Raw genomic sequence first — 115343 nt, 5'->3', positions numbered from 1 at the left:
GGCCATGCCCGAGCTGCACGTCGTCGGGGAGGCCGCCACCGGCGAGGAGGCCGTACGCCTCGCGGAGGCGACGCGTCCCGATGTGATCTTGATGGACATCAGGATGCCCGGCATGAGCGGGGTCGTCGCCACCGAGCGCATCCTGGCCGCCGCCGGCGACCACCGGCCACGGGTGGTGATCCTGACCACCTTCGACCTCGACGACTACGTCTACAACGCCCTGCGGGCGGGCGCGTCGGGCTTCCTGCTCAAGGACACCCCGCCCGAGCGCCTGCTCACCGCGATCCACACCATCGCGGCGGGCGAGATGCTGTTCGCGCCCAGCGTCACCAGGCGCCTGATCGAGACGTACACGCGCCGCCCGGATCTGACCGCCCAATCCTCGTGTGACCTGGACATCTTGACCGCGCGCGAGGTCGAGGTGCTCGAACTGGTGGGGCATGCGCTGTCCAACGGCCAGATCGCCGGTCGGTTGTGCGTCAGCGAGGCGACCGTGAAGACCCACCTCAACCGCACCATGACCAAGCTCGGCCTGTCCAGCCGCGCGCAGGCGGTGGCGCTCGCTTACGAGACGGGTCTGGTGACGCCGCGCCGGAGCAGCGAGGCGCCCGCCTGACTCCTCTTTCTCGATGAGCGCTTCACGCGCGGCTGGAGGTCAAGGCCGGAAGTGGCCATCCGTGCGATCGTGGGGGCGGATTCCTCCATTGTTTTCTTGGAGAGAGAGCCCCGGATGGCCGTGCATGGGCCCTTTCTACGGCTGCCGGTCCACGTCCTGACAGCTCTGGATTGGGGCTGTGAACTGGGATGATGTCATCTGTTGGTGGCTATCGGGGAATGTCTGCATTCTGGGTGGCAGCAAGCGGTCAAGGGCGTGCAACTTGCTGCCGTCCATTCGTCTGGTTTGTGGGTTGTGATTCCCGCAGAGTTGTTTGTGCGAGGACAAATACACAGCCACAAAGAAAGAGACGAAACAATGACGAACTCGAAGTTCTCCCCGGTTAGTAACAACACCGCCAAGCGCTCCGCCGGCACCACGTGGGACTCCTACTCCCGCACCGCCGGAACCACGTGGGACAGCTACTCCCGCACCCCCGGCACCACCTGGGACTAACAAACAAACACACCCGACAAACTCAGAAAATCAACAATCTCTCCACATATCCGACCCCGACGAAGAATGCAAACTTCCCGCATATCCCACTAGACGAAAACGGTAAGCACCCGCACATCCGACCAGACGAAGAACCGCAACCTCCCGCACATCCCGATCAGACCAAAAGATCACCGTTCCACAGCAGGTGAACAGCCTCGATCAGCCGAACAGCACCATCGTGATCCGCATCCGAACCGATGGCATCGGCCCAGCATCGAGAATCCCCGGCCCCCTTGAAACGGCCGGACCCCCGTCAGCCGCCCTTCCCGCCACCGGAACGTATGCCGAGGCGGAAGGCCTCCCACGCGGCCGGGGTCACACAAAGCCAAGGCCCTTCAGGATCCTCGTGGTCCCACATGACAACGAGCCGATCTGCTCCCGGATGACTTCCGTCCGCCCACCGGCCGGTGTCGCACCGCCTCCTCGATGAAGGTGAAGAGGGAAAGCGCCGCAGGTACGCCAATATGGCCGGACCGGCCCGCGGGACTTCCCGGGACTGCACGCCGCCCGGCTCAGGCCGAGGCGGTTCCCAGGAGCAGGAGCGCGACGAAGGCGAGGGTCAATACGGCTGGGCTCCCGGCCCCCTTGGTGTCCTTGACACGTAGATGGAAGATCACGGCGCCGAGGAAGTAGAGCACCAGGCCGATCGCGGCCGCGATGCCCAAGGGGCGCCAGAAGATGCCGATGAGCAGGCCGAGGGCGCCGGCGAACTTCAGCGCCGCCAGTGGCGCGTACATGCTCTTGGGCACTTGAACGGTGTTGAGCGTCTCCACGATTCGGGGGTTGGGATCGCGGGTGACGAAGAGGTAGGCGGAGAAGGTCAGCCCGATGGCGAGCAGGATCGAGACCACCGTGTAGGCAACGAACATGAATGGGCTCCTCATCGATTCGCAGGGCGCACGAAGACGGCAATGATGATCGCGAGCGCGAAGTCCCTACTACGACGACACAGCACCTCCGAATGTGAGGTGACGGGTCGGCCTCACATTCGGAGGTGCTGTGTCGTCGATCTGGTGAGGGCAGACGCGGCAGAAGGAAAGCCGGCGACACCATGACCACCCGATATGAGCCAGGAGATGGTCGGCTCGATCCGAGCCTGAACGCGATCATGAGCGAGCGGCGTCAGCTGATCAACCTCGCGTACCGGCTCCTCGGCTCCCTGGCCGATGCCGAGGATGTCGTACAAGAGACGTACGCCCGCTGGTACGCCATGTCCCGACAGCAACGGCAGGCCATCGAATCCCCCGGCGGCTGGCTGACGAAGGTCGCCAGTCGCATCTGCCTCGACCTGCTCGGCTCGGCACGGGCCCGGCGCGAGAGCTACGTGGGCGAATGGATCCCGGAGCCGCTGCCCGACCGTACGATCAACGGGCGGTTGGGCGGCAGCTCGGTCGACCCGGCCGACCGGGTCACCCTCGACGAGTCGATCAACATGGCCTTCCTCGTCATGCTCGAATCGATGACCCCGGCCGAGCGCGTCGCGTTCATCCTTCACGATGTCTTCCGCTACTCCTTCGCCGAAGTGGCCGAGATCGTCGGCCGTACGCCGGCGGCATGTCGCCAGCTCGCCTCGTCGGCCCGCCGTCGCATTCGCGCGTCGCAGGCTCCCGCGACTCCCGCAGCCCAGCGCGTCGACATCGTCAGAGACTTCAAGAAGGCATGGGAAGCCAAGGACATCGACGCCCTCATCGGCCTCCTCGCCCCCGACGCCACGGGGATCGCCGACGGCGGCGGCCTCGCCAGCGCGGTGCTCCGCCCGATCGAAGGCGGCGAGCAGATCGCGCGCGTCTTGGTCGATATCTTCGGCCAGGCGCCCAACCTGGCGATCCTGGAGCGTACGGTCAACGGTCAGCCCGGTCTGGTGGCTCAGCAAGATGGCGTCATCGTGGTGGTGATGGCGTTCGAGGTCGTAGGCGACCGGATCAAGCATCTCTGGGCAGTACGGAACCCCGAGAAGCTCCGGCCGTGGACGACGGGCTGACGCGCGCCGGTCACCCGGATGGCGCCTGGCGATACGGCCGTCTGGCAGGGTCACGTCTTCCTGTCCGACCGTCAAGATCGCGGGTACGAGGTGGACCGCTCGGCCAACACCCTGGCCGAAGACCTTCCCGGCCATCCCATCGCCCTCTTCGACCGCTACGCGATCTTCCAGGAAGAATCCTCAGACCAGCAGCGATACTCCGTCCACCGGCGCGGCGAGGGCATTGCTCACCTGGTGCTCGCCTATGAGGTTGAGCTCGACCCGAGCGCGGCCGGAGGGCGTCACCAGCTCGAACGCGGTTCGCGCGCGGTCGGCCATCCGCACATCTTCGGCTCGCACCTGCGCCTGCGCCGACCCGCCGTACAACAGGATCCGGGCCCTGGTGCGGCCGGCCATGCCCAGGACGTACGGGTCGTCGGCGTTGAGCAGGGCGAACCCGTCCGCCGGAAGTGCCTCGACCAGCTCGCCTTTGGCCTCGGCCACGTCGGCCGGCCCGCTGCCCATACGATCCACATGGGCGGTGCCGACATTGAGCACCAGCCCGACCTGGGGCGGTGCGAGCCCGGTCAGGTACGTCAGGTCGCCCTTCCGGCCCGCGCCCATTTCCAGCACCAGGTATCGGGTGGTGGCATCGGCACGCAGCACGGTGAGCGGCAGCCCGATCTCGTTGTTGAACGACCTGTCGGTGGCGACCGCCGAGGGCGCCGTCACCAGCGCCTGCGGGTCGCGCACGTCATACAGGCTTGCGCCGACGACCTGCGCGATCCTGTTCAGCGTCATGGGGATCACGAGCCGCTCCTGGCGAACGCGAGGTCGATGAGGCGGCGCGGCAGGTCCGGGTACGGGACACCGCTTGCGGCCCAGGCCCTGGCGTAGACGGAACGGGAGGTGAAGCCGGGCATGGTGTTGATCTCCAGCACGTACAGGCGTCCCGTGTCCTCCTCATAGAGGAAGTCGACACGGGACAGGCCGTAGCCACCGATCGCCCGGAAGGCGCGCAGAGCCAGCTCGCGCACGTCCTCGGCCACCCGTTCTGGCAGCACGGCAGGGATGCCGGCGATCTCGGCCTGGCTGAGGTATTTGGCCTCATAGTCGAGCCAGTCGCCGGGCACGATGAGCTCGCCGGGCACCGAAGCATCCGGAGTGTCGTAGCCGCCGAGCACGCCGCAGATGACCTCGCGCGCGGTCACCTCCTGCTCGACGATGACCATCCGGTCGTAGGCCAGCGCCAGATCTACGCCCGCGCGCAGCTCCTCCATGGAGGTGACACGTGAGATGCCGATGGAGGAGCCCATGTTGGCCGGTTTGACGTACATCGGCCAGTCGAGCGACTTCACCAGACCCCAGGAGTCGGTGGTGGTGCGCCACTCGTGCTCGGTGAACCACACATGTGGGGTGACCGGAATGTCCTCCGCCAGAAACGTGCGCCGCATCGCGACCTTGTTCATGGCCACGGCAGAGGCCATGACGCCGCAGCCCACGTACGGGATGCCCAGCGTCTCCAGGTGACCCTGGACGACGCCGTCCTCGCCGAACGGCCCGTGCAGCACGGGGAAGACCACGTCCGCCAGATCGCGTCGCAGTTCCACCGGCCACCTGCCCTGCCGGTCGATGATGACGGCGACGGGCTCGTACAGCTCCCTCGGCAGCTCATCGAGCACAGCCTGCGCCGACCGCAGCGACACCTCATGCTCGGCGGATGGCCCACCCGCCAGCACAGCCACGCGTACGCGTTCAGTCACGATCGATCAGCCTTCCTCAGTGGCACGGAGACAGCCGGACCCACCGCTGGGGAACAGGCGCAGGTCAACGCCATTCACTGTCGGCCGACCGTGTCCCCGCCTCGTCAGCGCCGTGTCATGGTTGTGTCACAGTCGCGCCGACCGCCGTCATCTCAACACGATGACCGAGCTACGGCACCTGCTCGACCTGCTCGCGCGGTGCTCGCGTTCGGCGCGCAGATGGATGGTCGAGAGGTCTATTAGCCGCGTGAAAGACCCCGCCCGGCGTGCCGGACGGGGTCGTGGCGTGCAGTGAGCCTTCAGATGATTTTGCTGGTTAGCGGTGTCGCCGGTACTGCAGATAGATGATCCCGTTGCTGGACGCGGTGCTGGAGACCAGGTCGAGCGGGTAGGACTTGGGGACGCCGTCGAACAGCCGGGTGCCCTCGCCCGCGACGTAGGGGAACGTGCTCAGCTGGATCTCGTCGATCAGGTCGAGCCGCATGAGTGACCGCCAGAGGCTGACGCCGCCCCAGACCACGATGTGGCCGTCGCCGCCCAGCCTGAGCTGTCGATCTCTTCTGTCGTGTCACCGGCGGCGATGGTGGTGTTGGCCCAGTCGGCCGTCTTCAGGGTCCGGGAGAAGACGACCTTGCGCGCGGCGTTCAGGATGTCGGCGAACGGGTGGTCGGTGGCGGTTGTCATGGCCTCGGAGATGGACTCGTAGGAGGTGCGGCCCATGACGTGCGCGTAGGCGCTCTGGAGCCAGTCGAGGTGCGCCGGGTCGTCGCGCTGACGATTTTCGGGCAGGTCGAAGCAGAACTTCCAGAATTCGGTGCCCTCGTCGGCGAGAAGGCCATCGAGGGAGTAGTTGAACACCGTCGCTATCAGCTTCCCCATGATCAGAACTCCGTGGTCTCGGGTCGTCTGGGGACCGTGCTTGCTAGGGGACGTGCGTGTCTCGGGCCGCAGTGCTCGCGTGGCCGCGGTGGCTGTGGCCTGTCGCTAACGCCTTAGACTTCACTGCCGTCCGAAAGTCATCGGTGCCCGGTCAACTGACCGGTTGCAGTCAGGTCCCGGGGCATCTACTCGCGCCGCTGATCCATAGGATGGCGCCTCGCAGATGGAGCCCAGCGAGGTGGCTTTCCGGGGTCTTGTCGAAGCGGAAGGCCGGCCCACGCCACTCTTTGATCCGGTTGATGCAGCGCTCGGCCGTGTGGTGATCGACGCCTGGCGTCCCGCCGCGCCAGAGATCGGCGCGGGGAGGCCGTCTCAACGCCGGCCGTCGCGGCCGTGGATCAGGGCGGTACGGCGCAGCTTGCTGGCCGGCGAGAACGGGCGGATGACCGCGGCCGAGCTAGCGGAATGGCTGCACGCCAGCACCGGCGGGGTCTCGGGCGCCGTCCGCTATCTGGTCCAGCTCCGCCTCATCCGCACAGAACGGGACCCGGGAACGCGCCGCCACACCTACGTCGTGGACGGCTCGTGGTACGAGTCCACGTTCCTCGCCAACCCGTTCCTCGAAAGAGGCGAGGCCGACCTGCGAGAAGGCGTCGCCATCCTGGGTGACTCACCAGCGGCCGACCGGCTGAACGAGACGCTCGAACTCATCCAGTGCGATCGTCACGTCCTTGATCTCGCCGGGGGCGACCGGCGAGCAGTGCCTCGCCCAGCGGGCTCAGCGTGTGCAGGATCTTGGTGGCGGTCCGCCGGCTGACGATCAGGCCCGCGTCCCGCAGGATGGCGGTGTGGTGGCTGATCGTGGGTAGTGACACCCCGATGCGCCGGGCCAGCTCGCTGGTCGTGCTGCCGCAGGCCACGGCGCGGAGCGTCGCGGCCCGGGTGTCGCCGAGCAGCCGGTCCAGCACGGCGTCGTGCCGCGTGGGAGCCGGGTTGGGGTGGTGTTCGGCCGGGTAGGCGATGGCCTGCGGGAGTTCGGGGTCGAAGATGGTGAGCGGATGTATGTGGGTGAAATAGGAGGGGATCAGCCGCAGCCCGCGCCCGTTCAGGTGGATGTCCCGTCCGGAGGGATGGGCGGGGATCTCCAGCACCGGGGGTTTCCAGCGCATCATCGGGCGGAAGCTGTCGAGCAGGGCGTGCACGCCGCCCTCGCGCAGCACCTGGCAGCGCCGGGCGAGGTCGCTGTTGACGCAGGCGCGCACGGCCGGCCAATGCGGCTCCACCGAGAGCCGGTGGTAGGCGCGCATGGTGGCGCCGAGTTCGGCCAGCGCAGCCGTCCTGGCCGCGCGCAAGTCGTCCAGCCAGGCGCCCTGGCCGGGTCCGCCGCCGAGGCGGCCGATCTCCGTGCCTAATCGGCGCCTCGGCGTGCTCAGGATCGTGTCCAGGGCCTCGTCCAGGCCGAGCGCGCCCTCCACGGGAGTGAGCAGGTCAGGGTAGTAGGCGGCGTGGGGCGCGACCGGGAAGAGCTGGTCGCGCACCGGCCGCGCCAGTCCCGCGTGATGCAGGTCGTGGCGTGCCTGCCGGCGCCACTGCCCGAACACCTTCTTCCCGTAGCCGGTCTGCAGCGCCTGCAGACTGCCGACCACCTCCCACATGACGTCGGGCCCGCTCGCCACATCGGTGCGTGCCAGGTCAGCGCGCGTGAAATGAATGCGCATCCGCTTCAGCTCCCCGTTTCCATGCGTGTCCGGCGCTCGTGCCGTGCCGCTCTCCCCAGAAAGACGACGTACCCCTGTCGTTCTGTACGGACCTTCCCGGACAGGTTTCTGATACCTGAACGCCCTGCATAGACCGGCTCCTTTGAACGACGTCGAACAATGTGGCCCATTTAACAGCCATTCTGCTACTCCTGATGAGGTCGTCGAAACCGAGGAGAAACGCGTGCGCAAAAGACGATTACTGACGGCCGCTCTCGTCCTGACAATGACGATGAGCGTGCCGGCGCTGGACACGGACCCGGCGATCGCCGACGCGAACGGGAACAGCGCCACCCACAACAACAAGAGCGGCGCCGACACCAAACCCGTTCTCGTCGCGCGATCTTGGTGCGCGAGCGACAACCTCAACCGCATCGTCAGCAACGATCCCCCGTACTATCCAGGGTGCAAGAACACGACCGATCGCAATGACACGCGGCTGCTCACGCACGCCGGCCCCAACACACCCTCCGGCGAGGACTGGGACGCGTTCAGAGTGGATTCGGGCTGCAAGGTGTGGTGGCAGCTCAAAGTGCTGTTCGGCCTGCTCACCATCGACCAGGATCCCATCGACCGCCGGGGCAGCTGGGTGGGTGTCTGGGTTCGGGTGCACGGCGACCAGACCGCGCTGATCATCCGCGAGGAATGCGGCCCCGTGGATGACGGCGTGTCCAACTCGCCCCAGCCGCAGAACCCGCCGTGGGAGCCGCCGCCGACCCAGGCGCCCGTTCCGCCCTCGCCACCGGCCAGCATCGCGGTGAAGGGAAACGACTACAACCGCGACGGCGTCAGCGACCTCGTAGGCGTGCGTACCTCGGACGGCTGCATCGCCCGGTGGAAGGGCAACGGCGGCGGGCTCGACTACATCGGCGACTACGGCTGCGGCTGGGAGAACTACACCGAACTCACCGCTGTCGGCGACATCACCCGCGACGGCATCGGCGATCTGGTCGCCGTACGCAGGTCCGACGGCTGCCTGGCCCGCTGGAAGGGCACGTCCGCCTTCGGCTTCACCTACTACGGCGACTACGGCTGCGGCTGGGAGAACTACACCGAACTCACCGGCGCGGGCGACGTCACCGGGGACGGCATCGGCGATCTGGTCGCCGTACGCAAGTCCAACGGCTGCATCGCCCGATGGAGGGGCAACGGCGGCGGCGGGCTCGACTACATCGGCGACTACGGCTGCGGCTGGCAGAACTACACCGAACTCACCGGCGTCGGTGACATCAGCGGCGACGGCAGGGGCGACCTGGTCGCGGTGGCCAGATCGAACGGATGCATCGCCCGATGGCTCAGCTACGGCAACGCCTCGTTCAGGTACGTCGGCGACTACGGCTGCGGCTGGGAAAAGTACCGCAACTTCGCGGGTCTCGGAGACCTCAACAAGGATGGCGTCGGAGACCTGGTGGCCATCCGCGCCGCGGACGGGTGCCTGGCCCGTTGGAAGGGCAACCGAAACGGCGGCCTGACCTACTTCGGTGACTACGGGTGCGGCTGGGAGCGTTATACCATCGCGTGACCGTTCTTGTGACCGTGGAGCACCAGGACCCCCGGCGAACCCGGTGAGGCGGCGACGGCCGCGCCGCCTCACCGTGAAGGAACCGTCCTTGCGCACGCCGGCAAGGTGCCACAGCTCTTCGACCTGTCCGGGGCAGCGCCTATCGAGCTGAACCGGGGCGCAGAACTGGCCGGAAAGGGGCAGCGAGTCCCTCCGGACTGGAGGTCCTTGATCAAGGCGTGATCGCCGCAGCAGATCTCGCCTCAGGTGGCCACGCCGCACGGAGCGGAGCGTGGCGTCCAGGCCGCCATCGCCGGCCAAAGGCAACTAGGCGCCCGTTGGTTCCCATCCGCTCCCCGCCGTCCCGACCGAACCGGTGTCGAAGAGCTGGCGGAGGAGGCTGACGGCGAGGTCGAGGTCCGTGGCCCGTAACCGGAGTCGGGGCATGCCACCCTCTGGAAACGCGATGTGCAGCGTGGGCCCGCAGCGCCCCCGCTCGACGGTCACCCGTGCCGTTCGCGGATCACCTGGCATCCCCACCGTCATCTCCGGGCTGTGGTAGGTCGTCGCGCCGGGTTCCTTCTGCAAGCGCAACCTGAGACCGACCCTGCGTACGAGAAGGGTGCCCATGCCGCGGGCACGTAGCATCCGTCCGAGGGTGGTCAGGGTCGCCGCGAAGCGCTCCTCGGCACCCTCCGCGAGCGGCAACCGGCCTGACTCTAGGGCGTGACCAAGGTCGTGCGGCCTCATGCGCGGCTCTCCTCGGTGTGCTCGACAGCGGGTCTCACCAGGCCAAGTACAGTGGTGATCTTCTGTGCGGTACGGCAGATGTCGTGCACGGGGGCGATGCGCTCGTTCCAGCTCCACCAGAAGGAGGGCGCGCCCGCCTCGTCCGGTCGTACGGTGATCCGCTCGGCGAGTGACGGAGCCTCGAGGGAGACCACCCGCAGGAACGGCAGCGCGTAGCCGCGTACCACTCGTGCGGAGAACCGCTGCGGGTCGAACGCACGAGCAAGCGCGTCCAGCGGCTCGGTCATCTCGGACGAGAAGTCGGTCACCGTCGTGTCCACCTTTCGAACAGGGTTTCACAGAAGACGTTGCGCGGACCTCCTAGATTGCCGACTATGGTCGCAGAAAGTAAGCGTACGGTCACGACGGGTTCCCTTGTCCCGTCCGAGCCGGTTCCTGGAGCCCTCTGTGGACTCGCGGGTGTCCTCCCGAGGGATTTGTAGACCTGTAGAGAGTCGGAGGACGGCAGCATGACGCTTGTACACGACCCGGATCCCAGCAGCCCTCTGGCCTTCTTCGCGTCCGAGTTGCGCCGGATCCGCGAGGAGGCAGGGCTCACACAGGAGCAGCTCGGCGAGCTGATCAACTACTCCTCGGCTCAGGTCAGCGCCGTGGAGAACAGTAAGCGCAACCCGAAGAAGGATTTCGCCGAAGCCTGCGACCAGGCCCTCCGAACAGACGGCCACTTCACCCGCCTGTGGCCCATGGTGCGTCGGGCCGTTCACCAGGCGTCGGTGCGCTCCTACTTCGAGCTGGAGCGGGACGCCATCTGCATCGAGAACTTCCAGCCGATCAACGTTCCCGGACTGCTTCAGACGGAGGCGTACGCGCGAGCGTTGATCCGAGGAGCTTGCCCTGGAGATGGCGACGATCAGATCGAGGCGATGGTCGCGGAGCGGCTGGAGCGTCAGAAGATTCTGCGGCGGGATAATGCTCCAAGACTGTTCGTCGTCGTCGATGAAGCCGTTCTCCATAGGCCTGTGGGGGGCATGGACGTCATGCGAGAGCAGCTTGACTATCTGATCGGTGCCGCGGATCGGCCGAGAATCACGGTGCAGGTGATTCCGTCCACCGTAGGCGCCTATCCAGGAACCAACGGCCCGATTGTCTGCGTCTCCTTCCAGGACACACCGGACGTCGCATATTTTGATCATGCGGGAGGAGGACAGGTCGTTCATCGTCCAGACGATGTCAGGAGAGCGGCGTACCTGTTCGGGGCGTTGCGGGCCGAGGCACTACCCCAGAGCGCGTCGATCGAGCTCATCAGGAAGGTGATGAAGCAATGGATCTGACGGAACCTCGATGGCGTAGATCCACCCGGAGTGGCGGCGGAAACGAGTGCGTTGAGGTCGCGACGGTCTGGCGCAAGTCCAGCCGGCTTGGTGGTGAGGGAGATCCCGTGGAGGGCGCCGGTGAGGACCCGGGCCGGGAGACCGCTTGGTACGAGGCTGAGGCTGGTCGGCTGGTTGTGATGCGGGACAGCAAGGATCCCGAGGGGCCTTGGCTTTGGGTGTCCCCGGCCGCGTGGGAGGCCTTCCGCCTCGGCATACGGTCCGGTGGCGGGAAGGGCGGCTGACGGGGGTCCGGCCGTTTCAGGGGGCCGGGGATTCTCGATGCTGGGCCGATGCCATCGGTTCGGATGCGGATCACGATGGTGCTGTTCGGCTGATCGAGGCTGTTCACCTGCTGTGGAACGGTGATCTTTTGGTCTGATCGCGATGTGCGGGAGGTTGCGGTTCTTCGTCTGGTCGGGGTGCGTGGGGGGTTGCGTTCTCCATCTGGTCGGATGTGCGGGTACTTACCGTTTTTGTCTAGTGGGATGTGCGGAGGATCGCCATTCTTTGTCGGGTTGGTTGGCGGGGAGTTGGTCGATTTTCTGGGTTCTTGTTGAGTGTGTTTGTTTGTTAGTCCCAGGTGGTGCCGGGGGTGCGGGAGTAGCTGTCCCAGGTGGTTCCGGCGGTGCGGGTGTAGGAGTCCCAGGTGGTTCCGGCGGAGCGCTTGGCGGTGTTGTTGCTAACCGGGGAGAACTTCGAGTTCGTCATTGTTTCGTCTCTTTCTTTGTGGGCTGTGTATTTGTCCTCGCACAAACAACTCTGCGGGAATCACAACCCACAAACCAGACGAATGGACGGCAGCAAGTTGCACGCCCTTGACCGCTTGCTGCCACCCGGAATGCAGTCATTCGCCGATAACCGCCCACAGGTGACATCACCCCAGGTCACAGCCCCAATCCAGAGCTGTCAGGATGCGGACCAGCAGCCGCTGATAAGAGCGTGACTCATTTGGGGGATTGGTCGTTAGATCGTTGGTGGATGGCGTTTCTTCGACGACTGGTGCCCGATGAGTCGTGGGAGACGTTCCAGCGGGTCGTTTCGCCGGCACCGACAGGGCCGCAGAGTGGTGGGCGGCGGCGGGTGGACGATCGGGTGATTTGGCGGCGATCGTCTACGTCGCCACCACCGGATGCGCCTGGTGGCAACGGTCAAAGTGCAATGGCAGCCTCCCGGTGACGTCGGCACCAGTGAGGTGAGTCCCCGGAGTATGGGTCGACTACTCGCTTCCCCTCCTCGACTGGCCGGTGATCCCCGCCGCCCCGAAGACCAAGACACGAGGTGGGACCTGACGCCATGCCATCGTCATGCCCGCCCCGTGAGGGCCTGGTATGACGAGCACCTCCTCGCATGCCACCGTCAATCCGGGGCTCTCTTCAGGCAGGCAGGAAAGCCGGGACAGGCAGGGAGTCACGACCGGCTGGGAAGCCATGAAGTCGAGAGGCGTGGGGCAACGATGAACGTGTCAGGCGCGTGCGTGGGTTACTCCACGATCTCGTCGGGGAGGCCGAAGCTTGCGAAGATCTCCGGTGTCAGGAACGAGACGACCTCGACGATCTTCGTGCCGCGCAACGCGAGCAGGTCGAGCCCCGCGGCGACGTAGGCGGCCCTGGCGTCGTCCCACATGTAGGTGCCGAACGCGAGCTGCCCGTTCGCGTGCGCCGGCAGGAAGCGCCACCGCCGGGTCAGCGGTGCGTCGACCAGGAATGCCCGGATGGCCTGGTGCCCCTCGTACCATTCAGCCAGGGGCGGCATCGCGTACCTGGCGTCGTCGGTCAGCATCGCCACGATGGCCTCGACGTCCCCGATCTCCCAGGCGGTCGCGTACTGGTCCGCCACTTTTCGAAGATCGTCTTCGCCCAGGGAACGCAGAGTCGCCTGTTGGCTGACGCCGGGAAGCCGGTCGTCGACGACCTTGCGCGCTCGCTGCAGTGTGCTGTTGACCGACGCCACGGTGGTCTCCAACAGGTCCGCGACCTCGCGCGCCGAGAATCCCAGGACCTCACGCAGGACCAGGACGGCTCGCTGGCGCGCCGACAGGTGCTGGAGCGCGGCGACGAAGGCCAGTTCCACACTCTCGCGCGCCAAATAGCGGGCCTCCGGGCTCGCATCCGCCCCGCCCAGTCTCTCGTCGGGGTACGGCTCGAGCCACGACATCTCGGCGAGTGGTGCGGCACCGGGGCTGAGATCGGTAGGAAGCTCCCGGCGGCCCCGGCGCTCGATCAGCGTGAGACACCTGTTGGTAGCGATCTTGTACAGCCAGGGCCGGATGGAGCCGCGGTTCTCGTACCGGTCGAGCCCTCGCCAGGCCCGGACCAGCGCTTCCTGCATCGCGTCCTCGGCATCGTGGACCGACCCGAGCATCCGGTAGCAGTGCGCCCGCAGCTCATCTCGGAACGGATCGACCAGACGCCCGAAGGCATCGGGATCGCCGGCCCGCGCGGCAGCCAGAATTCCAGACGCGTCGTCTCCGGGCACCGGTCCCGTCTCGTGCATCTCACCAACCTAGCCACAGCCGGTGCCGGACGAGATCGGGCGATCATCCGGTTCCGCAGGGGCGCAAAGGTGGCCGCGGTGGGAAGGACTGCGGGTAGGACGGGTGGCTCACCGGAGGGTGGCGGAGTCGTGGGGGACGGGGCGTACGCATGGATGTGGCGGTTCCACCTAGGTGATGACACGGTCAGCGGCACGGGCGTGCTGGAGGTGCGCCGTGGGCCGGGCATCCTGGGCAGGATCGCGTGCGCCGTGCTCGGGCTGCCCCGCACCTGTACGGCGGCTCCCGCGCGGGTGACCGTCCGCCGTTCCAGGGCGGCGGGACCGGCGGCGGGCGAGACCTCGATCCTCGAGCGTTGGGAACGCCGGATCGGCGCGCAGGATCTCCTCAGCGAGCAGGTCCGGATCGGTGAGCGGGGCTGGGAGCCGCACGGCCCGCTGGAGATCCGTACGCGGACCGTGGCCACTCCCACGGAGGTGAACGTGGTGCAGGAAGGCGCGGTGGTCCGGATCGGCCGCCGTGAGTTCGCGGTGCCCAAGCGGCTCGCGCCTCGCGTGTCCGCGCACGCGTGGGTGGAGACCGGCGACCGCGCGCGGATGCCACCACGGTTCCACATCGAGGTAAGGGTCACTGCGCCGCTGATCGGCGAGGTGATGTCGTATCGGGGCCACATGGACGAGGAGGCGCAGGTACGTCCGTGACAACGCGATCGAGGCAAGGGTTGAGATCTGTCCGGTCAGGATCGATCAGATTCCGTCATGCCGATCACTGCTGTCCGGGCGAGCCCGGGTGCCGCGCGGGCAAGGGGATCCGCGGACCGGCTCTCGCCGGAAGCTTGACCTCCGGCTGCCGGGGTCATGGTTCGGTCGTGGACCGATGATCGACATGGCGGACGTTTTGTCCCATGCCGTCCTGCGCATGGTCGGCGACGGTGGGTGCTCGGCGATAATGAGAGGGTCGCCCTGCGCGAGACAAGCGGACCCGCGCATGGTCGTCTTGATTGAGCGGGGGCCGCTGTCCACGGCCTTCTCATAGCGGCTGCTGTCGCTGAGTCCGCGGTCGACCCAGGGTCCCGCGGACGGGACGGGCCGGGTGGCGTCCGCCATCCTGCCGCGGGCATGGGGGCCCGCCGATCCTCAAGCGACCAGTCAGGTCGTGGGGCCCTTCCTTTCTCGTGCCGCCGCCGGTACCCGGTCGTGGCCACTCCCAAGTGACCGCCCGTCAAAGAGCGCAAAAAGGGGACAGGCACATGAACACTCGTCTTCTCGCCCTTCCGGTTGTAGCGGCCCTGTCGCTCACCGCCGGGTACAACACCGTGGCCGGCGCCAACGCCGGTGGCATCGGCACGGGCGCCGCGACGGCGACGTCGAGGCTCAACCAACCGACGCCCACGCCCACCACCTCGCCCACATCGACAGATACCACCACGCCTACCTCGACGCCCACGTCCACGGAGACCGAGACCTCCACGCCCACCGCCTCGCCCACGTCGTCCCCCTCACCCGTCGGGCCGGGCTGCGCGTCGCTGCCGGAGTCCGGTCCGGGTAGCCCGGCGGAACTCGCCAAGGAGCCGGTGGCCACGGCCGCCTCGCACGTGCCGGACCTGAGCACCCTGGTCGCCATGGCGAAGAAGGCGGGCCTGGTGGAGGCGCTGAACTCCGCGACCGACATCACCATCTTCGCGCCCAACAACGCCGCCTTCGACAAGATCCCGAAAGCCGAGCGCGACAAGCTGCTGGCGAACAGGAACGAGCTCACCAAGGTCCTGACCTACCACATCATCCAGGGGCGCAAGACCCCGGCCGACCTGGAGAAGGGCGACTTCACCACCCTGGAGGGCGACAAGCTCACGACGACCCGCTCCGGTGACAGCTACAAGATCGGCAACGCCCAGCTCGTCTGCGGCAATCTCCAGACCCGCAACGCCACGCTCTACATCATCGACTCCGTACTCAAGCCCGGGGGCTGAGCACCCCGCACGCGTGGACGACGGTCGCCGACCGTCGCGATCCGGCCGAGGACCCCGGCGTCCCGGCCGGATCCGCCCATGTTGGAAGCATGCTCCGCGTCCGCATGATCCGCGCCGGCCCGCGCGTACGGCGATCAGGTCTGCGACTGGCACAGGGGCAGGGTCTTGTCCGCAGGCGCGCAGAGCGTGATGCCGAACGGTATGCGGAGCATGGCGCGCGACCGCCCGCTGGTGTAGGTGACGACGACGCCCGTGCCGGAGGCGCTCGTGCCGTTCGGACGGGAGGTCTGCACCACCAGTTCGGAGAACTCCACACGTGAGGACCGGTCCGGCTGGCAGACCTGGGTGACGGCCTGGAGGGCCGTGGAGACCTTGCGCCGCTGCAGGCTGGTGGGCTCCCCCCAGCCCACGCCGTCGCTCCCGATGGCCCGGTAGAACGGACGCAGGGCCCAGGCCTCGACCCTGAGGTCGCCCTTCGGCCTCTCGAACCGGACATCGGTGACGTTGGCGATGCCCGCCCGGTCGAGGCAGAGGGCGAGGTTGCCGAAAAGGTATGGCTTACCCCGCTTGGTCCTGCGCAGGCCGAAGGACTGGCGGCCCGCGTCGCCCGGCTCGACCAGCCTGGCCGGCGGAGGGGAGGCGCCGGGCGGCGGCGCCTCCTCGCCCGCGCAGCACGCCGCCGTCACAAGCAGGACGCCGGTCAGGGCGGCCCGTGCCAAGAGGCCTCGCATGCTCGATGTTCCTCAGGCCTTGTGGGCTTCGACGATCGACGACAGCCGCACGCTCGTGCTCCTGTTGCCGCACAATCGCGTCATCCGGGTCGCTCTGAACGAGAGCTTCGACCGGGTGTCATAACCGCTCTGGGCGGAGGCGCTGAATCCCGCGACGCTCACCCCGCCGCCGATTCTGACATTACGCGCCTGGTCTTTGTCCCAGACGGAGGAATTCGCGTAAAGGGTGATGCAAGAGGCTTTCAGTCGCGGGTGATAGGCGCGGGCGAAACGCTTGATGGGGTCCCCGATGCTCAGCGGCACCAGGCTCCGCCTTCCGTTGCAGCTGTCGGCCAGCACTCCGTAGTTCACCGTGCCGATCGCCCAGGCGTCGGAGACCCTCGACACCGTGTGGCTGTCGCCGGCCCGCACCGACAGCGTCAGCGAGCCGCTGGAAGACCACGCGCCGTGGCCGGCCGCCGCCACGCCGAGCGTGTGGTCGGCGCCGTCCGCCTGCGTCACCGTCGCAAGGGCGCCGGACCAGGCGTAGACCCCCATGTAGGTCTCCTCGCGCCCGTTGTACCGCTTCACGATGCGCGTGACGCACGGCCCGGGGGCCGTGCCGGTCGCCGCCATCGTCCCCTCCCGCATGTGTGCCCGGGTGATGGCGCCGCCGTCGATGGCCGAGGCCACGGAGGTGAAGGCGGGGGTGCGGGGCGTCGCCTCGACCCGCCGCGCCTCGGCGGCGGCCGCCGCCCCGATCGGCTCGGACGGGCCCGGGGGAGGAGTGCGCGCCCCCTCCCGGGTCAGGTCCTCTCCCTGGGGAGCGGTCACCCAGGCGGCGGGGTCGTCGTTCGGGTCGGTGACGGTGGGACGGGCGCCGAGGTCCACGACCAGCTGCCGTGGCACCGACGCCCCCAGCGCCTCCGCCGAGGCGGTGGACCAGATGGGGGTCACCGGGCGCCCGCCCGCGGTGCCGACCACGACGACCAGCCGCTCGCTGTCGGCGCCGCGGACGACGTAGACGGGATCGCCGGGGTCACAGCCGTTGGTGACGTCAGGGCCGCACAGCTCCTCGCCGCCGATCGGGGTGGGGTGGGACGCGCGGACCACGGTGGTCGCCCAGCGGACCTCGCGATCACCGTTGGAGATCGCGACCTCCAGGTGGAGCCGGCCTCTTCCGTCGACGTAGGGGGCGGGCAGGGCCGCGGGGTCGACGTTCACGGAGAAGTGCCCATGAGAGTCGGTGCTCGCGGCGCCCACCACCAGGGTGCGCAGAACAGTTCCTTCGGGAACGTCCAGCGCGTCCCCCGCAGGGTATGCGATGGCCAGGACGTCGGCTCCGCCGACGACCGCGCGGTCCTCGGCGACCACTCCGCTGACGACGGTCGTGGCGGTCATGCCCGAGAAGGGGAAGACCACGTCGTCCGCGTGCGCCGGCCCGGTCGTCGCCTGGGTGCCCGCGGCGAACGCGGTGGCCACGACGAGCGGAACCCACCTGCGCAGGACCGGCTTCACTCTGGCATCCCCTTTCCCGACCCATGCGAATACCGTGTAAGTGATCCCGTACTAATTTGCTGTTATTTATACGGAATCGCCTTTTCGGCCGGGTCGGCCGAACCAATCGGCAAGCGTTCATTACAGGGGATGGACCCCGCTCGGTCAACGATCGCCGGCAGTGCGGCGCGTGAGCGTGGCGCGCGTCACGGCGCCGGGCACCTCGGGCCGTCCGTCCTCGCGGGCGGGCCCGGTGGGGCCGGGAATCCCGGCCGATCGAGGGTTGACCGGCCCCGGCCATGCTCCTATGGTTCGTTAGTGAAGTAATGAACCAGTGAAGCAGGTGTCATGTTCGACGACCGGAGCCCGATCTACCGGCAGATCGCCGACCACATCAAGGCGGATGTGCTGCGTGAGGCGCTGAAAGGTGACGAACAGGTCATGTCCACCAATCAGTACGCCGCGTTCTACCGGATCAACCCGGCGACCGCGGCCAAGGCGTTCCAGCAACTCGTTGACGAGGGCGTTCTGTTCAAGAAGCGAGGTATCGGCATGTTCGTCAGTCCAGACGCTCGGGAGGTGCTGAGGTCCAGGCACCGCGAGAGCTTCTTCGCCGACGTGGTCGACCCGATGGTGGCCGAGGCCAAGGCCATCGGGATCCCGCTGAGCGACGTCATCGGCCGCATCCAGGAACTGGAGGGGCGATGAGGATCGACGTCGAGGACCTGGTGCTGCGGTACGGGGACGTCACCGCGCTCGACCGGCTGACGTTGAGCCTGGAGGGCGGGAAGATCTACGGGTTACTCGGCCGCAACGGGTCCGGCAAGACCAGTCTGCTGTCGGTCCTGGCCGCCTTCCGCAAGGAGTCGGCGGGCACCGTACGGATCGACGGACAGCCGGTGTTCGAGAACGCGGGCCTCACCCGCCGGGTGAGCCTCATCCGCGACGTGGGCGAGACCATCGACATCGGCACGGTCGAGGACGCGCTCTACTTCGCCGAGTGGCTGCGCCCGAACTGGGACGCCGAATACGCCCGTACCCTGCTGGACACCTTCGGGCTCACGCCGAAGGCGAAGGTCAAGTCCATGTCGAAGGGGCAGCGTTCGGCCATGGGCGTCCTTGTGGGCCTGGCCGGCCGGGCGCCGCTGACCATGTTCGACGAGTCGTACCTGGGCATGGACCCGCCCTCTCGTTACGCCTTCTACGACGCCCTGCTCGCCGACTACATGGCCCACCCCCGCACGATCATCCTGTCGACCCACCTCATCGAGGAGGTCAGCTCGCTGTTCGAGGAGGTCGTCATCATCGACCACGGACGCCTGGTCGTGCACGAGGAGACCCAGACGCTGCTGTCCAGGGGCACGGCCGTGACCGGGCCGGCCGAGCAGGTCGACACCTTCACCCACGGGCTGACCGTGCTCGGCGCCAAGCAGCTCGGGCCCACCAAGTCGGCGATGCTCTACGGCGACCTCGACGACGCCCGGCGCAGGAAGGCCGTCGAGGCCGGGCTGGAGCTCGGGCCGATCGCCATGCAGGACCTGTTCATCCACCTCACCGGAGAGCCGAAATGAGATTCCCCAGCCGCCTGCTGCTCGCGAACATGGTGTTCGCCCTGATGCTCTGGGCCGGGTTCTTCGTGCTCGTCGTCGCGGTCACTGTGGGCATCGCGGTCTTCGGCACGCTCAACGAGAGCGTGTGGGAGAAGGCCGTCCAGGTGACCCGCTGGTACGCCCTGTTCGTCGGGGTGGCCCTCGTCCGCGAGTTCCTGCCGATGTACATCGCGCACGGGCAGACCCGCCGGCAGTTCGGCGCGCAGGCGGCCGTCACCGTCGCCCTCTTCGCGCCGTTCCTGTCCGCCCTGATGGCCGTCGGATACCTGCTGGAGACGGTGCTGTACAACCTCGCCGGCCGGCCGCAGGCTCTCGGGCGCGCCCACCTGTACGCCGAGCCGACGCAGGTGCCGCTCGTCCTGATCGAGTACCTGGTGGAGTTCCTCGCCTGGATCGTCGCCGGCGCCCTCGTCGGGGCCGGCTTCTACCGCTGGCAGGGAGGCGGCCTGCTCACGATCCCGATCGGGGTCGGCCTCGTCGTGCTCGCGGAGGGCGCGATCGGCACGGAGCTCCGGCTGCCGTTCCTCGGGTCCCTCCCCCTCCGCGTCGACCTTCCGCAGTCGCTCGCCCTGACGCTCGGCACCGGCCTCGGCACCTTCCTGCTCGGCCTCCTCCTGGTCTGGGCGGTGATCCGCGACGTACCGCTGCGCAACCGCCTGTCGTGAGAGGGCTCAGCCGGCGCGGGACGTCAGCAGGCGGTCGAGCACGCGCACGCCGAACTCCAGGCCCGCGACCGGCACCCGCTCGTCCACGCCGTGGAACATCCCGAAGTAGTCGAGGCCCGGGTCCAGCAGCAGCGGCGCGAAGCCGTACCCCCTGATGCCGATCTGGGCGAAGGACTTGGCGTCGGTGCCGCCGGTCATGACGTACGGCACCGGGCGCCCCGCGGGATCCTCGGCGAGCAGCGCGGCGCACAGCTCGTCGAACAGGCCCTCGGTGGGGGAGGCCACACCGTCGTCGAGGGTGACGAACTCCCGGCTGACCTTCGGGCCGAGCAGCTTGTCGATCGTCTCCAGGAACTCCTCGCGGAAGCCGGGCAGGAACCTGCCGTCGACGTGGGCCTGGGCCGTGCCGGGGATGACGTTGACCTTGTAGCCCGCGTCGAGCATGGTGGGGTTGGCCGAGTTGCGGATGACGCCTTTGAACAGCGTGCCGGCCTGGCCGAGGCGCTCGATCTCCTCGTCGAGCCGGTCCAGGTCGATCGTGGTCCCGAGCTCCCTGCCGAGAGCCTCGATGAGGGCTGCCACGGCGGGGGTGAGCCGCACGGGCCAGCGGTGGTCGGCGAGGCGGGCGAGGGCCCGGCACAATTCGGCCACCGGGTTGTCCACCGGGGGCTTGGATCCGTGCCCGGCCACACCGTGGGCGGTGACCTTCATCCAGGCCGTGCCGCGCTCGCCCACCGCCACCGGATAGAGGCGCAGATCCTCGGAGGAGAGGCCGGCCCGCGCCGGGGAGGGGACCTGGACCGCGCCGGAGCCGATCGCGCCGCCCGGGACGGTCACGCTGAAGCCGCCCGACTCGCTGATGGCCTCGGTGCAGCCCTCGAACAGGTCGCGGTGCCGGGTGACGGCATAGCCGGCGCCGTACTCCCCGGTGGCCTCCTCGTCGGCGAGGAACGCCAGCACGATGTCCCGCTTGGGGCGCCGCCCGAGCCTGGCCCACTCGCGGACCAGCGCCAGCGTCATGGACAGCGCGCCCTTCATGTCCACCGCGCCGCGCCCGTGCACGCACCCGTCGGCGATCTCGCCCGAGAACGGGTGCAGCCTCCACTCCGAGGGGTCGGCGGGGACGACGTCGAGGTGGCCGTGGATGAGGAGGGCATCCGGGTCGTCTCCGGGGATGCGCGCCACCACGCTGGTGCGCCGGGGTGCGGACTCGAACACCACCGGCTCGACGCCGGTGTCGGCGAGCAGCCCCGCGACGTGTTCGGCGGCCACTCGCTCTCCCGAGCCGTCCGGCGTGCCGTCGTTGGTCGTGTCGATCCTCAGCAGGTCCGAGCAGATGCTTGCGACCTCGGTCACATTTGTCCTTTCAGTGTGAGCCGCGGCACTTCGGGAGTGGGGAAGCCGAAGATGAGCCCGTAGAAGGCAAGCTCGGCTTCGAGTGCCGCGACGATGGTTTCCTCTCTTCTCCAGCCGTGCTGTTCCCCAGGGAAGGTCATGTAAGCCCACCGGCCGCCGTGCTCGTCGAGCGCGGCGATGAACCGCTCGGCCTGGCCGGGGTCCACGATGGCGTCCTCCAGGCCGTGCATCAGCAGGGCGGGCCCGGACGCCTGAGCGGCGTGCAGGGTGGGCGAACGGTCGAGGTAGCGTTGGCGGGTCTCCGGCAGCGGGCCGATCAGGCCGTCCAGGTACCGCGACTCGAAGTCGTGGGTCTCTCTCGCCCAGCCCTCGGGATCGGTGATCGCGTAGTGGGCGACCGCGCCCCGGAAGACGTCGCTGTGCACGAGCGCGGCGACGGAGGTCCAGCCCCCCGCGCTGCCGCCCCTGATCGCGGTGCGTTCGGGGTCGGCGAGCCCGGCCGCCGCCAGGCCGCGGGCGACGGTCTCGCTGTCGCGCACGTCGACGACGCCCCAGTTGTGCCGCAGCCGCTCGCGGTAGGCCCTGCCGTACCCCGTGGAGCCCCCGTAGTTCACCTCGGCGACGCCGATTCCCCTGCTGGTGAAGTACGCGATCTCCAGGTCGAACACCATCGGGCTGGAGCCGGTCGGGCCTCCGTGCACGAACATCACGTAAGGCGCCGGGGTGCCGGCCTCGGCCCCGGCAGGCGGGTACACATGGGCGTGCACGCCGTCGAAGACCATCGCCTCGGGCACCGGCAGCACCGACGGGTCGGGGAGCGCCTTGGCGGGGGAGAGCACCTCATGCGCGCCGGTGGCCAGGTCGACGCGGACGATCTCGAACGGTTTGTGCGGCGAGCCGCCCACGGCGACGGCGCTCGACCCGTCGGGGGAGGCGGACACCGTCGGCGCCCAGTAGGTGTAGGACCCGCCGACGTCGGTGATCTCGCCGGTGGCGGGGTCCAGCACGCCCAGGCGCTTGCCGTCGGCCGTGCCGTACATCGTGACGATCAGGTCGCCCGCGAGCGTGAACCACGTGTAGCCGAGCTTCCAGGCCGCGTCGCCGAACTCCTTCGGCATCGGGGTGAGGTTGCGCGGGGGACTGCCGTCGAGCGGGACCAGGTGGATGTTCCACCAGCCGGTCGGGTCGGTCACCGCGTACAGCGCGCCGTCGTCGCGCCATTCGGCCTGCGCCACGGCCTCCTCCGGCCCGCCGGCCACGACACGGTACGGCCCGGCGGTGCCGTCGTCCTGAAGCGGGGCCACGCACAGCGAGGTGCCGTCCCAGGGCATGTTGGGATGGTCGTACCCGATCCACGCCACCTGGCCGCCGCCGGGGGAGACACGCGGGTTCATGATGAAGTGCTGCGCCTTGAGCACCACGCGGGCCGGTCCGCCGTCGAGCGGCACCGCCACCAGGTCACGCCGGTCCTCGGTCTCCCGCACGCACCAGACCTCGTCGCCCTGGACCACCAGGTCGGCGTAGCGGGACGGTCCCAGCGGGGTGAGCGGCACGGGGTCGCCCCCGGGCGCGCACCGGTAGAGCCGCTGGTCCGCCCAGTTGGTGAAGACCAGCCCGCCGTCCGGGAGCGGCCGCCAGGAGCGCCCGCCGTACTCGATCACCCGGTTGCGGGCGTTCCAGCCCTGGGGCAGGACGTCGTGGACGCCGCCGTCCGGACCGCGCCGCACGACGCAGCGCCGCCCGCCCTCGGCCGGGCGCGGCTCGTCCCACCACACCTCCTCGCCGTCGGGAGCAGGCACGATCTCCACCCAGAACGGGCGGTCGTCCACGCGTGCGACGTCGGCGGCAGTGATAGGAGACTTGATCACCAGTTGCCCTCTGAAGGTGGGAGTGGGATGTCGTGCGGGTGGACGATATGGACGATTCCCCCGCTGCTGGTCGAGCGTAACCAAACGTTCTCGAAAGCGGCCCGAGGATAGACTCTCTTGACCATCTCGTCGGACATCGCCGCCGGATCGTTGGCGATGACGTCACCGTCCGGGGTGAAGCCGGTCACCACCATGATGTGGCCACGCGTGGAGTACCCCGCGCCCGGAAGCTCGTGCTCCTTGAACGACTGCGAGGTGATCACCGGGATACCGGCGCCGATGAAGCGTTCCAACTCGGCGAGCGAGCGCAGGCGGGTGACGAAGCCGCACAACCCGTACCGCCCAGCGTAGGCGACCCCGAAGGGCCAGTTGCCGGTGCCCTGGTAGCTGTGGTCGTACATGTCGCGGGCCGCGTGGTCCACGGCGGGGCACGGGTCGGCGGGGTCCACGAACGTGAGGTCGTCGGCGGCCGGCCCGCGCTCCCAGTACTGGAGCACCATCGTCATCGAGGCCGGGCTGCACCAGGAGTCGCCGCCCCCGCCCCACTCGAGGTAGTGCCCGGCGTGGGTCTTCTGGCTGCGCGGCGGCACCTTGAGCTCGATCCCCAGCGCCTCGCCGGGAGGGCTGACCGGAACGCTGGCGCGCGTGGGCACCGCCGAGGCCATCACTCCGACGGTGTGCACGGCCGCCTCCGTCCCGTGCAGCGTGATCCGCAGCCGGTACGCCGAGACCGGGCGGGTGGCGACGAAGGTGTCGACCGCGACGTCGCCGTCCTCGTCGCCCTGTCCGGGCAGCGAGGTGCGGTGGATGTCGTCGCCCCCTTCCGCCCACCGGCCCATGTCGTACCACTTGGTCAGGCCGCCGATGACGGTGCGCGCCTGGAGCTCGACCCGCAGCCAGGCGCCCTTGGGCGCGGTGGCCGTCCATGAGGGGACCAGCTCGGTCGCGGGGAAGCCGATGGCCCGCTCCTCGGAGGTCCAGCGCGTGTAGGGCCAGGTGGTGCTCTCGCTGCCGAAGGGGTCGAGGTAGCAGGTCACGCCGCTCTCCGAAGGGACCACGGAGGTCCATCGGTGGAAGACGAGACGGTGCGGATCGGCGGGAGACGGGATGACCACCTTGCAGATTCTTGTTTTGGGCTCTGAGCGGCGCATCGGATGGTTTACGTATCCGTGACCGACCCTGCTCACCCCGCTCGGCTGACCGAGGGCTCTCGGCATCGGCCTAGGTCACGGTGGGTATCGTCAGGGTTATGCACGATCTCGCAGACGTGCGGGTGTTCGTCTACCGGCGGTTCGCCGAGCGGGGCGAGCCCCCGCGTCCGGACGAGGTGGCCGCCGAGTTCGGCATGGAACCGGCCGCGGCGCTCGACGTCCTCCGGGCGCTGCACGACGCCCATCTGCTCGTGCTCGACGACGACCGCAGCCAGATCGTCATGGCCCACCCGTGGTCGGCGGTGCCGCTCGGCTTCGTGGTCGCCGGCGACCGGGTCAAGTGGTGGGGCGGCTGCGCCTGGGACTCGTTCGCGATTCCCGCGCTCGTCGGCGAGGAGTGCATGGTCGCGACCCACTGCCCCGGCTGCGGCAAGGCGCTCGCGCTCGACGTGTGCCCCGATGAGCCCCCGACGATCGACCTGGTCGCGCACTTCCTGGTCCCCATCCCGCGCATGTGGGACGACGTGATGTACGCCTGCGGGCACCAGTCGCTGTTCTGCTCCGAGGAGCACGTGGGGCGGTGGCTGCGCCAGACCCGCAACCCCCGGGGAGTGATCCTCGACATGCGCACCCTGTGGCTGCTCGCCACCCGGTGGTACGCCGGACGGCTCACCAGGGAGTACCGCCGGCGCACCCCCGACGAGGCGCGCGCGCTGTTCCAGGAACTCGGCCTGGTCGGCCCGTTCTGGGGGAACGAGCGACCGCCCGCCGCCCCCGCCATGACGCGCCCGGAGCTTCGGACCCTGTCCCGCACCGAGCCGGCCCTGCTGGCGCGATCCGATCCGACGCTGATGTCGCCGGCGGCGCACCCCCGGCAGGAGGGGCAGGGGGACCATCCCCCGCACGACCGGCCGTCGGCGTGCCCGGCACCCGATCAGAGGTAGAGGCCGGTGGTCTCCGCGGGTGCGGCCGGGAGGGTGGAGGCCCTTCCGGAGCGCAGGGCGAACAGCTCCGCCAGCGTCGCCCCCGAGGAGCCGACGCCGTCCGCGGAGCCGAGCCACGCGCGGGCCTCGTCGGCCGACAGGCGGCCCGCCTCGATCTGCGACAGGCAGCGTCCCGGACGCACGACCGCCGGGTGCAGCCTGGCGAGGTCCTCGTTGGTGGTCACGGCCACAAGGACGTCCCTGCCCTGGCCGAGGAGCCCGTCGGTCAGGTTGAGCAGGCGCGACAGCCCCTGACCCGTGACCTCCTTGGCCTCGGCGCGGATCAGTTCGTCGCAGTCCTCCAGCACCAGCAGCCGCCAGCGGTGGTCGTCGTCGTCGGAGTCGTACCCGACGGCGACCTCCATCAGGTAGCCCGGGTCGGCGAACAGCCGCTCGGGATCGAGCACGCAGTCCACCTGGCACCACTTGGCCCACTCCATGGCCAGGGCGCGCAGGGCCGTGGTCTTGCCGGTTCCCGGCGGGCCGTGCAGGAGGATGAGCCGCCCGTTGACGTCGGACGGGGTCACCGTCATGAGGCTTCCCAGCGACTCGCCGGCCGCCCGCGAGTAGTTGCCCCGGATCGCCGGCCAGCGCGGCGCGGTGATCGGGCGCTGGGTACGGCGCGGCCCGTGGGCCCCGGTCCACCAGAATCCCATGTCGACGTGGTCGGCCTCCTGGGGAGGCGGCTCGACCGCGTCCTTGGTGGCCTCCTCCAGCACCGACCGCGCGAGCTCGTCGCTGACGGCGGTCACGGTGAGCACGGCGGAGCGGTTGCGGAACCGGACCACCCTGAGGGTCCAGCCGTCCCCGCAGGCCAGGCGCGAGTCGCGGCCGTCGTCCTCCTTCGCGGCACGGGTCAGCCGGGCGCGCGCGGGCATGAGCGAGGCGTCGGGACGCACCCTCTCCAGGTTGGCGGAACGTGCCCAGGGCTGGTTCCCGGTGGCGAACGGGGACAGTGCCAGGGCGTCGATGACATCGATCGGCGAGTCACCGTCGTCGAGCCACACCTTCATCGGCAGGGCTTCGGCGGCGGGGAAACGAACCTCCTCCACAACGGACATATATTCATGATTCAGCCCAGTGGCGGGTGGAGTCCAAGGATTTTCCCGCAAGTACCGCTAAATCAATGCGGTATAGCTAACGGACATCCGCGAACTAACACATATGGTCATGTGTCCATGGTTAGGGTTGCTCACGCGGATCGGTCCACTGTGAGACCGCTAGGGCTGGTTTGGTGGCCCGATGGAAGGACAGTGGACCTTCAGTCCTAAATGCTCGTCCCCCTGGGAGAAGATTCGTGGCCATCGACCTTGTGTCGCGTGCAGACTGGGGCGCCCGCGCCCCGCGCGGCTCCTATACGAACCTGACGTCCACCAAGGGCATCAAGGTGCACTACACCGGTGGCCGGGTCGACCCGGCGATCGTGAACGACCACGCCAAGTGCGTCGCCATGGTGAAATCCATCCAGAGCTTCCATATGGACGGAAACGGCTGGCTCGACATCGGCTACAGCATGGCGGCCTGCCCGCACCGCAAGGTCTTCGTCGGCCGCGGCCCCGGGCACCTGCCCGCCGCCAACGGCCCGGGCCTGAACTCCGGGCACTACGCCGTGCTCGGCCTTGTGGGCAACTCCGGGCTGGTCAAGCCGCCGGACGGCATGCTCGACGGCATCGTGGACGCCATCGAGTACCTGCGTGACAAGGGAGGCGCGGGCAAGGAGATCAAGGGCCACCGCGACGGATACTCCACCGACTGCCCCGGCGCCGCGCTGTACGAGTGGGTGAAGAAGGGGGCCCCGCGCCCCGGCGGCCAGCCCGGGCCCACCGACCCCGACCCGGTGCGGCACCCGAGGTTCCCCGGCAGGCTGCTGAAGTACCCGCCGGTCATGCGCGGCGAGGACGTGCGCACCTGGCAGGCCCAGATGGACAAGCGCGGCTGGACCATCGACGTGGACGGGGCATACGGACCCGGGTCGCGGGAGGTCTGCCGCGACTTCCAGCAGGAGCAGCGCCTCGGCGTCGACGGCGTGGTGGGCAAGATCACCTGGGATGCCGCCTGGGAGGCCCCGATCGGCTGAGCACCGCCGATCGCCTGAAGGGACAGGGGGACCCCGACGCGTGACAGGGGTCCCCGAAGTGTCGTCCCGAGACGGCAACGCCTACGATCCGTGACATGACGGTGCAGCCCGAGGAATTCCATCCGGCCGCCGATTTCCCGCCGGGCACGCGGGAAGACTGGCGGCGGCTCGCCCTGGGCGTGCTGCGCAGATCCGGCGCCGAGGTCGACTCGCCCGAAGAGGCGCTGGCCTTCACCACCTACGACGGCGTGACGCTCTCCCCGCTGTACGACGCGGCGGACCTGCCCGGCGACCCCGGTGTGCCCGGTGCCGCCCCCTTCATCCGGGGCGTCCGGGCCGCGGGCGGCGCGCTGTCCGGGTGGGACGTGCGCCAGCGTCACGCCGACCCCGACCCGGCCCGCACCCGCGAGGCCGTGCTGGCCGACCTGGAGAACGGCGTCACCTCCATCTGGCTCGTGCTCGGCGACGGCGGGCTCGACCCCGCCGCGCTGCCCCAGGTGCTGGACGGGGTCTACCTCGACCTCGCCCCCGTCGTGCTCGACGCGGGGGCCCGCACGGCCGAGGCCGCGGAGGCGTTCCTGCGGCTCGCCGCCGAACGCGGCATCGCCTCTGCGGGGGCGAACCTCGGTGCCGACCCCATCGGCCTGCGGGCCGCCACCGGCACGGCCGTCCCGCCGGCGGGTGCCGTCGAGCTGGCCCGGCGCGCCCGGGAGGTCCCCTCCGTGCGGGCGATCACCGTCGACGCCACGCCGTACCACGACGCCGGCGGGAGCGACGCGGAGGAGCTCGGCTGCTCCATCGCCACCGGAGTCGCCTACCTGCGCGCCCTCACCGACGGCGGCCTGACGGTGGAGGAGGCGTTCGGGCAGATCGAGTTCCGGTACGCGGCCACGGCCGACCAGTTCCTCACGATCGCCAAGTTCCGGGCCGCGCGGGCTCTCTGGGCCCGCGTCGCCGAGGCCTGCGGCGTCCCCGCCCACGGAGGGCAGGTCCAGCACGCGGTCACCTCTTCGGCGATGATGACCGGCCGTGATCCCTGGGTGAACATGCTGCGCACCACGCTGGCCTGCTTCGGCGCCGGCGTCGGCGGCGCGGACGCCGTCACCGTGCAGCCCTTCGACGCGCGCCTGGGCCTGCCCGACACCTTCGCCAGGCGCATCGCCCGCAACACCCAGTCGCTGCTGGTCGAGGAGGCCAACGTCGCCAGGGTCGTCGACCCGGCGGGCGGCTCCTGGTACGCCGAGCGGCTCACCGCCGACCTGGCGGGCAAGGCCTGGGAGTGGTTCCAGGAGATCGAGCGCGCGGGCGGCGCGGAGGCGGCCCTGGAGCGGCTGGTCCCCGAGCGGCTCGCCGCCACCTGGGCGCGCCGCTCCCGCAACATCGCCCGCCGCAGGGACCCCATCACCGGCGTCAGCGAGTTCCCGCACGTGGACGAGCGGCGTCCCGCCCGCGAGCCGGCGCCCGAGCGTCCCGGAGGCGGCCTGCCCCGGGTGCACTACGCGCAGGGCTTCGAGGAGCTGCGCGACGCCGCCGACCGCGCCGAGGCCCGGCCCGTGGTCTTCCTGGCGACCATCGGCCCGGTGGCGGCCTCCACCGCGCGAGCCTCGTTCGCGGCGAACCTGTTCCAGACGGGCGGCATCGCCACCGTCCTGAGCGGCCCGTCCACCGACCCCGCCGAGATCGCCGAGGCCTTCCGGCGTGGCGGCACCACCGTGGCCTGCCTGTGCTCCAGCGACAGGCTGTACGACGAGCACGCGGCGGCGGTCGCGGCCGAGCTCAGGCGGGCGGGGGCGAGAAAGGTGTGGCTGGCGGGGAAGGGTGAGCATGAGGGCGTGGACGCTCGCCTGTACGCCGGGTGTGACGTCCTGGACGTGCTCCGCACCACGTTCGACGATCTTGGGGTGACCGTATGATTCCCGACTTCTCCGGCATTCCCCTCAGCTCCGGTACTCCGGGCGACGGGCCCCCCGGCCTCGACCGCTGGGCGCGGGCCGTGCAGGACCAGGTCGGCAAGAGCCCCTCCGACCTGACGTGGGACACGCCCGAGGGCATCGGCGTCAAGCCGCTCTACACCGCCGAGGACCTCGACGGGCTCGACTTCCTGTCGACCTACCCCGGCATGGCGCCGTTCCCGCGCGGTCCCTACCCGACGATGTACGTCACCCAGCCGTGGACGATCCGCCAGTACGCCGGGTTCTCCACGGCCGAGCAGTCGAACGCCTTCTACCGGCGCAACCTGGCCGCAGGGCAGAAAGGGTTGTCGGTCGCCTTCGACCTGGCCACCCACCGGGGCTACGACTCCGACCACCCGCGCGTGGGCGGCGACGTCGGCATGGCCGGGGTGGCCATCGACTCCATCTACGACATGCGGCAGCTGTTCGACGGCATCCCCCTCGACCGCATGAGCGTGTCGATGACCATGAACGGCGCGGTGCTGCCGGTGCTCGCGCTCTACATCGTGGCCGCCGAGGAGCAGGGGGTGGCCCCCGAGCAGCTCGCCGGGACCATCCAGAACGACATCCTCAAGGAGTTCATGGTCCGCAACACCTACATCTACCCGCCCGGCCCGTCGATGCGGATCATCTCCGACATCTTCGCGTTCACCTCCGAGCGCATGCCGAAGTTCAACTCCATCTCGATCTCCGGCTACCACATCCAGGAGGCCGGGGCCACGTGCGACCTGGAGCTGGCGTACACGCTGGCCGACGGGGTCGAGTACCTGCGGGCGGGGGTCGGGGCCGGGCTCGGCGTCGACGCGTTCGCGCCGCGCCTGTCGTTCTTCTGGTGCATCGGCATGAACTTCTTCATGGAGGTCGCCAAGCTCCGCGCCGCCCGGCTGCTCTGGGCCAAGCTGGTCAAGGGCTTCGGCGCCGAGAACCCCAAGTCGCTGTCGCTGCGCACCCACTGCCAGACCTCCGGCTGGTCGCTGACCGCGCAGGACTTCTTCAACAACGTGGTCCGCACATGCGTGGAGGCGATGGCGGCGACCCAGGGGCACACCCAGTCGCTGCACACCAACGCGCTCGACGAGGCGCTGGCCCTGCCCACCGACTTCTCGGCCCGCATCGCCCGGAACACCCAGCTTCTGCTCCAGCAGGAGTCGGGCACCTGCCGGGTGATCGACCCCTGGGGCGGCAGCGCGTACGTCGAGCGGCTGACCTACGAGCTGGCGCGCCGGGCCTGGGAGCACATCCAGGAGGTCGAGCAGGCGGGCGGCATGGCCAAGGCCATCGACGCGGGCCTGCCCAAGCTGCGCATCGAGGAGGCCGCCGCCCGCACGCAGGCGCGCATCGACTCCGGCAGGCAGCCGGTGATCGGCGTCAACAAGTACCGCGCCGGGTCCGACGAGGACATCGAGGTGCTCAAGGTCGACAACACCTCGGTGCGCGCCCAGCAGATCGAGAAGCTGCGCCGGCTTCGCGAGGAGCGCGACGAGCAGGCGTGCCGGGACGCGCTCGCGGCCCTCACCCGGGGCGCCGCGGGAGAGGGCAACCTCCTCGCCCTCGCCGTCGACGCCGCCCGTGCGAAGGCCACCGTCGGGGAGATCTCCGACGCGCTGGAGGAGGTCTTCGGACGGCACGCGGGGCAGATCCGTACCATCTCAGGGGTGTACCGGGAGGAGGCGGGCGACGCCGCCTACATCGAGAAGGTCCGGGCCGCGTGCGCCGCGTTCGAGCGGGAGGAGGGGCGCAGGCCCCGCATCCTGGTCGCGAAGATCGGCCAGGACGGGCACGACCGGGGGCAGAAGGTGATCGCCACGGCCTTCGCCGACCTGGGGTTCGACGTGGACGTGGGCCCGCTGTTCCAGACCCCGGGCGAGGTCGCCCGCCAGGCCATCGAGGCCGACGTGCACGTGGTCGGCGTCTCGTCGCTCGCGGCCGGTCACCTCTCGCTGGTGCCCGAGCTGCGCGACCGGCTCGCCGCCCTGGGCCGCGACGACATCATGATCGTCGTGGGCGGGGTGATCCCGCCGGACGACTTCCAGGCGCTGCGCGAGGCCGGCGCCGCCGCGATCTTCCCGCCGGGCACGGTGGTCGCCGACGCGGCCCTCGACCTGCTGCGCGACCTCTCCGCCCGGCTGGGTCATGCCACCGCTTGAGGACTACGTCCAGGGGGTGCGTGAGGGCGCCGTCGGCTGGATCGCACGGGCGATCACCCTGGTGGAGTCCTCGCGGCCCGACCACCGCGAGCTCGCCCAGCGCCTGCTGATCGAGCTGACCCCCCTGTCCGGCAAGGCCAGGAGGGTCGGCGTCACCGGCGTGCCCGGGGTGGGCAAGTCGACCTTCATCGACGCGCTCGGCGTCCACCTGACGGGACAGGGGCACCGCGTCGCCGTGCTCGCCGTCGATCCCTCCTCCACACGCACCGGCGGCAGCATCCTGGGCGACAAGACCCGCATGGGACGGTTGTCGGCCGACCCCAACGCCTACATCCGGCCCTCGCCGACCTCCGGCACCCTCGGCGGCGTCACCAAGGCGACCCGCGAGGCCATGGTGGTCGTGGAGGCGGCCGGATTCGACACCGTCCTGGTGGAGACCGTGGGGGTCGGGCAGTCGGAGATCGCGGTCGCCGAGATGGTGGACACCTTCCTGCTCCTCACCCTGGCGAGGACCGGCGACCAGCTCCAGGGCATCAAGAAGGGCGTGCTGGAGCTGGCCGACGTCATCGCGGTCAACAAGGCCGACGGCCCTCACGAGATGGACGCGCGCAAGGCCGCCAGGGAGCTGGCGGGAGCCCTCCGGCTGCTTCGGGCGAGCGGCGGCTCGTGGAGCACCCCGGTGCTGACCTGTAGCGGGCAGGAGGGCACCGGACTCGACGAGCTGTGGCGGCACATCATCCGCCACCAGGACGTCATGGAGGCCTCCGGCGAGCTCACGGCCAAGCGCCGCCGCCAGCAGGTCGGCTGGACCTGGACGCTGGTGCGCGACCGGCTGCTGACCCGGCTGAAGGAGAACCCCGAGGTGACCGCGATCGCCGCCGAGGTGGAGCGGGAGGTGCTCGAGGGCACCCTCACCCCCGCCCTCGCCGCCGACCGCATCCTCGCCGCCTTCGACCACCAGCCCGCCTGACCGCCCCCTCCGGGCAGGCGCGGACCCTCCAGCCGGTGGATCACCTCGCGCCTCGACCGGCTCGGTCCCGGCTACACCGGCCTGCTAGGCTGATCAGGCATCCCGGACGTCTCACCCCAAGGTCGGCCAATGTGGTGACCTTCTACGGTTGCTGACGAAGCCACATCCAGGTGGCAAGAAACCTCTCCCTCGTCCGGGGCCCGCGGCGTCCGATTCGCGTCACCGGTGTGACCATGACGGCACATCGGGTTACGGGAGGTCCGCGTGGATGAGGATCTGATGCTTCCGGACGTCGTGGCCGAAGCGCTGCGCGAGTACCGCCGGGCGCTGGCCGAACACGGGATGAGCTGGGGAGAGCCCAAGATCCCATACGTGAGGCTGATGAGCGTCTCGCGCTTCGTCGACGAGGAGAGGTTCTTCCGGGTCGCCTTCGCCCGGGTACGGGCCGAGCGGCCGGACGCCACCCTCGCCGAACACGAGGCGCTCGTGCGCGAACTGGACTTCGACGAGGTGCTGCGGGACGCGCTCGGCGGGGCACCGCCCGGCGGGGCGGCCGTGCTGCGGCTGCGGGAAGGCGGCTGCGAGCTGGAAGGGCGGCCGCGCATCGTGCTCGACGCGCGGCCGGTGCCGGTGAGCCTGCTGCTCGACAACGCCCGCACGTCGCCGGCGGAGGTCCGCGCCGGTGGCGTGCGGTACCACCTCGCCCCCGGCGGGGCCCGCCTGATCGACCTGGACACCGCCACCGAGGTGAGCGTGGGCGCGGGCGGCGAGCGTGCCGGCCTGTCGGGGCTGGTCCGCCTCGCCGCCCGGGCGCGGCTGCGGGTGCGGGCCGGGTTCCCGTGCCGGTGGAGCGTGTGGACCGAGGGCGGCCAGGGCTGGTTCCCGGAGGGGACGCCGGCCAGGTACGACTACCACGGCACGCCGTACTTCCACGGCGACGACATCGTGCTGGACGTCCCCGCCGAGCCGCTGACCGTCCGGGTGACGCGCGGGATGGAGTACGACGTCGCCGAGACGGCCCTCACCCCCTCGGGCGAGACCCTCGTCGAGCTGACTCCGGCGCGGATGTACGACGCGGCGGCCAGGGGATGGTACGGCGCGGACCTGCACGTCCACCTCAACTTCGTCGGGGACGTCGTGGCCACGCCGCAGATGGCCGCGGCCGCGCAGCACGGTGAGGACCTGCACGTGCTCAACCTCCTCGCCGCCAACGTGTCCGGCCCGCGCGTCCTGGACAGGGAGGCGCTGGAGCACTGGGCGGGGCGGGACCTGCCCTGGTCGGACGCCACCCACCTCGCCCGCATGGGCGTGGAGTACCGCGACGACCTGCTCGGGCACCTCCACGCCTTCGGGGTCACCGCCCCGCCGAGCCGCTACCACGCCGGGTTCGCCGGTGCTCCCGACTGGCCCCCCACCAGCGTCGCCTGCCGGGAGCTTCGCGATCTGGGGGCGATCGTCGGCTACGCGCACTCGTTCAAGTCGCCCGTCGAGACCCCGGCCGACGTCTTCGGCACCGGCCGGCCGCAGTGCTCGGCCCGGATGGCCGTGGTCGACGCCGCACTCGGCCTGGTCGACAGCATGGAGATCCTGCACTACGCCTCCGCCGCCGGATCCTCGGCGGTGTACCGCCGCCTGCTCGGAGCGGGCAACCGGCTGGCCGCCGTCGCGGGCACCGACTCGATGCTGTCCTTCACCCGCCAGCGGATGGAGATGGTGGCGAGCCCGCCGGGCTGGGAGCGGACCTACGCCAAGGTGGCGGGGCCGCTGACCGCCGTCTCCTACGCCGAGGCCGTCCGCCATGGGCGGACGTTCGCCACCACGGGCCCGTTCGTCGAGCTCACCGTGGACGGTCACGAGCCGGGGGACACCCTCGACCGCGCGCCCGGCGACCGGGTGAGGGTGAGCGTGCGGGTCATCGGCCCGGAGGTGGAGCGGCTGACGATCCGCACGGCGGACGGCGTGCTGGCCGAGGGACCGCCCGGTGAGCTCACGGCCGAGCTCGTCGTCGGCGGGCCGACCTACGTCCTCGCCCTGGCCGAGGGCGGCCCGCACCCGCGGTCGCTGTTCAGCGGCGTGTTCGCGCACACCAGCCCCGTCTACCTGAACGTGCGGGGCCGGGCGGTGGCCCGTGCCGAGGACCTCCACTGGTGCCTGGAGTGGCTCGACCTGCTGGAGGAGCTGATCCGCGGCCGGGCGCGGCTGGACACCAAGGAGCAGCTCGACGACTACCTCCGCCTGGTCGACGAGTCCAGGCGCGTCTACCTCTCCCGGCTACCGGCCTGACCCGTCTGGAGTTATCGCCTGTGTTCCGTTGCTCATCCCTGGTAGAAGAAATCCCTTCCCGGCCGCGGCTTCGGGCCACCGGGTCGTTCCATCGGTGTAACCATATCGGCACACTGGGTTACGGGAGGTGGGCATGAGCGGTGATCCGATGCTTTCGCGGGCCGTTGCCGGAGCGCTCGGGGAACATCGCCCGCCCGAGGCTCACCCGGCACCCGCGTTCCAGCCGGGCTCCGGCGGGACCCCGCTGCTGTACGCCAGGGTGGTCACCCTGTGCCGCCTGCTCGGATATGAGCGGTTCTTCCGCGCGGCCTTCAGCCGGGCGCGAGCCGCGAGGACGGGGGGCCCCGCGGGCACCCCTGGTCCCGGTGCGGGGCAGGAGAGCTGGGTCGTGAAGCTGGACGTCGAGGAGGTGCTCCGCGACGCGCTCGGCGTGCGGGAGCCGGCGGCGCCCATGGTCGCGAGCCCTCCGGCCCGCTCCCGCGAGCCGGCCGCGGACACCTCGGCCGTGTCCTCGTCCCGCCGGACCATGTGATCACCCGCGCAGGCGCTCCACGTGCGCAAACGGGTCATACTGATCTTAGACGCGCGTGACTGGGAACGCCGTTCGTGGGCACTAACGAAGGCATGCCGAAGGCCGCGAACCATCTCACGCAGATCAAGAAGCAGCTCGGGGCGCTTGACCGTCGTCTGTTCAGGTCGGTGGCCGACGCGCATTTCCCTGGCCTCGACCGTGTGCTGCCCCGCCTGTCGCGGGCCGCCGACAACTCCCTGCTGTGGGCGGCCGTCGCCGGCACCCTGGCGCTCAGCGGGCGCAGGCAGATGCGCCGCGCCGCCACGCGGGGGCTGCTGGCGATCAGCCTGGCGAGCCCGGTGGTCAACCTGCTCGGCAAGCAGGCCTTCGGGCGCGCCCGGCCGTCGATAGTGGACTTCCCGCTGGCCCGCCTGGGCAGGATCCCCTCCTCGCACTCCTTCCCGTCCGGTCACTCCGCCTCCGCGGCGGCCTTCGCGGCGGCCGTGGCGATGGAGGTTCCGGCGAGGGTGGGCGTGCCGATCGCGGTCACGGCGGGGGCGGTCTGCTTCTCCCGCGTCTACACCGGCGTCCACTACCCCGGCGACGTGCTCGCCGGTGTGGGGCTCGGCATGGGGGCGGCGCTGGTCACCAAGCGCCTGTGGCCGGGCCGCACCGTCATCGGCGAGGCCCGCGTCGCCGCCACCGCGCCGCTCATCGACCTGGACCCCGATGGAGAGGGCATGGTCGCCGTGGTCAACAACGGCGCGGGACGCGACCCCGGCACGGCCGCCGCCGTGCGCATGGAGTTCCCCAAGGCGGAGATCATCGAGACCGAGCCCGGCGACGACCTGATGAAGCGGCTCCAGGAGGCCGCGGGGCGTGCCCGGGTGCTGGCCGTCGCGGGCGGGGACGGGACGATGAACTGCGGGGCGCAGGCCGCGCTGGAGCACGGCGTTCCGCTGCTTCCCATTCCCGCGGGCACGTTCGACCACTTCGCCCGCACCCTTGGGCTCGAGACCATCGACGAGGCGGCCTCGGCGTACCGCTCAGGGCACGTGGTGGCGGTGGACGTCGGCGAGGTCGCAGGGCGGGTCTTCCTCAACACGGCGAGCCTCGGCATCTATCCCCTCGTCGTCGACCGCAGGGAGGAGTGGGAGGGGAAGATCGGGAAGTGGTCGGCGCTGGTCCTGGCCATGGCCGATGTGCTGATGCACAACCGCACTCCGGATGAGCTGGTGGTCGACGGCGTGCGGCGCAGGGTCTGGCTGCTGTTCGCGGGCAACTGCGCGTACGAGTCCAGCGGTGTCGCCCCGACGCGCAGGGACAGGCTGGAGGACGGCGTCCTGGACATCCGGCTGCTGACCGCGGCCTCGCGGCTGCCGCGCCTCCGGGCCATGGCCAGCACGATCCTGGGCGGGCTTGGGGTGTCGCGGCACTACCTCGCGTGGCGCGCGGACACCGTGCGGGTCGCCTCGCCGTCCGGCTCCCGGGGAGAGGTGCTTCTCGCGCGTGACGGGGAGACGTTCACCGCCCAGGGCCCGGTCGTGCTGAGCAAGCGACCGCGTTCACTGCTCGTCTTCCGCCCCGTCGAGTGACCTGGTGTACGGCCGCTGTTCGCCGCCACCCTGGAAGCCAGAGATGCGCCGAGATATGCGGATAGTCAGGTAGTTTGTCCGCCTCTCGGGGAGGTTGACTGCCTTGACACGCCCACGGCTCTCCTCGATGATCGACGAAATGAGCGCCCCCCGGTGGTTTCCCGCCGCGCTTGCCATGACCTTCGCCCTCGCCGCGTGCAGCTCCGGCGGTGATCCCGCGGAGCCGTCCTCCGGCGGCTCGACCGGCGCCGCCCCGACGGCGGGCGCCCCCTCGTCGAGCGCTCCGGCCGGCGTGTCACCCGAGGAGTACCGCACGGAGCTCACGACGGCGGCCGGCCCGATCGGGTCCTCCCTCGCAGGGATCGCCAAGTCCCGTTCGCTGAAGTCGCTGAACCAGCGCCTTCAGCGGGCCGAGGGCGCCGTGACCGACGCGGTGGAGCGGCTCGGACCGGTGCTGCCGCCCCCTGAGGTCACGGCCGAGCACTCCGATTACGTCGCGGCCCTGCGAGGGTTGCAGGGCGACCTCGGCGACCTGCGCGACTCGGTCACCGAGCGGAAGCTGTGCACCTCCTCGGCCGTCCTGGCCAGGCTCGGCAAGGCCGCTGGGTTCGGCACGGTGAAGTCGGCGGGAGGTGACCTTGCCGCCAAGGGCGACTACCCGGCGGACGTCGTGAAGGTGAAGACCCCCAAGGAGGTCACCCGCCGGCCCGCGAACGGCACGTTCCTGCGCTCGGGCAGCCGCACGGGCAACGGGCGGCTGACCGTCGACAACGGCGGCAAGTCGGACGCCGTGCTGACCCTGGTGCGCGGCAGCACCAAGCTGACGAGTTTCTATGTACGCAAGGGGCGCAAGGTCACCGTCCGCGGCGTGCCGGACGGCACCTACAAGATCTTCTTCACCGGCGGCGCCGACTGGGACAAGAAGGCGCGGGCTTTCACGCGCAACTGCACGTTCGAGAGGTTCCAGGACACGGTGAGGTTCCGGACCATCCGCAGTGCCACGCTCATCCAGTTCAGCACGTGGACGATCACGCTGCAGCCGGTCATCGGAGGCAACGCCAAGACCAACCAGGTCGACCCGGAGGGCTTCCCCTCCTAGGCCTGACCTGTGCCGGCGTTGACCGGTCCACGCACTCGACCGGTCAACAGCCCGCACCGAGGGACTACTAGCTGGAGAACAGCATTCCCATGAAGCCGCGGTCGCGGTGGCCGCGGTGACCGTGGTGCGGCGCGCCCCATGCCGGTCCGCCGTGCGGCGGGGGCGGCGGCGGAGCGGAGTAGTGCTGCTGGGACCACTGGCTCTCGACCCTGGACAGGGCCTCGAGCTCTCCGTAGTCCAGGAAGATGCCACGGCAGTTCTCACACTGATCAATGTGGACGCCGCTGCGGTCGTAGGTCCGCATGGAACCCTGGCACTTCGGGCAACGCATCGAGTCGATCTCCTTCAGGTGGCCTGAGACGACCTTACTGCGGCAGAGCGGTGCTGATTATCCTCCCGCAGGAGGAGACGAGGGCCTCCTCCACGTCGTCCAGAGGACGGTCTTCGGTGCGCGCCGCCGCGACCGCAGTGGCCGCCAACTGGACCGTCAACGCACGGGCCGGTACATCGAGTTCCCGCCACGGATCCCCCTGCGGCACGGCGGTTCCGCCCGCCAGCAGGTAGGCGGTGAGGAACCGCAGCCACAGGTCGGGGGCCAGGAACCCCGTGGCGAACCAGGCGCCCGGCCGGGCCAGGTCCCACGCGGGAGTGCCGGCGCCCAGGTCGTCGACGTCGATGAGCAGCCACTCGCCCTGGTGGCGGACGAGTTGGCCCAGATGCCAGTCGCCGTGCGTGAGCCTCCCGGCGCCCGGTCCGGTGTCGGCCGCCTCGGGGGGCAGGCTGCGGAAGGCCTCACGGATGACCTCCGCGGCCGTGGTGCTCAGGCCGTCCAGCTGGGCGACGGCGCGTGCGAGCCTGGCCGGTCCGCCGGCCGGAGGCAGGCCGAGGCCGTCGACCGGCACGGCGTGCAGGCGGGCGAGCAACCCCGCCGCGGCCTCCCAGGGAGCCCCGTCCGGATCGTCGGGGTCCACCGGCTCGCCCGCGGGCCACACGGTGACCAGGCGGCCCTCGACCTGCTCGATCCACTCGGCCAGCGGCGCCAGCAGCACCCCAGGAAGCCTTGCGGCCGTACGGAGGCGGGCGGTGAGCGCGGCCTCGTCGGTGCCGGGAGGATGGGCCTTCACCACGACGTCGCCGGCCCGCACCACCGTCACCCGCGTGTCCTTCAGGACCGTGACCGGCCCGGCTCCGTCGTGGGCGCGGGCGAGGCGGGCAAGGCCGCCGGTCAGGTTTGCGGTCAATGCGTCTTCGCCCCGAACGGTCACCGGTCCAATCTACGGGCGTGCCCATAGGGTGGGCGTCATGAAGATTGGCTTCGGGGTTCCCGTCTCGGGTTCGTGGGCGACGCCCGCCAACATGCTCCAGATCGCGCGGCGCGCCGAGGAACTCGGCTACGACTCGCTCTGGACGTTCCAGCGGCTGCTCTACCCGGTGGGCCACCAGATGGGACCGGTCTACCGCAGCGTCCAGGACCCCATCGTCACACTGGCGTATCTGGCGGGCGTCACCAGCCGGATCCGGCTCGGTGTGGCCGTGGTGAACCTGCCGTTCTCCTCCCCGGCCCTGCTCGCCAAGCAGTGCGCCACCTTGCAGGACGTCTCCGGCGGGCGGCTCGACGTCGGGCTCGGGCTCGGCTGGCTTCCAGAGGAGTTCGTCGCCTCGGGCGTGCCCATGGAGAGCCGGGGCCGCAGGGCCGTGGAGTACTTGCAGGTGCTGCGGCGGCTGTGGTCGGACGAGATCATCTCCCACAAGGGCGAGTTCTACGAGATCCCGCCGTCCCACCAGGATCCCAAGCCGCGGCCGGCGCCGCCCGTGCTGCTCGGGGGGACCGCCGAGGTGGCGCTGCGCCGCGCCGGGGAGCTGGCCGACGGCTGGATCAGCTCCAGCCGGGCGGACCTGGCCCGCATCAGTGAGCAGATCTACATTGTAAAGGACGCCGCTCGTGTCGCCGGGCGTGATCCCGGTGCGCTGAGGTTCATCTGCCGAGGCGTCACCAAGGTGCGGGAGGCCGGCCTGCCCGGTCGCGCGCCGCTGACGGGGTCGCTGGAGGAGATCCGCGCGGACGTCGAGGCGCTGGCCGCGGCGGGGGTGACCGAGCTCTTCCACGACCTCAACTTCGACCCCGAGATCGGCTCGCCGGACGCCGACCCCGTCGTGTCGCTGGACCGTGCCGAGCGGGCCCTGGAGGGGCTGGCCCCCCGGGCTTAGAAGCCGGGGGAGCGCGGGCTCGATAATGTAGCAAGCGTTTGGTTGTATGTCGGCATGACCTTCCCGACGGAAACCGCGGACCGGCTGGAGATAGCCGACGTGCTCGCCCGATACGCCTACGCCGTGGACAGCGGCGACTGGGACCGGCTCGACACCGTGTTCACCGAGGACGCGCTGATCGACTACACCTCCGCCGGCGGCATCAAGGGGCCGAGACAGGAGGCCAAGGCTTGGCTCGCCGACGTCCTGCGGCACTGGCCGGGACGCCTGCACCTCATCGGCGCGATGACGATCCGGTTCGAGGGCGACGACGGCGGCGAGGCCGTCGTGACGGCCTCCTTCGCCGACACGCTCGCACCCGCCAGGGAGGCGATCGCCGCCGACACCTCCGGGCTGATCCAGGGCGGCGGCTGGTACCACCACCGCATGGTCCGCACGCCGTCCGGATGGCGGAGCAGGGAACTGGTCGAGGAGCAGACCTGGCGCACCATGAGGTGACCGGGGCGGCGGAGTGGCCTCCGGGCGCATGGCGAAATGACCCGCCCGATCGCGGCGGCGGCGACGCCTGGGTGAATGTCGGCCGTGTACCTGACATCCTGGGTCGGTAAGTCAAAGGGCGTCGAACGCGGGGTAACGGTGAACGAGCGTAAGCCGATCGAGTGCTGGTTGTCCGACATGGACGGCGTGCTCGTCCATGAGGGAAGTCCCGTGCCCGGAGCCGAGGAGTTCATCCGGAGTCTGCGCGACTCGGGCAAGCGGTTCCTTGTACTGACCAACAACTCCATCTACACCCCACGTGACCTGTCCGTACGGCTGCGCGGAGTCGGGCTCGAAGTGCCGGCCGAGGCGATCTGGACCTCGGCGCTGGCCACGGCCAGGTTCCTCGACGACCAGCGCCCCGGCGGCTCGGCGTACGTCATCGGCGAGGCGGGCCTGACCACGGCCCTGCACGAAGTGGGCTACATCCTGACCGACACCGCCCCCGACTACGTCGTGCTCGGCGAGACCCGCACCTACAGCTTCACGGCGATAACCCGCGCGATCCGGCTCATCGACGCCGGCAGCAGGTTCATCGCCACCAACCCCGACGCCGTCGGCCCGTCCAACGAGGGGTCCCTTCCGGCCTGCGGCGCGGTCGCCGCGATGATCACCAAGGCCACGGGCGTCGAGCCGTACTTCGTGGGCAAGCCGAACCCGATGATGATGCGCAGCGCGCTGAACGCCATCGACGGCCACAGCGAGAGCACCGCGATGATCGGCGACCGTATGGACACCGACATCGTCTCCGGCATGGAGGCCGGCCTGCACACCATCCTGGTGCTGACCGGGGTGACCACCAAGGACCAGATCGACCGCTACCCGTTCCGCCCCTCGCGCGTGGTGCAGTCCGTGGCCGATCTGATCGATCTCGTCGAATAGCTGCCGCTCCCTGTCAGGCTCTCGGGGCAGGATGGCCTTATGACGGACATTTACCTGGAGATCGGTGCGAAGAAGGTCTTCGCCTGCGCTTACGACTGGCCGGGATGGTGCCGCGTCGGCAAGGGCGAAGAGGCCGCGCTGGAAGCCCTGATGGAGTACGTGCCCCGCTACCGGGTGATCGCCGAACGGGCCGGCCTGCCGTTCGAGCCGGACGCGTTCACCGTGGTCGAGCGTGCTCCCGGCGGCACGACCACCGACTTCGGCGCCCCGTCGGCGATCCCCGGCATCGACGCCCGCCCCGTGGACGCGGCGACCGCCGAGCGCGACACCCTGCTGATCAGGGCATCCTGGGAGGTCCTCGACGAGGTGGCCGCGGGCTCTCCCGAGGAGCTTCGCAAGGGGCCGCGCGGGGGCGGCCGGGACCGCGACAAGATGGTGGCGCATGTGGTGGAGGCGGAGCGGTCGTACGCCCGCAAGATCGGGGTGCGGCATCGCCCTTTCGCCATCGAGGATCACGCGGCACGGGCCGCGATGCGCGATGAGATCATCGAGGTGCTCGGCAAGCCTTCGGACGGCTCGCCGCAGGCGCCCGGCGGATGGCCGGCCCGGTACGCCGCCCGGCGGATCGCCTGGCACGTCATCGACCACATCTGGGAGATGGAGGATCGCCGGATCTGACCCGCCGGGGCGGAGGGTCAGCTCTCGTCGGAGCGGCGGAGGCGCTTGACGTCGGAGCGGTGCTTCTTGGCCGTGAGGCGTCTCTCGACCGCGCGCCGCGACGGCTTGGTGGCCCGGCGCTTCTTGGGCGGGGGAGCGATGGCGCCTTCGAGCAGGCGCGTCAGGCGCTCCTTGGCCGCCTCGCGGTTGCGAAGCTGGGAGCGGTACTCCGAGGCGACGATGGTGATCACTCCGTCGACCAGGCGCGAGCTCAGCCGCTCGAGCGCGCGGGCCTTGAGCGCCGGGGGCAGAGCGCCGGTGGCCGCGAGGTCGAAGCTCAGCTCCACACGGCTGTCGGTGGTGTTGACCCCCTGGCCGCCCGGGCCGGACGAACGTGAGAAACGCCAGCCGAGCTCGGGCTCCGGGATGGAGACCGAGCCGCGGACGTGAGGCGGACCAGGCATTCTCCCAGGGTAGCCGGTGGGTCCCGCCCCAGATCAACTGATTTGCGGGTCTTGCCGGCAGGGGAGTGTCCTGTGCCGTGGTCGTGCGTGCGCTTGTGGTGATCGCCAAGCTCGGGCACAGTGTCCATGTTCTCCAGTCAAGCGTTCGGCCGCACCCGCCGAGCCGAGTACGTCAGCGACCCTGGGAGGCCATGCGGTGACGAGGATCGTGGGGGTTCACGGCATCGGCAAGTACCGCTACTACGTGGCCGCGGGATCGGCCGAGGGCGCCGCGGAGACCATGCGGCAGAAGTGGGATCGCTACCTGCACGCCGGGCTGTCGGGCGGCGCCCCGTACACCGGGCAGACCTACGTCAGCGAGGTCGCCTACTATGCCCACCTGCTCCGCAAGGAGATCCCCCCGGCGAGCAAACGCGACCTGCGCAAGATGGACTCGGCGTCGCAGCTCGTGCTCGCCGACTGGATGAAGCAGATGGGCGGCGCCGGGAACTTCGCGGGGGAGACGCTCACCGGGCTGATCCACCGGTTCGCCGAATGGCTGCTCCTGAGGCTCGGGCCGCACGCCAAGAGCTTCGCCGAGGACTTCTGCCCCGAGGTCGCGGCCTACTTCGCGAGCACGGAGGCCGCGGCCAGGGTGCGGTCGCGGAACGCCGTCGCCGATGTGATCCGCCGTAACAAGCCCAAGGTGGTCATCGCCCACTCCCTGGGCAGCGTGGTGGCGTACGAGGCGCTGTGGGCGCACCCCGATCTGTCCGTCGATCTGTTCGTCACGCTCGGCAGCCCGCTGGCGATGCGCGGGGTGGTCTTCGAGCGGCTCCAGCCGCTGCCCACGGGAGGGCGGGGCAGGTGCCCCCAGGGCGTGGGCCGCTGGGTGAACATCGCCGACAAGGACGACATCGCGGCGATTCCAGGAGCGTTGAAGAGCTGTTTCGACGGCGTCTTCCGCGACCAGAAGGTCAACATCGACTGGGCCGACTTCCACACGGTGCGCAACTACCTGGGCTGCGGAGCCGTGAACGAGCACGTGGAGCCGTTCCTCAAGGTCTGACGTTCGGTAACATCACGATCATGAAATGGGTGCTGTTCGACTACGGGGAAGTGCTGTCCCACGCTCAGCCGGAACGTGAACGCGAGCTGTTGACGCAGGCCGCCGGCATCGACCCCGGCCGCTTCTGGGAGGGCTACTGGCGGCACCGGCTGGAGTTCGACCGGGGAGCGCTGACGCCGGAGGACTACTGGTCGCAGGTCCTGGGCCACCCGGTGAGCCAGGCGGAGGTGCGGCGCCTGGTCACGCTCGACGTCGAAAGCTGGATCCATCACAACGAGGACACCGTGGCGATCCTGGCGGACCTCAGGGAGGCCGGGCATCCGCTGGCGTTGCTGTCGAACGCCCCGATCTGCATAGCGGAGGGCATCGAGCGGCTGCCGTGGATCCAGACGCTGGACGCCCGCTTCTACAGCGGCATCATGGGTCTGGTGAAGCCGGACGAGGAGATCTATCTCCGGGTGGCGGCCGAGCTCGGCGTGCGGCCGGCGGACGTGCTGTTCGTCGACGACCGCCTGGTGAACGTCGGCGGCGCGGAGTCGGCCGGGATGAGCGCCATCCACTTCCGCGACGCCGGGACACTGCGCGCCGACCTGAAGATGGCACTGACCACGCCGGGACCGCCGTAGCGCCGCGTCAGGGTGGTGCCGCGACCTATCGACCTGATCATCAGCGGGCATGTTGCCTGTGAATCGGTTCGGCGAGAATGGGCCCGGCTCACCCACCCACCCCGGCTCCTTTGCCCCCCGGCTTATGTACCCGCCCCCGGGTTGCCCGCCGTAGCACGGCGCCGGGTTCACGGCGCCGGGTTCACCGCGTCGGTCCCGCCGTGTCGGAGCCGCAACACCCGATTCGGGCGCCGGAGGTGGTCTGCGCCGGCGGCTCTTCGACCGGGTATTAGCGGGCATGTTCTTGTGGAGTGGTTCGGCGAGAATGGGCCCCGGCTCACCCACCCACCCCGGGTTGCCCGCCGTAGCACGGCGCCGGGTTCACCGCGCCGGGTTCACCGCGTCGCGTCCCGCCGTGTCGGCGCCGTAACACTCGATCCGGCATCGGAGGTGATTCGCGCCAGCGCCTGCTTACTAGGCCATGGGGGTGAGCGCGGCGGCGGGGAGGTGTTCCCTCGACCTCACCGACAAGACCTCAACTCGATCCAGCCCGGTGGCCGACTTCAGGTTCGCCGGCGTGGCCGGGTGGGCGTCGGCAGTGAGGGGGTTTCTGGACCGTTATAGGCGACATTTCCCTCCGCTGACCTGCGCAGACGTATCGATCGCCTCTCCCGTGGGAATACGGATGACAACCGAATATCGGAGGCGTGAAGATGCATGTCAGCGGAATTTTCAGCGCGATCATCGTCGGTCTGGTGATCGGTGTGCTCGCGCGGCTCCTCATCCCGGGGCGGCAGAACATCCCGATCTGGCTGACCATCGTGATCGGTATCATCGCGGCCCTGATCGGCACCGCCATCGCCGGTGCCCTCGGCGTGGCGACGACCCGGGGTATCGACTGGCTTGAGCTGATCCTCCAGATCATCCTCGCCATCGTCGGTGTCCTGCTCGCGACCGCCCTCTACAGCAGACGCCGGGTGACGTGACCCGTCCCGCCGGGACATCAGGAGGTCCGGGTCATCCGGCCCGGACCCCGCGCGGCGACCGAGCCCGCGAGGACGTCCGTAATACTTGACGCCTCGCGGGCCGGTTTCGTCCGGAGACTTCGCCAGGAAGTTGGAAGAGGTCGTCTTCGCGTTGGCCGCCGTTCAGCCGCGGTGGGTAGTCCACTCGCCTGTGCGACAGCTGTTCACGCCGCCGACATCGAGCCATCGCCCGCAGGTCGGGCGGGAGGTCTGCACTTGAGGGCGTGGAGCAGAACCCCTCACGCAGAGCGTTCCTGATCGCCGCCACGGCGGGTGCCGGGGGCCTGGTGCTACCCGGGTCCGCCGACGCCTCCGCCCCGCCACGCTCGGCCTCGTGGACGACCTTCACGAGCACGGGCTGTGCCGCACCCGATCCGTTCACGCTCGGCATCGCCTCGGGCGACCCGGAGGCGGACGGAGTAGTGCTGTGGACCCGCCTCGCCCCCGACCCCCTGGCCTCCGACGGCCACGGCGGTATGCCGGGCCGCGATGTGGAGGTCGGCTGGCAGGTCGCCACCGACGAGCGCTTCCGCCAGGTCGTACGGACCGGCACGGCGACCGCGCGCCCCGGCTCCGCCCACGCGGTGCACGTGGAGGTCCACGGGCTGGGTCCAGGGCGGGAGTACTTCTACCGCTTCCGCGCGAACGGCCATCTGTCGCCGGTCGGACGCACGCGTACCTCGCCCACCACCGCGGACTCCTTCACCTTCGCCGCGGTGTCCTGCGCCCAGTACGAACACGGCTACTACACGGCCTACCGCCGGATGGCAGAGCAGGACCCCGACCTGGTCGTCCATCTCGGCGACTACATCTACGAGTACTCGGCCGGCGTCTACACGGCGGCGAACGGCAACGTACGGCGCCACGTGGGCGGCAAGCTGCAGACGCTCGCCGACTACCGGGTGCGGCACGCGCAGTACAAGACCGACCCCGACCTGCAGTTCGCCCACCGCAACAGCCCGTGGCTGGTGATCTTCGACGACCACGAGGTGGAGAACAACTGGGCCGCCGACAACCCCGGCACGCTCGTCCCCGGCTTCGGCACCCGCAAAGCGGCCGGATTCCAGGCGTATTACGAGCACATGCCGCTGCGCAGGTCCGCCGTCGCCCGCGGCTCCCGCATCAAGATCAACCGGCGGGTGGGGTGGGGCTCGCTCGCGACCTTCCACCTCCTGGACACCCGGCAATACCGCGACCACCAGCCGTGCGACGACGGGATGCGGTCCGGCTGCGACGAGCGTCTCGGCCAGGAACGGGTCATGCTGGGGGACGACCAGATGGAGTGGCTGGCCGAGGGCCTGCGGTCCTCCTCGGGGACGTGGAACCTCATCGCCCAGCAGATCATCCTGGGCCAGCGCGACTACCATCTCGGCCCGGGCAGAGAGCTGAACGTGGACGCCTGGGACGGGTACCCCGCCGAGCGCGACCGGCTGCTCGGCACCCTGGCCGCCTCCGGCGACGGCAACCCGATCGTGCTCACCGGCGATGCCCACGTGGCCTCCGCCTCCGACCTGGTGGCCGACTTCGACGATCCCGACGCGGACCGGGTCGGGGTTGAGCTGGTGAGCACGTCCATCTCCAGCGACGGCGACGGGTACCACGACCCGGCTAGGGACGCGGCCCTGCTCGCGGAGAACCCGCACATGAGGTTCGTCAACGAGCGGCGTGGCTACATCATGTGCCGTGCCACGCCGCAGGAGCTGAAGGCGGACTTCCGCACCCTGGACTACATCAGCCGCATGGGCGCCCCGGCGAGAACGGCCGCCCGCTTCACCATCCCCGCCGGAGAACGCGTCCTGACCTGACCGCCGTCAGGTGCTGACAAGGACGCTCCTCTCAGCGCAGGACCGACTCCCAGCGCAGGACCGACTCCTAGCGCAGGGACCGAGTTCCAGCGCAGGACCGACTTCTAGCGCAGGGCCGAGTTTCAGCGCAGGACCGACCCAGCGCTCAGGGGGCGACAGCGAAGCCGAATAGGCTGTTGGAGGGTCCTGCCAGCGCTCGGGCGCCGGTCAGGCGCAGCCCGGTGTAGGAGCCCTTTTTGGTACGGGACGGGATCAGCGTGACCCGGCCCGCGCCGGGGGAGCCCACGGCGAGCCCTGAACCGGTGATCGCGACGGAGGATCCGTACAGGTCCCCGGGGTGGCCCTTCCTGCCTTTGACGATGGTGTGGTGCCGGGCCGTCAGCCCGCCCCTACGGGTGCCGGCGAGCACCAGGACCATGTTGCCGCCCGGCACGCCGATCGCCAGCTCCGCGTCGCCGTCCCCGTTGAGGTCGCCCGCGGCGAGCGCCGAGCCGAGCCGGTCGGTGTTCAGGCTCTTCCGGCCGATGCCCTTGGTCTCGCGCGACCAGAACTCGCCGCCGATCGCGGTGAGCCCCCGTCCCGTCCCGTACAGCACGTGCACGCCCCCGTTGCCGTACATCGGCCCGTCCTGGAAGGTGTCCAGCCCTTCCCCTGGGACGCCGACCGCGAGGTCGTCGCGGCCGTCGCGGTCGAAGTCGCCGGCCGCGAGCGTCGCGCCGAGGGAGTCCCACTTCTCGGCCTCGCCGGGCACGCCGGGGCTGTTCTGGGTGTAGACGCCCGCCTGCCGGGCGCGCGGGTCGGCGATCGTCACCGAACCGCCGCCCGAGGTGGTGCCGACAGTGTCGCCGGGGGCCCCGACGGCCAGCTCGGCCTTCCCGTCGCCGTCGAAGTCGCCGACCGCGACGGCGGCCCCGAACTGGTCGGTCTCCGAGTGGTCCTGCGCGACCCAGGAGGTGGCCTGGGTGATGAGCGTGCCCTTGCCGGACGGTTTGCGGCCCTTGAGGCCGAAGATCCCGACACCGCCACCTTCGGAGAGGCCGGGAATGCCGACGACCAGCTCGTCGTCGCCGTCGCCGTCGAGGTCCCCGGCGGCCAGCGCCGCGCCGAACCGGTCGGTGTCCCGGGACCGGCCGAGGCGGGTCACGGTGAGCGTTCCCGCCGGCGTGAGCCCGTGCGCCGTGCCGTACATCAGGTGCACGAGCCCGTTGCCGTCGGCGCCGTCCGGCACCGGCGTGCCCGCGAACTCCTCCGACGCGCCGATCGCGAGGTCCGCGCAGCCGTCCCGGTTGAAGTCGCCCGCGGCCACTGCGGACCCGAACGAGTCGCCGCGCTCGGGAGCGTCCGTGACGCCGCCGGCCCCCTGCGAGAGCACCGCCTGCTTCTGGTCGCCGCGGAAGAGGGTGACCGTCCCCGCGCGCGTCTGCCCGTCCACGGTGTCGTACGGCGCGGCGACGACGAGGCCGGGGGTACCGCACGCCAGGGCGCGCGCGGCCTTGGCGGCCGTGGGGGTGGAGGTGATGGCGAGGGTGAGGACGGTGAAGGCGGCGAGCAGCTGGGATGCGCGCGAGGCACTCATACTCCGGATCGTCCCCGTCGATCCGGACATCCGGCCCACGTCAGTATGAAGTTCCCGCGTCGATGACCTGAACGGCGCGTCCGGTCGCCGGCACCCTTGTTCACAGCCGTTGTCAGGGCGGGGTAAAGCGTTAAGAATGATCACCGCGGTGTTCCCGCGATGTCATCGGCATGTCATGGGGCGGATCCACGATCGGTTCCATGCGTGCCCGGCGTCGGCCCGCCCGTACATGGAGGTGGAGATGCGCAGGTTCGCGCGCGTGCTGGCCGTGGCGCTCGTCCTCGGCGTTCCCGGGCTCGCCCAGGCGCCGGCGCGGGCCACGGTCATGGCGTCGCCTGGCCCGGAGGGGCCCGCTCACGCCGCGGCCGCCGGACGTCCTGACTACCAGACCACGGTCCCCGGCGTGTCGGTCGAGGCGGACCGCGCCGACCGGACCATCGCTCCCGGCATCGTGCTGACGACGTTCGACACCTTCGGGCGGGACGGCTGGACCCGGGCCCATGTGCTCAACGCCGACCTGTCCGGCTCCGGGGTGGAGGCGGGGCTGGTCGGCGGGAGGCTGACCGAGACCCGGCCGCTGTCCAGGTCGGCCGACGACCAGGCTGCCGTGGCCGCCGTGAACGGCGACTACTACGACATCAACGCCACCAACGCCGTGATCGGCCCCGAGGTCAGGGCCGGACAGTTGCGCAAGGCCACCGCCGAGGCGCGTACGGTCGCCGCCATCGGCGAGGACGGTGTCGCCCGGCTCGCGAGCGTCCTGCTGGAGGGCACGGTCACCGTGGCCGGCGCGGCGCACCCGGTGGCCGCCCTGAACTCGGCGTCGCTGCCAGCGGACGCGGTCACGGTCTTCACCGACCAGTGGGGTCCCGGCTCGCGTGCCCTGATCCCGCACACCGGCCCGATCACCGAACTGGTGGTCGACGGCGGCACCGTCACCGCGGTCGACGACGAGATCACGACGGCCCCGGTGCCGGACGGCGGCCTGGTCGTCGCCGGCCGGGGCACCGCCGCCGCGCGCCTGGCCACCGTCCGGCCGGGCGATGAGGTCACGCTGGACGTCGGCCTGCGCACCGACGCGCCGGCCAAGCTGCGCACGGCCCTTGGCAGCGGCGAGGTGCTCGTACGCGACGGCGAGGCCATCGACTTTCCCCCGTCGACCGGCAACGACGCGCTGAAGCCGCGCACCGCGATCGGGTGGGGAGAGGGGGGCAGGCGGCTGCTACTCGTGACGGTCGACGGTTCGGCGAACTTCTCGGCCGGGCTCACCTTCGACGAGACCGCCAGGCTGATGGTGCGCCTCGGCGCCCGCGAGGCGTTCATGCTCGACGGCGGAGGGTCGTCCGACATCGTGGCCCGCGTCCCGGGGGACGGCCGGGTCAGCGTGGTCAACACCCCCTCCGACGGTGGCGAGCGGCCGATCCCGAGCGGTGTGGGCCTGTTCGCCGCGAAGGGATCCGGCACGCTGAAGGGCATCGCCGTGCGAACGAGCGCCGACCGCGTGTTCCCCGGCCTGACCCTCGACGTCTCCGCCGCCGGGTACGACGAGACCTACGCGCCCGTCAGCCTGGACGGTGGACGGGTGCGGTGGGACGCGGGGCGGCTCGGCGAGGTGCGTGACGGCGTCCTGCGCGCCGGGCGGCCCGGAAGAGGGACGCTCGCCGCCCGCTCGGGACGGGCACGCGGCGAGGCCGGACTTCGCGTGCTGGGGGCGCTCACGACCGCGCGGTTCGGCGTCGCGAGCCTCACCTTGGAGACCGGTGAGTCCACGGTGGTCCGGGTCACCGGGTACGACGCCGATGGTTTCGGCGCGCCGGTCGCCGCCCGCGACCTGCGGCTCGCGTACGACTCCTCCGTGGTGGCAGTGCGGGCGCAGGACGACGGGTCGCTGAAGGTCGCGGGGCTGGAGGTGCCCGGCGGGACCGGGACCTTGCTCACCGCCACCGTGCGGGGCAAGGTGGCGCGGCTGCCCGTCACCGTCGGCCTGACGCGCCGGTCGCTGGCCGAGTTCGAGGCGGATCAGGAGTGGGGCGTCTCCACCGCCAGGGCCACCGCGTCGGTGGCGGTCGTGAGCGCGGCCGACCGGCCCGGCGCGCCGGCGGGCGGCCGGGCGCTCGCGCTCACCTACGATTTCACCGGCACCTCGGGCACCTCCGCCGCGTACGCGGTCGCCAGGCCGTCGCCGCTCACATTGCCGCACGGCACCAGGCGGCTCGGCGTGTGGGCTTACGGGGACGGGAAGAAGCACTGGCTGCGGGCCACCCTGCGCTCGCAGGGGACGACGAACGTGCCCTTCAGCTTCGCGACCGTCGTCGACTGGACGGGGTGGAAGTGGGTCGAGGGCGCGCTGCCCGCCGGGTTCTCCGAGCCGATCACGCTGAACAACCTGTATCTGGTCGAGACCTCCAACCTCGCCAAGGACGCGGGTGAGGTCAGGTTCGACGCGCTCACCGCGCTGGTGGGGCAGGAGGTGGCCGTCGACGCGGACCTCACCCCCGACCCGTTCGTCCTTCGGCAGCGGGACGTCGGCGATGACCGCTGGCGCTTCGCCGTCATGTCGGACCTGCACGTCAGCGGGTCGCTGGGCCCGGCCTCGTTCCCGGCTCAGCAGGCCGCCGCCGCGCTGCGCCAGGCCGTCGCTGCCAAGCCTGACTTCATCGTGATAAATGGCGATTTCGTGGATAGCAACGCACCGGCGGACTTCGCGTTCGCGGAACAACTCCTGGCCGCGAACGTGCCTGCGGGCATCCCCGTCCACTGGACCCCCGGCAACCACGAGTCCGGGGCCACCGCGACCGGGACCCTGGACGGATTCCTGGCGACCGGGCGACCGGCCCATCAGGTGTTCGACCACAAGGGCACCCGGTTCATCCTGCTGAACACCACCCTGGGCGGGCTGCGGGCCTCGGACTGGTCGCAGGTCCCCGACCTGCGGCGGGAGCTGGACCGTGCGGCCGGGGACCGTTCGGTGAGATCGGTGGTGGTCGCCTTCCACCACCCGCTCCACGACCCTTCCGGAGCGGCCGGATCGCAGTTCTCCGACCCGCTTGAGGCGGGCCTGATCGAGAGGTGGCTGGCCGCGTTCCGCGAGAGCGCGGGCAAGCCGGTCGCCCTGTTCACCGGCCACGCGCACACCGCGTCCGTCACCAGAGCGGACGGCGTCCTTGAGGTCACCACCCCCTCGGTGGGCAAGACGCCCTACAGTTCCCCGGACAAGGGCGGGTTCTTCGGGTGGATGCTGGTCGGCGTGGACCCCAGGCCGGGCGAGGTCGAGGCCGGCCTGCCGGACCCGGCGACCCGTGACTGGCTGACCGCGCGCGTGAACCCGCTGTTCGACAAGCTGTCGCTGTCGGTGCCCGGCACGCTTGCCGTGGGACAGCGGGCCGAGGTTTCCGCGACGGGGACCACGACGGCCTTCGGCCTGACCTTCCCGCTGCGATACCCGGCCGGCGTGACCTGGAGCGGTGACCGGGCCCTCGCGGTGGCCGGATCGCCCGAAGAGGTGGCGTCCGCGTCGCGTCGCCGCGGCGTCGTCGCGGTGCTCGACCTCACGGACGGCACGCTGATCGGCGTACGCCCGGGACAGGCGACCCTCACCGTCTCCTCGGGCGACCGCTCTGCCTCGGCGACCGTCACCGTCTCCTCAGGTGATCGCTCGGCCCTGGGGACCGTCACCGTCTCCTCGGGCGATCGCTCGGCCCTGGCGACCGCCGCGACCGCTCGGCCTCCACGACCGTGACCGCCCCGGGTGTCAGCCGACCGCGTCACCCGAGGGGGCGGGAAGGGCGAAGGCGACGGCCTTGCCCGCCGAGCCGCAGGCGGACATCGTCGTCGGATAGGCGTAGCACCGGCCGTGGGAGAGCTTGTGGGCCAGGAGCAGCCCTCGCCCGCTCTCGGCGAACGGTGTCAGGTCGCGGTCCACCGGTGTGTGCAGGCCGGCCAGTATGGTGGGGATCCGGCCGAGATCGTGCTCGCCGTCGACCATCTCGCACCACATCGGGATGCCGCTCAGGCAGTGGATGCGCAGCTCGTACGGCCCGTGTGAGTACTTCTCGGAGTTGGCCGCCAGCTCCGCCACGATGATCTCGGCGTCGCCGATCTCCTCGGCGCACACCCCCGCCCTCCCCAGCGCGCCGCGCACGGCCGCACGGGCGTTACGCGAGGCGGAGCCCGGCCGCAGCGTCGTCACCAGTACGAGGAAGGCGTCGTCGCAGAGGGCCGACGGCTCGGCGCCCGGGCGCCGTTCCTCCTCCAGAACCCCGGTGCGGTGGCAGGCCTCCTCGGAGACGGGCTGCTCGGCGCGCATGAGCTGATCACTCCTTGGCTTCTCGACCGACGAGTAGGCGGAGGAAGCGCGCGGTGACCCCCCCGGGTGTGAAGTCCATGGTGGGGAACCTCACACGAAGTGGTAAGCCGCCTCACCGATACCCATCCCCGCTCTAGCGCGATTGGCCATACCGATCAGCCTGGGCGATCGGTCCGACCGTTATCCCCTCCGAAACCCCGCGGCGCCTGGTTAATTGAGAGGCCAGAGGACGTCACCTTCGGAAGGGCGGCATGAACGTCACCCATGCGAGCGAGCAGGCGATCAGCTTCGCCATCTGGGAGCGACCGCAGATGCGCCAGGCCCTGGCACAGCGCGACATCGCCACCGTCTATCTGCTGCTGCAGCGCGTCGGGGTCTCCCAGCGCAGGATCGCCGCCCTCACGGGTCAGTCCCAGTCGGAGATCTCCGAGATCCTCAACGGCCGCCAGGTCATGGCCTACGACGTGCTGGTCCGCATCGCCGATGGCCTATGCGTCCCGCGTGGGTACATGGGGCTCGCCTACGACGACGCCTCGGAGGGCATGGCCGATCCGACACGCCTGGGCTACCAGGACGACGCCGACGAGGACGAGCAGGTCCGCAGGCTGCTGGCCCACGCGGCCCAGGTGACCATCGGCGCCGCGGTGGCGGCCGTGGACGACTGGCGCCAGCCGCTGGCACGCGTCGACACCCCCGTCCCCGCGAAGATCGGCGACACCGAGGTCGAGCAGGTCGAGACCGTGACCCGGTCGCTCCGCGCGCTCGACTACCGTTACGGGGGCGGCGTCTGCCGGGACGCGGTGGTCGCCCAGCTCGCCTGGTCGCAGCACCTGCTGCGCGCCACCTGCTCGGAGGACGTCGGGCGCCGCCTGCACCGCGCCGTCGCCGACCAGCACAACCTCGCCGGGTGGACCTCCTTCGACGTCGGCCTCTACAGCGCCGCCCGGCGGCATCTGGCCCGCGCCCTCGAACAGGCGAAGCACGCCAAGGACCCCTCGCTGGCCGCGAACATCCTCTACCGGATGGGTCGCGTCCACCTGCACATCGGGCGCACGGAGGACGCTCTACGGTTCTTCCAACTGGGTCAGATCTGCGCCCAGGACGCAAGCTGCGAGCTCACCGTATCCATGCTCTGCGCCAACGAGGCCGGGGCGTACGCCCTGCTCGGGGACGAGCGGCTCGCCATGAAGTCCATCCGCCGGGCCCACGACGAGTTCAACCGGGCCGACCACGACGCGGCCCCGTGCTGGGTGCGGTTCTTCGGGGACGCCGACATCGACGCGGCGAGCGGCATGACGCACGCCGGCCTCGCGCGCACCCATCCCGGCCACCTGGTGACGGCGGCCGAGCTGCTGTCCAGCAGCGTGCGGAGCAGGGATCAAAGCATGGCGAGAAGCAAGGTGTTCGAGCTGATCGGGCTGGCGACGGTGCAGCTCCTGCTCGGCGAGGTCGACAGCGGGCTGCGCAACGGGCACGAGGCCGTCACGCTGGTCGGCCAGATCAGGTCCGTCCGCACCATCGACCGCCTGGCCCCGCTGGAGACCGCGGCGGCGGATCGGCCGCAGAACTCCGACGCGCGAGAGCTGTGCCGGCGCATCGCGGACGTGCGGGCCGTATGAGCATCGCGACGGTAGACACATCCGGCGGGCTGACCCACGACAACCTCCGCACGCTCCTCGCCGCCGTCTGCGCCGCGACCGGTCTCGATCCCGGTGGCGCCGAGCTGATCAAGTTCACCAACAACGCCGTCTTCCGGCTGCGCGGCGCGCCGGTGGTCGTCCGCATCGCCGGCTCCACCGCCGCGCGCGAGCGGGCAGCGACCGTGGTCGGCGTCGCGCGCTGGCTCGCGGGCCATGACTTCCCGGCCGTGCGGCTGCTCGCGGGGCTGGAGCAGCCCATCAGCCTGCACGGGCAGGTGATCACCCTGTGGGAGCGCGTGCCCGAGACGGGACCGCGGCCCGACGGCGCCGATCTGGCCGTCCTGCTCAAGCGCCTGCACCGGCTCCCCGGCCCGCCTCCCGACCTGCCCGAATGGCGTCCGATCAACGAGGTCCGCCAGCGGCTGGCCGAGCCCGAGGACCTGGCCACCGGCGACCACGCGTTCCTGCTGGACCAGTGCGATCAGGTCGAGAAGGAGCTCGCGGGGCTCCGCTTCCGGCTGCCCCGAGGCGTCATCCACGGCGACGCGTTCCTGGGCAATGTCATCCCCGGCACGCGCGGCCCGGTGCTGTGCGACTTCGACGGCACGACCATCGGTCCACGCGAATGGGACCTGACACCCGTCGCGGTCGGCCGGCTCCGCCTCGACTACACGACCGACGACCACGCGATGCTGGCGAGGCGGTACGGCGTCGACATCACCGAGTGGGACGGCTTCCCGGTGCTGCGCCGCCTGCGCGAACTGAAGCTGGTCACCAGCGTCCTGCCGATCCTGCGCAGCAACCCCGGCATCCGCCCCCAGTGGGAACACCGCATGCGAACCTTCAAAGCGGGCGACCTGACCGCCAGATGGCAGCCATACCGCTGACCGCTCCAGGCCCTGTGGTGCGGTGGCGAGGGGTAGTGATCTGTGGTCGGGTGGCGGCCGATACAGGCCTGTGGTGCGGTGGCGACGGGTACTGATTTGTGGCCCGGTGGCGGCCGATACAGGCCTGTGGTGCGGTGGCGACGGGTACTGATTTGTGGCCCGGTGGCGGCCGATACAGGCCTGTGGTGCGGTGGCGACCGGTACTTACCTGTGGTCCGGTGCCGACCGATCGAGGTTTCCGGCCCGGTGGCGACCGGTTCGGGGGCGTAGGTTCGGTGGGATCCGGTTCCGGTGCGGCTCGCGGGCGGGGAAGGTAAAGGCCGTGCCAGGATAGGACCGTGACAACGGCGGTGGAGACGGGCATCGACCTGGCGGACCTGGCGTTCTGGCGCAGGCCGCCGCAGGAGCGCGACCGCGACTTCGCGCGGCTCAGGAAGCTCGACCATCCGGTGTTCTTCGCCGAGCGGCGGGTACCCCTGCTCCGTTCCGGCAAGGGGTTCCACGCCCTGGTCCGGCACGCCGACGTGGTGGAGGCCAGCCGCAACGCCAAGGTGTTCTCCAGCGAGCCGGCCGTGACCAACCCCGAGCCGCCCGGCTGGGTGAAGCACGTCTTCGGCGACTCGATGGTCAACCTCGACGACCCCAAGCACGCCCGCCTGCGCCGCATCGTGTCCCGCGCGTTCTCCCCCAAGATGCTGGGCAAGCTCGACGACGACATCATGCGTGCCGCCGAGCGCATCGTCGACGACGTGGTGAAGGAGGGGCCGCGCGACTTCGTCGCACAGGTCGCCGCCCGGCTGCCCATTCACGTCATCTGCTCCATGGTGGGCGTTCCCGACGACATCCGCGCCAAGGTGCACCGGCACGTCGACGTCTCCACCGCCTACACCGGGGTGCGCATGAGCCTGCCCCGCACCGTGGCGATGGCGGGGCGCAACATGGCGGCGCTGTTCGCCCTGCAACGCTTGGTGATCAAGCTGGGCCGCGAGCGCGAGAGGCACCCTTCGGACGACCTGATCTCCTCACTGGTCAACGCCAACGTCGACGGGGAGCGGCTGACCCCGAAGGAGCTCGGCTCGTTCTTCACCCTGCTGCTGGTCGCGGGCAACGAGACCGCCCGCAACACGATGGCCCACGGGCTCAAGCTGCTCACCGACAACCCCGGCGAGCGCGAGCGGCTCGCCGGCGACTTCGAGGGCCACATCGGCGGCGCCATCGAGGAGACCGTACGGTACGTCTCGCCGATCATGCAGTTCCGGCGCACGGTCACCGAGGAGTACGAGATGCGCGGGGTGCGGCTGGCGCCCGGCGACAAGGTGGTGCTGTTCTACGGTTCCGCCAACCGTGACGAGGACGTCTTCGAGGATCCCGACCGCTACGACATCACCCGCAAGCCCAACCCGCATGTCGGCTTCGGCGGCCCCGGCCCCCACTTCTGCCTTGGCGCCAACCTGGCCCGCCAGGAAATCAAGATCATGTACCGCGAGCTGTTCACCCGTCTCCCCGGCATCCGCGCCGTGGGCCGGCCGGACCTCCTGCTGTCCAACTTCGACAACAGCGTCCGCACCCAGGCCTTCACCTTCTGATCCGACGCAACGGCATACCGGTCAAACACGGGCACAGTCTCGGATTCTGGCCAGTGGGTTGTGAACCTCGCCGGGTGGGCGCGGTGACTGGTCGCGTCCAGCCGCAGAAAGAACCGCCTTGGGCGCTGCCGCTGGACAGGAAGAGCCGCTCCTGGGTGTTGGTGGTGGGTAGGAGGAGCCGCTCCTCGGTGTTGGTGTTGGGCAGGAAGAGCCGCCCCTGGATGCAGGTGCCCGGACGTCACCATGCAGGGTCGCGAGTGGCGGATCAATCGGGTTCGCCTGTCTGGTGGGTCGTCACGGCCTCCCCCCTTGTCTGATGGGTCCCACAACCTTCCGTTGTCGGGTCACCTGGGTGTGGGTGGGTAGCAGGCGGGTGCCCCGATCAAATGGGTGCCGGGAGGGCCTGAACCAGATCCGTCAACACTCGGGCCTCGAAGGCTGTCTTCCTATCGCTCAGGAGGAGGCCCGGTCGTCCTCCGCCGCAGGGTGACCGGTTAATGTCCGGGTTGTGGACCTTGACGACTTCAGCCTCGACCCGTCGGTGGCGCACCTCAACCACGGCTCGTTCGGCGCGGTGCCGAACCAGGTGGGGGAGCGGCAGGAGGAGCTGCGCCGGGAGGTGGAGCGCAACCCCGACGTCTTCTTCGCGACGGTCCTCGACCGGATCGCCAAGGCCAGGAACGAGGTGGCGGCCTTCCTCGGTGGCGAGCCGGAGGGAATGGCGTTCGTCGCCAACGTGACCGAGGGGGTGGCGATCGCGCTGAACAGCGTGCCGCTCGCCCCCGGCGACCAGATCCTGATCACCGACCACACCTACGGCGCCGTCGAGATCGCCGCGCGGCGGAGCGCGGAGCGGGCCGGGGCCGAGGTGGTGCGCGTGACCCTACCTGGGCAGGCGGACGGCGAGTGGTCGGGCGAGGAGGTCGCCGAGGTCTTCCTCGGCGCGGTCACGCCGCGCACCAAGGTGGCCGTGTTCGACCACATCACCTCCCCGACCGCACGCCTGCTGCCGGTCGGCCGGCTGGTGGACGGATTCCGCGCCCTCGGCGTCGTCACCATCGTGGACGGCGCCCACGCGCCGGGCATGCTCGACCTGGACCTGAGCGAGCTGGGCGCGGACTTCTGGACGGGCAACCTGCACAAGTGGGCGTTCGCGCCGAGGCCTTCCGGCGTGCTCGCCGTGGCCCCGGCCTGGCGTGAGCGGGTCGAGCCGCTGATCGTGTCCTTCTACCAGGGCGACGGCTTCCCGAGGAGCGTCGAGTTCCAGGGCACCGGCGACTACACCGCATGGCTGGCCGCGCCGTACGGGCTGCGCCTGTTCGGCGAGCTCGGGGCGCACGCCGTGCGGGGGCACAACAACGGGCTCGTCGCGCGTGGCCAGGAGATCCTCGCGGAGATCGCCGGTCTGGCGCCCTGGCGGGCCGACCCCGAGCTCTCCATGCGCGTCCTGCGGCTGCCCCATGGTGTGGCGGAGACCACCCCGCGCGCCGAAGCGCTCTCCGCCGAGATCTTCAGGAAGCTGGGCTGCCGCGCGGGGATCAGGGCGTGGCCGGGCGCCGGGCTGGTCCGGCTGTCCGCGCAGCTCTACAACCGCGAGGAGGACTACCGTCGCCTGGCAACCGGCCTTGGCGGGATCCTGGGCGGCTAGCCCCGTTTTCCGCACATGAGCGGTTGTCAGCGTAGATCTCGTGGATCGACATCGAGGAGATCGAGCAGATGGATCTGGAGATCGGTCGGCTGAGGGATGGTCGGTGGTGACTGGCCGGTGCCCGGGATGATCCGGATGCCGGCCAGCGCGTCGAAGATGAGCCGCCCGGTCGGTACGGCAGGGCGTCCGGCGTACAAGCCGTCGACCTTGGTGGCGTTGCGGGCGGCCAACGCTTGCCGGATCTGGCGTTCGACCAGGCAGAAGATGAGGAGGGCCAGGCAGATCACGGTGATCAGCGCGGCGATGCGCCGGTTGCTTTCCGGTACAAGGTGGCCACGGCCAGCGGTCCCTTGAACGCGGAGTACCGTCGCTCGAGGCTTCCTGCTGTTTGTAGAACCGCAGGATTTGCTGGGCGTCGGCCTGGCCGGGATCGAGGTTGGACAGTAAGGCGTACCAGCCGTCGCCGGCCGCCTCGACGTCGATCGCCGCCTGGTCGAAATGCCACGCCAGGGTGGGTTTCCCGGTGTCGCCATCAGTGCCGATCTCGGTGCGAAGGTAGGCAGCCACCCGCCGTTCCCGGCCGATCACGGTGATCCGGGCGGTCACCTTCTCGGCCGTGGGATAGTGGCGGCTGCCCAGGCCACGCTCCAGAGGTTCCAGGTCATCGCGGGCTCGGGCGAGTTTTTTGGCGCGGGCAGTGAGGGCGGCCTGCGCGCGCGCCGAGGAGTGCACGAAGATACGCCGCAGGTTCACCACCGGGTCGCTCTTGCGAGGTCCGGCCAGCGTCATGGTGTCCTCCATGACGTGCCACGATCCCCGCTGATCAGCCGCTTTGCCGGCGTCCCGCTGAGCGACATATTCCACCGGGGCGGCCGCGGTCACCTCCAGCCCACACAACACCTCGGCTGCGACATAGGTCTTGGACGCCGGTGCGATGAAGGTGACCTGCTCGCGGTCCATCGCGGCCAGATTCGCATACGAGATCAGCTTGGAGTCGCCGATCATCAGCAGCCGCCGGCGGCAAGCGAGTTGTTGCAGCGCCTTCATCGCGCCGATGACCTGCCCGACCTCGCCCGCGCCTCCGTCGAACGCGCGATGGAAGACCGGGATTGCGCCATCACCGCTGACGGCGATCCCGGTTTGAATCTGCTTCAGGTCCGGGCGGCGGTCCTTGGGATGACCAAACTTCGGCGCCGCGAATCCCGGCGCGGTCTGAATGTAGTCGCCGTGCAGGGAGATCGAGGTCATGTCCCAGTGCATGCGGGACACATCGATGCCGAACCCCTCGATCACGACCAGCCCGATCGATCCGACCAGGTGATCGAGGTGCGGGGCGATCGCGTCGAGCGCCCGGCCGATCCGATCATCGTTGAGCAGTACCGGATCGACACCGAACGCTTCCTCAACCGCCCAGTCCTGCGCCCAGGCTTGCACGTGCACCAGCGGGCGGGTGAGGTCAACCGGTTGGCGATCAGCACCTCGATGACCTGCCCGTGAGTGAGTTCGGCCAGCTCACCCACCGGGCAGGCCGCATCTACGATGTCGCGGATCCGCAACTTGGAACAGAAGTCGGCCACCACCGGCAACGCGCCGAGCAGTTTCTCAACGCTCGGGACGCCCCACTGCGCTCGTTGTCTCACAAGCCACAGCAACTACCGGCCCCACTCATCTCAATCAACCAGCCTCGCCGGAGTTGCCTCAATCATCCGCATGTGCGGAAAACCCGGCTAGCGGCGCGGCGTGGTCGCCCGGATCCTGGGCGGCCGGCGCGTGGCGTGCTCACCCGGAATCTCGGCGGTTAGCGGCGTGGTGTGGTCACCCGGAATCTGGGCGGTTAGCGGCGTGGTGTGGTCACCCGGATGGTCCGTGACTTCGGGCTGAGGTTGCCCGCGGCGTCGTGGGCCCGTACCCACAAGGTGTAGCGCTGCCCAGGGGTCAGGCCGTTCAGGGTGAGCGTGGTGGCGGCCGTCGTGGCCTTGACGGTGCCCGCGGCGCTGGTGCGCCACACCTCGTACCCGGTGACGCCGACGTTGTCGGTGGCCCGAGGCCAGGTCAGGGTGACGCTGGTAGCGGTCACGCGCCCGGCGTCCAGGTCAGCGGGCGCGCAGGGCGGCACCGTGTCGAGGATCACCAGCTCGGTGATCGAGTTGGCCGGGAACGTGGTGGACACCGTGGTGGCCGGAGCGGCGTGCGCCGGGGAGGCGCCAGAGGCGTGGGAGGTGGCGTGCGCCGGGGAGGTGGTGGAGGGGCGCTGTGAGGCCGCTCGCAGGGGCAGGTCCGCTTCGCGGTGGATGCCGGTGAGGTCGGCGCCGCTGTAGCGGTAGACCTGCGCGGTGCCTCCGGGCGTGGCTCCCGTGATGGTGAGCGGGGCGGCCAGGTCCGAGCCGGTCTTGTTGACGACCATCATGGTCAGCGCGCCGTCGCCGCTCCTGGTCGCCCCGTACACGGCGAGCCGCGACTGGTCGGTGCTGGTGGACCGGACCGACGTGTCGCCGAACCGCCCGCCCTTGCCGTCGTAGTTCAGGTACATCCGGAAGGCGTAGGCGCCCGGGTCGGCAGGCGCCGGAGGAGCCCACAGGGTCGCGAGGTCGGCGCCCTCCCGGCCGAAGATGCCGAGCACATCCGCCTGGGTGAGAGCGCCGTTGAGCGAGCCGATGGCCCCGAAGCTGTACTCGGTGATGGCCACCTTGGTGCCCGGATAGTTCGCGGCGATCATCTCCTTCATCCGGGGGATGAGGTACACCGGCTGGTTGATCCAGCTCTCGTCGGTGTAGGTGCGGTCCCACAGGGTGCGGGTCTGCCGCAGGCGCAGCGCCTGGGTCTCCGCGTTACCGGGATCGCCGCCGGACACCCCGCTGCCCTGCGGGTACCAGTGGTTGTCGTAGTAGTCCAGGATGCGCACGCCGTGCGACTTCTCGTACGCCTGCATCTGCCGCAGGTACCACTCGCCGAACGGCACGCCGCCATGCGCCGCCATGTCCGGCGGGTTGCTCCAGCAACCCTCGATGGCGCACCTCTGCTGATCGGAGCCCGAAAGCGTGATCGAGGACCAGCCCCAGCCGACCGGGCCGAGCGTCGCGGCGTCCGGGTCGGCGGCCTTGACCGCGCCCGCGATGGAGTACGTCCGGTCGCGCATCTCGTCGTAGGACGCTCCGGCAGGGTGGACGTCGCGGTGCGTCGAGTGCCAGATGTCCGGCTCGTTGTCCAGGTTGTAGAACCGTACGCCACCGTGCGCGGCGTCGCCGTACCGGCCGCGCAGGTGCGCCATCCAGTCGGTGACGTACTCGGGCCCGATCTCCACGCTGGTGTCGTGCGGGTCGTTGCCGGTGATGTACGTGCCGTCGGGCTTGACGCCGTTGCCGCAGTCGGGGGCCCAGTAGTCGGTGGACTGTTGCGGGCCGTACTTCTCCACGCTGAAGCCGCACGCCTTCGCGCGTTCCTTCGGAGCCCAGCCGATCAGGGGCACGGTCAAGATGGTGTCGGTGCCCGTACGCCTGTCCTGGTCGACGAACCGGTCGGTCTCCGAGCCGTCGGGCAGCGCGGACGGGTCGGCGTTCTCGCCGGCGATGTTCTCGAAGTACCAGTCCGATGCCCGGTTGGTGGTGTCCAGCCGGAAGTTGTACCGGGTCGTCGCGTTGCCGCCCCAGCGTCGTACCGGCAGCCGCAGTTCCTCCGCCAGCGTCTCGTCGGCGAAGTTCATCCCGTACACGTATGGGCTGATGGGATGGGAGGGCGCGGTCAGATCGACGGAGAGGCTCAGCTCGGCGGCCTGGGCGGTGCCGGTGCCGATGGCGGTGGCGGACGTGGCCAGCAGGGTCGTGGCGAGCAGGGCGACCCGGATCCGGGCTCGGGGCATGCGTGTGGCCTCCTTCGAACGTCAGCGGGGATCGTGCGCCGCGGGCGGATGAAGGGTCCAGGGCATGCCGGCCGTTCGTGGCAGAACCCCTGCTCAACAGATGTCCAGAACTGAAAGTTTCAGCCGGGCGCCGGCGCGGTCCGCTGCCGGGCGGGTGTGAGAGAGCGGCTGACCCGTATGGCAACTATTGATCTTCAGGGACCGGTTCGTCGCCCATGATCACTCAAGTTGGTGATCTACCTTTCTTTAGGTCATCTTTACGTGTAGCGTCCTAAGAATCGAATTCTTGTTCGAGTGGCTCGTGCAACAGTGCGGGCCACTCGTATGCATGCCGGGAGAACTGAGTGGGCTTAATCCAAGGAAGAGGCGGGCTTCCGTCTTCCCCCTCCAGCGCCAGGCGGCGTAGACGCCGCCCGGCGAACGCCACCGCCGCGACACTGACCGCGACGATGATCATCAGCCTGGCTGCGGCGCCGTCATGGGCCCAGCAAGAACCACCATCCCCCACTCAGAACCACGCGGCGGAGCACGCGCCCGAGGGGGGCACGCGGGTTCGGGACAAGGTCGTGGAAGCCGCCAAGGAGAAGGCGCGGACGACTGGCAAGCGGGTCGAGATTCCCTCCCGGCAGACCGAAACGTCAACGCTGTACGCCAACCCCGACGGTAAGACGCTCCGTATGGAGCAGCACCTGCAGCCCATTCGGGTCAAGAACGCCAAGGGTGACGGCTTCACGCCGATCGACACCACCCTTGTCGAGGTAGACGGCGCCATCAAGCCCAAGGTTGCCAAGGGTGACCTCACGCTGTCGGCCGGCGGCGACACCGCCGTCATGAAGAGCAAGGGCGCCAACACTACCGCGCGCATCGACGCTCCCGGCAAGCTGCCCACGCCCAAGCTCAACGGCAGCATTGCCACTTACCCGTCGGTGTACGGCAAGGGCATTGACTTAGTCGTCATCGCCACCCCGACCGGGTTCCGGCAGCAGATCGTCATCCGGGAACGACCGACCGGACCGGTGACCTTCCGCATCCCCATGGTTCCGCCCAAGGGGTTCTCCTTAGGCGCGAGTGCCAAGGGGCAACCGACGCTGAAGAGCGACAATGGCGCACGTGCTCTGGACATCCGGCCGGCAGCGCTGCTGGACGCGGTCGCAGGCGACCCCAACGGCGACATCGAGGCCGCCAAGGTCGGCAAGGCCGCGGTCAGCCTGGACGGCTCAGCGCTGGTGTACAGGCCTGACCCGGCTTTCCTGGCGGATCCGGCGACGTCGTATCCGGTGACCATGGCCGCGGTCGATGACGACTGGTACGAGTGCACCCTCGGGGACCGCACCAAGCCCTGCCCGGCAGGCGACCCGATGGACACCTTCATCAACGACGTGGACCGCACCGATAGCTGGGACAACTTCCGGCAGGACGCGATTTGGGTGGGCAAGTCCAACACCGGCTCGAAGCGCTGGCGTGGCTACATCCAGTTCCCGCTCCCCCCGCAGAGTGACCTGTTCTGGGGCTCCACGATCCAGAACGCCGACCTGGAGCTGTGGAACTACCTGTCCCACACCTGCGGGGAGCGTGTCGGGTCCGGTATTACGGCTCGGCGGATCACCTCCGACTGGGATGAACTGACGCTGACCTGGAACAGCCAGCCCTCGGTCACCAACGTGGGTGCGGACACCGAGTACGGCGCCTACAGCACCGACTGCACCGGTTCGATGAACTACGCGCACGACCTCATCCACTCGGTCAACCCCATCGTCCAGGCTTGGGCCGATGGTCACCCGAACTACGGCATCCAGCTCCGTGCGGGGAACGAGTCCGACCTTCAGAACTGGCGGCGCTATCGCTCCCGTGAGCAGACCGACGGGTACCCCGCCCACGGTCCCCGGCTCACGGTCGACTTCGAGCCTCCAGTACCGCCGCGCCGAGAAACGGTTGTCATTTCGGCGCCCGAACCTCTCACAACGTTTCCGGAGTACGAGGAAGCGCTCGAGATGTCAATGCATGTACCCGACGCGCCGGTAGCACCCGAGTCGCTGCTGATCAGCGAGCAGGTCGCCTCCGCCGCCTGGATGCACCGTGACGGGCAGGCATATCTGGTCGGAACCGACATGCTTGACTCTGCTGAGCCCTCCCCTGGGGGGCCCGACACCACAGACCCAGACGGGGAAGACATTCTCCCCCCACGCGTCGTGGCCAACGAGCCTGCAAGTGACGCCACAAAGGTACCTCTTGACGCAAAGGTACGTGTGACGTTCTCCGAGCCCATCGACGAGGCCGAACTCTCTGTGAAGACGTCACAGGGCGCTGTAATAGAGGGCACGGTCGCTCGCGACGCCCCACAGAAGGTAGTGACCTTCACTCCCCAACGGCCACTGAGCCCAGGCGAGACATACACAGTGGATGTCTCAGGAGCCATCGACGCGTGGGAAAACGCGATGGTTCCGTATTCGTGGTCCTTTCGAACGGACGAGCAGGTGGCTGCCCACTGGACCTTTGACGAGGGCACCGGAAAGATTGCCGCCGACTCCTCCGAAGAGGCTCACAACGCAACGCTGAACGATAGGGCGGCGTGGATTCCCGGAAAGAGTGGCAACGCAGTTTCGAACACGCGTTCACAGGCCGCCGGTCCAGGTGCGCCGGCGGGCAGTTCGCCGGTGTCGGGCCTGACGTTCGAGGATCACTCCGACAACGGGTACGTGCTGTTCACCGGCGCGGACGGCTCTCAGCTCACCTACACCCGGCAGGCGGATGGCACCTACAAGCGTGACTCCGACCCCACCGACGCGTCCAAAGTGGTCAAGGATTCCTCCACCCAGTTCACCCACACCGCCGCTGATGGCGCCAAGACCGTCTTCAAGGCGGTAAGCATGTCCGGGACCGCCCCCGCACACCTTTTCGCCGACACGGCCACCCCGGCGGTTCCGGCGGTTGACGAGTCCGACGCGTTGGAGTTGGGGGTGAAGTTCACCGCCGATCAGCCCGGCCTCATCACAGGAGTTCGGTTCTACAAGGGGCCGGGGAACACCGGAACGCACATCGGGAACCTGTGGACCACCTCCGGGCAGAACCTGGCCACCGGGACCTTCACTGGGGAGACCGAATCGGGATGGCAGACGCTCACCTTCGCCGCGCCGGTTCAGGTGGCTCCCGGTACAACGTATGTGGCCTCCTACTTCGCCCCCGCTGGGCACTACTCGTTCAACGACAACTTCTTCAGCACGGCCACCGACAGCCCTCCGCTGCACGCGCCGGCCACCACGGATGTCTATGGCGGCAACGGCGTCTACGCCTACGGCACCTCCTCCCTGATGCCGTCCGGCAGTTATCACGGTGGCAATTACTGGGTGGATGTCGAGTTCGTCCCCAACCAGGGACAACGCGATCCCGCTCTGTCGACGGTGAGCACCAAGCACCTGTTCGGCCCGTCGGTCACCCCGGGGACCGCGGCCTCCACCGACCCCGACTCGTTGGAGTTGGGGGTGAAGTTCACCGCCGACAAACCCGGATTTATCACGGGAATTCGGTTCTACAAGGGGCAGGGCAATACCGGAGCACACGTCGGGAACCTGTGGACCGCCTCCGGGCAGAATCTGGCGACCGGGACCTTCACCGACGAGACCGCGTCGGGGTGGCAGACGCTCACCTTCGCCGCGCCGGTTCAGGTGACTTCAGGAACGACATATGTGGTGTCCTACTTCGCCCCCGCCGGGCACTACGCGTTCGACGCTAACTACTTCGCTACGGCGACGGACAGTCCGCCGCTGCATGCGCCGGCCACCACGGAGGTGTACGGCGGCAACGGCGTCTACGCCTACGGCCCGGCCTCTCAGTTCCCCGCCAGTACCTACGGTGCCGGCAACTACTGGGTCGACGTGAACTTCGCCTCAGACTTGACGCGCTGGGTCGCCAGCAGCATCCAACCGGCAGAGGAACCGTTGGCGCAGACTGCCGATCCGGTGCTCCGCACGGACGAGAGCTTCACCATCAGCGCTTGGCTGCGGTGGAATGACAAGGACGGCGACTACAGGGTCATCGAGCAGAAGGGGACACATCAGGCGCCCTTCCGCCTCGGCAACACCCCCGATCGCGGTCTGGTATTCACCCTCACCAGCGCCGACACCGGCGACGCGACGACCGAGGGTGTGCTTTCCGACGTCGAACCGCCGGTCAACGAATGGTTTCATCTCGCCGGTGTGTACGACGCCACGGCTAAGACCGCGACGCTGTACCTCAACGGCAACCCGATCGGCACCGCTCAGCTGACCTACTCAACGTGGAACGCCAATGCTCCCAGCCGGCTTGGGTCCAGCATGATCGGCGCTATCGATGAGGTTAAGCTGTACCAGCGAGCGCTGAACAGCAGCGATGTCACCGGCCTGTACGCCGGGCCCCTCGGTGTTGCGGTTCAGCGAGGCTCGGCGCCGGAGGAGAAAACCTCGTCGGCCAAGGCAAAAACGGCCGGTTCGGTCAGCGCCTCTGGCTTCGACTACGAGCGCATTGATCTGCAGGACTGCAAGGACAAAGCAGTCTCCGACTCCAAGTATTATCAGGCCCGCATCCAGGAAATGCCCTATAACTCCTGCTGGTCCTCCTACCTCTACGTCCAGGATTTCGAGGAAGACCCGATATCCAGAACGATGAGGAAAGCCGCAACCAGTGGCAATATATTTAAGCAACTGAAGAAAAAGTTCGGCAGCGCGATATTCAAGGATGACGACCTATTCCGATTCCGAGCCACATGGGTCATCCACAGTTACCTCGGCGACGAGACCGGTGAGGAGGTGGTTCGCGGGGCAGGAAATGGCCTCATACCTCAGGACATGAAGGTCTTCACGCGTCTTGACGAGATCGCGGTCACGGACGGAGACGGTCGGGTTAAGCTGACATCGGCCGACATCGAGGGCCTGGATCTCAGTCTGGGAGTATCCGCCGGCACGAAAAAGCCCGGCTCGGGCTGCAGCGTTCGGAGTGGCGATACCCAGCGCAAGGACGTCTCCATATGGCATACTGACCCCGACGATGTGTTCACCATTCGGGCTAGCACCAGTAACCACGATAATGCAACCTGCACGATCCTTCCCATGATCTTCGTTTATGACGATCCGCTGGAGCCGATGCCGTTCCATCTATGGAGCCAAGTAGTCCTCGATGAAAACGGTAAGACGGTCGGCGTCCGACGGAAGGGCGGCGGGAATGCCTCCGATACGTACTGGGCGCCGAACTTCCGATGCGACTGGAAGCCCTTTGGGGTGTCGGGCGAGCGAAATGATGGTGTGCCAGACCGGGTTGGCGGGTGTATCAACACCAGAAGCAGTCGCGTCTTCAGGATGTCCAAAAGCCGGAACGCAAACTTCCTTGAGGTCATCAATCACATCGAGGATGCGCTGGATTGGCGTCCCAACGTGTACACGTTCCCACCAGTGAGGGCGGGACACGACTGGACAAAACCGGAGTTTCCGCCCACGAGGAAGGTGCTTGGAAACGAACAGGGAAAGAATATTCCTGGAGACTGGGCCAACCTGGAAAGCTGGCCTCTAGTGAAACTCCCAGCGGATGAGGCTAAAATCAACCGGGAATTCTTCTCCAACATCCCAATGCATATGGATGTCGGAACCCCCGAAGAGAAGCATTGGGTCAAGACCTTCGGGACGAACTACTGTAAATATTACTTCCGAGAGAAGTACCCGAAGACGTCAGACCCCAACGCACTTCCCCCATCAGCTTATCTGGAGTGTGACGAATATCCCTTCGCCTCAACACACCAAGGGGCCTCAACCGCGAATGGCCAATACTCCCTGCGCGCGGTTAGGGGTACGCACAACCAAGCGCATGGTATGGCGATCAAAAATTTCTACGCTGACTACCGTGTCGGCGCCGAGAATCCCTTCTGGGTTTTGATCGAACCTTAACGACGTTCGAGCTGTGTGCCACAATTGGGGTGGAGCGCTGCATGGCACAGCCCTCCACCCCAATTCCTCTCACTGAAGACTTAGGAATCAATAATGCAGGACGAGCTCCACACCTTCCCTGCGGAAGGCCAATGGGATCTGCTGGTTGAGTACGGACTGCATGAATGGTTCAGTGGTCAATGGGTAGATATAGAAGACATCGGTGAAATCGCACGACGCCTGCGCGTTGATCTGGAATCGGGTACGGTTTGCGACTTCCAAACAGCCATGCGGTCATATAGCATAAGCTCCAAGACACGGCTGGTTTGGATCGGGGAACATGCACCGGGTTGGTCTCATGTCCTCACCCTGAGCGGTGCGACGCCGCCCTCAGAGGCGATAGAGGCGCTAAGCGCGGGGGAGCGACGCGTTTTTGACGCGTTCTTCATTGAAGAGACCGGCCACCTTCAGGAACTACTCTACAGCTACGACGGCGCGTGCGTCGGAAATGTGTGCCCGCCCCACCCCGGCGGAACGGTAGAGGTTGCAGAATACGACGCATATGCGAGTGGGCTGGAGCTCAGCAGTGGGATGCGTTCCGCTGAGATTTTTGACCGGTTCTTGTGCATGGCGGGGCGAATCACGGGTCGGTTCATCGACCGGGATTGGTTCTCATCGACGCGCACCCTTTACCAGATTCCTGAAGGGGCGTGGAACTACTGAGCTCGCTGTTTGTAGGTGTCGGCGTTGAAGGTGTGAGAGGGCGTTTGACTTGAGTAGATTGCTCCTTATGTTCTAGTAGGTGCCTCGCCAGGTTGGGGTGGTCTCGTCCGTTATGCGTTTAGCGAGGTTGTTCATCGAGGCAATGTGGATCATGGCTTGGGAGCTGGCGGGGAGGGTCTCATAGTCTCGGGCCAGGCGGCGGTGGAGCATCAGCGAACCGAGCGTGCGTTCGACGATCCAGCGCCGTTTGACGACGTGGAATCCGCGGACCCGGGTGTTTCTCGGGACGACTTCGACGTCGATTCCGAGGGTGGCCCCATGTTCGATCGCGGCGTTTTTGAAGCCGGCGTCCACCCAGGTTTTGGAGATGGCCGGGTAGCTCTGTTTTGGCCTGGTCCAGCAGGTGTATTCCGATGGCGTTGTCGGATAGGCCGGCGGCGGTGACCATCACGGCGAGGATTAGGCCGAGGGAGTCGGTGACGATGCCCCGCTTCCGGCCGACGATCTTCTTGCCGGCGTCGGTTCCCTGGCTGGTCACGGGCACATTGGTGGAGGTCTTCACGCTCTGGGTGTCGATCACGCACGCGGTCGGCTCGGGGTCGCGGCCGTGTTTGATGCGAGCCAAGCCGGTCAGGTCGTAATTGAGCCGGGCGAAGATTCCCTCCTCGCGCCAGGCGGCGTAATAGGCGTAGACGGTGCCGTGCGCAGGGAGGTCGTGTGGCAGGCATTTCCAGGCGATCCCGGTGCGGTTCACGTAGAGGATCGCGTTGAATACCTCGCGTAATTCGACCTGTGCGGGGCAGCCGGTCGGGCGGGGGTCGAGGCGGGCCTGACGCCAAGCGGTCAGCGTTGGTTCGATGAGCGCATCGGGCGTCGGACAGGTCGCTGGGGTAGGGCTTGCGGGGGGTCATGGCAGAGCCCTACCGCAACGGCATGATCGATGCTGGCAGGCAGCGAGGCAGGGAGTGTCTATCCGATTCCCACACCAGACGGAATCCCGGGGCCGGGCTCTCACGAAACGGACGCCCCGACCGCCGCACCCGCCCACTTCGGACCGCCCATACTCGACGAACCGACACGAAAGCCACCGACCCGAAAGAGACTATTCACCATCAAACCCAACGAGACGCCCTCTGAGACCCTGCCCGGGCGCCCTCCGGCAGGACGACCGTAGCGGGCACAGGATGTCGGGTCCTGCTGGGTGGGCCCGGCCTAGCTTTGGTGGTCAGAAGGAAGGGGGCTGAGGGTTGCTCGAACCGTTGAACCGGGCCATGGAGCACATCGAGCGGCATCTCGACGAGCCCATCGAGATCGCCGAGCTCGCGCGGATCGCCGTCACGTCGGAGTACCACTTCCGGCGGATGTTCTCCGCGCTGGCCGGTATCCCGCTGTCGGAGTACATACGGCGCAGGCGGCTCACCGTCGCGGGCGCCCAGGTGCTCTCGGGTGAGGGGACGCTGCTCGATGTGGCCGTGCGTTATGGCTACAGCTCGGCCGAGGCGTTCGCGCGCGCGTTCCGCGCCGTGCATGGTGTCGGTCCCGGTGAGGCCAGGCGGACCGGTGCGGCTCTGCGATCCCAGCCACGGATGTCCTTCCGCCTCATCGTCGAAGGGAGCACCAGCATGGAGTACCGGATCGTGGAGAAGGACGAGTTCCGCTTGGTGGGCAAGAAGGCGCGGGTTCCCCTCGTTCACGAGGGGATGAACCCGGCGATCGTCGCCTTCCTGCGGGGCATCGACAAGGAGGTCGTGCGGCGCATCGAGGCACTGTCGGACCAGGAGCCGCGAGGGATCGTCAACGTGAGCGACAAGATCGCCGAAGGCCGGGAGGAGGGGACGGAACTGGACTACTACCACGCCGTCGTGACGAGCGCCGAAGTGCCCGGGGACATGGACGCCCTCCCCGTCGCGGCGGGGACGTGGGCGGTCTTCGAGAGCTCCGGGAAGTTCCCCGAGACCCTCCAGTACATGTGGCGGGACGTGTTCACGCAGTGGTTCCCGTCCAACCCGTACCGGACCAGGCCGGGCCCGGAGATGGTCCAGGCCCGCCTGTCGGAGGACGGCCAGACCGCCGACGCCGAGCTGTGGATCCCCGTGGAGCGGACCCCTGCCTGACCGGTTCGTCTCCCCGCCGCAGATGACCAGCACGGTCGAACGCGACGGCGACTGAGGGCGTGCCGACCGGGATCGGCGGTCAGCCGGCCAGTTCGTGCACGCCTTTCAGCAGCCTGTCCACATCGGACTCGTCGGTGTAGGGCGCCATCCCGGCGCGGACGGCGCCGGTGTCGCCGAGCCCCAGCCGGCGGCTGCACTCCAGCGCGTAGAAGCTGCCCGCCGGCGCGTTGACCCCGCGCCCGGCGAGGAAGGCGGAGACGTCGGCCGCCGCGACCCCGCCGACCGAGAACAACGTCGTGGGGGTGCGCCTGCGTCGCGGCGAGCCGTGCAGGGTGACCCCGGGGATCTCGGACAGCCCGCTGTCGAGCCGTTCGAGCATGGCGTCCTCGTGCCGTTCCAGCGCCTCCATCGAGCGCACCAGGCGCTCGCGGCGGGTGCCCTCGCCGGGGACGAGGCCGGCGAGGAAGCCCACCGCCGCCGTGGTGCCGGCGAGGACCTCGTAGGGAAGCGTGCCCAGCTCGAAGCGCTCCGGCACCGCGTCGGTCTGGGGGAGCAGCTTGTCCGGGTGGATCGTCTCCAGCAAAGCCGGGTCGGCGGCGAGCACGCCGAGGTGCGGGCCGAGGAACTTGTACGGCGAGCAGGCGTAGAAGTCGGCGCCGAGCGGCCCGACGTCGACCAGGCTGTGGGGCGTCAGGTGCACCCCGTCGACGTAGAGGAGGGCCCCGGCCGCGTGGACCCGTTCGGCGATCGCCGGGATGTCGGGCCGGGTGCCCAGCAGGTTGGAGGCGGCGGTGACGGCCACGAGACGGGTGCGTCCGCTCAGCACGCTCTCGACCGCGGTGACGTCCAGCTCGCCGGTGTCCGGGTCGAACTCGGCCCAGCGGAGCGTGGCTCCGCACGATTCGGCGGCGTGCACCCACGGCCGGATGTTGGCGTCGTGGTCCAGCCTGCTGACCACGATCTCGTCGCCGGGCCCCCACCGCTTGGCGAGGGCGCGCGCCATGTCGTAGGTGAGCTGGGTCATGCTGCGGCCGAGCACGATGCCGGAGGGGGTGCCGCCGAGCAGGTCGGCCATCGCCTGGCGCGCGTCGATGACGATGTCGCGCGCGCGGCGCTCCGCGGCCGTGCGGTGCCCGAGATTGGCCACCGCCGAACGCAGGACCCCGGCCACGGCGTCCGCGACGACCGCAGGGGTCTGCGAGCCGCCCGGTCCGTCGAAGTGCGCCGCGCCCTCGTCCAGCGCGGGAAAGTGCGCTCGTACGGCCGCCACGTCGTATGCCACGAAGCCTCCCAGGTCACCACTTACCTTCACCCGACGGCACGACGATATGCCCAGGACTCGCCGAGAGCACGAGGCGGGCGCCGGTGGTTCAGATGCCGGGCCAGGCGAAGCGGTGGGTGTGGATGCCGAAGTAGGTGAAGGACTCGGCCCGGGTGACGCCGGGCACGCGTTTGATGTGGTCGTTGAGCATGGCGAGAAGCTCGGCCGGCTCCTTGCACACCACCTCGACGAACATGTCGAACGAGCCGGAGGTGAGCACCACGTAGATGACCCCCGGCAGCTCGCCGATCCGGTCGGCGACGGTGTGCACGTCGCCGTCGACGCGCACGCCGACCAGCGCCATGACGGGCAGCCCCAGCGCCATGGGGTCGGTGACGCCGACGATCTGGACGACGTTCTCGTCGCGGAGCCGCTGCACCCGCTGCCGTACGGCCGGGGCGGAGAGCCCGGTGGCCTCGGCGAGCGCGGTGTAGGAGATGCGGCCGTCCCGCTGTAGCTCGCGCAGGACGATGCGATCGATCTCGTCGAGGTTCATCGGCGCACCGCCCCTCTCCGGCCGGCCGCCCGGCTCACCCGACCAGCTCGGACACCGCCGCCGCGAAGACCTCGTGGTGACGGTCGACGTCGGCCTCGGTGGTGGCGGGGCACATCAGCGCCATGTTGTGGAAGGGGGTCAGCAGCACGCCGCGGTTGGCGAGGTAGACGTGCAGGTAGTCGTCCAGTTCGGGGTCGCCGGCGGCGTTGGACTCGCCGCCGTTGCGCGGGGGCGGGTCGGCGAAGCGGTACTCCGCCCGCGCCCCGAGCTGGGTGATCGACCAGGGCAGCGCGTGCTCGTCGATGACCCCCTGGACGCCCTTGGTGAACCGGGTGGCCAGCGCGATCATGCCGGTGAAGGCCTCGTCGGTGAGCACGTGCTCCAGGGTGGCCCGCATGGCGGCGACCGAGAGCGCGTTGCCGGCGAGCGTGCCGCCGACCCCGCCCATGTCGATCAGGTCCAGCTCGCTCATCCCCTCGATGCGGGACGCGACCTCGGCCGACAGGCCGTACCCCCCGCTGGGGACGCCGCCGCCGATGGCCTTGCCGATGGTCACGATGTCGGGGTCGAGCCCCCACGCCCCCGTGCAGCCGCCGGGGCCGGCCGAGAAGGTGTGCGTCTCGTCGATGATGAGCAGGCTGCCGTACCGCCGGGTCAGCTCCCGTACCCCGTCGAGGTAGCCGGGCTCGGGCAGCACGATGCCGATGTTGGTCAGCGCGGGCTCCATGAGCACCGCGGCGACGTCGCCGTGGGCCAGCTGGCGCTCCAGCGCGGGCAGGTCGTTGAACTCCACCACGCGGGAGGTGAGGGTCGGGTCGACGGGGGCGCCGACGTTGCCCTCGCGCGAGACCTGCTCGCCGTCCGGGCCGACCACCAGCAGGACCTCGTCGACGCTGCCGTGGTAGCAGTAGCTGTCGACCAGGATCTTGGGCCGTCCTGTGACCGCGCGGGCCAGGCGGATGGCCCAGCGGTTGGCGTCGGTGGCGGTGAGCGAGAAGCTCCAGTACGGCATCCCGAAGCGCCGTGCGAGCTCGGCGCCGACCCAGGTCGCCTCCTCGGTGGGCATCATCACCGTGGCGCCGCCGCGCCCGGCAAAACGCTCCGCGACCGCGTCCACGGTCGCCTGGGGCGAGTGCCCGGCCATGGCGCCGGTGTCGCCCAGGCAGAGGTCGACGTACTCGTGACCGTCCACGTCGGTGACCCGGGCGCCCCTGGCCTCGGCGAGGTAGAGCGGGAAGCCCGCGGCGGTCTTGTTCATCCAGGTCATCGGCACGCCGCCGAACAGGTTGGCCCGCGCCTGCTCGTAGGCGGCGGCCGAGCGCGGGTTCCGCTCGCGGAACGCGCGGCGCTCGCGGTCGAGCAGGTGGGACAGGCGAGCACGGTCGATCATAGTCACTGCCTCAGAAACCATCGCAAGCCTCCGTCTCCGTGACGGAATCTGAAGTGAATGTACACCAGGACGTTCGAATGCACACCCGGCCGATCGGAAGAAGGAGATCAGGCGGCCAGAGTGCGTAGCGTCCTGCGGAGCCCGTCGATGATCGCCGCCAGGCCGACCTCGAACGACAGATCGGCGGGAGGGCGTCCACGCGCGGCCGCCGCGCCGTCGCGGGCACGTACGGTCGCTGCGAAGGCCGGAACCTCCGCCGCGAGCGGCCCGGAGTCGAACATGTCGGGCGGCGCGACCATGTCCAGAGCGGAGCCGAGGATGAACGACTCGACCGCGACCATGACGGGGATGACCATCTCGGCCGGCCAGCCGCCGCGTTCGAGCCCGGTGACGACCTGGTCGTACATCCGCAGAGTCCGCAGCGCGCCGGTCACCGGGAGCGTCGCGAGCAGGGAGATGGCGGGCGGGTGCGCGGCGAACGCGGCGCGGTAACCGTGGGCCCACCGGACCATCGCCTCGTCCCAGGGCAGCTCGCCGAACATCGAGGCGTCGATCGAGTCGGAGACGAGCTCGCGGACCGCGGCCAGGATGTCGTCCCTCCCCGCGACGTGGTTGTAGAAGGAGGAGGGCCGCACGCCGAGCCGCCGGGCCAGCGCGGCGAGGGAGAATCCCTCGGTTCCGGCCTCGTCGATGAGGGCGAGGGCCTCGCGCGCGATGACCTCTCTGCTCAGCACCGGTGTGGCCGGCCGGCCCACGCGCCTGCTCACTTTGCTCGCCAGCCCCTTCCGCTTTGCCTCCGGACAACCTATCCTTCCGCACAAAACGAACGACATTCTTTTTGGACGCCGATGACACGCACGCTCTTCCACAACGGCACCGTGTGGACCGGCACCGGGACCACGGCCGGGGCCCTGTCCATACGCGACGGCCGGATCGAGGCCCTTGGCGCCGAGGCGCAGGCCCGGCCGGCAGACGAGATCGTCGACCTCCAGGGCGGGCTCCTGTTACCCGCCTTCGGCGACGGCCACTGCCACCCCGACCACGCGGGCTTCGAGGCGATGGGCCCGCGGATCAGGGACCGCGGCAGCGTGGAGGAGATCGTCGAGGAGGTTCGCCGGTACGCCGCCGCGCATCCCGAGGCCGAGTGGATCATCGGCGCCAGCTACGACGCGACCCTGGCCCCCGGCGGCATGTTCGACGCCCGCTGGCTGGACGCGGCCGTACCCGGCCGCCCCGTGGTCCTGCGTGCCTGGGACTACCACACCGTGTGGTGCAACACCGAGGCCATGAGGCGGGCCGGTCTGGACGCCGCCACCCCCGACCCGCCACGCGGCGCCTTCGCCCGCCGTGACGACGGTGAGCTGCTCGGGATGATGTTCGAATGGGACGCGGTGGACGCGGTCCTCGGCGCGGCCCCCGCACGCACCACCGCCGACCTGGTACGGGCGCTCGCCATCGCGACCGAGGCCTACGCCGCGGCCGGGGTCACCTGGATCCAGGACGCCTGGGTGGAGCACCGCGCCATCGAGGCATACCTGGAGGCCGCGCGGCAGGGGCTGCTTGCCACCCGGGTGAACCTCGGCCTGCGCGCCGACCCCGAACGCTGGCGTGACCAGCTCGCGGAGTTCGCCGCCGACCGCGAGCGGGTGCGAGCGTTGGGCGGCGACCGGCTCACCGCGAACACGGTCAAGTTCTTCGTCGACGGCATCCTGGAGAGCCGTACGGCGTCGCTGCTGGCCCCCTACAGCGACGATCCGTGCACGCGCGGCATGCCGCTCTGGCCGTACGAGGAACTGCTGGAGGCGCTCACCGCCGTGGACAAGATGGGCCTGCAGGCGCATCTGCACGCCATCGGCGACGCCGGGGTACGTGCCGGCCTGGACGCGATCGAGCACGTGACCGCGGTCAACGGCCCCCGCGACCGGCGGCCGGTCATCGCCCACGTGCAGGTGCTCGACGAGGCGGACCTGCCGCGCTTCGCCGAGCTCGGCGTGATCGCCAACCTGCAGCCGCTGTGGGCGCGCACCGACCCCGCGATGACCGAGCTGACCATTCCGCGTATCGGCGCCGGGCGTGCCGCACGGCAGTACCTCATCGGCTCGCTGCTCCGCGCCGGGGCTCACGTGGCCTTCGGAAGCGACTGGCCGGTGACCGATCACCGCCCGCTGGCAGGGATGCCGGTCGCGGTGACGCGCGAGAACGCCGAACGCGAACCGGCCGGCGGCTGGCTGCCCGAGGAGCGCATCGACTTCGACGCCGCCCTGTCCGCCTACACGGCGGGGGTCGCCTACCAGGCCTTCGCCGAGCGGGAGCGCGGCTCCCTGAGCCCCGGGAAGGTCGCCGACCTGGTGTGGCTCGACCGGGATGTACGCCAGATGGACCCCCACGACATCGCCGACCGCTCCGCCGTCCGCGGCACCTGGCTGGCCGGCACGCGAACCTTCATCTCTCCCGAGAGGAGTGGCATATGACCGAGTCCGCTGCCGGTTCCGGACTGAAGCGGGTCCTGGGTGTCCCGGGACTGACGCTGTTCGGGCTGACCTATCTCGCCCCCGTCGCCGTCTTCACCACCTACGGCGCCGTCGCGCAGGTCACCGAGGGCCACCTGCCGTCGGCCTATGTGGTCGCCCTGGTGGTCATGCTGTTCACCGCCTTCAGCTACGGCCGGATGGCCCGGGCGTACCCCGCCGCCGGGTCGGCCTACACCTACACCCAGCAGACCTTCGGCGGGCATGTCGGGTTCATGACCGGCTGGACGCTGATGCTGGACTACCTGTTCCTCCCGATGATCAATTTCCTGCTCATCGGCATCTACCTGAACAGCCAGTTCCCCGGCGTGCCACAGTGGATCTTCACCCTGGGCGCCCTGCTGGTGGTGTTCCTGCTGAACATCCTCGGCATCACCGTGATGAGCCGGGTGAACGCCCTGGTCGTCGGGGTCTCCGTGGTGCTGATCGTCGTCTTCGTCGCTCTGGCCGTGAAGCACCTGGCGGGTCACCCCTCCCCGTCGATCTTCGAGTCCTTCACTCCGGGCACCGGGGTGTTCTCCGGCGCGGCGATCCTGGCGCTGAGCTTCCTCGGGTTCGACGCCGTCTCCACCCTGTCGGAGGAGGCGAAGGACCCTCGCCGCACCATCCCCCGCGCGATCGTGCTGACCACGTTGATCGGCGGCCTGCTGTTCATCGTGGTCGCGTGGATGGGCAGCCTCGTGCACCCCGGCTACGACGACTTCACCAATCCCGACACGGCGGGCGTGGACATCATGGCCGCGCTGGGCGGCGCCGCCTTCCAGACGATCTTCGTGGGCATCTACGTCATCGGGGCCTTCGGGTCGGCGATGACCACCCAGGCGAGCGTCTCCCGGATCCTGTACTCCATGGGGCGGGACGGCGTGCTGCCCAGGCGCGTGTTCAGCGTGCTGCACTCCCGGTTCAGGACGCCGGTCTTCGCCGTCGCCGTGGTCTCAGCGGTGTCGCTCGTCTCGCTGTTCATCAGCCTCGGCAACGCGGTCGTGATGATCAACTTCGGTGCGCTGATCGCCTTCTCGATGGTGAACCTCACGGTGATCAAGCACTACCTCGTCGACGAGCGCCGACGCTCCACGGGGGACATGCTCCGCTACGGGCTGCTGCCCTTCGCGGGCTTCGCCCTGACCATCTGGCTGTGGACGAGCCTATCGGGGATCACGTTCACCGTCGGGCTCATCTGGATGGCCCTCGGCTTCGTCTACCTCCTCGGCCTGACCCGCCTCTTCACCCGCAGGCCGCCGGTGATGACCTTCTCCGAGGCCGAGCCCGCCGCCGTGTGAGCGCCGCCCACGACGGGCGGCACAGGCTCTCAGGCCGGCTCGCGTGCGTCCTCGGCGGGCTCCAGGGGCGGGGCGGACAGCTCGCACGCCGTCTTGCGCTCGGGCGTCCGCAGGGCGTTGGTCCTGATCGTGACGAAGGTCAGGATCGCGGCGCAGGCCATCATGGCGGCGCTGATCAGCATGGCCGTCCGGAAGCCCCAGGTGAAGTCGATCGGCGAGGTGTAAGCGGCGCCGGTGAGGCCCACGAGCGGGGGGATGGCCGCGACGGCGAGCAGGCTGCCCGTCCGGGCGACCGCGTTGTTCACGCCGCTGGCCACCCCGGCGTACCGTTCCTCGGCGGTGGCCAGCACCGTCGCGGTGAGGGGCGCGACCGCGGCCGACAAGCCGAGCCCGAAGACGGTGATCGCGGGCAGGACGTCCACCAGGTACGACGAGCTGGGCCCGACCCTGCTCAGCAGCACCAGTCCCACCGCGCAGGTGATGATGCCGGCGGTCATCGGCAGGCGCGGGCCGATCCGCCTGCCGAGGTCGCCCGCGCGGGGGGATAGCAGGAGCATCAAGAGCATGACCGGGAGCATGGAGGACCCGGCGGCGATGGGGGAGAAGCCGGCGGCGACCTGCAGTTCCACGACGAGCAGGAAGAACACCACGCCCATCGCCGCGTACATGACCAGCGTGACCAGGTTGACGGCGGTGAACTCCCGTGAGGCGAACACGCGGACCGGGACCAGGGGCGACACCGGGCCGCCGCGCGAGCGGCGTGCCTCCAGCACCACGAAGGCCGCTCCGAGCGCGACGCCCGCGACCGCCGCGACCAGCCGGATCGAGGTGCCGCGCTCGATGAGCCCGTAGGTGATCCCGGCCAGGGCCAGGGCGGCGAGCGCCGCGCCCAGCACGTCGAACCGGCCGGTGGTCGCCTCGTCGCGTGTCTCGGGCACGTGCCGTACGGCCACCGCGATCACGATGGCGGCGAGGGGCAGGTTGATGAGGAACACCCAGCGCCAGCCCGCCGTCTCCACGAGCCAGCCGCCGAGCAGGGGGCCGATGGCGCCCGCCACCCCGCCGAGGCCGGACCAGGCGCCGACGGCCCGGGGACGGTCCTCACGGGCGAAGGACGCCTGGATGATCGCGAGCGATCCGGGCGTGAGGAGTGCTCCGCCGATGCCCTGGAGCCCGCGGGCGAGGATCAGCGTCTGGATGTTGGGCGCCAGCCCGCACAGGGCCGAGGCGATGGCGAACCACGCGACGCCGATGACGAAGATCTTGCGCCGGCCGAACCGGTCACCGAGCGAGCCGCCGAGCAGGATCAGGCCCGCGAGCGTGAGGGTGTAGGCGTTCACCGTCCACTGCAGGCCGGACATCGAGGCACCGAGGTCCTCACCCAGCCGGGGCAGGGCCACGTTGACCACGGTGCTGTCGAGGAAGGCCATCCCGGAGCCGAGGACGGTGGTGAGAAGGATCCACCGGCCGCTGGGGGACTTCATGCGGATGCCGCCTTTGTCCATGCGATCCATCATGCTCTGATATTTGAGGTGCTTTAGCCCTTCGGCCCTGGTCTGCCGGTGTTTCGGGCCGTGGGTCCACCGCCCGCGAGCCGCCGGCAGCCCTATCCGGTCAGGTCATCGGCGCGCGGAAGGCGTCCGTCCTGCGGCCACGGCGCCAGAAGATCGCGCAGGCCACCGCGACCAGCACGGCCGGGATCGGCAGCCACGACATCCGCTGGAGCAGCCAGGCGGCCGAATCGGGCGGGGCGAGCACGCCGGGGACGGCGGGACCGAAGGGCAGAGCGGCCAGCAACACCACGGTCAGCGCGGTCTGGTGCCACAGGAAGATCGTCATCGCCGAGAGGTTCGCCACGACCACCGCGGCCCACACGCGGGGACGCCGCATCAGGGTGGTCAACGGCCCGTGGAGCAGCATGGCCAGCCCCACCTGGGCGACGCCGAAGCAGACGGCGGCCAGGGTGGGCGGGCTGAGGTTGGAGACCCGCGCGCCGGTGACACCGATCATGCTGGCGGCGCGACCGGGGAGCCGACGCGCTGCGCGTCCTCGCGATCCTCGGGGTCATCGCCGGCCACTGGCTCGTCACGGCGTGGGTGATCGACGATCTAGGGCACATCCGCCTAGTCGCTGTGCCCGCCCGGCCCGGCCGCGATGATCCGGGCACCGAACGACGGCCGCACCGGGTCGGCGCCGAACCCGAGGGTCCCGAAACGCACGGACGGGACGAACCTCATCCAGTCTTTCGCCCCGCGCCCCGCCCATAACCGGGCGGGGGAGCCCAGGTCGCTCGCGTGGGCGACCCCCAGTCCCGGGCTGCCGACCACGGCCACGTCGTCGACCGGCAGGCCGCGCAGGGCCTTGGCACAGACGACCGAGCCGTAGCTGTGGCAGAGGAGGGTCACCGGAGCGCGTGTGCGGCCCCGGATCTCCGCGACCGTACGGCGCAGGGACTCGGCGCCTTCGGTGGCGGCGTCTTGTGTGGCCACCGCGAGGCTGAAGGTTCGCGGGCTGTCGTACCCGAGCCACGCGATCACCGCGGGCCGGGCCGCCGGGTGGATGGCGTGTGCCTCGGCCATCAGAGTGCGCGCGGCCCCCGCCGGCGTGCTGTGCGGCTTGCGCCTGCCGCCGTCGAAGGTGGCGCGGGTGACGTCGGAGCCGGGGACCACGACGGCGACCCGGTCGGCCGTCACGAGATCACCGAACACCTGGATCATGCGGTCGCGGGGTGCGGGGGTGAGCAGCGTGAGCCCGCCGACGACGCCTGCCAGCGAGACCGCCGCGAAAACGCTCCGGACCACCATGGAGCCTCCTGTCTGGTGCCACTAGATGAGGGCGAACCAGACGAAAGCTATGAACCAAGATCTGTAACGCACGTCCCCTGCGAGAGTGGTCCTTGCGCGTCACTCTCAGGGGGGACCCGGGTGGCGGGTGCTACTCGCTCGGGCGGACCAGGCCGGTTTCGTAGGAGAACACGATGGCCTGGGCGCGGTCGCGCAGGCCGAGCTTGGTCAGGATCCGGCCGACGTGGGTCTTCACCGTCTGCTCCGACACGATGAGCCGCATGGCGATCTCGCCGTTGGACAGGCCCTGGGCGATCAGGGCCAGCACCTCGGTCTCGCGCTCGGTCAGGTCGTCCAGGCGCTTGGCCGTCGGCGCGCGCGGCCCGCCGAGGCGGGCGAACTCCGAGATGAGCCACCTGGTCACCGAGGGCGCGATCAGGGCGTCCCCGGCGGCGACGATCCTGACGGCCTCGACCAGTTGCTCCTCGCCCCGCAGGGCGCCGAGCACCTGGCGCATCTCGGCCAGCGCCGCCAGTGACATCACGCGGATCTCCGCCAGCCCCGCCTCCAGCCTGCGGGGGTCGCCGGCCGCCTGGAGCGGGGTGGCCTCCGCCTGGATGGCGATCACGGACATGTGGTGGGCGACGACGTCGTGGAGCTCGCGAGCGATCCGCGTGCGTTCCTCTAGCACGGCGCGGGCGGCTTGCTGCTCCTCGCCTCGCCGCGTCTCCTCGGCAAGGCGGCCGGTGATGGCTCTGCGCGCCCGGACGTTGTAGCCGAACAGTACGGCGACCGTCACCATGGCCGAGGCCAGGAACATCGAGTTCGGGTGGATGATCCATGCGCCGATCACCGACACGATCCACGCGCCGATCGTGATCTCCTTGCTGGAGCGCACCGACAGGGAGTACGCGGAGAGCAGGTAACCGATCACCTGGGCCGCCACGTACGGGAGCGGCTCCGAGCCGGCGCCGGCCCCGCCGAGGATGTGCGGGTTGACGCCGGCGCCCACGGCCGTGGCCAGGGCCGCGACGCGCCAGGCGGCGACCGGCCACCGGTCGCGCAGCGCGACCGGCACGGAGTAGGCGGCCGACAGCAGCCACAGCGCCGGGCTCTCGCCGCCGAAGCCGGACATCCCGGCCTCGCTCATCAGATACGACAGCCCGCCGCCGAACAGGACGTACGCCAGCAGCAGGTCGCCCACCACGACCAGGTCGATCGTGTGGAAGGGCAGCAGGCGCAACGGTCTCGGCATGGGGAACCGCAGGCGCCGGGACCGGGGGTGGGGCGGATCGGCCGTGCCGGTCACCAGCGCCGACATCAGCGGGCGCGTCAGCCGTACGAGATCGGCCACGGCACGCGAGATCATCCGTCCAGATTACCGAGGCGTGACCTGGGCCGCGTCGTGCCGGAGAGGGATCTTCCGGCGTCATACCGGAGGGGCAGATTACAGAATTACGATCGCTGGCAGCGAACATGCGCAGACTTGGGAACAATCGGAGGCTCTCATTAATTGAGTCCATGTAACTCAACCCTTGGAGTTAGCATGAGTCAGAGCTTGATCCTTCCGGTTCTGCCGCTCGATGACGAGGTCGTCCTGCCCGGCATGGTCGTTCCCCTTGATCTGTCGGACGCCGAGGTGCGCGCGGCCATCGACGCCGCCAGGGCCTCCTCGAAGCAGGGCAAAGCGCAGGTGCTGCTCGTTCCCCGCATCGACGGCAGGTACGGCGCCGTGGGCGTCTCCGCCGTTGTCGAGCAGGTCGGGAGGCTTCCCGGCGGCGAGCCCGCCGCCGTTGTCCGGGGTGTGGAACGGGTCCGCATGGGCTCGGGCACCACAGGTCCCGGCGCCGCTCTGTGGGTCGAGTCCACCCCCATGGAGGTCATCCCCGCCGACGGGCGCGCCGAGGAGTCGGCCAAGGCGTACAAGGCCCTGGCCACCACCGTCATGCAGAAGCGTGGCGCCTGGCAGATCGTCGACGCCATCAACCAGATAGAGGACGCGTCCGAGCTCGCCGACAGTTCCGGCTACGCGCCCTGGCTGTCCACGGCCCAGAAGGTCGAGCTGCTGGAGAACCCCGATCCCGCGGAGCGCCTCGCCCTGCTGGTCGAGTGGGCCCGTGAGCACCTCGCCGAGCTGGACGTCGCCGAGACGATCCGCAAGGACGTCCAGGAGGGCATGGAGAAGCAGCAGCGCGAGTTCCTGCTCCGCCAGCAGCTCGCCGCCGTCCGCAAGGAGCTGTCGGAGCTGAACGGCGAGGCGGCGTCCGAGGAAGAGGACTACCGCGCACGCGTCGAGGCGGCCGACCTGCCCGAGAAGGTGCGGGAGGCCGCGCTCAAGGAGGTCGACAAGCTGGAGCGGACCTCCGACCAGTCGCCCGAGAGCGGCTGGATCCGCACCTGGCTGGACACCGTCCTCGACATCCCGTGGAACGACCGCACCGAGGACTCCTACGACATCGCCGCGGCCCGCGCCGTCCTCGACGCCGACCACACGGGTCTCGACGACGTCAAGGAGCGCATCGTCGAGTACCTCGCGGTGCGCAAGCGGCGCGCCGACCAGGGGCTCGGCGTGGTGGGCGGGCGCCGCAGCGGCGCCGTCCTGGCGCTGGCCGGCCCTCCCGGGGTCGGCAAGACCTCCCTCGGGGAGTCGGTCGCCCGGGCCATGGGCCGCAAGTTCGTCCGGGTCGCCCTCGGCGGCGTCCGCGACGAGGCGGAGATCCGCGGTCACCGGCGCACCTACGTCGGCGCGCTTCCCGGCCGCATCGTGCGCGCCATCCGCGAGGCCGGCAGCATGAACCCCGTCGTGCTGCTCGACGAGGTCGACAAGGTGGGCGCCGACTACCGCGGCGACCCGACGGCGGCGCTGCTGGAGGTCCTCGACCCCGCGCAGAACCACACCTTCCGCGACCACTACCTGGAGGTGGAGCTCGACCTGTCGGACGTGCTCTTCCTCGCGACGGCGAACGTCCTAGAGTCGGTTCCCGGCCCGCTGCTCGACCGCATGGAGATCGTGACGCTCGACGGCTACACCGAGGACGAGAAGGTGGCGATCGCTCGTGACCACCTGCTGCCGCGCCAGCTCGACAAGGCCGGCCTGACCTCCTCGGAGGTCACGATCGACGACGAGGCGCTGCGCAGGCTCGCCGGCGAGTACACCCGTGAGGCGGGTGTCCGCTCGCTGGAGCGGTCGATCGCGCGGGTGCTCCGCAAGATCACGGCCAATGCGGCTCTCGACCAGGCCGCCCTTCCCGTGCACGTCGGCGCGGGAGACCTGGTGGGCTACCTCGGCAGGCCGAGGCACGTTCCCGAGTCCTCGCTGCCCGAGTCGGCGCAGCGCACCGCCGTCGCGGGCGTGGCGACCGGCCTCGCGGTGACCGGCGCGGGCGGCGACGTCCTGTACGTCGAGGCCTCGCTGGCCGACCCCGAGACCGGCTCCACCGCCGTCACGCTCACCGGGCAGCTCGGCGACGTGATGAAGGAGTCGGCGCAGATCGCGCTGTCCTACCTCCGCTCACGCGGCGCCGAGCTGGAGCTGCCGGTCGGGTCCCTCAAGGACCGGTCCGTGCACATCCACGTCCCGGCGGGTGCCATCCCCAAGGACGGGCCTTCGGCGGGGGTCACGATGACCACGGCCCTGGCCTCGCTGCTGTCCGGCCGCCCGGTGCGGTCCGACGTGGCGATGACCGGCGAGGTCTCGCTCACCGGGCGGGTGCTCCCGATCGGCGGGGTCAAGCAGAAGCTGCTCGCCGCCCACCGGGCGGGCATCACCACGGTGCTCATCCCGGCGCGCAACGAGCCCGACCTCGACGACGTGCCTGAGGCGGTGCGCGGGGAGCTCACCGTCCACACGGTGAGCGACGTGCGCGAGGTGCTCGACATCGCGCTGTCCCCGGCGACGGTGGCGGAGACCGCCGCTGCTTGACCTGGGCCGGGATCGAGCCGGAACAAATATGGACGAATCATTCAGTCGCTTGACTGGATGATTCGTCCATGCTGTTATGAGGACGTGATCTATTGCACGCCGGAGCTGGAGCCGGCCGACAAGGCGGTCCTCGAAGAGATCGAGGACATGCGGCGCGATCTGATGTACCGCCTCGCGGAGCCGCACCGCTGGGACGGCCAGCTCCGCCGCCAGCTCCAGGCTCGGGCGATCCAGGGCTCCAACTCCATCGAGGGGTACCGCGCGAGCGTCGAGGACATCGAGTCGATCATGCTGGGTGAGGAGCCGCTGGAGACCTCGTCGGCGGTGACGAGCGAGATCGCCGGATACCAGCAGGCGCTCACCTACATCCGGCATCTCTCCCTGGCGCGGTCCTTCCGCTTTGACGCGGGCGTCCTGCACGCGCTGAACTTCATGATGATCGGCCATCACCACGACAAGAGCCCTGGCACGGTACGGCCGGGCGGAATTTACGTGCGCAACTCCGCGACCGGTGAGGTCGTCTACGAGGGTCCTGACGTTGAGAACGTCCCTGCGCTCATCGACGAGCTGATCGACTGGCTGAACGGTGGAGACCTCGACCAGCCGAGCTACGTGCGCGCCGCGATGGCGCACTTCAATCTCGTGGCGATCCACCCATGGCGCGACGGGAACGGCCGCATGTCCCGGGCTCTGCAGACGCTGGTGCTCGGCAGAGACCGGATTCTCACTCCCGAGTTCTGCTCCATCGAGGAATGGCTGGGCCTCGGTGAGAACACCGTCGAGTATTACCGGGCGTTGCGCGAGGTCCAGGGGGGAACCTGGAACCCCCACGATCGGACGCTTTCCTGGGTGCGATTCTGCCTGCGAGCGCATCACATGCAGGCGCAGCGGGTGCGCGACCGGTTGGCGGAGGCGGGCAAGGTATGGCTCCTGCTGGAGGAGCAGGTCGACGCCGAGCGGTTGCATCCCCGGTGCGTCTCGGCGCTCTACCAGGTCTTCGTGAGCAGGCGGCTGCGGCGCGGCACCTACCAGTCCGACGAGTCGCTGAGCCAGGGGCAGGCCGCGCGTGACCTGCGCGAGCTCGCCGCCCGCGACTGGCTCACCCCCTACGGTGAGACCAAGGGCCGCTTCTACGCCCCAGGCCCCAAGATGCAGCGGGTGAAGGCCGACTTCGCCGCGCGCGTCGAGCCGCTCCGCGACCCGTATCTCACCGGCACCGCCGCCCGGTGAACGCCGGTGTGCCTCCCGTGAGCCCGGCCGCGCGCGGCACATGGGTAAGTGAATCCTTTTCACGGAAGCGTTAACCGAGTAGCGTTCGGTTTTATGCATCCGGGAGCAGTCGCAGCACAGACCCCCGACAAACCCGCTGTGATCATGGCGGGCTCCGGGCGTGTGGTCACCTACCGGGAGCTGGACGAGGAGTCGAACCGGCTCGCCCAGCTCTTCCGTTCGGCGGGCCTGCGGCCCGGCGACCACATCGCTTTCATGCTGGAGAACCACCCGCTGTTCCTGGTGGTCGCGTGGGCGGCGCACCGCTCGGGGCTGTACTACACGGCGATCAGCTCCCGCCTCCAGAGCGACGAGCTGGCCTACATCGTCGGCAACTGCGAGGCCAAGGTCTTCATCACCTCCGCCTCGCTCGCCGAGGTCGCGACCTCGGTCACAGAGGACACCCCGAAGGTCCTGCTCAGGCTCATGCTCGACGGCGTCGCCCCCGGCTTCCGGTCGTACGAGGCGATGGTGGCCGCGCAGCCCTCCACCCCCGTCGAGGACGAGTGCCAGGGGTCGGACATGCTCTACTCCTCCGGCACGACCGGGCGGCCGAAGGGGATCAAGCCGCGCCTGAGCATGGTGCCGCTCGACGCCCCGGGCGCGCTGCTGCAGCTCGTGCAGTTCCTTTTCGCGCCGTCGGCCGACGCGGTGTACCTCTCGCCCGCCCCGCTGTACCACGCCGCCCCGCTGCGGTACTGCATGACGTTCCAGCGGCTGGGGGCGACGATCGTGGTGATGGAGAGGTTCGATCCCGAGCAGGCGCTCGCGCTGATCGAGAAGTACCGCGTCACGCACTCGCAGTGGGTGCCCACGATGTTCATCAAGATGCTCAAGCTTCCCGAGGCCGTACGGAAGAAGTACGACCTGTCCTCGCTGACCTGCGCGATCCACGCCGCCGCGCCCTGCCCCGTCTCGGTCAAGGAGCAGATGATCGACTGGTGGGGGCCGATCGTCCACGAGTACTACGCGGGCACCGAGGGCAACGGCTTCCTGTACGTCGGCTCGGCCGACTGGCTGAACCACAAGGGCACCGTCGGCCGGCCGCTGCTGGGCGTCACGCACATCTGTGACGAGAACGGCGACGAGCTCGGGCCCGGTGAGCACGGCACGATCTACTTCTCGGACGGCCCGCGGTTCGAGTACCACGGCGATCCCGAGAAGACCCGCGCCTCCGAGGATCCGCAGGGCCGGGGCTGGACCACGCTCGGCGACATCGGTTACCTCGACGAGGAGGGTTTCCTCTACCTCACCGACCGCCGCTCGTACATGATCATTTCTGGTGGGGTGAACATCTACCCGCAGGAGGCGGAGAACGTCCTGTCCGTGCATCCCAAGGTCGCGGACGTGGCGGTCTTCGGGGTGCCCGACGAGGAGATGGGCGAGGCGGTCAAGGCCGTGGTCCAGCCCGTCGACCCCGCAGAAGCCGGGCCGGCGCTCGAAGCGGAGCTGATCGAGTACTGCCGGGACCACCTCGCCCACTACAAGTGCCCGCGATCGGTCGACTTCCGGGCCGAGCTGCCACGCCATCCCACGGGCAAGCTCTACAAGAGGCTGCTGAAGGACGAATACTGGCCCGCCGGTTCATGAGGCGGGCGGGGACGCCGCGTCACGGGCAGCCGTAAAGGGTGCGGACCGCGGTCAGGTCGGCCGGGCTGAAACCGTTTCTCTGGCCGATCGGGACGGCGATCGTCGGCACCAGGGTGTCCTTTCCGTTACTGCTGAAGAAGTTGCGGCCGTACAGCATCACCGAGCCATAGTCGAGGGTGCCGAAGAGGCGATTCTGCGCGAGGGTGAGTTTCTGGAACTGGGGCTCGTAGCCTGGTATCACGTTCTCCAGGTGAACGGTCACGGCGGAGTCCCGGTCGGAGCGTGAGTGCTCGTGATAGAAACCCAGCGCGTGCAGCAGTTCGTGAATGACGATGCCTTTCCGCTCGCACCCGGATCCGATCGACACATCCTGCGCGATCGGGCCCACTCGTCCCACATATGAATAACAGCCGTTCCCGGCGAAGAGGTTGAGGTGGCCGTCCTCGGTGGTACGCGGAACGAAACGCACGCAGGTGTTGTCGTGGAAGTCCTTCATGGCCTGGGTGATCGCCTCACGGGCCGCCACCGAGAGGCCGGGGGACAGGACATAGGGCACCTTCCTGCCCGGCCACAGGGCGCCGGTATGTGTCGTGGCGGCGCCCGCCGCCGGCAGGCGGCAGTCTCCGGCCCGTGCGGGATGGCCGTGCAACTCGGGGAGCGGCCCTACCGGAGAGGGCGGGCCCTCCTCGGTGAGCTTGGGAAATATCCCCGGCATCTGGAGCTTCCCCGAGGCCGCCTCGAAGGGCGTTCCGATGATGATGTCACCCTCCGTCACAGCGTGCCCGTCTATGTCGACGTACCCGATTGTGTGGGGGTGTCCGGTGATGTCCGAGGCTGTAATGGAAAGAGATGGACGTACGGTCTGCTGCTGCCATAGCCGGTCGTAAGGGTCCTCCTCCGCGGCGGCGGGTGAAGCCCCCATCGCCAGCCCGAAGAACGTGACCGCCAATATAGCGATATGTCTCATATCAATGCCCCCGAAAACGCGCGTACAGATTGGCGAGCCGTCGCTCGTGGAATCTACCCCGGCGGTCTTGCGGCACTCCGGAAATGAGCGTCAGGTGGAGCCTGGCGACATGCCCGCGAGCGCACATCGAAATGGGCGGCAACGAGGAGCCCGGTCTTTATCCGGATTTTAGGCGCCGGGTGCCGGTCAGGTAGGACGGGCGTGCTCCGCAGCGCGACCGGAGGGTCGATCCGGGGCCACGCCGAGGCCGCCGTCATCGCCGTTCCGCCGCCAGGACGAGAAGCGCCCGACACGTTCAGCTGACGTTCAGTTAGGGCTTAGGCAGCTCTTATCGCCGGCTTGTCATCATTGATTTACCGGCTCGAAGCCGGCCGCCGCCGAATAGCGGTGAGTGCGAATGCCCTTGGGGGAGAGATGAGCACCGAAGACCCGCGTGAGCAGAAGATGAGCGACACCACTCCGGCAGAGGCGCCGGGTTCGCGGGGGTGGACCCAGTTCGGCCGCACCCCACCCGTGGCGGGCGAGTACCGGGGCGGCCCGGAGTTCCTCACCGCCGGTGACACCCGGTGGATGCCCGCCCAGAGCACCAGCGCGACGCCTGGCGCGGCACCTGGATGGTGGACGACCGGGCGCAAGGCGGTGGCCGGGCTCGCCCTGGCCGCCGTGGCGATCGGAGGCGGTGCGGCGGGGGCCGTCGTCGCGACCGCCGCCGACGGGAACAGGTCCGTGATCGCCGGCCCGATCGTCAGGCCCGCGTCCGACGCCAGCGTGACGACCGTCGCCGACGTGGCCAGAGCCGTACAGCCCTCGGTCGTCTCCATCACGGTGACCAGCGGCTCCGGCGAGGCCGAAGGCTCGGGCGTGGTCCTTTCCTCGGACGGCTTGATCCTGACCAACAACCACGTCGTCGCCCAGGCCGGGCAGGGCGCCAAGGTCCAGGTGAAGTTCAGCGACGGCAAGAGCGCCACGGCGACGATCGTCGGCACCGACCCGGCGACCGACCTCGCGGTCGTGCGGGCCGAGAACGTCTCGGGGCTGACCAAGGCGACGCTCGGCGACAGCGACAAGCTCAGGGTCGGTGACGCCGTGCTCGCCATCGGCAGCCCTCTCGGGCTGGAGGGCTCCGTGACCGCCGGTATCGTCAGCGCGCTCGATCGCACGCTGACCGTCGGCGAGCAGCCTCAGCAGCAGCAGCAACTGCCGCCCGGATGGGGCCGGGGCGGCCTCGGTCAGGGGCAGAGCCAGGAGCAGAGCGGCGGGACGACGATCGGCGGCGCGATCCAGACCGACGCGGCGATCAACCCCGGCAACTCCGGAGGTGCCCTGGTCAACGCCTCCGGGCAGGTGGTCGGCGTCAACAGCGCCATCGCCACCAACGGAGGCGACGGCAACATCGGCGTGGGCTTCGCGATCCCCATCAACACCGCGCGCCAGGTCGCCGACCAGCTGATCAAGTCCGGCAAGGCCACCCACGCCTTCCTCGGGGTCAGCCTCGCGGACGCCACGGGCGACGCCGAGGGCGCCCTCATCGGCACGGTGCAGAGCGGCAGCCCCGCCGACCAGGCGGGACTCAAGGCGGGCGACCTGATCACGCAGATCAACGGTAAGCCGGTGGCAGGCGCGGACACGGTGGTGGGCGCCGTTCGCGGGTACGGACCGGGCACCAAAATGACGCTCACCTACGTGCGCGGCGGCTCGACCTCCACGGTCACCGTCACCCTGACGGAGAAGACCACCACGAGCTGAGCACGCCGAGCCGAATTCGCCGCCGGGATCGCTGCGGGCCCGGCGGCGAATTCATGCCCCGGCTAGGACTTCGGCTGGGTGAAGCGGATGTTGTTGCCGAAGGGGTCGCGCAGGCCGCAGTCGATTCCGTACGGCCGTTCGGTGGGTTCCTCGGTGAACTCGACACCCAGGTCCCGCAGCGTCTCGTATGTCTTGCGGCAGTCGTCCGTGGTGAAGATCAGCGAGCCACCCGTCGCCCCCTTGGTCACCAGCTCGCGGACCTGCTGCGCCGTTTCCTCCGACATCGCCGGAGGGCCCGGCTTCTCCAGCAGGATCTGGCGCTCCGGGTGACCGGGGACGCTGACGGTCAGCCAGCGCATGAAGCCCAGGTCGACATCGGCGTTGACCTCCAGTCCGAGCTTGCCGACGTAGAAGTCAACGGCCTGGTCCTGGTCGAGGACATATATCTGTGAGTGCGTGATCGCGTTGAACATGTGTTTCACGCTACTGGGCAGGCCGTGCGAGAACTTATCCAAAACCACCAAGTTGGCGCAGGCACGGTGGTGCGACGGTCAGGCGCTCGGCCGCATCCACACCATCGTGAAGCACGTCGGCACGTTCGTGGCCGCCGTCTCCTTGCGGTAGGTCCGCGGCGACCGGCCGACGATGTCGCGGAACGTGCGGCTGAAGGTTCCCGGGCTGCCGAAGCCGACTTCGAAGCAGATGTCCGTCACACTGTGGTCGGTCTCGCGCAGCAGGAACATCGCACGCTCGACACGGCGGCGCTGCAGGTAGCGGTGCGGTGTCTCGCCGAACGTGGCCCGGAAGGTGCGCGAGAAGTGGGTCTCGGAAACATGGGCGATGCGGGCCAGGGCCGGGACGTCCAGCGGCTGCGCGTAGGCGCGGTCCATCGCATCCCGTGCCCGGAGCATACGGCGGTTGCTCTCTTCTACGGCGCGGCTCACGGCGCCATCACACCATGCTCCCGCCGTGCGGGAAAATCCGGCTCCCTCCGCCCCCTCCGGCACACGGGGTGACCACGACGGCCCGTGCCCGGCAGCGCCGCCGGCTAGCCCCGTTTGCCGCACATGTGGATCTTTAGGCTTAACATGCGGAAGAGGGGGGCCGGCCGGTTCGCTCGAGCTCGCTCATTCCGAAGACCTCCGCCATCGCCTGCTCACCTGCGGGGGTCAGTCTCAACGCCCGGGTCGAGCCGACCCTCACCAGCCAATCCCGATTGAGGAGGGTGCGGCAAAGCGCGGCGCCGGAGGTGCCAGCAAGATGAGTCCGGCGCTCGGTCCAGTCCAGGCAGGCCCTGGCCATGGGACGCCTGCTGGGGGCGGTGAGATCTATGCTCAGGACGGTTCCGAACCATGTCTTGCCCTCGTCGGTGAGAGCGAAGCCGGTATCCTGCCGGAGCAGGCCCTTGGAGGTGAGGGCATCGGTCACGGCCACGCCCAGCCGTCCGGCCAGATGGTCGTAGCATGTGCGGGCGAACACCAGCGCCTGGTTCGCGTTGTGGGCCCGCAGCGTCCTCGGCGTGGGGAGCGGGTCGGCGGAGTACGCGGCCAGGTCCTCTAGCAGCTGGGCGGCATGGGGGCCCGCCAGGCGGACATACCGGTGCCTGCCCTGCCGCTCCTCGGTGAGCAGCCCGCCCTCGACCAGCAGCGACAGATGAGCCGTCGCCGTCGACGCGGCCACTCCCGCGTGGTGGGCCAGTTCGCCGGCCGTCCAGGCCCGACCGTCGAGCAGGGCCGTGCAGAATGTGGCACGGGTGTCGTCGGCCAGTAGCTTGGCCAGCCTGGCCACCGGGATTGTCATGGCTCCATCATCGGTCACCCATACTTCGGCGCTCACCGAAACGTCGTGCACCTAGCGTCCTTCCTATGAACGCGCCCCCTATGAACGCACCCTGTCGTGAACCGCAGGAACAGGAGCCGGGCCGCTGGCGGCTGACCCGGCAGGCCGATGTCCGGGTCGCACTGGCCGACCCCCGTCTGCAGGTCCCGCCGCCGGCGCCGGGTGACGGGCCGATGGCCCGGCTGCGAAGGGCGGTCAGCAGGTTCAGCAACGGCGCTGAGCACACCGCGCGGCGGCGTGCGGCGGCGAAGGAGTACGGCACGATCGCCGTGGCGGCCCTGCGCGCCGAGGTGGGGGCGCGGGTGTGCGAGGAACTGGCGGCGGCCCGAGGCGGCAGGATCGACCTGATGCCGGCGGCACGGGCGATCCCAGTCGGTGTGCTGGCGACCGCCATGGGCGTACCGGCCGGGCTGAGCGGTGAGGTAGCAGAGGCGGTCGCGGTGGTCGCCGCCGCCTACCCGCCTGGTGCGGCGGTGGAGCCCGTGCCCGCGGACCAGGCCGCGACCCGGCTCGAAGCACTGCTCGGGAACCCCGAGCCCGGCAGGTTCGCGGCCCTGGCTGTCCTGCTGGTGCAGACCTGCGACGCCACCGCCGGGCTGATCGGCAACACTCTGGGCCAGATGCTGTCGCGCGGTGCCCGAGGCACGGTGGACGCGGCAGTGGCCGAGACGCTGCGCTTCGATCCGCCGGTCCGCGCCACGGTACGGATCGTCCGCGAGCCCGTCTCGATCGGCGAGGTCGCGATCCCCGCCGCCGCGACGGTGATCCTGGATCTGGCCGCTGCCAACCGCGATCCGGAAGTCTTCGCCGATCCGGGCAGGTTCGATCCGGGCAGACCCGAACGCGCGTCGCTGACCTTCGGCTCGGGACACCGGCGCTGTCCCGGCGACAAGGCCGCCCTCGAAATGGCCGCCGGGTTCGTCGAGACCGCCCTGGGCTGCGAGCTCGCTGATATCCGCTATGCCCCTTCGACCAACCTGCGGGTCCCCTCCCGTCTGGAGGTGATCGCGTGACCGCCGATCGGTTCGCTGAGTTCCGCGCACTGCACCACGCCACCAAACCACTGCTGTTGCCGAACGCCTGGGACTACGCCTCGGCCGCCGCGCTCGCCGACGCCGGGTTCGCCGCGGTAGGTACGACCAGTCTCGGCGTCGCCGCAGCCGCGGGAAAGCCGGACGCCGAGGCGGCCACCCTCCAGGAGACCCTGACCCTCGCCCGGTCGATCACAGGCCTGCCATGCCCGGTCAGCGTGGACATGGAGGCCGGCTTCGGCGGCGGTCCCGCGCAGGTCGCGGACCTCGCCGAGCAGCTCGCCGAGCTCGGGATCGCCGGGATCAACATCGAGGACGGCCGCCCGGACGGCACGCTGGCCGATCTGACGGCACAGCGGGAACTGATCAGCACCGTCAAGGCCCGGGTGCCCCACCTGTTCGTCAACGCCCGGACCGATGCCTTCTGGCTCGGCACGCCCGAGCCGCTGAGCGAGGCCCTCACCCGTACGGCCACCTTCGCCGACGCCGGTGCGGACGGCGTGTTCGTGCCAGGGATCGCAGCGGACGCCGACATCGCGGCCATCACCGCGAAGACCGGCGTCCCACTGAACGTGCTCTTCATGCCCAACCGTCACACAGTAGAAGGCCTGACAGCGCTCGGCGTCCGGCGCATCAGCACAGGCTCACTGCTGTTCCGGGCGGCACTCCACGCCACCATCCGCACCGCCCTCACCGTCCGGGACAGTGCTCCGGTCACGGCCGACCTGCCCACCTACGACCAGGTCATGGCGCTGACCGCACCCGGTCAGCGGGGCGCGGCGGTCAGGGTCTCCGATTCCCACAGGTCGCGGTAGTAGCCGGGGACGGCCACCAGATCATCGTGACCGCCTCGCTGCGTCACCCGCCCGTCCTCCAGGACGATGATCTCGTCGACTCCTTCGAGGCCGTGCAAGCGGTGGGTGACCAGCAGGGTCGTACGGCCGTGCGTGGCGTCGAGGAGGTCGGCCATCAGCGCGTCGGCCGTGGCCCCGTCGAGGGCCTCCGCCGGCTCGTCCAGCAGCAGCACCTCGGGGTCGTGGAGCAGCGCGCGGGCCAGGGAGAGTCGCTGGAGCTGGCCGCCGGAGACCGTGCGCCCGTCCTCACCCAGCGTCACGTCCCAGCCGATCCGCTCGACCCAGGTGTCCAGGCGCGCCCGGCGCACGGCCCTGCCCAGCTCCTCCTCGCCGGCCTCGGGGCCCGCCAGCCGCAGGTTGTCACGGAGGGAGGCACGGAAGACGTACGGGTCCTGCGTCAGGCCGGTGATCCTCGCGCGCACGTCGTCCGGGGACAGCTCGCGGACGCCGGCCCCGTTGATCCGGATGTCGCCGGACTCGAAGTCGGCGGTGCGCATCAGCGCGGAGAGCAGCGTGCTCTTGCCCGCTCCGCTCGGCCCCACCACGGCGACGCGCCTGCCGGGGGTCAGGGTGAGGGACACGCCGTCGAGGGCCGGGGCCCGGCCAGGGGCGTGCCGTACCACCAGGTCCTCCACCTGGACGGTCAGCGGCGCGTGCGGCGGGGCGGCGGGCACGGCCGGCACGGCGACGGCGGGCGGCGTGGCCTGGATCTCCTTCAGCCTGCGCAGGGCCGCCGTGATCCCGGCGAAGCGCTCGCCCGCGGCGGCCAGGGGCAGGACGGGCTCGAACGACACCAGGGCGGTCAGGGCGAGGACCGCGGTGGTCACCTGGCCGGCCCCGGCGCGCTGGGCGACGAGCACGATCGCCGCCACGGTGAGGCCCTGCACCAGCGTGCCGAGCGCCAGCGCGGCCGCGTTGGCCCTGGCCTGCCGCCGTTCGAGGGCCGCCAGCTTCGCGTCGGCCCGCGCCGAGGCGGCGAGTGCCTGGTCGCCGGCCCCGTAGGCCGCCAGGTCGGCCGCTCCGTGCACCAGGTCGGCGACTCGTGCCGCGAGCTCGGCCCGCGCGGGAGCCAGCCGCGCCGACCAGCGCCGCGCGGTGGCGGCCGTACCGGTGGGCAGCAGCAGCCCCGCGACGAGCAGCCCGGCGAGCAGCACGAGCGCGGCGGCGGGCAGCAGGAAGGCCCCGATCGTCACGGCGGCGACGGCGGTCACCGCGGCGGCGACCGCGGGGAGCAGGCAGCGGACCAGCAGGTCCTGTACGGCGTCGGTGTCGTCGACCATGCGGCTCAGCAGGTCGGCACCCCGGTGGCCGAGCGGGCCGGTGGGGATGAGCGCCTGGTACAGCCTCTCGCGCGTGGTCGCCTGGGCGCGCAGCGCCACGTCGTGCCCGGCGAGGCGCTCGCCGTACCGGAACAGGCCACGGCTGGTCGCGAAGGCGCGGACGGCGACGATCGCCACGCTGAGCGCGGCGAGCGGCGGCTGTTCCGCGGCCCGGGTGATCAGCCAGGCCGCCGCCGCGATCAGCCCGACCGCGGCGAGCTCGGCGGCCTCGCCCGCGCCGGCGGCGATCAGCAGCCGCCCGCCCATGCGGGCCCCGAGCCATCTGGTCATCGAGGTGCTCGTGCTCATCGACTGCCTCCCGACCCGGCTCCGCGCCGGGCGCCGGGGACGGCGGGATCATGACCGGACACCTCATGTCCCGGCACCGTCCCGCCCGGGGTGGTCGTACGGGGCGCCCGGTGGTCCGACACGATCTTTCCGGAGTCGACGCGGACGACCCGGTCGGCCAGCTCGATCATCGCGGGCCGGTGGGCGACGATGACGGCGGTGCGCCCCTCGGCGAGGGTCCTGGTGGCCTCGATGACCGCGGCCTCGCTCCTGCCGTCGAGGCGCGCGGTGGGCTCGTCCAGCAGCAGCATCTCGGCGTCCGGACGGCAGAACGCCCTGGCCAGGGCGACGCGCTGCCGCTGGCCCGCCGACAGGTTCGCCCCACGCTCGCCGACGACGGTGGCGTACCCCTCGGGAAGGGCCGCCACGAACTCGGCGGCCCGTGCCGCGGCGGCGGCCGTGCGGATGTCCTCGGGAGAGGCGGCCGAGCCGAGGCGGATGTTGTCGCTCACGGACCCGGCGAACAGGTGGGGCCGCTGTGGCACGAACGCCAGCCGCCGGCGCCACAGGTCGAGGTCGACCGCCGTCAGGTCGGTCCCGCCCACGAGGACCCGGCCCTCGGAGGGGGTCACGAAGCCGAGCAGCAGGTGGAGCAGGGTGCTCTTGCCCGCGCCGCTCTCTCCGACCAGCGCCACGCGCTCGCCCGGCGAGATGACCAGCGACACCCCGTCGAGCGCCGCGTCCTCGCGGCCGGGGTAGCGCACCGTGACGTTCTCCAGCCGGATCTCCGGCACGCCGGGAGGAACCGCCGCGAAGAGCCGGGCGGGCACGGGCCCGCCGCTCGGCGTGGAGGTCGCGTGCTCGTCCGGGGCGGGAGTGGGGGCGCCGCCGCGCGTCGCGGGCTCCTCCAGGACGGCGAAGGCCTGGTCGGCGGCGGCGACGCCCTCCATCGCGGCGTGGAACTTCGTGCCGACGGCGCGCAGCGGGATGTAGGCCTCCGGGGCGAGCAGCAGCACGAGCAGGGCGGTCCGCAGGTCCAGCGATCCCGACAGCAGCCGAAGGCCGACCGGAACGGCCACGAGGGCCAGGGAGAGCGAGGCGACGAGTTCCAGGACCAGCGAGGACAGGAAGGCCACCCGGAGCGTCCGCATGGTGGCGGACCGGTGGGCCTCGGCCACCTGCCGGATCACCGTCGCCTGGTAACCGGCCCGCCCGAACGCCCGGAGCGTCGGAAGGCCGCGGACCACGTCCAGGAAGTGGCCGCCGAGGCGCGACAGCGCACGCCACTGCCTCTCGGTGACCACCTTGGTCTGCCATCCGACCAGGGCCCCGAAGATCGGGATCAGGGGAAGCGTGAGCAGGACGATCACGGCGGTGCCCAGGTCGGCCACGAACAGCCGGATCAGCACGGCGACCGGCACCACGCCGGCGACGGCGACGGCCGGGAGGTAGCCGGTGATGTAGGGATCCAGCGCGTCCAGCCCGCGTCCCGCGAGCGTGATCAGCTCGCCCGAGCGGTGCGTGGTGAGCCGGGCCGGCCCGAGATCGCGCAGGCAGGAGAGCAGCCGGTGCCGCAGCACCGACTTCAGCGCCGTGGCCGTGCGCCCTCCGGCGACCCCGTGAAGCAGGCCGAACAGCGCCCGCGCCACCACCACGGCGGCCAGCGGCAGCAGCGCCACGGTGGTCAGGGCGCCCGACAGGACACCGGACAGCAACTCGGCCTGGACCAGGACCAGCAGCCCCGCGAGCACGGCGGCCACGGCGCACACCAGCAGGTGACGGCGGACCGTCCGCTCGGTCCGCGCCAGTCGCAGGAGATCCTTGTGCATCGGTTCCCTAGAAGAAGGACGGTATGCGGGCGGCGGCGCCGGTGGACCCGGACGGCCCGAATGCGCGCCATACCCAGACCTGCGCGCCGATCATGATGGGGACGACCGGCAGGACGAAGAGACTGAGCACATTCAGTGTCGCCGACGGCGCGACGTGGTCGAGCATCGAGGGGATGACCACGGCCAGCGGGACCGCCACGGGCAGCGCCGCCACCACGGCCGAGAGCAGCAGGCGCCGTCCGGTACGGGGCGACTCGCTGGGACCCGACAGCTTCCAGGCCATGAAGGCGCGACCGTGGAAGGCGAACGCGGCCGCGACCACCCCGCCGTACAGCAGGGCCGGCAGGTCGAACGGCTGGGCGGGCAGCCCTCGCACGACGGAGGCCAGCGCGGCGCCCCAGCTCAGGGCGAGGCCCCAGGAGGCGGCGCACAGGACCGCGTCCCAGAACGCCCGCCAGGCGCCGCCGTCGATCCTGCGCCGGAACCACAGGCCCGCGTCGCGCAGCACCCAGGACGCCAGCAGGGCCACCACCAGGGGGTAGAGCCCGCTCAGCACCGTGCCTTCGAGGGCGGGGAACACGCCGAACAGCGTTCCGGCGACCGCGACCAGCCAGACCTCGTTGGCCAGCACGAACGGGGCCATCGCGGCCACCAGCCGATCACGGTGCTGCTGGCGCGTTCCCGGCTCCCCGGCGCGTTCACCCGCACGGCTGAGCACGGGAAGCAGCATGCCCACGCCGACGTCGAAACCTTCCAGGGCGAAGTAGCCGATCAGCAGCACGGCGAAGACCGTGAGCCAGATGATCTCCATGGGGGGAGCTCCTCAGGGGGTCGGCGGGTCCGGCCGATCGAGCCTTCGGTCCGGCCGGGCCCGTGCGTGTGACGGGAAGGTCAGAGGGCGAGCGCGGGCGTGGGGCTGGGCTCGGCGGGCTCGACCGCGCCGAGGTCGAGGCGCGTGGGGCCGCGCCGTACGGTTCTCGCGATCAGCACGTAGTCGACGACGGCCAGCAGCCCGAGCACGCCGACGAAGGCGGCGAACGAAAGGGTGATCATGCCCTTGGTGAGGCCGGGGGACATGGCGTCCGCCACGCTGAGCTTTCCGTAGACGAGCCAGGGCTGACGGCCGACCTCGCGTACGAGCCAGCCGGTGATCGCCGCCACGAACGGCAGCGGTGTCATGATCATGAGCAGGGGATGCACCCACCGGAAGCGGGCGAGGAGGTTTCTGAACAGCAGGGGGAGCATGCCGAGCATCACGATGAACTGGATGAGCTGCCCGATGAGGATCATCACACCGAGTGCCGTGCCCGGCACCGCTCCCTTGAACTTGTCCGGCTGAAGCTCGCCGATGAAAGCGAACTGCGCGTACCCGAAGCCGACCGCGAGCGTGCTGCCGATGAACGCCCACAGCACCCCGGTGCGCAGCGACCGGCGGAAGAACTCCTGCTCGGAGGTCCGCCGGAACAGGTGGTAGGCGCTGCCTCCGATGATCACGAAGCTGCCCGTGAAGAGCCCGGCACCGATGACGTGGGGAAAGGCCATCACGAGGCTGGGGTTGGTGAGCAGCGCTCCGAAGTCGGTGAGGGCCAGGTGGTCGCCCCGCATGACGCTGCCGGCCGGGTTCTGGAGGAAGGAGTTGGCCACCATGATCCAGAACGCGCTGGCGTAGGCGGTGAGCGCCACCAGCCAGATGCACGCCAGGTGCAGCTTCTTGGGCAGCCGGTTCCATCCGAAGATCCACAGTCCGAGGAAGGTGGACTCCAGGAAGAACGCCACCAGGGTCTCGATCGCCAGGGGCGCCCCGAACACGTCACCGGCGAAATGGGACAGACCACTCCAGCTCAATCCGAACTGGAACTCCATCACCAGACCGGTGAACACGCCGAGCGCGTAGTTGATCACATAGATCTGCCCCCAGAAGCGGGTCATCCGCTCGAAGAGCGGGTCGCCGCTGATGAGAGCGCGGGTCTGCATGATCGCTACCAGGGGTGCCAGGCCCAGCGTCAGCACGACGAACAGGAAATGCAGGCTCCCCGTCACCGCGAACTGCAGCCGGGCCAGGTCGAGCACGTCCATGGCTCCTCCGTAGTTGTGTCTGCCTACCTATAGAGAGCCTACATGTAGACTGTCTACATGACGTACCTGGATAGGCTTTAGCGGTGAACACCGACGCTCTCCGCGGCCACATGGACGCTCTGCTGCTCTCGGTCCTGGAGCATGAGCCGCTTCACGGATACGCGATCATCGAGGCGTTGCAGGAGCGCAGCGGCGGTGCGCTCAGCGTGCCGACCGGCACCGTCTATCCGGCGCTGCGCAGGCTGGAGCGCGTCGGCTACCTCACCAGCGAGTGGGCGACGGTGGGGGGCCGCAAACGCCGCACCTACCGGCTCACGCGGGACGGCCACAAGGCCCTGGCCGGCGAGCGGTCGGCGTGGGCCGCCTTCACCGACGCCATCGGCAGCGTCCTCGCGCCGCGGACCTCACCCGGACGCCAGGGCAACGCGGGCTGACCGGCGGCCGTCGCGCCCTTAGCCGTTTCAGAGCAGGCCGTTGCTCTGTTTCGAGGACCGCAACGACAGTGCCAGGACCGGGGTGCCGCGGGTGGTGATCAGGCAGCGGGTGGCGCTGTACAGGAGCCAGCCCGCTATCACGTAGCTGCACAACGCGGCCACCAGCCCCGGGAGATAGTTTCCGAAGCCGGTGAGCGTGGCGGCGCCGCCCGCGGAAAGGGCCGCCGATATGCCGATGATCACCAGCACCTGGATCCACACGAGGATTCCGAACGCCCTGGTGACAAGCTCGGGCCGCCGGATCCTGCGCAGCCCCCGCCCGAGGCTCACCATGACGAGCGCCGCCAGTATGCCCATGCCGAACTGCAGCCAGTCGAGAAAGCGCGCGAGCGGCGTGAACCAGGCCGGCCTCATCGCCGCGACGTTGGGCGGCGCATCGGGGAAGAGCTTCCAGACCAGGCTCCAGATGACGGCCAGAAGCGGCACCGTGAGGAAGACCACGGCGGCCGTCCTTCGGCCCTGGTGGGCGGTGAGTTCCTCCTGGTAGCCGGGGGCGATCTCGGCCACGGTGCCGAAGTCGGCGACCGCCATGCGCTCGGCGCCCGCCTGGTCCATCCCCTCCGCCAGGTAGGCCTCGGCGCAGTCGGTCAGGCTGTCGCGTGCCTCGGTGACGAGGTCCCGCCTGGCCCGTCGCGGTCCGCGCAGGGCGCGGTCGAGCGCGGTCACGTAGTCGTCGATGACACCGGCGCTCGCCATGTTCTCCTCATGTCCCGCCCGTGATGAGCAATTCAGTCCCCATTGTGGCGTCCGGTACGGGAGGGTGGTAATCCGGGGAATCCCTGAGGTGCCCCTGGGATAGGGCGGCCGAAGCCCCTCGCCCGAGCGGGGGTGATGAGTAGGCGAAATCCTCCATATCATGCGTGACATGCCTGTCCACCACATCAGCATGGCCTCCGGACCCGTTGCGCCGGTGACGCGATGACCGACGTGTTCGCCGCCCTGGCGAGCCCGGCCAGGCGGGAACTGCTCCGCCTGCTGCGCGACGAGGGCGCCCAGCCCGTACGCAGGCTCGCCGACCGGTTCGCGATGGCGAGGCCGAGCGTCTCCGAGCACCTGAAGGTGCTCAAGGACGCCGGCCTGGTGACCGAGCGCAGGAGCGGGCGTGAGCGCCTGTACAGCCTGGAGGCCGCGCCGCTTCTGGAGGTCAAGGACTGGCTCACGCCCTACGAGCGCTACTGGCGCGAGAGGCTGACCGGCCTGCGTGGCCTGCTGGACGAGATCGAGGAAGAATGACCGAACCCGATATTCGAGCACGAGTGACCGAACACCCCATCTTCGAGCATGAGTGAGCGAACACCCCATCTTCGAGCACGAGTGGCCGAGAACCCGATATTCGAGGACGAATGACCGAGCACCCCATATTCGACGACAACGCCGTGGAGGGTGACCCGACGGCCGTCCACGTGGACGAGTTCCTGCCGCACCCGCCCGCGAAGGTCTGGCGCGCGCTCACCGATCCCGAGTTGATCGCCCGCTGGCTGATGCCGAACGACTTCAAGCTGGAGGTCGGGCACCGGTACACCATGCGGACCATGCCCATACCGGCGACGCGGTTCGGCGGTGTGATCGCCTGTGCGGTGCTGGAGTTCGAGGTCGGCAAGCTGCTGCGGATCAGCTGGGCGGACGCCGGCCGCGAGGACGGGCTCGACTCCACCGTCACCTGGCGGCTGGAGCCGGAGGGCCGTGGCACCCGGCTGTTCCTGGACCACGAGGGCTTCGACCCCGGCGACCCCTCCCAGCGGCTCGCCCGCAGGATCATGGGCGGCGGCTGGAAGTCCCACGTCCTCCGCGGCCTGGAAGCGGCACTCGCCGGCCTTCCCTAGGATCATGGACGGCTGCCGGAAGTCCCCTTGCCCAGGACTGGGAGTGGCGATCGCCGGCCTTCCCCGGCGCCGGCTTCGACCCGATGCATGTCAGCGACACGAACCGATCCCAGGATAGGACCGCGATGATCCCTGAGCCGGCGCCGCGCCAGGTGACCGTGGGGCGCATGATCGAGATCCCTCGCGGGGAGATCGTCCTGCGGGACGAGGGCACGAGGACGACCTGGAAGGCCGAGGTGGGGGCCTTCCTGCTGGCGCCGTATCCCGTGACCCGCGAGCTGTACCTGGCCGTCCGGGGGGAGGCGCCCGAGAGTTCGGCGGGGGCGCGGACGCCGGTGACCGAGGTCTCCTGGAAGGACGCCGTCCGGTTCTGCAACCTGCTCTCGCGGGCCACGGGGCTCGAACCCTGCTACTCGATGGGCGAGGACCCCGACGGGCGGGACGTGGTCTGCGACTGGGAGGCCGGCGGCTATCGCCTCCCCTCCGAGGCGGAGTGGGAGTACGCGTGCAGGGCCGGAACCTCCGGCGTCCGCTACGGAGAGCTGGACGAGATCGCCTGGTACCGCGGGAACTCCGGCGGCGAGGTGCACGACGTCGCGACCAGGGCGCCCAACGCGTGGGGCCTCCACGACATGATCGGCAACGTGTGGGAGTGGTGCTGGGACGTCTACGACCCCCACGTCTACGGTCCGTACCGCGTATTCCGTGGTGGCGGCCTGTACGACCAGCCCCGAGGCTGCCGGGCCTCGTGCCGCCGCAAGAGCCACCCGGCCTTCCGCATCGACGACCTCGGCTTCCGGCTCGCCCGCTCGCGGTGAGCGCGGGTCAGAGAAGGTCTCCGCCTCGGGGGTGCGGGCCCGCCCTAGGGTGGCACTACCTCAGCCCGCGCCCATGGCCGGGGCGTGGATCACCGGGGCGGGGGTGGGGGAGCGGTGGCTGATGGGGCGCCTGGCCGGGTGGGCGCCCGCGGACCAGAACACCGCCACGGCGGCGACCGCGGTCACGAGCGCCACCCAGCCGAGCGTGCGTCCCATGCGCAGGCCGTATCCGCAGGTCAGCCAGTAGGCGGACAGCATCATCCTGTCCCGCGGCCGGCTGCTCGCCAGGCGGCGCATCTCCATGGCTCCGAAGGCGAAGTCGGCCGAGGTCTTCCCATCGTCGACGGCCGGTCGCAACCGTTCGTACAGCCCGGCGAGGCGGCGGGGGTCGAGTGGCTGGTCCGCCCACGTGGACCAGCCGCGCCAGGCGTGCTCGTCGGCGAGTACGCGGCGGGGGGTCCACCACAGGACCGGTGGCCACCGCAGGGCGAACCGCACGCCGCGCGGGGTGGCCGCGAACACGCAGCCCGACAGTCGTAACGCCTCCGGCCGCCGCAGCTCGGCGAGCCGGCAGGTGCTGAGATCGACCCCGGTCAGCGTGAGCGCGGACGCTTCCAGGCGATCGAGCGAGAGCACGCGGAGCCTGCCTGCGCGCCGGACGACGGCCGCGGCCCCGCTGATCACCGCCTCGCGTAGGTCGAGGTCGGCGTCGGTCAGGCGGGCGGTGAACCGTCCGGAGATCCTGGCCGCCCGCAGGTCGATCGGGCAACCGGCCGTGTCGAGCTCAAGCGGGCCCGAGGCACGGACACCGGCGAGGGTCAGGCGACCGCCGACGCGGACCTGGGTGAGGAAGACGGGGGCGTGGAACCGGGCGCCCCGGAACCCGGCCGTGCCGGCGAAGACCGCCTTGCGGTAGGAGACAGCGCGGTGGAACCGCGCCCCGCGAAAGACCGCGTCACGGTCGAACCTTGTTCCGTCGAAGGCCGCGAACCCGTGGAACTCCGCTCCGAGGAACGAGGCGTCCTTGCCGAACCTGGCGCCGCCGAAGAGGGCGTCGCTGCCGACGCGGATGTGGTCGAAGGCGCCGTGGCCCCGGACGCGGGCCTCGTGCATCGAGAACTCCCGGCGGAAGCGGGCCTCGTGAAAGGAGGCGTTGCGGCTGAAGCGCGCGCCGAAGAAGGAGGCGAGGTGGTCGAACCTCGCGTGGTCGAAGGTGGCGTCGCCCGCGAAGAGGACCTCGCCGAACCGCGCCGGTCCGGTGAAGACCGCGTGGTCGAATCTGGCGCGGCCGAAGTGGCGTCCGGTCGCGTGCAGGATCCGTGTGAGAAGGTCCTCGTCGACGGTCGTGCCACGTAAGTCGATGCCCTGGCCGGGGGCCGACCGCCGAAGGGCGTCCTCCAGCTCGGCCGGAGTGAGGTGCGCCAGGCAGCGACCGTAGGGGCTGCGCGCGATCCCGGCGCACTCGGGCGAGGCGTCGCACGTCGTCCAGCCGACGTCGAGCGGCCGGATCTTCAACGGGGGCGTCATGCCAAAGTCATACCCAATGTCGGGTAACAGGTCGCTAAATCGTGATGGAGAGCTGACAGAGTGTGTCGGAGCCCTTGGTTCTTCCGCGCCCGCTAGGTCAGAGCACGCCAAGTCTGGCGACCGCTACTCGACATGAAGTGTCAAGATTCGCTTATTTCACCTTCTATCTAGTTCTAGTACGAGATCGCAGAGTTTTCCGGCCTTACGCTCCGGACCATGCGTGCTCTATCCCGGGCCCTCGCCGCCCTTGTGGCCGCCGGTGTCTCGATCGCCGGCGTCGCCACCGTCTCCCTGTCCCCCGCCTCCGCGGAGCCGGGGACCGTCGTGATCAGCCAGGTGTACGGCGGGGGTGGTAACTCCGGCGCCCCGCTCACCAACGACTTCGTGGAACTGTTCAACCGCGGTGGCTCGGAGGTCTCCCTCGACGGCTGGTCGGTGCAGTACGCCAGCGCGACCGGCACGGGCACCTTCGCCGCCAACAAGGTCGACCTCGGCGGATCCCTCGCCCCCGGCCGGTACCACCTGGTCCAGCTCGCCGCCGGGACGACTCCGAGCGGCGCGCTGCCCGCGCCCGACACCACCGGAGGGCTCGCCCTGAGCGGTACGGCCGGCAAGGTGGCCCTGGTGCGGTCGGCCGAGGGCCTCGCCTGCAACGGCGGCTCCACGGCCTGCACCGCCGACCAGCTTGCGCTCCTGGGCGACCTCGTGGGATACGGCTCCGCGAACTTCTCCGAGGGCGCCGCGGCGCCCGCCCTGACCAACACCACCGCGGCGCTGCGGGGTGACCACGGCTGCGCCGACACCGACGTCAACGCGGCCGACTTCACCGCCGGAGCTCCCGAGCCGCGCAACTCGGCCACCACGCCGGCGCCGTGCGGCGGCACCGGAACCCCCACCCCGACCCCGACCCCGACCGCGACCCCGACAGACACGCAGACCGCGACACCCACGCCGACGGACTCGCCGACGGTGAGCCCGACGCCGACCCGTACGGGCGAGCCCTGCGAGATCGGGGCGACCCACCAGATCGCCCAGGTCCAGGGGAGCGGCGTCGCCAGTCCGATCGCCGGCCAGACCGTGCGCGTCGAGGGCGTGGTGACGGGTGACTTCCAGGGAACCGGCCAGCTCGGCGGCTTCTACCTCCAGGACCCGACGCCGGACGCCGACCCGGCCACCTCCGACGCGGTGTTCGTCTTCTCCACCAAGCCGGTCAACGCCGGTGACCGGGTGCTGGTCAGCGGCACCGTCGTGGAGTTCAGCGGCCTCACCGAGCTGTCCTCGGTGTCCGACGCCGACGTCTGCGGCACCGGGACCGTCCAGAGCACCAAGGTCAAGCTGCCGACAGCCGCCGGGGCGACCCTGGAGCCGCTGGAGGGCGTGCTCGTCACCTTCCCCGAGAAGCTCACCGTCTCCGAGGTCTTCAACCTGGCCCGCTTCGGCGAGCTCACGCTCTCCTCGGAAGGACGGCTGTTCCAGCCGACGGACCGTAAGAACGTCGATCCGGCCCTGAACCTGCGCCGCCAGATCCTGCTCGACGACGCCTCCAACGTGCAGAACCCCCCGGCGCTGCCGTACCACACGACCGGCTCCGACACTGTGCGCGTGGGGGATGGGACCACCGGCCTGACGGGCGTGCTGACCTTCGGCTTCGGCGTCTACCGGGTCGAGCCGACCCGGCAGGTGGCCTTCCAGGCCGACAACCCGCGCCCGTCCAAGCCCGGCAAGGTGGGCGGCGACGTCCAGGTGGCGAGCCTCAACACGCTCAACTGGTTCACCACGCTGAACTCGCGCGGCGCCAACACCGCCGAGGAGCAGCGGCGTCAGCTCGCCAAGCTCGTCGCGACGCTGAAGGGCCTGGACGCCGACGCGGCCGGCCTCATGGAGGTCGAGAACAACGGCACCACCGCGCTGAACGCGCTGGTCGACGCACTGAACGCCGCGGTGGGCGCGGGCACGTACAAGGGGATCACCTCCCCGGTCCCGGGCACGGACGCGATCCAGGTCGCGGTGATCTACAAGCCGGCCGTGCTCAAGCCGGTGGGCCCGGCGCGGTCCTCCACCGACCCGGTGTTCCGCAGGCCGCCGCTCATCCAGGAGTTCCAGCGCGCCAAGGGCGGCGACGGCACCACCTTCACCATGATCGTCAACCACTTCAAGTCGAAGGGCTGCGACGGGGCGACCGGAGCGGACCAGGACCAGGGTGACGGCCAGAGCTGCTTCAACGCCGAGCGGGTCCTGCAGGCCAAGGCCGTGCTCGGCCTGATCGACACGCTGCGCCTGCCCAACCCGGTCGTGCTCGGCGACCTCAACGCCTACGGCGAGGAGGACCCGATCCACACCCTGGAGGACGGCAGGCTCACGAGCGTGAGCAAGAAGTTCCTCACCAAGCAGGACCGCTACAGCTACGTCTTCGGCGGCCTGTCCGGCGAACTGGACCACGTGCTGGTCGGCAGGCAGCTTCTGAAGCGGGTCACCGGAGCGGACATCTGGCACATCAACGCCGACGAGGGCAGGTTCATGGACTACAACACCGAGTTCAACCCGCCCGAGCTCTACTCACCGGCGGCGTTCCGGTCCTCCGACCACGACCCGCTGCTGTTCGGTCTGGACCTCTCGCGTCACTAGCCTCCCGCTGGTGACACCCGGCCACGGCCTCGTGGCCCGCCCCGACCGGGCGGGTCGCGAGGCCTTTCCGCCAACGTGCGCGGCGGCGTCCGGCGCGCACAGGTGAGGAATTCGGGAACCGGGTAGATGGTTATGCCGAGCGAAACGACCAGAACACGAGACGAGGAACCACCTGTGGCGACCATCGCGGTGAACGAGACCAACTTCAACGAGATCGCCGACGAGGGCATCGTGCTCCTCGACTTCTGGGCCTCCTGGTGCGGGCCGTGCCGGACCTTCGGGCCGATCTTCGAGAAGGCCTCTCAGAAGCACGAGGACATCACCTTCGGCAAGATCGACACCGAGGCCGAGCGTGGGCTGGCCGAGGGCTTCGACATCACCTCGATTCCCACGATCATGGCGATCCGCGACGGCATCGTCGTCTTCGCCCAGCCGGGCGCCCTTCCCGAGCCCGCCCTGGAGGACCTGATCAAGCAGGTCAGGGCGCTCGACATGGAGGCGATCCGCAAGGAGATCGCGGCCGACATCGACGCGGGCGCCGAAGGCCCGGAAGACGGCCGCAGGCCCTGACCCCGCGCCACCCCGCAGACGACGATGGGCCCTCCCGCGACGCGGGAGGGCCCATTCGGGCGTTCGCCGGCGTGACGCCGGGTGGTCTCAGCTGGAGCGGTAGAGCTCCGCGACCCGGAAGGCCAGGTCGAGGGACTGGCTCCGGTTGAGGCGCGGGTCGCAGGCGGTCTCGTACCGCAGGGCGAGGTCCTCCTCCACGATCGGGTGGCCGCCGCCGACGCATTCGGTGACGTCGTCACCGGTGAACTCGATGTGGATGCCGCCCGGATGGGTGCCGAGCGCCCGGTGGACCTCGAAGAAGCCCCCCACCTCGTCGAGCACGTCGTCGAGCCTGCGGGTCTTGTGGCCGCTCGGCGCCTCGAAGGTGTTGCCGTGCATCGGATCGCAGATCCAGGCGACCTGCGCGCCGCTCGCGCCGACCTTCTCGACCAGCGGGGGCAGCGCGTCGCGGACCCGGGAGGCGCCCATGCGGGCGATGAAGGTGAGCCGCCCCGGCTCGTTCGCGGGGTTCAGCTTGTCGATCAGCGTGAGGACGTCCTCCGGGCTGCTGGAGGGCCCGAGCTTGACCCCGATGGGGTTGCGGATGCGGCTGAAGAACTCCACGTGGGCGCCGTCGAGCTGGCGGGTGCGCTCGCCGATCCAGACCATGTGCGCCGAGACGTCGTACGGCAGGCCGGTGCGCGAGTCGACGCGGGTGAGCGCGCGGTCGTAGTCGAGGATCAGCGCCTCGTGCGAGGAGTAGAACTCGACGGTGTGGAACTCCTCGGGATCGGCACGGCAGGCGTGCATGAACGCCAGCGCCTGATCGATCTCGCGCGCGAGCTGTTCGTAGCGGCGGCCGGCCGGGGACTCGGCGACGAAGTCCTGGTTCCAGGCGTGCACCTGGCGCAGGTCGGCGTACCCGCCCTTGGTGAAGGCCCTCGCGAGGTTCAGCGTCACGGCCGAGGTGTGATAGGCGCGCAGCAGCCGCGCCGGGTCGGGCCTGCGGGCCTCGGGGGTGAAGTCGAACCCGTTGACCATGTCGCCGCGGTAGGCGGGCAGCTCGACGCCGCCCCGGATCTCGGTCGCCTTGGAGCGCGGCTTGGCGAACTGCCCGGCGAGACGGCCGATCTTCACGACCGGGACACGGCCCGCGTAGGTGAGCACGATGGCCATCTGCAGCAGCGTCTTCAGCTTGTCGCGGACGTTGTCGGCGGTGGCGCCGGCGAAGGTCTCGGCGCAGTCGCCGCCCTGCAGGACAAAGGCCTCACCTCGCGCGACGGCGGCGAGGCGATCTTTGAGCTCATCGCACTCACCGGCGAACACCAGCGGAGGCAGGCCCTGCAGCTCGGAGACGACCCCCTCCAGCGCGGAGGGGTCGGGCCAGTCGGGCTGCTGCGCGGCGGGGAACTCCCGCCAGGAATCCAGGTTGATCGGTTCGGCGCTCACCCTAAAAGGCTATTGCACCATCCCCGCATAACCGACCCGCTGTCCAATCCGTGAGAACCGGATCCCACGTGGTGACGGCCGCCGGGGCCGGGAACCCGCTTCACGGGCGCGCGGTCGCCGGCCGGTCAGGTCACCGCGGCCGGCGGCCGCGGGCGACCGCTCTCACGGGTGAGCGGCCGGGGCCGGCCCGGTCGCCGGGCCGGCGACGGGCGAACGTACGTGCTCGGGAAGGACGCCGAAGCCGATGAAGCGGCGGGTGAGGGCGCCGACGACCGGCAGCCGGGCCGGGCTCACGGGCAGCCGGACCCGCCTGGGGGCGCCCTTGAGCGCGGGACCGATCAGGCGGTTCTGCACCAGCCGCTGGGCGAACTGGGTGATCACCGTGGGGATCATGCGGCGGCGCTGGAGCCGGCGCAGCAGCGATTCCGGCACCTCCCCGGCCAGCAGGGGACCGGCGAGCAGGTTCGCGGCCGCGACCGCGTCCTGCACGGCCAGGTTGATGCCCACCCCGAAGACCGGCGACATCGCGTGGGCCGCGTCGCCGATCAGCAGCAGGCCCGGCCGGTGCCAGCGGCGCAGCCGGTTCAGCAGTACCCGCAGGACGCCGACCTCCTCGAAGCTCTTCAGGCCCTCGGCCCGGCGCGCCATGAAGGGCAGCAGCGTGCCGACGGACGCGCGGAGCGTCTCGATGCCCTCGGCCTTGAGGCTCTCGTACGCGCCCTTGGGGATGAGGTAGGCGAGCTGCCAGTACGTCTCGCGGTTGATCGCCACCATCATGTGGCCGGCCGAGACACGCAGGAACGTGTCCTTCGGATCGCGCTGCTCGCGAGGCAGCCGGAACCAGACCGCGTCCATGGGGGCGCCGCGCTCCACCGGTACCAGGCCGGCGGCCCGGCGTACGTCGGATTGCCGGCCGTCGGCGCCCACGGTGAGGAGGGCGCGAAGCTCGTGCTCCCCCTCGGCGTCGCGGTAACGGACGCCGCGCACCACGCCGTTCTCCCGTATGAGCCCGACGACCTCCGCCTCCATGACGAGGCGGAAGCTGGGGTAACGTTGGGCCGCCGCGGTCAGCAGCTTGAGGAAATCCCACTGCGGCACGAACGCGATGTACGGATATTTGGCCTTAAGGTGCGTCAGCAAGGCGACCTGGATGACCTGGTCGTCGGTCCACAGCTCCAGGTTGTAGGTCTTGCGGTGCGGCAGCCGGTGGAACTCCTCCGCCAGCCCGAGCTCGTCGAGCACCTGCAAGGTCGAGGGATGGATCGTGTCGCCCCGGAAGTCGCGCAGGAAGTCGGCGTGCTTCTCCAGGAGCGTGACCTGCACTCCCGCGCGGGCGAGGAGCAGTGCCAGCATGGCTCCGGCGGGTCCTCCGCCGGCGATCACACATGTCGTCGACATTTCATCACCTGTTGAAATCATCGCACAGGTCGTCTTCGTGGCCAAGAGCGGCCTCATCTGGTCTTGAAACACCCCCACCACGCCCGGTCAGGAAGGAATAACCCGCACGGTCGTGGGCAGTCGGAGGTCGGCCCCCCAAAGGGGCTTGGCACCGAAGCGACTTGGAGTTGAGGTCACATGATTGTGCTGGGCCTGCTATTTATCGTGCTCGCCGGTGCGGCTCTGGTCGCGGTGGCGAACGACGAGAACGGAACGATCACGGCGTCGATCACTGTCCTGGACCGGACGCTCCAGCTCAGCAAGCTGGAGCTCTTCCTGGCGGGAGCGGCCACCGCGGCGATCTTCCTGATCGGCCTGATGATGCTGACCGCCGGAATGCGGCGCACCGGAGCCAAGCGCAAGAAGCTGCGTGAGGCCCGGGTCGAGACGCGCGACCGCGTCGCCCGCCTTGAGGAGGAGAAGCGTCAGCTCCAGCGCAAGCTGGAGGCGGAGTCCGCCGCCGAGCCCGTCGCCGAGCCGGTGGGAACCACCGCTGGACGGCACGTGCACGCGCCCGACCGCGACGGTGACGGCGTCGACGACCGCGTCGAGGGTGACAACGACGAGCGTGTCGGCACGAGCACCCAGCCGGTGCGGGCCGTGAAGGAACCCCACGCGACGGATCAGCTGGTCGCGGGTAACCGCTCCGGCCGCGACACCGTCTGACATGCCGACTGAAATGCCGACGGAGACGAGCGTAGACCGCTCGGCCGCCCGGGGGCCCGGTCCCTGGGCGGCTCTACCGTCCCGCCGCCGCCTTTCGCGGCCGGTGGGCCACCGATGCGTCCGGAACACCCGCATTCGCCGCACCGGGCGGTCGCGTCAGCGTTGCCTGAGGAACGCCAGGTTGTTCGTCAGGCCGGTCGTCGCCAGGTCGCGGATGCGGCCGTAATCCTCCTCGGGATACTGGCGGGGGCCGTTCTCGACGAGCAGGATGAGGTAGAGGTACACGCGGTACATCGCGTCGCGTGTACGGGCCTCCGGAGTGAGGTCCAGCTTCCCGCCCGCCTCCCGGTAGCCCACCAGGATCGGATCGTCGTCCCTGAGCTCCTCGAAGATCGTCGGGGTGACGAAGTCGGCCAGCGGATCACCCCAGAACGCTCGCTCGTGGTCGATCAGGGCCTGGATCCGCGGCGGCTCCTCGGGCGGCGTCGACAAGAAGACGTTGCCGGGCCAGATGTCGAAGTGGACCAGCATGGGCACCGTCACCTCGTCCAGCACGTGCGCGTTGGAGTGGATCGCCCCCGCGATCTCCACGAGGGAGCAGGGCAGCGGGGTGGCGTACCGCACGGCGTCGTCCATCAGGGCACCCATCATGACGATGAACGCGTCACGCCAGGTCGGGCCGGTGAGCCCGGCGTACGGATAGCCGTACACGCCCTGGCCGGCGATGGTGTGCAGCTCCGCGAGGAGGCGGCCCAGCTCGTGCCGCAGCGCCCGCTGGTCGTCCTCTCCGAGGGACTCGGCCTGGTTCCACGGGACCCCGTCGAGCGCCGACATGATCAGATAGTCGCCGCCCAGCTCGGGGTCGTCGAACCCCGAGTACAGCAGCCGGGGGAGCGGGATCCCCGCGGGTGTGGCCAGGTGGTACACCTGCGCCTCTGTGCGCAGCAGGTGACGCTCGTAGCGCAGCAGCTCCAGGTCGGGTGGCGGGGACACCTTGAGGACCACCTGCCTGCCGTCGTCCAGGGAGAGGCGCCAGACCGCGTTGGCGAAGCCGTCGGTCAGCTCCTCGGCCGAGGTCACCCCCGTTCCCAGGGTTCTGAGGATCAGCGCGTGCAACTGGGCGGCCGACAGCCGGCGCTTGGTCCTGCTCTCCATCGGTCACATCGCTTAGCTCGTCGAGACGATCGGGGCTCGCTCGGGTCGGTCAGGGGGGTCTGGTCCGGCGGAGGCCGGGTCGGGGCGGTCAGAGAGCGGAGATCGTCCAGCTCACCTCGTGCTTGCCGCCGGGCTCGAGCACGACGAGATCGGTGCCCGAGTTGAAGGCGTCGGGCGGGCAGGTCATCGGCTCGATGGCGATGCCGCGGTGGCCGAACCCGGTGCCGGTGCACAGCTGCACCCACGGCATCGAGGCGGCCTCCCAGGAGATATCGACCCCGCTCGTCGCGCCGCGCAGCCGCACCCGCGTGGTGCCGCCGGAATCGGCGGCCAGCCCGGTGAACGCCTCGTCCATGACGGTGCCGGCGATGGGACGGGGGGTCCGGAAGTCGAACGCCGTGCCGCCGACCTGTTCGAGCGTGGTGGGCACGAGCACCTCGTCGGTGAGGAGCACGCGCTCGGCCGGCAGATCCAGCTCCCAGCTCTCCTCCGCGCCGTCGTCGGCGATCAGCCAGGGGTGGGGGCCGCAGCCGTAGGGTGCGCGCCGGTCGCCGGTGTTCTCGGCGGTGAGCGTCGTCGTCAGGCCGTCCGGCGTGAGGGCGTAGCGTACCTGGAGCGCCAGGCGGAACGGGTAGCCGGGGGACGGCTCGATCGTGTGCACCAGCCGTACGAACCCGTGCTCGTCCTCGACGGTGAGCAGCTCGAGGACCTCCCAGTCGGCGAACGCCACCAGGCCGTGGAGGGCGTGACCGCGCTCGGGCTCGTTGATCGGCACCTCGAACCGCTCGCCTTCGAAGGTGTAGTGCCCGCGGGCGACGCGGTTGGGCCAGGGGGCCAGGAGCGTGCCGCTGTAGTGCGGGATGGGGCCGTCTTCCGGCCAGCTCGTCACGACGTCACGGCCGCCGTGCCTGAGCACCCGCAGAGCAGCGCCCAGCCGGGTCACCTCGGCGCTGTATTCACCACCGCGAAGGACGTACTGAGGCACGGGGGAATCCTCTCATTGACCTGTGAAACATATGAATACGGGCGAACCAGGCTGAGCACGCCCCATCATTCCCGTTGCCGACCGGTGATCAAAACCCGACCCCGGGGCACGGGGAGTGGGAGCGCTCCCATAGGGCCAACAACGTAAAGGCTGCGGGCCATGGAGTCAACCGAATCGGTAAATGCCCTCACACGCCTGCGGCTCCGCCTGAGTAGGCATCGCCGCAGTTCAGGCTGATATTGGGCAGCGCGCACCGATCCCCGGCACCACGCCTCCCCACTACTTCACCACGGGCCGCCGGCGTGCGGCTTGACGGCCCGTGGCGTCAATGATCGTTGTCAGGAGCCTTTTCGAGGGCCATCACGGCGTCGGCGAAGCCACGCACGGTCGGAGCCTCGAAGAACATGTACGCCGGCACCTCCACGCCGAGGACGTCCCGGATGCGGGCCGCCATCTGGGTGATCGCCAGCGAGTCCCCGCCGAGGTCGAACAGGTCCGTGTGCTCGTCGATGCCGGAGACTCCCAGGACGTCGCCCCAGATCCGGCGGATCTCCGCCACCAGCCTCCCGTCCGCGCCGGCCGCCCGCCCCGCCTGACCCGGCCCGACGGCGCCGGCGGCGTGCCCGGGCGGCGGCCCGGTCCCGAGTGGGGCGGCGGGCTTCTGGATCGCCTCGGCGGGATCGCCGGACGTCCCCGCCTCCGCCCGGACAGGGAGGGGCGGGAAGCCGTCCAGGGGTGGCACCGCCAGGTCGCCCACCGGGACGTCCGGCGAGATCGAGAGCGCGGTGAGCAACGTCTCGAAGCCCGTGGCCAGCGATCCGGCAGGCTCGTCCGGGATCCGGTCGAACCGGTGGGCGAAGACCAGTTCGTGTCCCGTGCCCTTGGGCGTCATCGTGAGCGTCAGATCGTAGGTGGAGTCGTCGACCTCCTGGCCCCACTCGAAGGCCCGGAGCCCGTGCCACCCCTCCGGTGTGGCCGGACCGTCGCGCTGGATGAACGCCACCTGGAAGATCGGATGCACTCCCGGCCGCCGCCGCCCGCCGAGGCTCGACACCAGCGCGTCGAAGGGCACCTCGTTGGCGAGGGCAGCCCCGACCTCGTCCCGCGTTCTCGCCATCACCTCGTGGAACCCCTCGGACCCGTCCAGCCGGACGGGGACCGGGACCATGTTGACGAAGCAGCCGACGACGGGCTCCAGTTCCCGGCGCGTCCGCGCAGAGGACGCCGTGCCGATGGTGATGCCGCTCCGGCCCGTCACCCGGTGCAGCAGGACGAACAGCGCCGCCAGCACCGCGACGAACGGCGTCGCGGCGCCACGCCGCAGCCCGTCGATCAAGCCCGCCTCCACCTGCGCCACCGAGGTCCCGGTGCGCCGCCCGCCTCCACTTCCCGTCGCCCCGCCATCGGCCCGGGGTCCCGCGTCCCCGGCCCGCGCCGCCCCGCCATGGGCCCGCGACGTCGTGTCAGCGGAGCCAGGAGGCCGGCCGAACAGGGGTGGCTCGTCGCCGAGGCGCTCGCGCCAGTGGGCCAGGCGTTCGGTGCCCCGGGTCCGGGCGCGTGCTCGTGCCCAGGCGGCGTAGTCGGCGTACCGCACCGGCGGCGGCTCGGGCAGCGCCCGCCCGCTGTACAGAGCGGCGAGTTCGCGGGCCACCACCTCCATGGAGCCCCCGTCACAGACGATGTGGCCGCAGACCAGCAGCAGGCGGTGCTCCTCCGGGGCGAGGCGGTAGACGGTGAGGCGCAGCAGCGGGCCCGAGGCGAG

General features: G+C 69.9%; 99 protein-coding genes and 3 pseudogenes (2 of these 102 cut by a window edge). 53 read left to right on the top strand and 49 right to left on the bottom strand.

The genetic code is table 11. The features are described from left to right. Together ABD810_RS13250 and ABD810_RS13245 are read left to right on the top strand one after the other, a co-directional pair. Nucleotides 1-616, top strand: partial view of a response regulator gene (locus ABD810_RS13250; RefSeq protein WP_344938485.1) — the 3' portion only. The gene continues 65 nt to the left of window position 1, outside the view; 616 of the gene's 681 nt are visible here — the last part of the coding sequence; the start codon falls outside the window, past its left edge; the stop codon is at nt 614-616. 357 nt (nt 617-973) lie between these two features. After that, a complete protein-coding gene (locus ABD810_RS13245; RefSeq protein ID WP_344938483.1) occupies nt 974-1111 on the top strand; it encodes a hypothetical protein in 138 nt (45 codons plus the stop codon). Between the two features lie 554 nt (nt 1112-1665). Here the strand turns inward: ABD810_RS13245 and ABD810_RS13240 are convergent. Continuing rightward, the gene (locus ABD810_RS13240; RefSeq protein WP_344938481.1) at nt 1666-2022 is read right to left on the bottom strand and encodes a DoxX family protein; all 357 of its coding nucleotides are present in this window, start codon (nt 2020-2022) and stop codon (nt 1666-1668) included. A 182-nt stretch (nt 2023-2204) separates the two neighbouring features. Between ABD810_RS13240 and sigJ the strand changes: the two genes are divergently transcribed. Then, on the top strand, nt 2205-3134 hold the full coding sequence (gene sigJ, locus ABD810_RS13235) for an RNA polymerase sigma factor SigJ (RefSeq protein ID WP_344938479.1): 930 nt from the start codon (nt 2205-2207) through the stop codon (nt 3132-3134). 180 nt (nt 3135-3314) lie between these two features. Here the strand turns inward: sigJ and ABD810_RS13230 are convergent, their stop codons facing one another. The 4 genes from ABD810_RS13230 to ABD810_RS13215 form a co-directional block, all read right to left on the bottom strand. Then, nucleotides 3315-3914 (bottom strand): Mur ligase family protein, encoded by a 600-nt coding sequence (locus ABD810_RS13230; RefSeq protein ID WP_344939027.1) that lies wholly within the window; start codon nt 3912-3914, stop codon nt 3315-3317. 5 nt (nt 3915-3919) lie between these two features. Beyond that, the gene (locus ABD810_RS13225) at nt 3920-4876 is read right to left on the bottom strand and encodes a D-alanine--D-alanine ligase family protein (protein ID WP_344938477.1); all 957 of its coding nucleotides are present in this window, start codon (nt 4874-4876) and stop codon (nt 3920-3922) included. A 316-nt stretch (nt 4877-5192) separates the two neighbouring features. Then, nucleotides 5193-5396, bottom strand: coding sequence for a dihydrofolate reductase family protein (locus ABD810_RS13220; RefSeq protein ID WP_344938475.1), 204 nt, complete (start codon nt 5394-5396; stop codon nt 5193-5195). Next, nucleotides 5345-5755 carry a dihydrofolate reductase family protein gene (locus tag ABD810_RS13215; protein ID WP_344938473.1) on the bottom strand — a complete coding sequence of 137 codons (411 nt, stop codon included), beginning with the start codon at nt 5753-5755 and terminating at the stop codon, nt 5345-5347. The genes ABD810_RS13220 and ABD810_RS13215 overlap by 52 nt, the downstream gene beginning before the upstream one ends. Nucleotides 5756-5978: 223 nt before the next feature. On the opposite strand from ABD810_RS13215, the gene ABD810_RS41010 reads away from it, so the two are divergent. After that, nucleotides 5979-6572: a GbsR/MarR family transcriptional regulator gene (locus ABD810_RS41010; protein ID WP_425566890.1), complete on the top strand. Its 594-nt coding sequence runs from the start codon at nt 5979-5981 to the stop codon at nt 6570-6572. Here ABD810_RS41010 and ABD810_RS13210 read toward each other — a convergent pair. Then, entirely contained in the window at nt 6463-7473 is a 1011-nt protein-coding gene (locus tag ABD810_RS13210; RefSeq protein WP_344938471.1) for an ArsR/SmtB family transcription factor, read from the bottom strand. The two genes, ABD810_RS41010 and ABD810_RS13210, sit on opposite strands and share 110 nt — an antisense overlap. Before the next feature lie 223 nt (nt 7474-7696). On the opposite strand from ABD810_RS13210, the gene ABD810_RS13205 reads away from it, so the two are divergent. After that, nucleotides 7697-9034, top strand: a complete 1338-nt coding sequence (locus ABD810_RS13205; protein WP_344938469.1) for a hypothetical protein — start codon at nt 7697-7699, stop codon at nt 9032-9034. 306 nt (nt 9035-9340) lie between these two features. On the opposite strand, the gene ABD810_RS13200 is transcribed toward ABD810_RS13205, so the two are convergent. Continuing rightward, complete coding sequence (locus ABD810_RS13200) at nt 9341-9763, bottom strand: hypothetical protein (protein WP_344938467.1); 423 nt, start codon at nt 9761-9763, stop codon at nt 9341-9343. Beyond that, on the bottom strand, nt 9760-10071 hold the full coding sequence (locus ABD810_RS13195; protein ID WP_344938465.1) for a hypothetical protein: 312 nt from the start codon (nt 10069-10071) through the stop codon (nt 9760-9762). Before ABD810_RS13195 ends, ABD810_RS13200 begins: the two co-directional genes overlap by 4 nt. Before the next feature lie 201 nt (nt 10072-10272). Between ABD810_RS13195 and ABD810_RS13190 the strand changes: the two genes are divergently transcribed. Together ABD810_RS13190 and ABD810_RS13185 are read left to right on the top strand one after the other, a co-directional pair. Next, nucleotides 10273-11094, top strand: a complete 822-nt coding sequence (locus ABD810_RS13190) for a helix-turn-helix domain-containing protein (protein ID WP_344938463.1) — start codon at nt 10273-10275, stop codon at nt 11092-11094. Beyond that, a complete protein-coding gene (locus ABD810_RS13185) occupies nt 11085-11378 on the top strand; it encodes a DUF397 domain-containing protein (protein WP_344938460.1) in 294 nt (97 codons plus the stop codon). The genes ABD810_RS13190 and ABD810_RS13185 overlap by 10 nt, the downstream gene beginning before the upstream one ends. Nucleotides 11379-11706: 328 nt before the next feature. On the opposite strand, the gene ABD810_RS13180 is transcribed toward ABD810_RS13185, so the two are convergent. Then, on the bottom strand, nt 11707-11844 hold the full coding sequence (locus tag ABD810_RS13180; RefSeq protein ID WP_344938458.1) for a hypothetical protein: 138 nt from the start codon (nt 11842-11844) through the stop codon (nt 11707-11709). 270 nt (nt 11845-12114) lie between these two features. Here ABD810_RS13180 and ABD810_RS13175 point away from each other — a divergent pair. Then, nucleotides 12115-12281, top strand: a pseudogene (locus ABD810_RS13175) (transposase); the annotation flags it as partial. Between the two features lie 334 nt (nt 12282-12615). On the opposite strand, the gene ABD810_RS13170 reads toward ABD810_RS13175, so the two are convergent. Next, nucleotides 12616-13629 carry a sigma-70 family RNA polymerase sigma factor gene (locus ABD810_RS13170; RefSeq protein WP_344938457.1) on the bottom strand — a complete coding sequence of 338 codons (1014 nt, stop codon included), beginning with the start codon at nt 13627-13629 and terminating at the stop codon, nt 12616-12618. Between the two features lie 129 nt (nt 13630-13758). Here ABD810_RS13170 and ABD810_RS13165 point away from each other — a divergent pair, with 129 nt between their 5' ends. Continuing rightward, nucleotides 13759-14328, top strand: coding sequence for a DUF4166 domain-containing protein (locus ABD810_RS13165; protein ID WP_344938455.1), 570 nt, complete (start codon nt 13759-13761; stop codon nt 14326-14328). Between the two features lie 548 nt (nt 14329-14876). After that, complete coding sequence (locus ABD810_RS13160) at nt 14877-15596, top strand: fasciclin domain-containing protein (protein ID WP_344938453.1); 720 nt, start codon at nt 14877-14879, stop codon at nt 15594-15596. A 134-nt stretch (nt 15597-15730) separates the two neighbouring features. On the opposite strand, the gene ABD810_RS13155 is transcribed toward ABD810_RS13160, so the two are convergent. Further along, the gene (locus tag ABD810_RS13155; RefSeq protein ID WP_344938452.1) at nt 15731-16327 is read right to left on the bottom strand and encodes a hypothetical protein; all 597 of its coding nucleotides are present in this window, start codon (nt 16325-16327) and stop codon (nt 15731-15733) included. Nucleotides 16328-16339: 12 nt separating this feature from the next. Then, the gene (locus ABD810_RS13150) at nt 16340-17824 is read right to left on the bottom strand and encodes a hypothetical protein (RefSeq protein WP_344938450.1); all 1485 of its coding nucleotides are present in this window, start codon (nt 17822-17824) and stop codon (nt 16340-16342) included. A 327-nt stretch (nt 17825-18151) separates the two neighbouring features. On the opposite strand from ABD810_RS13150, the gene ABD810_RS13145 reads away from it, so the two are divergent. From ABD810_RS13145 to ABD810_RS13135, 3 genes are read left to right on the top strand one after another with little or no spacing between them, the layout of a single operon-like run. Further along, the gene (locus ABD810_RS13145) at nt 18152-18511 is read left to right on the top strand and encodes a GntR family transcriptional regulator (protein WP_344938448.1); all 360 of its coding nucleotides are present in this window, start codon (nt 18152-18154) and stop codon (nt 18509-18511) included. After that, nucleotides 18508-19374, top strand: a complete 867-nt coding sequence (locus ABD810_RS13140) for an ATP-binding cassette domain-containing protein (protein WP_344938446.1) — start codon at nt 18508-18510, stop codon at nt 19372-19374. Before ABD810_RS13145 ends, ABD810_RS13140 begins: the two co-directional genes overlap by 4 nt. After that, the gene (locus ABD810_RS13135; RefSeq protein WP_344938444.1) at nt 19371-20078 is read left to right on the top strand and encodes a hypothetical protein; all 708 of its coding nucleotides are present in this window, start codon (nt 19371-19373) and stop codon (nt 20076-20078) included. Before ABD810_RS13140 ends, ABD810_RS13135 begins: the two co-directional genes overlap by 4 nt. Nucleotides 20079-20084: 6 nt before the next feature. Here ABD810_RS13135 and ABD810_RS13130 read toward each other — a convergent pair whose 3' ends face one another. The 3 genes from ABD810_RS13130 to ABD810_RS13120 are packed head-to-tail and all read right to left on the bottom strand — an operon-like array spanning nt 20085 to nt 24417. Then, the gene (locus ABD810_RS13130) at nt 20085-21434 is read right to left on the bottom strand and encodes a M20/M25/M40 family metallo-hydrolase (RefSeq protein ID WP_344938442.1); all 1350 of its coding nucleotides are present in this window, start codon (nt 21432-21434) and stop codon (nt 20085-20087) included. Further along, the gene (locus ABD810_RS13125) at nt 21431-23302 is read right to left on the bottom strand and encodes a prolyl oligopeptidase family serine peptidase (RefSeq protein WP_344938440.1); all 1872 of its coding nucleotides are present in this window, start codon (nt 23300-23302) and stop codon (nt 21431-21433) included. The genes ABD810_RS13130 and ABD810_RS13125 overlap by 4 nt, the downstream gene beginning before the upstream one ends. Then, complete coding sequence (locus tag ABD810_RS13120) at nt 23299-24417, bottom strand: C39 family peptidase (protein ID WP_344938438.1); 1119 nt, start codon at nt 24415-24417, stop codon at nt 23299-23301. The genes ABD810_RS13125 and ABD810_RS13120 overlap by 4 nt, the downstream gene beginning before the upstream one ends. A 134-nt stretch (nt 24418-24551) precedes the next feature. On the opposite strand from ABD810_RS13120, the gene merB reads away from it, so the two are divergent. Next, nucleotides 24552-25397, top strand: a complete 846-nt coding sequence (merB, locus tag ABD810_RS13115) for an organomercurial lyase (RefSeq protein WP_344938436.1) — start codon at nt 24552-24554, stop codon at nt 25395-25397. On the opposite strand, the gene ABD810_RS13110 is transcribed toward merB, so the two are convergent. After that, nucleotides 25388-26497 (bottom strand): DUF5925 domain-containing protein, encoded by a 1110-nt coding sequence (locus ABD810_RS13110; RefSeq protein WP_344938433.1) that lies wholly within the window; start codon nt 26495-26497, stop codon nt 25388-25390. The genes merB and ABD810_RS13110 overlap by 10 nt on opposite strands. A 236-nt stretch (nt 26498-26733) precedes the next feature. Here ABD810_RS13110 and ABD810_RS13105 point away from each other — a divergent pair, with 236 nt between their 5' ends. From ABD810_RS13105 to ABD810_RS13070, 8 genes are all read left to right on the top strand, one after another. Beyond that, nucleotides 26734-27513 (top strand): peptidoglycan recognition protein family protein, encoded by a 780-nt coding sequence (locus tag ABD810_RS13105; protein WP_344938432.1) that lies wholly within the window; start codon nt 26734-26736, stop codon nt 27511-27513. Between the two features lie 95 nt (nt 27514-27608). Further along, a complete protein-coding gene (locus tag ABD810_RS13100; protein ID WP_344938430.1) occupies nt 27609-29426 on the top strand; it encodes a methylmalonyl-CoA mutase family protein in 1818 nt (605 codons plus the stop codon). Beyond that, on the top strand, nt 29423-31612 hold the full coding sequence (gene scpA / locus ABD810_RS13095) for a methylmalonyl-CoA mutase (RefSeq protein ID WP_344938428.1): 2190 nt from the start codon (nt 29423-29425) through the stop codon (nt 31610-31612). The genes ABD810_RS13100 and scpA overlap by 4 nt, the downstream gene beginning before the upstream one ends. After that, complete coding sequence (gene meaB / locus ABD810_RS13090; RefSeq protein WP_344938426.1) at nt 31599-32582, top strand: methylmalonyl Co-A mutase-associated GTPase MeaB; 984 nt, start codon at nt 31599-31601, stop codon at nt 32580-32582. The genes scpA and meaB overlap by 14 nt, the downstream gene beginning before the upstream one ends. A 264-nt stretch (nt 32583-32846) precedes the next feature. Then, a complete protein-coding gene (locus ABD810_RS13085) occupies nt 32847-34865 on the top strand; it encodes a CehA/McbA family metallohydrolase (protein ID WP_344938424.1) in 2019 nt (672 codons plus the stop codon). Nucleotides 34866-34998: 133 nt separating this feature from the next. Further along, nucleotides 34999-35397, top strand: coding sequence for a hypothetical protein (locus ABD810_RS13080; protein WP_344938422.1), 399 nt, complete (start codon nt 34999-35001; stop codon nt 35395-35397). A gap of 74 nt (nt 35398-35471) precedes the next feature. Next, nucleotides 35472-36971 (top strand): bifunctional phosphatase PAP2/diacylglycerol kinase family protein, encoded by a 1500-nt coding sequence (locus tag ABD810_RS13075; RefSeq protein ID WP_344938420.1) that lies wholly within the window; start codon nt 35472-35474, stop codon nt 36969-36971. Between the two features lie 103 nt (nt 36972-37074). Next, nucleotides 37075-38070, top strand: a complete 996-nt coding sequence (locus tag ABD810_RS13070) for a hypothetical protein (RefSeq protein WP_344938418.1) — start codon at nt 37075-37077, stop codon at nt 38068-38070. Nucleotides 38071-38137: 67 nt separating this feature from the next. On the opposite strand, the gene ABD810_RS13065 is transcribed toward ABD810_RS13070, so the two are convergent. Continuing rightward, nucleotides 38138-38401, bottom strand: a complete 264-nt coding sequence (locus tag ABD810_RS13065; RefSeq protein ID WP_344938416.1) for a TFIIB-type zinc ribbon-containing protein — start codon at nt 38399-38401, stop codon at nt 38138-38140. Between the two features lie 34 nt (nt 38402-38435). Then, nucleotides 38436-39311, bottom strand: coding sequence for a phosphotransferase family protein (locus ABD810_RS13060; protein WP_344938414.1), 876 nt, complete (start codon nt 39309-39311; stop codon nt 38436-38438). Nucleotides 39312-39372: 61 nt separating this feature from the next. Between ABD810_RS13060 and ABD810_RS13055 the strand changes: the two genes are divergently transcribed. From ABD810_RS13055 to ABD810_RS13040, 4 genes are all read left to right on the top strand, one after another. Further along, nucleotides 39373-40278 carry a TIGR03619 family F420-dependent LLM class oxidoreductase gene (locus ABD810_RS13055; protein ID WP_344938412.1) on the top strand — a complete coding sequence of 302 codons (906 nt, stop codon included), beginning with the start codon at nt 39373-39375 and terminating at the stop codon, nt 40276-40278. 54 nt (nt 40279-40332) lie between these two features. Continuing rightward, nucleotides 40333-40776, top strand: coding sequence for a nuclear transport factor 2 family protein (locus ABD810_RS13050; protein ID WP_344938410.1), 444 nt, complete (start codon nt 40333-40335; stop codon nt 40774-40776). Between the two features lie 138 nt (nt 40777-40914). After that, nucleotides 40915-41697, top strand: a complete 783-nt coding sequence (locus tag ABD810_RS13045) for an HAD-IIA family hydrolase (protein ID WP_344938408.1) — start codon at nt 40915-40917, stop codon at nt 41695-41697. 39 nt (nt 41698-41736) lie between these two features. Next, nucleotides 41737-42375 (top strand): hypothetical protein, encoded by a 639-nt coding sequence (locus ABD810_RS13040; RefSeq protein ID WP_344938406.1) that lies wholly within the window; start codon nt 41737-41739, stop codon nt 42373-42375. 17 nt (nt 42376-42392) lie between these two features. On the opposite strand, the gene arfB is transcribed toward ABD810_RS13040, so the two are convergent. After that, nucleotides 42393-42818, bottom strand: coding sequence for an alternative ribosome rescue aminoacyl-tRNA hydrolase ArfB (arfB, locus tag ABD810_RS13035; protein WP_344938404.1), 426 nt, complete (start codon nt 42816-42818; stop codon nt 42393-42395). A 196-nt stretch (nt 42819-43014) separates the two neighbouring features. On the opposite strand from arfB, the gene ABD810_RS13030 reads away from it, so the two are divergent. The 4 genes from ABD810_RS13030 to ABD810_RS13015 all read left to right on the top strand — a co-directional run bounded on the left by ABD810_RS13030 (nt 43015) and on the right by ABD810_RS13015 (nt 47301). Next, nucleotides 43015-43866 carry an alpha/beta hydrolase family protein gene (locus ABD810_RS13030; protein ID WP_344938402.1) on the top strand — a complete coding sequence of 284 codons (852 nt, stop codon included), beginning with the start codon at nt 43015-43017 and terminating at the stop codon, nt 43864-43866. 20 nt (nt 43867-43886) lie between these two features. Continuing rightward, nucleotides 43887-44492, top strand: a complete 606-nt coding sequence (locus tag ABD810_RS13025; RefSeq protein WP_344938400.1) for an HAD family hydrolase — start codon at nt 43887-43889, stop codon at nt 44490-44492. A 692-nt stretch (nt 44493-45184) separates the two neighbouring features. Then, entirely contained in the window at nt 45185-45457 is a 273-nt protein-coding gene (locus ABD810_RS13020; protein WP_344938398.1) for a GlsB/YeaQ/YmgE family stress response membrane protein, read from the top strand. A 263-nt stretch (nt 45458-45720) separates the two neighbouring features. Then, nucleotides 45721-47301 (top strand): alkaline phosphatase D family protein, encoded by a 1581-nt coding sequence (locus ABD810_RS13015; protein WP_344938397.1) that lies wholly within the window; start codon nt 45721-45723, stop codon nt 47299-47301. Nucleotides 47302-47446: 145 nt separating this feature from the next. On the opposite strand, the gene ABD810_RS13010 is transcribed toward ABD810_RS13015, so the two are convergent. Then, a complete protein-coding gene (locus tag ABD810_RS13010) occupies nt 47447-48877 on the bottom strand; it encodes an FG-GAP repeat protein (protein WP_344938395.1) in 1431 nt (476 codons plus the stop codon). Between the two features lie 241 nt (nt 48878-49118). On the opposite strand from ABD810_RS13010, the gene ABD810_RS13005 reads away from it, so the two are divergent. Then, nucleotides 49119-52616, top strand: coding sequence for a phosphodiester glycosidase family protein (locus ABD810_RS13005; protein WP_344938393.1), 3498 nt, complete (start codon nt 49119-49121; stop codon nt 52614-52616). A gap of 12 nt (nt 52617-52628) precedes the next feature. Here the strand turns inward: ABD810_RS13005 and ABD810_RS13000 are convergent, their stop codons facing one another. Beyond that, nucleotides 52629-53183 carry an ATP-binding protein gene (locus ABD810_RS13000; RefSeq protein ID WP_344938391.1) on the bottom strand — a complete coding sequence of 185 codons (555 nt, stop codon included), beginning with the start codon at nt 53181-53183 and terminating at the stop codon, nt 52629-52631. A gap of 251 nt (nt 53184-53434) precedes the next feature. On the opposite strand from ABD810_RS13000, the gene ABD810_RS12995 reads away from it, so the two are divergent. The 4 genes from ABD810_RS12995 to ABD810_RS12980 all read left to right on the top strand — a co-directional run bounded on the left by ABD810_RS12995 (nt 53435) and on the right by ABD810_RS12980 (nt 58944). Next, nucleotides 53435-54802: a helix-turn-helix domain-containing protein gene (locus ABD810_RS12995; RefSeq protein WP_344938389.1), complete on the top strand. Its 1368-nt coding sequence runs from the start codon at nt 53435-53437 to the stop codon at nt 54800-54802. After that, nucleotides 54799-55710, top strand: a complete 912-nt coding sequence (locus ABD810_RS12990) for a phosphotransferase enzyme family protein (RefSeq protein WP_344938387.1) — start codon at nt 54799-54801, stop codon at nt 55708-55710. The genes ABD810_RS12995 and ABD810_RS12990 overlap by 4 nt, the downstream gene beginning before the upstream one ends. Before the next feature lie 338 nt (nt 55711-56048). Then, complete coding sequence (locus ABD810_RS12985) at nt 56049-57296, top strand: cytochrome P450 (RefSeq protein ID WP_344938385.1); 1248 nt, start codon at nt 56049-56051, stop codon at nt 57294-57296. A gap of 508 nt (nt 57297-57804) precedes the next feature. Next, nucleotides 57805-58944: an aminotransferase class V-fold PLP-dependent enzyme gene (locus tag ABD810_RS12980; RefSeq protein ID WP_344938383.1), complete on the top strand. Its 1140-nt coding sequence runs from the start codon at nt 57805-57807 to the stop codon at nt 58942-58944. A 26-nt stretch (nt 58945-58970) separates the two neighbouring features. On the opposite strand, the gene ABD810_RS12975 is transcribed toward ABD810_RS12980, so the two are convergent. The 4 genes and pseudogenes from ABD810_RS12975 to ABD810_RS12965 form a co-directional block, all read right to left on the bottom strand. Next, nucleotides 58971-59231, bottom strand: a complete 261-nt coding sequence (locus ABD810_RS12975; RefSeq protein WP_344938381.1) for a hypothetical protein — start codon at nt 59229-59231, stop codon at nt 58971-58973. A gap of 151 nt (nt 59232-59382) precedes the next feature. Then, nucleotides 59383-60282 (bottom strand): annotated as a pseudogene (locus tag ABD810_RS41005) (IS1634 family transposase); the annotation flags it as partial. After that, the gene (locus ABD810_RS41000; RefSeq protein ID WP_425566896.1) at nt 60234-60521 is read right to left on the bottom strand and encodes a hypothetical protein; all 288 of its coding nucleotides are present in this window, start codon (nt 60519-60521) and stop codon (nt 60234-60236) included. The pseudogene ABD810_RS41005 and the gene ABD810_RS41000, both read right to left, overlap by 49 nt. A gap of 257 nt (nt 60522-60778) precedes the next feature. After that, on the bottom strand, nt 60779-62800 hold the full coding sequence (locus ABD810_RS12965) for a glycoside hydrolase family 44 protein (RefSeq protein WP_344938377.1): 2022 nt from the start codon (nt 62798-62800) through the stop codon (nt 60779-60781). Nucleotides 62801-63249: 449 nt separating this feature from the next. Here ABD810_RS12965 and ABD810_RS12960 point away from each other — a divergent pair, with 449 nt between their 5' ends. Both ABD810_RS12960 and ABD810_RS12955 read left to right on the top strand, forming a co-directional pair. Beyond that, a complete protein-coding gene (locus tag ABD810_RS12960; RefSeq protein ID WP_344938375.1) occupies nt 63250-68709 on the top strand; it encodes a DUF4082 domain-containing protein in 5460 nt (1819 codons plus the stop codon). Nucleotides 68710-68802: 93 nt separating this feature from the next. Then, nucleotides 68803-69411, top strand: a complete 609-nt coding sequence (locus tag ABD810_RS12955; protein ID WP_344938373.1) for a hypothetical protein — start codon at nt 68803-68805, stop codon at nt 69409-69411. 72 nt (nt 69412-69483) lie between these two features. On the opposite strand, the pseudogene ABD810_RS12950 reads toward ABD810_RS12955, so the two are convergent. Then, nucleotides 69484-70322 (bottom strand): annotated as a pseudogene (locus ABD810_RS12950) (IS5 family transposase). A gap of 336 nt (nt 70323-70658) precedes the next feature. Between ABD810_RS12950 and ABD810_RS12945 the strand changes: the two are divergent. Then, nucleotides 70659-71525 carry an AraC family transcriptional regulator gene (locus tag ABD810_RS12945; protein WP_344938371.1) on the top strand — a complete coding sequence of 289 codons (867 nt, stop codon included), beginning with the start codon at nt 70659-70661 and terminating at the stop codon, nt 71523-71525. Nucleotides 71526-71604: 79 nt separating this feature from the next. On the opposite strand, the gene ABD810_RS12940 is transcribed toward ABD810_RS12945, so the two are convergent. The 4 genes from ABD810_RS12940 to ABD810_RS12925 all read right to left on the bottom strand — a co-directional run bounded on the left by ABD810_RS12940 (nt 71605) and on the right by ABD810_RS12925 (nt 75499). Further along, complete coding sequence (locus tag ABD810_RS12940; protein ID WP_344938369.1) at nt 71605-72807, bottom strand: cysteine desulfurase-like protein; 1203 nt, start codon at nt 72805-72807, stop codon at nt 71605-71607. 88 nt (nt 72808-72895) lie between these two features. Further along, entirely contained in the window at nt 72896-73342 is a 447-nt protein-coding gene (locus ABD810_RS12935; RefSeq protein WP_344938367.1) for an Lrp/AsnC family transcriptional regulator, read from the bottom strand. A gap of 34 nt (nt 73343-73376) precedes the next feature. Beyond that, the gene (locus ABD810_RS12930) at nt 73377-74732 is read right to left on the bottom strand and encodes a transaminase (RefSeq protein ID WP_344938365.1); all 1356 of its coding nucleotides are present in this window, start codon (nt 74730-74732) and stop codon (nt 73377-73379) included. A 107-nt stretch (nt 74733-74839) separates the two neighbouring features. Then, nucleotides 74840-75499 carry a TetR/AcrR family transcriptional regulator gene (locus ABD810_RS12925; protein WP_344938363.1) on the bottom strand — a complete coding sequence of 220 codons (660 nt, stop codon included), beginning with the start codon at nt 75497-75499 and terminating at the stop codon, nt 74840-74842. An 81-nt stretch (nt 75500-75580) separates the two neighbouring features. Here ABD810_RS12925 and ABD810_RS12920 point away from each other — a divergent pair, with 81 nt between their 5' ends. Then, nucleotides 75581-77203, top strand: coding sequence for an amidohydrolase (locus ABD810_RS12920; RefSeq protein ID WP_344938361.1), 1623 nt, complete (start codon nt 75581-75583; stop codon nt 77201-77203). Next, nucleotides 77200-78540: an APC family permease gene (locus ABD810_RS12915; RefSeq protein WP_344938359.1), complete on the top strand. Its 1341-nt coding sequence runs from the start codon at nt 77200-77202 to the stop codon at nt 78538-78540. Before ABD810_RS12920 ends, ABD810_RS12915 begins: the two co-directional genes overlap by 4 nt. 29 nt (nt 78541-78569) lie before the next feature. Here ABD810_RS12915 and ABD810_RS12910 read toward each other — a convergent pair whose 3' ends face one another. The 4 genes from ABD810_RS12910 to ABD810_RS12895 all read right to left on the bottom strand — a co-directional run bounded on the left by ABD810_RS12910 (nt 78570) and on the right by ABD810_RS12895 (nt 82125). After that, a complete protein-coding gene (locus ABD810_RS12910) occupies nt 78570-80045 on the bottom strand; it encodes an MFS transporter (protein WP_344938357.1) in 1476 nt (491 codons plus the stop codon). A gap of 109 nt (nt 80046-80154) precedes the next feature. Beyond that, nucleotides 80155-80550: a hypothetical protein gene (locus ABD810_RS12905; protein WP_344938356.1), complete on the bottom strand. Its 396-nt coding sequence runs from the start codon at nt 80548-80550 to the stop codon at nt 80155-80157. A gap of 113 nt (nt 80551-80663) precedes the next feature. Further along, complete coding sequence (locus ABD810_RS12900; RefSeq protein WP_344938354.1) at nt 80664-81344, bottom strand: alpha/beta hydrolase; 681 nt, start codon at nt 81342-81344, stop codon at nt 80664-80666. Nucleotides 81345-81474: 130 nt separating this feature from the next. Further along, entirely contained in the window at nt 81475-82125 is a 651-nt protein-coding gene (locus ABD810_RS12895) for a helix-turn-helix transcriptional regulator (RefSeq protein ID WP_344939024.1), read from the bottom strand. A gap of 744 nt (nt 82126-82869) precedes the next feature. Here ABD810_RS12895 and lon point away from each other — a divergent pair. The 3 genes from lon to ABD810_RS12880 all read left to right on the top strand — a co-directional run bounded on the left by lon (nt 82870) and on the right by ABD810_RS12880 (nt 88104). Then, nucleotides 82870-85245: an endopeptidase La gene (gene lon / locus ABD810_RS12890; RefSeq protein WP_344938352.1), complete on the top strand. Its 2376-nt coding sequence runs from the start codon at nt 82870-82872 to the stop codon at nt 85243-85245. Nucleotides 85246-85329: 84 nt separating this feature from the next. Continuing rightward, a complete protein-coding gene (locus tag ABD810_RS12885; RefSeq protein ID WP_344938350.1) occupies nt 85330-86475 on the top strand; it encodes a Fic family protein in 1146 nt (381 codons plus the stop codon). A 93-nt stretch (nt 86476-86568) separates the two neighbouring features. Beyond that, nucleotides 86569-88104, top strand: coding sequence for an acyl-CoA synthetase (locus ABD810_RS12880; RefSeq protein WP_344938348.1), 1536 nt, complete (start codon nt 86569-86571; stop codon nt 88102-88104). 19 nt (nt 88105-88123) lie between these two features. On the opposite strand, the gene ABD810_RS12875 is transcribed toward ABD810_RS12880, so the two are convergent. After that, nucleotides 88124-88879, bottom strand: a complete 756-nt coding sequence (locus tag ABD810_RS12875) for a M12 family metallopeptidase (protein ID WP_344938347.1) — start codon at nt 88877-88879, stop codon at nt 88124-88126. A gap of 606 nt (nt 88880-89485) precedes the next feature. Here ABD810_RS12875 and ABD810_RS12870 point away from each other — a divergent pair. Next, nucleotides 89486-90817, top strand: coding sequence for a S1C family serine protease (locus ABD810_RS12870; protein ID WP_344938346.1), 1332 nt, complete (start codon nt 89486-89488; stop codon nt 90815-90817). A 62-nt stretch (nt 90818-90879) separates the two neighbouring features. On the opposite strand, the gene ABD810_RS12865 is transcribed toward ABD810_RS12870, so the two are convergent. The 3 genes from ABD810_RS12865 to ABD810_RS12855 form a co-directional block, all read right to left on the bottom strand. Further along, nucleotides 90880-91290: a VOC family protein gene (locus ABD810_RS12865; RefSeq protein WP_344938344.1), complete on the bottom strand. Its 411-nt coding sequence runs from the start codon at nt 91288-91290 to the stop codon at nt 90880-90882. Nucleotides 91291-91368: 78 nt separating this feature from the next. Then, complete coding sequence (locus ABD810_RS12860) at nt 91369-91707, bottom strand: helix-turn-helix domain-containing protein (protein ID WP_425566895.1); 339 nt, start codon at nt 91705-91707, stop codon at nt 91369-91371. Nucleotides 91708-91900: 193 nt separating this feature from the next. Then, the gene (locus ABD810_RS12855) at nt 91901-92617 is read right to left on the bottom strand and encodes an ArsR/SmtB family transcription factor (protein ID WP_344938340.1); all 717 of its coding nucleotides are present in this window, start codon (nt 92615-92617) and stop codon (nt 91901-91903) included. 80 nt (nt 92618-92697) lie between these two features. Here ABD810_RS12855 and ABD810_RS12850 point away from each other — a divergent pair, with 80 nt between their 5' ends. Together ABD810_RS12850 and ABD810_RS12845 are read left to right on the top strand one after the other, a co-directional pair. Continuing rightward, the gene (locus ABD810_RS12850) at nt 92698-93669 is read left to right on the top strand and encodes a cytochrome P450 (protein WP_344938338.1); all 972 of its coding nucleotides are present in this window, start codon (nt 92698-92700) and stop codon (nt 93667-93669) included. Next, nucleotides 93666-94502, top strand: coding sequence for an isocitrate lyase/PEP mutase family protein (locus ABD810_RS12845; protein WP_344938336.1), 837 nt, complete (start codon nt 93666-93668; stop codon nt 94500-94502). Before ABD810_RS12850 ends, ABD810_RS12845 begins: the two co-directional genes overlap by 4 nt. On the opposite strand, the gene cydC is transcribed toward ABD810_RS12845, so the two are convergent. From cydC to ABD810_RS12825, 4 genes are all read right to left on the bottom strand, one after another. Then, entirely contained in the window at nt 94454-96169 is a 1716-nt protein-coding gene (gene cydC / locus ABD810_RS12840; RefSeq protein WP_344938334.1) for a thiol reductant ABC exporter subunit CydC, read from the bottom strand. The genes ABD810_RS12845 and cydC overlap by 49 nt on opposite strands. Next, entirely contained in the window at nt 96166-97977 is a 1812-nt protein-coding gene (gene cydD, locus ABD810_RS12835; RefSeq protein WP_344938332.1) for a thiol reductant ABC exporter subunit CydD, read from the bottom strand. Before cydD ends, cydC begins: the two co-directional genes overlap by 4 nt. A gap of 7 nt (nt 97978-97984) precedes the next feature. Continuing rightward, on the bottom strand, nt 97985-98788 hold the full coding sequence (locus ABD810_RS12830) for a cytochrome d ubiquinol oxidase subunit II (protein WP_344938330.1): 804 nt from the start codon (nt 98786-98788) through the stop codon (nt 97985-97987). Nucleotides 98789-98868: 80 nt separating this feature from the next. After that, complete coding sequence (locus ABD810_RS12825; protein WP_344938328.1) at nt 98869-100053, bottom strand: cytochrome ubiquinol oxidase subunit I; 1185 nt, start codon at nt 100051-100053, stop codon at nt 98869-98871. An 83-nt stretch (nt 100054-100136) separates the two neighbouring features. On the opposite strand from ABD810_RS12825, the gene ABD810_RS12820 reads away from it, so the two are divergent. Further along, a complete protein-coding gene (locus tag ABD810_RS12820; protein ID WP_344938326.1) occupies nt 100137-100487 on the top strand; it encodes a PadR family transcriptional regulator in 351 nt (116 codons plus the stop codon). A gap of 27 nt (nt 100488-100514) precedes the next feature. On the opposite strand, the gene ABD810_RS12815 is transcribed toward ABD810_RS12820, so the two are convergent. Beyond that, nucleotides 100515-101243: a permease prefix domain 1-containing protein gene (locus ABD810_RS12815; RefSeq protein ID WP_344938324.1), complete on the bottom strand. Its 729-nt coding sequence runs from the start codon at nt 101241-101243 to the stop codon at nt 100515-100517. Nucleotides 101244-101465: 222 nt separating this feature from the next. Here ABD810_RS12815 and ABD810_RS12810 point away from each other — a divergent pair, with 222 nt between their 5' ends. The 3 genes from ABD810_RS12810 (at nt 101466) to ABD810_RS12800 (ending at nt 103188) form a co-directional block, all read left to right on the top strand. After that, entirely contained in the window at nt 101466-101780 is a 315-nt protein-coding gene (locus ABD810_RS12810; RefSeq protein ID WP_344938322.1) for an ArsR/SmtB family transcription factor, read from the top strand. Between the two features lie 110 nt (nt 101781-101890). Beyond that, nucleotides 101891-102370: an SRPBCC family protein gene (locus ABD810_RS12805; RefSeq protein ID WP_344938320.1), complete on the top strand. Its 480-nt coding sequence runs from the start codon at nt 101891-101893 to the stop codon at nt 102368-102370. A 125-nt stretch (nt 102371-102495) separates the two neighbouring features. Continuing rightward, nucleotides 102496-103188: a formylglycine-generating enzyme family protein gene (locus tag ABD810_RS12800; RefSeq protein WP_344938318.1), complete on the top strand. Its 693-nt coding sequence runs from the start codon at nt 102496-102498 to the stop codon at nt 103186-103188. A gap of 60 nt (nt 103189-103248) precedes the next feature. Here ABD810_RS12800 and ABD810_RS12795 read toward each other — a convergent pair whose 3' ends face one another. Further along, on the bottom strand, nt 103249-104715 hold the full coding sequence (locus tag ABD810_RS12795; protein WP_344938316.1) for a pentapeptide repeat-containing protein: 1467 nt from the start codon (nt 104713-104715) through the stop codon (nt 103249-103251). A gap of 216 nt (nt 104716-104931) precedes the next feature. Here ABD810_RS12795 and ABD810_RS12790 point away from each other — a divergent pair, with 216 nt between their 5' ends. Then, nucleotides 104932-107340: an ExeM/NucH family extracellular endonuclease gene (locus ABD810_RS12790; RefSeq protein ID WP_344938314.1), complete on the top strand. Its 2409-nt coding sequence runs from the start codon at nt 104932-104934 to the stop codon at nt 107338-107340. Between the two features lie 174 nt (nt 107341-107514). Then, nucleotides 107515-107910, top strand: coding sequence for a thioredoxin (trxA, locus tag ABD810_RS12785; RefSeq protein WP_344938312.1), 396 nt, complete (start codon nt 107515-107517; stop codon nt 107908-107910). 87 nt (nt 107911-107997) lie between these two features. Here the strand turns inward: trxA and ABD810_RS12780 are convergent, their stop codons facing one another. Together ABD810_RS12780 and ABD810_RS12775 are read right to left on the bottom strand one after the other, a co-directional pair. Then, complete coding sequence (locus ABD810_RS12780; RefSeq protein ID WP_344938310.1) at nt 107998-109338, bottom strand: class II 3-deoxy-7-phosphoheptulonate synthase; 1341 nt, start codon at nt 109336-109338, stop codon at nt 107998-108000. Between the two features lie 162 nt (nt 109339-109500). Further along, a complete protein-coding gene (locus tag ABD810_RS12775; protein WP_344938308.1) occupies nt 109501-110736 on the bottom strand; it encodes an FAD-dependent oxidoreductase in 1236 nt (411 codons plus the stop codon). A gap of 177 nt (nt 110737-110913) precedes the next feature. Here ABD810_RS12775 and ABD810_RS12770 point away from each other — a divergent pair, with 177 nt between their 5' ends. Then, complete coding sequence (locus ABD810_RS12770; RefSeq protein ID WP_344938306.1) at nt 110914-111441, top strand: hypothetical protein; 528 nt, start codon at nt 110914-110916, stop codon at nt 111439-111441. 156 nt (nt 111442-111597) lie between these two features. Here the strand turns inward: ABD810_RS12770 and ABD810_RS12765 are convergent, their stop codons facing one another. The 3 genes from ABD810_RS12765 to ABD810_RS12755 all read right to left on the bottom strand — a co-directional run. Then, on the bottom strand, nt 111598-112596 hold the full coding sequence (locus tag ABD810_RS12765) for a phosphotransferase family protein (RefSeq protein ID WP_344938304.1): 999 nt from the start codon (nt 112594-112596) through the stop codon (nt 111598-111600). Between the two features lie 88 nt (nt 112597-112684). Continuing rightward, nucleotides 112685-113581, bottom strand: coding sequence for an aldose 1-epimerase family protein (locus tag ABD810_RS12760; protein ID WP_344938302.1), 897 nt, complete (start codon nt 113579-113581; stop codon nt 112685-112687). 325 nt (nt 113582-113906) lie between these two features. After that, a protein-coding gene (locus ABD810_RS12755; protein WP_344938300.1) for a condensation domain-containing protein crosses the window boundary here: on the bottom strand, nt 113907-115343 show its 3' portion. It continues 447 nt past the right edge of the window; the window shows 1437 of its 1884 coding nt (coding positions 448-1884); the start codon falls outside the window, past its right edge; its stop codon occupies nt 113907-113909.

The sequence above is a fragment of the Sphaerisporangium flaviroseum genome, from assembly GCF_039537005.1.
In the GTDB taxonomy this organism is placed as follows: domain Bacteria; phylum Actinomycetota; class Actinomycetes; order Streptosporangiales; family Streptosporangiaceae; genus Sphaerisporangium; species Sphaerisporangium flaviroseum.
Note: the sequence above shows the minus strand (reverse complement) of the source record. Positions and strands in the feature narration are given on the sequence as shown.

What these genes read in the sequence shown, in the direction of transcription:
- ABD810_RS13245 (WP_344938483.1), top strand. Translation starts at nt 974, where the DNA reads ATGACGAACTCGAAGTTCTCCCCGGTTAGTAACAACACCGCCAAGCGC.
- ABD810_RS13240 (WP_344938481.1), bottom strand. Translation starts at nt 2,022, where the DNA reads ATGTTCGTTGCCTACACGGTGGTCTCGATCCTGCTCGCCATCGGGCTG.
- sigJ (WP_344938479.1), top strand. Translation starts at nt 2,205, where the DNA reads ATGACCACCCGATATGAGCCAGGAGATGGTCGGCTCGATCCGAGCCTG.
- ABD810_RS13230 (WP_344939027.1), bottom strand. Translation starts at nt 3,914, where the DNA reads ATGACGCTGAACAGGATCGCGCAGGTCGTCGGCGCAAGCCTGTATGAC.
- ABD810_RS13215 (WP_344938473.1), bottom strand. Translation starts at nt 5,755, where the DNA reads ATGGGGAAGCTGATAGCGACGGTGTTCAACTACTCCCTCGATGGCCTT.
- ABD810_RS41010 (WP_425566890.1), top strand. Translation starts at nt 5,979, where the DNA reads ATGGAGCCCAGCGAGGTGGCTTTCCGGGGTCTTGTCGAAGCGGAAGGC.
- ABD810_RS13210 (WP_344938471.1), bottom strand. Translation starts at nt 7,473, where the DNA reads ATGCGCATTCATTTCACGCGCGCTGACCTGGCACGCACCGATGTGGCG.
- ABD810_RS13200 (WP_344938467.1), bottom strand. Translation starts at nt 9,763, where the DNA reads ATGAGGCCGCACGACCTTGGTCACGCCCTAGAGTCAGGCCGGTTGCCG.
- ABD810_RS13190 (WP_344938463.1), top strand. Translation starts at nt 10,273, where the DNA reads ATGACGCTTGTACACGACCCGGATCCCAGCAGCCCTCTGGCCTTCTTC.
- ABD810_RS13185 (WP_344938460.1), top strand. Translation starts at nt 11,085, where the DNA reads ATGGATCTGACGGAACCTCGATGGCGTAGATCCACCCGGAGTGGCGGC.
- ABD810_RS13180 (WP_344938458.1), bottom strand. Translation starts at nt 11,844, where the DNA reads ATGACGAACTCGAAGTTCTCCCCGGTTAGCAACAACACCGCCAAGCGC.
- ABD810_RS13170 (WP_344938457.1), bottom strand. Translation starts at nt 13,629, where the DNA reads ATGCACGAGACGGGACCGGTGCCCGGAGACGACGCGTCTGGAATTCTG.
- ABD810_RS13160 (WP_344938453.1), top strand. Translation starts at nt 14,877, where the DNA reads ATGAACACTCGTCTTCTCGCCCTTCCGGTTGTAGCGGCCCTGTCGCTC.
- ABD810_RS13155 (WP_344938452.1), bottom strand. Translation starts at nt 16,327, where the DNA reads ATGCGAGGCCTCTTGGCACGGGCCGCCCTGACCGGCGTCCTGCTTGTG.
- ABD810_RS13145 (WP_344938448.1), top strand. Translation starts at nt 18,152, where the DNA reads ATGTTCGACGACCGGAGCCCGATCTACCGGCAGATCGCCGACCACATC.
- ABD810_RS13140 (WP_344938446.1), top strand. Translation starts at nt 18,508, where the DNA reads ATGAGGATCGACGTCGAGGACCTGGTGCTGCGGTACGGGGACGTCACC.
- ABD810_RS13135 (WP_344938444.1), top strand. Translation starts at nt 19,371, where the DNA reads ATGAGATTCCCCAGCCGCCTGCTGCTCGCGAACATGGTGTTCGCCCTG.
- merB (WP_344938436.1), top strand. Translation starts at nt 24,552, where the DNA reads ATGCACGATCTCGCAGACGTGCGGGTGTTCGTCTACCGGCGGTTCGCC.
- ABD810_RS13110 (WP_344938433.1), bottom strand. Translation starts at nt 26,497, where the DNA reads ATGTCCGTTGTGGAGGAGGTTCGTTTCCCCGCCGCCGAAGCCCTGCCG.
- ABD810_RS13100 (WP_344938430.1), top strand. Translation starts at nt 27,609, where the DNA reads ATGACGGTGCAGCCCGAGGAATTCCATCCGGCCGCCGATTTCCCGCCG.
- scpA (WP_344938428.1), top strand. Translation starts at nt 29,423, where the DNA reads ATGATTCCCGACTTCTCCGGCATTCCCCTCAGCTCCGGTACTCCGGGC.
- meaB (WP_344938426.1), top strand. Translation starts at nt 31,599, where the DNA reads ATGCCACCGCTTGAGGACTACGTCCAGGGGGTGCGTGAGGGCGCCGTC.
- ABD810_RS13080 (WP_344938422.1), top strand. Translation starts at nt 34,999, where the DNA reads ATGAGCGGTGATCCGATGCTTTCGCGGGCCGTTGCCGGAGCGCTCGGG.
- ABD810_RS13065 (WP_344938416.1), bottom strand. Translation starts at nt 38,401, where the DNA reads ATGCGTTGCCCGAAGTGCCAGGGTTCCATGCGGACCTACGACCGCAGC.
- ABD810_RS13055 (WP_344938412.1), top strand. Translation starts at nt 39,373, where the DNA reads ATGAAGATTGGCTTCGGGGTTCCCGTCTCGGGTTCGTGGGCGACGCCC.
- ABD810_RS13050 (WP_344938410.1), top strand. Translation starts at nt 40,333, where the DNA reads ATGACCTTCCCGACGGAAACCGCGGACCGGCTGGAGATAGCCGACGTG.
- ABD810_RS13040 (WP_344938406.1), top strand. Translation starts at nt 41,737, where the DNA reads ATGACGGACATTTACCTGGAGATCGGTGCGAAGAAGGTCTTCGCCTGC.
- arfB (WP_344938404.1), bottom strand. Translation starts at nt 42,818, where the DNA reads ATGCCTGGTCCGCCTCACGTCCGCGGCTCGGTCTCCATCCCGGAGCCC.
- ABD810_RS13025 (WP_344938400.1), top strand. Translation starts at nt 43,887, where the DNA reads ATGAAATGGGTGCTGTTCGACTACGGGGAAGTGCTGTCCCACGCTCAG.
- ABD810_RS13020 (WP_344938398.1), top strand. Translation starts at nt 45,185, where the DNA reads ATGCATGTCAGCGGAATTTTCAGCGCGATCATCGTCGGTCTGGTGATC.
- ABD810_RS13010 (WP_344938395.1), bottom strand. Translation starts at nt 48,877, where the DNA reads ATGAGTGCCTCGCGCGCATCCCAGCTGCTCGCCGCCTTCACCGTCCTC.
- ABD810_RS13005 (WP_344938393.1), top strand. Translation starts at nt 49,119, where the DNA reads ATGCGCAGGTTCGCGCGCGTGCTGGCCGTGGCGCTCGTCCTCGGCGTT.
- ABD810_RS13000 (WP_344938391.1), bottom strand. Translation starts at nt 53,183, where the DNA reads ATGCGCGCCGAGCAGCCCGTCTCCGAGGAGGCCTGCCACCGCACCGGG.
- ABD810_RS12995 (WP_344938389.1), top strand. Translation starts at nt 53,435, where the DNA reads ATGAACGTCACCCATGCGAGCGAGCAGGCGATCAGCTTCGCCATCTGG.
- ABD810_RS12990 (WP_344938387.1), top strand. Translation starts at nt 54,799, where the DNA reads ATGAGCATCGCGACGGTAGACACATCCGGCGGGCTGACCCACGACAAC.
- ABD810_RS12965 (WP_344938377.1), bottom strand. Translation starts at nt 62,800, where the DNA reads ATGCCCCGAGCCCGGATCCGGGTCGCCCTGCTCGCCACGACCCTGCTG.
- ABD810_RS12960 (WP_344938375.1), top strand. Translation starts at nt 63,250, where the DNA reads ATGATCATCAGCCTGGCTGCGGCGCCGTCATGGGCCCAGCAAGAACCA.
- ABD810_RS12955 (WP_344938373.1), top strand. Translation starts at nt 68,803, where the DNA reads ATGCAGGACGAGCTCCACACCTTCCCTGCGGAAGGCCAATGGGATCTG.
- ABD810_RS12935 (WP_344938367.1), bottom strand. Translation starts at nt 73,342, where the DNA reads ATGAACCTCGACGAGATCGATCGCATCGTCCTGCGCGAGCTACAGCGG.
- ABD810_RS12930 (WP_344938365.1), bottom strand. Translation starts at nt 74,732, where the DNA reads ATGATCGACCGTGCTCGCCTGTCCCACCTGCTCGACCGCGAGCGCCGC.
- ABD810_RS12920 (WP_344938361.1), top strand. Translation starts at nt 75,581, where the DNA reads ATGACACGCACGCTCTTCCACAACGGCACCGTGTGGACCGGCACCGGG.
- ABD810_RS12915 (WP_344938359.1), top strand. Translation starts at nt 77,200, where the DNA reads ATGACCGAGTCCGCTGCCGGTTCCGGACTGAAGCGGGTCCTGGGTGTC.
- ABD810_RS12910 (WP_344938357.1), bottom strand. Translation starts at nt 80,045, where the DNA reads ATGGACAAAGGCGGCATCCGCATGAAGTCCCCCAGCGGCCGGTGGATC.
- ABD810_RS12905 (WP_344938356.1), bottom strand. Translation starts at nt 80,550, where the DNA reads ATGATCGGTGTCACCGGCGCGCGGGTCTCCAACCTCAGCCCGCCCACC.
- ABD810_RS12900 (WP_344938354.1), bottom strand. Translation starts at nt 81,344, where the DNA reads ATGGTGGTCCGGAGCGTTTTCGCGGCGGTCTCGCTGGCAGGCGTCGTC.
- ABD810_RS12895 (WP_344939024.1), bottom strand. Translation starts at nt 82,125, where the DNA reads ATGGTGACGGTCGCCGTACTGTTCGGCTACAACGTCCGGGCGCGCAGA.
- lon (WP_344938352.1), top strand. Translation starts at nt 82,870, where the DNA reads ATGAGTCAGAGCTTGATCCTTCCGGTTCTGCCGCTCGATGACGAGGTC.
- ABD810_RS12880 (WP_344938348.1), top strand. Translation starts at nt 86,569, where the DNA reads ATGCATCCGGGAGCAGTCGCAGCACAGACCCCCGACAAACCCGCTGTG.
- ABD810_RS12870 (WP_344938346.1), top strand. Translation starts at nt 89,486, where the DNA reads ATGAGCACCGAAGACCCGCGTGAGCAGAAGATGAGCGACACCACTCCG.
- ABD810_RS12865 (WP_344938344.1), bottom strand. Translation starts at nt 91,290, where the DNA reads ATGTTCAACGCGATCACGCACTCACAGATATATGTCCTCGACCAGGAC.
- ABD810_RS12860 (WP_425566895.1), bottom strand. Translation starts at nt 91,707, where the DNA reads ATGGACCGCGCCTACGCGCAGCCGCTGGACGTCCCGGCCCTGGCCCGC.
- ABD810_RS12855 (WP_344938340.1), bottom strand. Translation starts at nt 92,617, where the DNA reads ATGACAATCCCGGTGGCCAGGCTGGCCAAGCTACTGGCCGACGACACC.
- ABD810_RS12850 (WP_344938338.1), top strand. Translation starts at nt 92,698, where the DNA reads ATGAACGCACCCTGTCGTGAACCGCAGGAACAGGAGCCGGGCCGCTGG.
- cydC (WP_344938334.1), bottom strand. Translation starts at nt 96,169, where the DNA reads ATGAGCACGAGCACCTCGATGACCAGATGGCTCGGGGCCCGCATGGGC.
- cydD (WP_344938332.1), bottom strand. Translation starts at nt 97,977, where the DNA reads ATGCACAAGGATCTCCTGCGACTGGCGCGGACCGAGCGGACGGTCCGC.
- ABD810_RS12830 (WP_344938330.1), bottom strand. Translation starts at nt 98,788, where the DNA reads ATGGAGATCATCTGGCTCACGGTCTTCGCCGTGCTGCTGATCGGCTAC.
- ABD810_RS12825 (WP_344938328.1), bottom strand. Translation starts at nt 100,053, where the DNA reads ATGGACGTGCTCGACCTGGCCCGGCTGCAGTTCGCGGTGACGGGGAGC.
- ABD810_RS12815 (WP_344938324.1), bottom strand. Translation starts at nt 101,243, where the DNA reads ATGGCGAGCGCCGGTGTCATCGACGACTACGTGACCGCGCTCGACCGC.
- ABD810_RS12810 (WP_344938322.1), top strand. Translation starts at nt 101,466, where the DNA reads ATGACCGACGTGTTCGCCGCCCTGGCGAGCCCGGCCAGGCGGGAACTG.
- ABD810_RS12805 (WP_344938320.1), top strand. Translation starts at nt 101,891, where the DNA reads ATGACCGAGCACCCCATATTCGACGACAACGCCGTGGAGGGTGACCCG.
- ABD810_RS12800 (WP_344938318.1), top strand. Translation starts at nt 102,496, where the DNA reads ATGATCCCTGAGCCGGCGCCGCGCCAGGTGACCGTGGGGCGCATGATC.
- ABD810_RS12795 (WP_344938316.1), bottom strand. Translation starts at nt 104,715, where the DNA reads ATGACGCCCCCGTTGAAGATCCGGCCGCTCGACGTCGGCTGGACGACG.
- ABD810_RS12790 (WP_344938314.1), top strand. Translation starts at nt 104,932, where the DNA reads ATGCGTGCTCTATCCCGGGCCCTCGCCGCCCTTGTGGCCGCCGGTGTC.
- ABD810_RS12775 (WP_344938308.1), bottom strand. Translation starts at nt 110,736, where the DNA reads ATGTCGACGACATGTGTGATCGCCGGCGGAGGACCCGCCGGAGCCATG.
- ABD810_RS12770 (WP_344938306.1), top strand. Translation starts at nt 110,914, where the DNA reads ATGATTGTGCTGGGCCTGCTATTTATCGTGCTCGCCGGTGCGGCTCTG.
- ABD810_RS12765 (WP_344938304.1), bottom strand. Translation starts at nt 112,596, where the DNA reads ATGGAGAGCAGGACCAAGCGCCGGCTGTCGGCCGCCCAGTTGCACGCG.